This is a genomic window from Niabella yanshanensis (genome assembly GCF_034424215.1).
GTDB lineage: Bacteria > Bacteroidota > Bacteroidia > Chitinophagales > Chitinophagaceae > Niabella > Niabella yanshanensis.
On the sequence record NZ_CP139960.1, the window covers coordinates 461,371 to 576,713 of the forward strand.

The 115,343-nt window shown below is 42.7% G+C and carries 82 protein-coding genes, 1 tRNA gene and 2 pseudogenes (2 of these 85 only partly in view); 51 read left to right on the forward strand and 34 right to left on the reverse strand.

The window, feature by feature from the left end:
* On the forward strand, positions 1 to 2,293 hold the 3' portion of the coding sequence (locus U0035_RS01625; protein ID WP_245957853.1) for a glycoside hydrolase family 2 TIM barrel-domain containing protein. The gene continues 968 nt to the left of window position 1, outside the view; the window shows 2,293 of its 3,261 coding nt (coding positions 969-3,261); the start codon falls outside the window, past its left edge; its stop codon occupies positions 2,291 to 2,293.
* A gap of 76 nt (positions 2,294 to 2,369) precedes the next feature.
* On the forward strand, positions 2,370 to 5,741 hold the full coding sequence (locus U0035_RS01630; RefSeq protein WP_114793277.1) for a glycosyl hydrolase: 3,372 nt from the start codon (positions 2,370 to 2,372) through the stop codon (positions 5,739 to 5,741).
* Between the two features lie 179 nt (positions 5,742 to 5,920).
* Here U0035_RS01630 and U0035_RS01635 read toward each other — a convergent pair whose 3' ends face one another.
* The 4 genes from U0035_RS01635 to U0035_RS01650 form a co-directional block, all read right to left on the reverse strand.
* Positions 5,921 to 6,481: a hypothetical protein gene (locus U0035_RS01635; RefSeq protein WP_114793276.1), complete on the reverse strand. Its 561-nt coding sequence runs from the start codon at positions 6,479 to 6,481 to the stop codon at positions 5,921 to 5,923.
* A 292-nt stretch (positions 6,482 to 6,773) separates the two neighbouring features.
* Complete coding sequence (locus U0035_RS01640) at positions 6,774 to 7,094, reverse strand: hypothetical protein (protein ID WP_114793275.1); 321 nt, start codon at positions 7,092 to 7,094, stop codon at positions 6,774 to 6,776.
* 33 nt (positions 7,095 to 7,127) lie between these two features.
* On the reverse strand, positions 7,128 to 9,434 hold the full coding sequence (locus tag U0035_RS01645) for a DUF5703 domain-containing protein (RefSeq protein ID WP_114793274.1): 2,307 nt from the start codon (positions 9,432 to 9,434) through the stop codon (positions 7,128 to 7,130).
* A gap of 7 nt (positions 9,435 to 9,441) precedes the next feature.
* Positions 9,442 to 10,878, reverse strand: coding sequence for a sialate O-acetylesterase (locus tag U0035_RS01650; protein ID WP_114793273.1), 1,437 nt, complete (start codon positions 10,876 to 10,878; stop codon positions 9,442 to 9,444).
* A gap of 228 nt (positions 10,879 to 11,106) precedes the next feature.
* Here U0035_RS01650 and U0035_RS01655 point away from each other — a divergent pair, with 228 nt between their 5' ends.
* Positions 11,107 to 12,012 carry a helix-turn-helix domain-containing protein gene (locus tag U0035_RS01655; RefSeq protein ID WP_114793272.1) on the forward strand — a complete coding sequence of 302 codons (906 nt, stop codon included), beginning with the start codon at positions 11,107 to 11,109 and terminating at the stop codon, positions 12,010 to 12,012.
* A gap of 79 nt (positions 12,013 to 12,091) precedes the next feature.
* Here U0035_RS01655 and U0035_RS01660 read toward each other — a convergent pair whose 3' ends face one another.
* Entirely contained in the window at positions 12,092 to 12,856 is a 765-nt protein-coding gene (locus U0035_RS01660) for a DeoR/GlpR family DNA-binding transcription regulator (protein ID WP_114793271.1), read from the reverse strand.
* Positions 12,857 to 12,959: 103 nt separating this feature from the next.
* Between U0035_RS01660 and U0035_RS01665 the strand changes: the two genes are divergently transcribed.
* Both U0035_RS01665 and U0035_RS01670 read left to right on the forward strand, forming a co-directional pair.
* Complete coding sequence (locus tag U0035_RS01665; RefSeq protein ID WP_211316565.1) at positions 12,960 to 13,748, forward strand: endonuclease/exonuclease/phosphatase family protein; 789 nt, start codon at positions 12,960 to 12,962, stop codon at positions 13,746 to 13,748.
* Between the two features lie 205 nt (positions 13,749 to 13,953).
* The gene (locus U0035_RS01670) at positions 13,954 to 15,042 is read left to right on the forward strand and encodes an AI-2E family transporter (RefSeq protein ID WP_114793269.1); all 1,089 of its coding nucleotides are present in this window, start codon (positions 13,954 to 13,956) and stop codon (positions 15,040 to 15,042) included.
* Positions 15,043 to 15,056: 14 nt separating this feature from the next.
* Here U0035_RS01670 and U0035_RS01675 read toward each other — a convergent pair whose 3' ends face one another.
* The 3 genes from U0035_RS01675 to U0035_RS01685 form a co-directional block, all read right to left on the reverse strand.
* Positions 15,057 to 15,503, reverse strand: a complete 447-nt coding sequence (locus U0035_RS01675; RefSeq protein WP_114793268.1) for an NUDIX domain-containing protein — start codon at positions 15,501 to 15,503, stop codon at positions 15,057 to 15,059.
* Positions 15,504 to 15,521: 18 nt separating this feature from the next.
* A complete protein-coding gene (dapF, locus tag U0035_RS01680) occupies positions 15,522 to 16,295 on the reverse strand; it encodes a diaminopimelate epimerase (protein ID WP_114793267.1) in 774 nt (257 codons plus the stop codon).
* A 207-nt stretch (positions 16,296 to 16,502) separates the two neighbouring features.
* The gene (locus U0035_RS01685) at positions 16,503 to 17,372 is read right to left on the reverse strand and encodes a nucleoside phosphorylase (protein WP_114793266.1); all 870 of its coding nucleotides are present in this window, start codon (positions 17,370 to 17,372) and stop codon (positions 16,503 to 16,505) included.
* Positions 17,373 to 17,477: 105 nt separating this feature from the next.
* Between U0035_RS01685 and U0035_RS01690 the strand changes: the two genes are divergently transcribed.
* Positions 17,478 to 17,548: transfer RNA gene (locus tag U0035_RS01690), tRNA-Cys, on the forward strand.
* 436 nt (positions 17,549 to 17,984) lie between these two features.
* Positions 17,985 to 19,262, forward strand: a complete 1,278-nt coding sequence (locus U0035_RS01695; protein ID WP_114793265.1) for a Gfo/Idh/MocA family protein — start codon at positions 17,985 to 17,987, stop codon at positions 19,260 to 19,262.
* A gap of 69 nt (positions 19,263 to 19,331) precedes the next feature.
* Here the strand turns inward: U0035_RS01695 and U0035_RS01700 are convergent, their stop codons facing one another.
* The 5 genes from U0035_RS01700 to U0035_RS01720 form a co-directional block, all read right to left on the reverse strand.
* Entirely contained in the window at positions 19,332 to 19,826 is a 495-nt protein-coding gene (locus U0035_RS01700; RefSeq protein ID WP_114793264.1) for a hypothetical protein, read from the reverse strand.
* A 127-nt stretch (positions 19,827 to 19,953) separates the two neighbouring features.
* Positions 19,954 to 21,603, reverse strand: a complete 1,650-nt coding sequence (susR, locus tag U0035_RS01705) for a SusR family glycan utilization regulator (protein ID WP_114793263.1) — start codon at positions 21,601 to 21,603, stop codon at positions 19,954 to 19,956.
* Positions 21,604 to 21,761: 158 nt separating this feature from the next.
* Positions 21,762 to 23,825, reverse strand: a complete 2,064-nt coding sequence (locus tag U0035_RS01710) for a RagB/SusD family nutrient uptake outer membrane protein (RefSeq protein WP_114793262.1) — start codon at positions 23,823 to 23,825, stop codon at positions 21,762 to 21,764.
* A gap of 87 nt (positions 23,826 to 23,912) precedes the next feature.
* On the reverse strand, positions 23,913 to 27,137 hold the full coding sequence (locus U0035_RS01715) for a SusC/RagA family TonB-linked outer membrane protein (RefSeq protein ID WP_114793261.1): 3,225 nt from the start codon (positions 27,135 to 27,137) through the stop codon (positions 23,913 to 23,915).
* Between the two features lie 21 nt (positions 27,138 to 27,158).
* Positions 27,159 to 28,577, reverse strand: a complete 1,419-nt coding sequence (locus tag U0035_RS01720; RefSeq protein WP_114793260.1) for a DUF5125 domain-containing protein — start codon at positions 28,575 to 28,577, stop codon at positions 27,159 to 27,161.
* Between the two features lie 766 nt (positions 28,578 to 29,343).
* Between U0035_RS01720 and U0035_RS01725 the strand changes: the two genes are divergently transcribed.
* The 17 genes from U0035_RS01725 (at position 29,344) to U0035_RS01805 (ending at position 61,272) form a co-directional block, all read left to right on the forward strand.
* Complete coding sequence (locus U0035_RS01725; protein ID WP_211316564.1) at positions 29,344 to 31,671, forward strand: alginate lyase family protein; 2,328 nt, start codon at positions 29,344 to 29,346, stop codon at positions 31,669 to 31,671.
* Positions 31,672 to 31,742: 71 nt separating this feature from the next.
* Positions 31,743 to 32,609, forward strand: coding sequence for a polysaccharide lyase (locus U0035_RS01730; RefSeq protein ID WP_114793282.1), 867 nt, complete (start codon positions 31,743 to 31,745; stop codon positions 32,607 to 32,609).
* A gap of 344 nt (positions 32,610 to 32,953) precedes the next feature.
* Positions 32,954 to 33,988 carry a glycoside hydrolase family 18 protein gene (locus U0035_RS01735; protein WP_114793258.1) on the forward strand — a complete coding sequence of 345 codons (1,035 nt, stop codon included), beginning with the start codon at positions 32,954 to 32,956 and terminating at the stop codon, positions 33,986 to 33,988.
* Positions 33,989 to 34,286: 298 nt separating this feature from the next.
* Positions 34,287 to 36,548: a glycoside hydrolase family 3 N-terminal domain-containing protein gene (locus tag U0035_RS01740; protein WP_114793257.1), complete on the forward strand. Its 2,262-nt coding sequence runs from the start codon at positions 34,287 to 34,289 to the stop codon at positions 36,546 to 36,548.
* 124 nt (positions 36,549 to 36,672) lie between these two features.
* Positions 36,673 to 39,573, forward strand: a complete 2,901-nt coding sequence (locus U0035_RS01745; RefSeq protein ID WP_114793256.1) for a triple tyrosine motif-containing protein — start codon at positions 36,673 to 36,675, stop codon at positions 39,571 to 39,573.
* Positions 39,574 to 39,943: 370 nt separating this feature from the next.
* The gene (locus U0035_RS01750; RefSeq protein WP_245957852.1) at positions 39,944 to 41,701 is read left to right on the forward strand and encodes a cellulase family glycosylhydrolase; all 1,758 of its coding nucleotides are present in this window, start codon (positions 39,944 to 39,946) and stop codon (positions 41,699 to 41,701) included.
* A gap of 46 nt (positions 41,702 to 41,747) precedes the next feature.
* Positions 41,748 to 43,190, forward strand: a complete 1,443-nt coding sequence (locus U0035_RS01755; RefSeq protein WP_114793255.1) for a glycoside hydrolase family 30 protein — start codon at positions 41,748 to 41,750, stop codon at positions 43,188 to 43,190.
* A gap of 47 nt (positions 43,191 to 43,237) precedes the next feature.
* Positions 43,238 to 44,674 carry a glycoside hydrolase family 30 protein gene (locus U0035_RS01760; protein ID WP_114793254.1) on the forward strand — a complete coding sequence of 479 codons (1,437 nt, stop codon included), beginning with the start codon at positions 43,238 to 43,240 and terminating at the stop codon, positions 44,672 to 44,674.
* Position 44,675: 1 nt separating this feature from the next.
* Complete coding sequence (locus U0035_RS01765; RefSeq protein ID WP_114793253.1) at positions 44,676 to 46,457, forward strand: glycoside hydrolase family 9 protein; 1,782 nt, start codon at positions 44,676 to 44,678, stop codon at positions 46,455 to 46,457.
* A gap of 31 nt (positions 46,458 to 46,488) precedes the next feature.
* Positions 46,489 to 47,253 (forward strand): ThuA domain-containing protein, encoded by a 765-nt coding sequence (locus U0035_RS01770; protein WP_114793252.1) that lies wholly within the window; start codon positions 46,489 to 46,491, stop codon positions 47,251 to 47,253.
* Positions 47,254 to 47,313: 60 nt separating this feature from the next.
* The gene (locus U0035_RS01775) at positions 47,314 to 48,099 is read left to right on the forward strand and encodes a ThuA domain-containing protein (RefSeq protein WP_114793251.1); all 786 of its coding nucleotides are present in this window, start codon (positions 47,314 to 47,316) and stop codon (positions 48,097 to 48,099) included.
* Positions 48,100 to 48,103: 4 nt separating this feature from the next.
* Positions 48,104 to 49,303, forward strand: a complete 1,200-nt coding sequence (locus U0035_RS01780; RefSeq protein ID WP_114793250.1) for a DUF5009 domain-containing protein — start codon at positions 48,104 to 48,106, stop codon at positions 49,301 to 49,303.
* 886 nt (positions 49,304 to 50,189) lie between these two features.
* Entirely contained in the window at positions 50,190 to 53,606 is a 3,417-nt protein-coding gene (locus U0035_RS01785; RefSeq protein WP_114793249.1) for a SusC/RagA family TonB-linked outer membrane protein, read from the forward strand.
* A 52-nt stretch (positions 53,607 to 53,658) separates the two neighbouring features.
* On the forward strand, positions 53,659 to 55,593 hold the full coding sequence (locus U0035_RS01790) for a RagB/SusD family nutrient uptake outer membrane protein (protein WP_245957851.1): 1,935 nt from the start codon (positions 53,659 to 53,661) through the stop codon (positions 55,591 to 55,593).
* Between the two features lie 36 nt (positions 55,594 to 55,629).
* A complete protein-coding gene (locus tag U0035_RS01795) occupies positions 55,630 to 58,491 on the forward strand; it encodes a SusC/RagA family TonB-linked outer membrane protein (protein ID WP_114793248.1) in 2,862 nt (953 codons plus the stop codon).
* Positions 58,492 to 58,512: 21 nt separating this feature from the next.
* Positions 58,513 to 60,204 carry a RagB/SusD family nutrient uptake outer membrane protein gene (locus U0035_RS01800; protein WP_114793247.1) on the forward strand — a complete coding sequence of 564 codons (1,692 nt, stop codon included), beginning with the start codon at positions 58,513 to 58,515 and terminating at the stop codon, positions 60,202 to 60,204.
* 33 nt (positions 60,205 to 60,237) lie between these two features.
* Positions 60,238 to 61,272, forward strand: a complete 1,035-nt coding sequence (locus U0035_RS01805) for a DUF1735 domain-containing protein (protein WP_114793246.1) — start codon at positions 60,238 to 60,240, stop codon at positions 61,270 to 61,272.
* 161 nt (positions 61,273 to 61,433) lie between these two features.
* Here U0035_RS01805 and U0035_RS01810 read toward each other — a convergent pair whose 3' ends face one another.
* Positions 61,434 to 63,638, reverse strand: coding sequence for a S41 family peptidase (locus U0035_RS01810; RefSeq protein ID WP_114793245.1), 2,205 nt, complete (start codon positions 63,636 to 63,638; stop codon positions 61,434 to 61,436).
* 281 nt (positions 63,639 to 63,919) lie between these two features.
* On the opposite strand from U0035_RS01810, the gene U0035_RS01815 reads away from it, so the two are divergent.
* Positions 63,920 to 64,045, forward strand: coding sequence for a hypothetical protein (locus U0035_RS01815; RefSeq protein WP_262510961.1), 126 nt, complete (start codon positions 63,920 to 63,922; stop codon positions 64,043 to 64,045).
* Positions 64,046 to 64,134: 89 nt separating this feature from the next.
* On the forward strand, positions 64,135 to 65,526 hold the full coding sequence (locus U0035_RS01820; protein ID WP_114793244.1) for an exonuclease domain-containing protein: 1,392 nt from the start codon (positions 64,135 to 64,137) through the stop codon (positions 65,524 to 65,526).
* Between the two features lies 1 nt (position 65,527).
* On the opposite strand, the gene U0035_RS01825 is transcribed toward U0035_RS01820, so the two are convergent.
* The 3 genes and pseudogenes from U0035_RS01825 to U0035_RS01835 form a co-directional block, all read right to left on the reverse strand.
* A complete protein-coding gene (locus tag U0035_RS01825) occupies positions 65,528 to 66,127 on the reverse strand; it encodes a DedA family protein (protein WP_114793243.1) in 600 nt (199 codons plus the stop codon).
* A 916-nt stretch (positions 66,128 to 67,043) separates the two neighbouring features.
* A complete protein-coding gene (locus U0035_RS01830) occupies positions 67,044 to 67,910 on the reverse strand; it encodes a hypothetical protein (protein ID WP_114793242.1) in 867 nt (288 codons plus the stop codon).
* Positions 67,911 to 68,202: 292 nt separating this feature from the next.
* A pseudogene (locus tag U0035_RS01835) lies at positions 68,203 to 69,111 on the reverse strand (IS1595 family transposase); the annotation flags it as partial.
* 366 nt (positions 69,112 to 69,477) lie between these two features.
* On the opposite strand from U0035_RS01835, the gene U0035_RS01840 reads away from it, so the two are divergent.
* Positions 69,478 to 69,684: a hypothetical protein gene (locus tag U0035_RS01840; RefSeq protein WP_114793240.1), complete on the forward strand. Its 207-nt coding sequence runs from the start codon at positions 69,478 to 69,480 to the stop codon at positions 69,682 to 69,684.
* A 79-nt stretch (positions 69,685 to 69,763) separates the two neighbouring features.
* Positions 69,764 to 70,063: a hypothetical protein gene (locus tag U0035_RS01845; protein ID WP_114793239.1), complete on the forward strand. Its 300-nt coding sequence runs from the start codon at positions 69,764 to 69,766 to the stop codon at positions 70,061 to 70,063.
* Here U0035_RS01845 and U0035_RS01850 read toward each other — a convergent pair.
* The 3 genes and pseudogenes from U0035_RS01850 to U0035_RS01860 all read right to left on the reverse strand — a co-directional run bounded on the left by U0035_RS01850 (position 70,028) and on the right by U0035_RS01860 (position 71,534).
* On the reverse strand, positions 70,028 to 70,261 hold the full coding sequence (locus tag U0035_RS01850; RefSeq protein ID WP_114793238.1) for a hypothetical protein: 234 nt from the start codon (positions 70,259 to 70,261) through the stop codon (positions 70,028 to 70,030). The genes U0035_RS01845 and U0035_RS01850 overlap by 36 nt on opposite strands.
* Positions 70,262 to 70,298: 37 nt before the next feature.
* Positions 70,299 to 70,676 (reverse strand): annotated as a pseudogene (arr, locus tag U0035_RS22900) (NAD(+)--rifampin ADP-ribosyltransferase); the annotation flags it as partial.
* A gap of 372 nt (positions 70,677 to 71,048) precedes the next feature.
* Positions 71,049 to 71,534 carry a MarR family winged helix-turn-helix transcriptional regulator gene (locus U0035_RS01860; protein WP_114793236.1) on the reverse strand — a complete coding sequence of 162 codons (486 nt, stop codon included), beginning with the start codon at positions 71,532 to 71,534 and terminating at the stop codon, positions 71,049 to 71,051.
* Positions 71,535 to 71,772: 238 nt separating this feature from the next.
* Between U0035_RS01860 and U0035_RS01865 the strand changes: the two genes are divergently transcribed.
* From U0035_RS01865 to U0035_RS01885, 5 genes are all read left to right on the forward strand, one after another.
* Positions 71,773 to 72,369, forward strand: a complete 597-nt coding sequence (locus tag U0035_RS01865; RefSeq protein ID WP_114793235.1) for an alpha-ketoglutarate-dependent dioxygenase AlkB family protein — start codon at positions 71,773 to 71,775, stop codon at positions 72,367 to 72,369.
* Positions 72,370 to 72,423: 54 nt separating this feature from the next.
* On the forward strand, positions 72,424 to 73,707 hold the full coding sequence (locus tag U0035_RS01870; protein ID WP_114793234.1) for an ATP-binding protein: 1,284 nt from the start codon (positions 72,424 to 72,426) through the stop codon (positions 73,705 to 73,707).
* A 337-nt stretch (positions 73,708 to 74,044) separates the two neighbouring features.
* Entirely contained in the window at positions 74,045 to 75,397 is a 1,353-nt protein-coding gene (locus U0035_RS01875) for an IS110 family RNA-guided transposase (RefSeq protein ID WP_162818025.1), read from the forward strand.
* 613 nt (positions 75,398 to 76,010) lie between these two features.
* Positions 76,011 to 78,206 carry a S41 family peptidase gene (locus tag U0035_RS01880; protein WP_162818022.1) on the forward strand — a complete coding sequence of 732 codons (2,196 nt, stop codon included), beginning with the start codon at positions 76,011 to 76,013 and terminating at the stop codon, positions 78,204 to 78,206.
* Positions 78,207 to 78,461: 255 nt separating this feature from the next.
* Entirely contained in the window at positions 78,462 to 79,070 is a 609-nt protein-coding gene (locus U0035_RS01885) for a hypothetical protein (RefSeq protein WP_114793344.1), read from the forward strand.
* Between the two features lie 82 nt (positions 79,071 to 79,152).
* Here U0035_RS01885 and U0035_RS01890 read toward each other — a convergent pair whose 3' ends face one another.
* Positions 79,153 to 80,505, reverse strand: coding sequence for an IS110 family RNA-guided transposase (locus tag U0035_RS01890; RefSeq protein WP_162818025.1), 1,353 nt, complete (start codon positions 80,503 to 80,505; stop codon positions 79,153 to 79,155).
* 772 nt (positions 80,506 to 81,277) lie between these two features.
* Between U0035_RS01890 and U0035_RS01895 the strand changes: the two genes are divergently transcribed.
* The gene (locus U0035_RS01895) at positions 81,278 to 81,919 is read left to right on the forward strand and encodes a GNAT family N-acetyltransferase (RefSeq protein WP_162817977.1); all 642 of its coding nucleotides are present in this window, start codon (positions 81,278 to 81,280) and stop codon (positions 81,917 to 81,919) included.
* A gap of 274 nt (positions 81,920 to 82,193) precedes the next feature.
* The gene (locus tag U0035_RS01900) at positions 82,194 to 82,838 is read left to right on the forward strand and encodes a DUF6928 family protein (RefSeq protein ID WP_114792489.1); all 645 of its coding nucleotides are present in this window, start codon (positions 82,194 to 82,196) and stop codon (positions 82,836 to 82,838) included.
* A 380-nt stretch (positions 82,839 to 83,218) separates the two neighbouring features.
* On the opposite strand, the gene U0035_RS01905 is transcribed toward U0035_RS01900, so the two are convergent.
* Both U0035_RS01905 and U0035_RS01910 read right to left on the reverse strand, forming a co-directional pair.
* Entirely contained in the window at positions 83,219 to 83,734 is a 516-nt protein-coding gene (locus U0035_RS01905; RefSeq protein WP_114792491.1) for a PQQ-binding-like beta-propeller repeat protein, read from the reverse strand.
* 42 nt (positions 83,735 to 83,776) lie between these two features.
* Positions 83,777 to 84,145, reverse strand: a complete 369-nt coding sequence (locus tag U0035_RS01910; RefSeq protein WP_114792492.1) for a hypothetical protein — start codon at positions 84,143 to 84,145, stop codon at positions 83,777 to 83,779.
* A gap of 245 nt (positions 84,146 to 84,390) precedes the next feature.
* Between U0035_RS01910 and U0035_RS01915 the strand changes: the two genes are divergently transcribed.
* Complete coding sequence (locus tag U0035_RS01915) at positions 84,391 to 84,951, forward strand: hypothetical protein (protein ID WP_114792493.1); 561 nt, start codon at positions 84,391 to 84,393, stop codon at positions 84,949 to 84,951.
* A 391-nt stretch (positions 84,952 to 85,342) separates the two neighbouring features.
* Here the strand turns inward: U0035_RS01915 and U0035_RS01920 are convergent, their stop codons facing one another.
* From U0035_RS01920 to U0035_RS01935, 4 genes are all read right to left on the reverse strand, one after another.
* The gene (locus U0035_RS01920; protein WP_114792494.1) at positions 85,343 to 85,951 is read right to left on the reverse strand and encodes a hypothetical protein; all 609 of its coding nucleotides are present in this window, start codon (positions 85,949 to 85,951) and stop codon (positions 85,343 to 85,345) included.
* Between the two features lie 26 nt (positions 85,952 to 85,977).
* Entirely contained in the window at positions 85,978 to 86,412 is a 435-nt protein-coding gene (locus U0035_RS01925) for a helix-turn-helix transcriptional regulator (protein WP_114792495.1), read from the reverse strand.
* A gap of 142 nt (positions 86,413 to 86,554) precedes the next feature.
* On the reverse strand, positions 86,555 to 87,406 hold the full coding sequence (locus tag U0035_RS01930; protein ID WP_114792496.1) for a KilA-N domain-containing protein: 852 nt from the start codon (positions 87,404 to 87,406) through the stop codon (positions 86,555 to 86,557).
* 183 nt (positions 87,407 to 87,589) lie between these two features.
* Positions 87,590 to 88,135 (reverse strand): ORF6N domain-containing protein, encoded by a 546-nt coding sequence (locus tag U0035_RS01935; protein ID WP_114792497.1) that lies wholly within the window; start codon positions 88,133 to 88,135, stop codon positions 87,590 to 87,592.
* Between the two features lie 175 nt (positions 88,136 to 88,310).
* Here U0035_RS01935 and U0035_RS01940 point away from each other — a divergent pair, with 175 nt between their 5' ends.
* From U0035_RS01940 to U0035_RS01980, 9 genes are all read left to right on the forward strand, one after another.
* Positions 88,311 to 88,877: a hypothetical protein gene (locus tag U0035_RS01940; RefSeq protein WP_114792498.1), complete on the forward strand. Its 567-nt coding sequence runs from the start codon at positions 88,311 to 88,313 to the stop codon at positions 88,875 to 88,877.
* An 856-nt stretch (positions 88,878 to 89,733) separates the two neighbouring features.
* Positions 89,734 to 90,495 (forward strand): sulfite exporter TauE/SafE family protein, encoded by a 762-nt coding sequence (locus tag U0035_RS01945; protein WP_114792499.1) that lies wholly within the window; start codon positions 89,734 to 89,736, stop codon positions 90,493 to 90,495.
* A gap of 98 nt (positions 90,496 to 90,593) precedes the next feature.
* The gene (locus tag U0035_RS01950) at positions 90,594 to 90,992 is read left to right on the forward strand and encodes a histone (protein WP_162817976.1); all 399 of its coding nucleotides are present in this window, start codon (positions 90,594 to 90,596) and stop codon (positions 90,990 to 90,992) included.
* A gap of 759 nt (positions 90,993 to 91,751) precedes the next feature.
* Positions 91,752 to 92,243 (forward strand): ferritin-like domain-containing protein, encoded by a 492-nt coding sequence (locus U0035_RS01955; RefSeq protein WP_245957807.1) that lies wholly within the window; start codon positions 91,752 to 91,754, stop codon positions 92,241 to 92,243.
* A 404-nt stretch (positions 92,244 to 92,647) separates the two neighbouring features.
* Positions 92,648 to 94,117, forward strand: coding sequence for a hybrid sensor histidine kinase/response regulator (locus tag U0035_RS01960; RefSeq protein WP_114792500.1), 1,470 nt, complete (start codon positions 92,648 to 92,650; stop codon positions 94,115 to 94,117).
* A gap of 5 nt (positions 94,118 to 94,122) precedes the next feature.
* On the forward strand, positions 94,123 to 97,716 hold the full coding sequence (locus U0035_RS01965; protein WP_114792501.1) for a response regulator: 3,594 nt from the start codon (positions 94,123 to 94,125) through the stop codon (positions 97,714 to 97,716).
* Positions 97,717 to 97,724: 8 nt separating this feature from the next.
* Complete coding sequence (locus U0035_RS01970) at positions 97,725 to 98,099, forward strand: response regulator (protein ID WP_114792502.1); 375 nt, start codon at positions 97,725 to 97,727, stop codon at positions 98,097 to 98,099.
* Positions 98,100 to 98,924, forward strand: a complete 825-nt coding sequence (locus tag U0035_RS01975) for a CheR family methyltransferase (protein ID WP_114792503.1) — start codon at positions 98,100 to 98,102, stop codon at positions 98,922 to 98,924.
* 10 nt (positions 98,925 to 98,934) lie between these two features.
* Positions 98,935 to 99,519: a chemotaxis protein CheB gene (locus tag U0035_RS01980; protein WP_114792504.1), complete on the forward strand. Its 585-nt coding sequence runs from the start codon at positions 98,935 to 98,937 to the stop codon at positions 99,517 to 99,519.
* A 17-nt stretch (positions 99,520 to 99,536) separates the two neighbouring features.
* Here the strand turns inward: U0035_RS01980 and U0035_RS01985 are convergent, their stop codons facing one another.
* From U0035_RS01985 to U0035_RS02000, 4 genes are all read right to left on the reverse strand, one after another.
* Positions 99,537 to 100,289, reverse strand: a complete 753-nt coding sequence (locus U0035_RS01985) for a 3-keto-disaccharide hydrolase (RefSeq protein WP_114792505.1) — start codon at positions 100,287 to 100,289, stop codon at positions 99,537 to 99,539.
* A gap of 65 nt (positions 100,290 to 100,354) precedes the next feature.
* Complete coding sequence (locus U0035_RS01990) at positions 100,355 to 101,710, reverse strand: Gfo/Idh/MocA family protein (RefSeq protein ID WP_114792506.1); 1,356 nt, start codon at positions 101,708 to 101,710, stop codon at positions 100,355 to 100,357.
* Between the two features lie 291 nt (positions 101,711 to 102,001).
* A complete protein-coding gene (locus U0035_RS01995; protein ID WP_114792507.1) occupies positions 102,002 to 102,766 on the reverse strand; it encodes a response regulator transcription factor in 765 nt (254 codons plus the stop codon).
* Positions 102,767 to 102,769: 3 nt separating this feature from the next.
* Positions 102,770 to 105,970, reverse strand: a complete 3,201-nt coding sequence (locus U0035_RS02000; RefSeq protein ID WP_327138717.1) for a ligand-binding sensor domain-containing protein — start codon at positions 105,968 to 105,970, stop codon at positions 102,770 to 102,772.
* A gap of 250 nt (positions 105,971 to 106,220) precedes the next feature.
* Here U0035_RS02000 and U0035_RS02005 point away from each other — a divergent pair, with 250 nt between their 5' ends.
* The 3 genes from U0035_RS02005 (at position 106,221) to U0035_RS02015 (ending at position 110,347) form a co-directional block, all read left to right on the forward strand.
* The gene (locus tag U0035_RS02005) at positions 106,221 to 106,814 is read left to right on the forward strand and encodes a glutathione peroxidase (RefSeq protein ID WP_114792509.1); all 594 of its coding nucleotides are present in this window, start codon (positions 106,221 to 106,223) and stop codon (positions 106,812 to 106,814) included.
* Between the two features lie 155 nt (positions 106,815 to 106,969).
* Entirely contained in the window at positions 106,970 to 107,803 is an 834-nt protein-coding gene (locus U0035_RS02010; protein WP_114792510.1) for an NHL repeat-containing protein, read from the forward strand.
* Positions 107,804 to 108,613: 810 nt separating this feature from the next.
* Positions 108,614 to 110,347 (forward strand): DUF4091 domain-containing protein, encoded by a 1,734-nt coding sequence (locus U0035_RS02015; protein ID WP_245957808.1) that lies wholly within the window; start codon positions 108,614 to 108,616, stop codon positions 110,345 to 110,347.
* Positions 110,348 to 110,389: 42 nt separating this feature from the next.
* Here U0035_RS02015 and U0035_RS02020 read toward each other — a convergent pair whose 3' ends face one another.
* The 3 genes from U0035_RS02020 to U0035_RS02030 all read right to left on the reverse strand — a co-directional run bounded on the left by U0035_RS02020 (position 110,390) and on the right by U0035_RS02030 (position 111,989).
* On the reverse strand, positions 110,390 to 110,836 hold the full coding sequence (locus U0035_RS02020) for a carboxymuconolactone decarboxylase family protein (RefSeq protein ID WP_114792511.1): 447 nt from the start codon (positions 110,834 to 110,836) through the stop codon (positions 110,390 to 110,392).
* Between the two features lie 46 nt (positions 110,837 to 110,882).
* A complete protein-coding gene (locus tag U0035_RS02025) occupies positions 110,883 to 111,374 on the reverse strand; it encodes a DoxX family membrane protein (protein ID WP_114792512.1) in 492 nt (163 codons plus the stop codon).
* A gap of 63 nt (positions 111,375 to 111,437) precedes the next feature.
* Complete coding sequence (locus U0035_RS02030; protein WP_327138718.1) at positions 111,438 to 111,989, reverse strand: Crp/Fnr family transcriptional regulator; 552 nt, start codon at positions 111,987 to 111,989, stop codon at positions 111,438 to 111,440.
* A gap of 242 nt (positions 111,990 to 112,231) precedes the next feature.
* Here U0035_RS02030 and U0035_RS02035 point away from each other — a divergent pair, with 242 nt between their 5' ends.
* From U0035_RS02035 to U0035_RS02045, 3 genes are all read left to right on the forward strand, one after another.
* Complete coding sequence (locus U0035_RS02035; RefSeq protein WP_114792514.1) at positions 112,232 to 114,748, forward strand: T9SS C-terminal target domain-containing protein; 2,517 nt, start codon at positions 112,232 to 112,234, stop codon at positions 114,746 to 114,748.
* A gap of 144 nt (positions 114,749 to 114,892) precedes the next feature.
* Complete coding sequence (locus tag U0035_RS02040) at positions 114,893 to 115,144, forward strand: hypothetical protein (RefSeq protein WP_114792515.1); 252 nt, start codon at positions 114,893 to 114,895, stop codon at positions 115,142 to 115,144.
* Between the two features lie 118 nt (positions 115,145 to 115,262).
* Positions 115,263 to 115,343, forward strand: the 5' portion of a protein-coding gene (locus U0035_RS02045; RefSeq protein WP_114792516.1) for a hypothetical protein. Its footprint extends 177 nt past the window's final position; only the first 81 of its 258 coding nucleotides appear in the window; it begins with the start codon at positions 115,263 to 115,265; its stop codon lies off the right edge, out of view.

Consider the following 115,343-nt stretch of genomic DNA (forward strand, 5'->3'; position numbering starts at 1 on the left):
AATTCATCCCAGGCTGGATCGGGTAAAATTTGGTTTGCTCGAAACCAAAGTGAATAATCCTTTAAAATGGAGCACAGAAGCGCCTCATTTATACACCCTGGTGTTGAGCCTCGAAGACAGTACAGGAAAAGTATGGGAAGCCAAGAGCTGCAAGCTGGGCTTTCGCAGCATTGAGTTCAGGCAATCCGATAGCAAATTGCTGATCAACGGAAAGGAGACTTATCTATATGGCGTGAACCGCCCTGACCATCATCCTATACGTGGTAAAGCATTAACCAGGGAAGATATTTTACAGGATATTCAAACGATCAAGCAGTTTAATTTTAATACGGTACGGTTAAGTCATTACCCGTCTGATCCCTACCTGCTGGATCTTTGCGATCGATATGGCATTATGGTTATCGATGAATCCAATCATGAAACACATGGATTGGGAGGCAAGCTGGATCACGATTCCCGCTGGACAGCCGCATATGTAGAACGCGTGGCCCGTATGGCCTTGCGCGATAAAAATCATCCTTCCATTATTATGTGGAGCCTGGGCAATGAAGCAGGAAGCGGTCCCAATCATGCCGCCATGGCAGGATGGATCAAAGACTTTGATATGACGCGCCCGCTGCATTATGAACCGGCTATGGGAAGTCCGAAAGAAGAGGGATATATCGATCCTTCTGATCCCCGTTATTTGAAATCAAATGATCACTCACATCGTATACAGAATCCCAAAGACCAGTATTATATTGATGTGATCAGCCGCATGTACCCGGCATTATATACGGCTCCCTTACTGGTTAGTCAAAAAAACGGCGATCATCGTCCCATCTTCTTTTGCGAATACGCGCATGCAATGGGCAACAGTGCAGGCAATATCAAAGATTTCTGGGACCAATGGCGCAACCTGCCACGGGTGATAGGTGGCGCTATCTGGGAGTTTAAAGACCAGGGCCTGGTGAAATATGATTCGGCAACAGGAAAACCTTATTACGCCTATGGCGGCGATTTTGGAGAAAGATACTACGACAATTTTACGATAAAGGGTGTGGTGGCTGCAGATGGAAGGCCAAAAGCAGCTATGTATGAATGCAAACGTGTTTTTCAACCCGTACAATCTGAGTGGGCCGATAGCAGTAAGGGCCTTATAAAAATCATTAACCGCAGCCCTGTTTTATCCACTGCGCATTATAACGGCTGGATATCGATCAGGGAAAACGGTAAATTGCTCTGGCGTAAACCTTTGGAAATAGATAGCATCGAATGCGGCAGCTCAGCTGAATTTAGCGTGGGTAAATACCTTCCAAAGCTTAAAAGCGGATCCGAGTATCATGCTGATATAGAATTTACCCTAAAGGAAGATAAGCCCTGGGCGGCGAAAGGTTTTGTGATCGCCGGTAATCAGTTAGCATTAACTCCTTTGTCAAAACCAAGCGGGCCTAACTCTTCAGTGACTTTTGTTGAGAAAGAGCATCAGTTTACGGTTCAGACAGGAGGTGTAACTGTAAGCATCGATAAATCAAATGGAGCATTGGTGTCTTATAAAAAAGGAAATACCGAGTTAATCGGGCAGGCTTTGCTGCCTCATTTTAAAAGGCCGCAAACGGATAATGACCGTAAAGGCTGGAAAACACACCGTGTATTAAAGCAGTGGTATGATAATCAGCCTCAGTTGAAATCTGTAGCCGAGGCAGAAGTCGAAGGATTAAAAGGCGTTCAAAGTATTTACACGATGGTTAATGATAGTGTCGAAGTGAAAGTGTTTTATACGGTAAGTAAAGCAGGTGTCGTAAAAGTGAATTACGAATTAAATGCAAAACCAGGTTTACCGAATATACCCAAAGTAGGTATGCAAACGGGCGTAAACATGACTTTTACTCAAATTCAATATTTTGGCCGGGGACCACTGGAGAATTATATTGACCGGAACTATGGCTTTAATGCAGGTGTTTATGATATGGGTATTTACGATTTTATGGAGCCTTACGTGGTACCCCAGGAGAATGGTAACCGCACTGATGTTCGCTGGCTGAATCTATACAGGAAAGGAACAAAAGAAGGAATCAGGATTGTAGCGGACAGCTTATTAAGCATGAGTGCCTGGCCTTATTCGGAAAAGAACATCATCGAGGCAAAACATACCCATAAATTATACCCGGCAAACTCTATAACTTTGAATATAGACCTGGTACAGATGGGTGTTGGCGGAAACGATAGCTGGAGCGAGGTGGCTGCACCATTGGAACAATATCAGCTTAAGGCAGGGCATTACGAATATAGTTTTTATATTCGCCCGCTCTAAAATAAGGCTATTTTTGCCTTAGGATTATAACGTGGCTATCCGATAGAGGCGCCATGCTTGTCAAATAACATACGGAATGGTTAGAATTACAAAGGTTATCGGTTTAGCGATTGTTTGGATACTTGTTGGTTTTAAAGGATTTACGCAGGTAAAAACGGACGCTTCTTTGCAGGATGTTTTTAAGAATCCGCCCGAATCGGCGCGGCCCTGGGTACTTTGGTACTGGATGCATGGCGCTGTTTCAAAAGAGGGTATCACTGCAGATCTGGAGGGAATACAGAAGAATGGAATTGGGGGTGTTTACCTGGCTTGCATTTATGATACGGTAGCGCGTATCCCTTTTGATAAAACCGCACGGCAATTAAGCCCTGAGTGGTGGGGAATGGTGAATCATGCGATGAAGGAATGTAAACGGCTGGGATTAAAAATGGCTTTTCATGTGAGCGATGGTTTTGCATTGGCCGGCGGTCCGTGGATCAAACCGGAGCAATCAATGCAGAAACTGGTATGGACCAAAACCTATGTTAAAGCAGGCGATGAAGCGGCTACACAATTAGAACAACCCGAAACTAAAGAAGGCTTTTACAAAGATGTGGCGGTATATGCTTATCCGGCTAATTCAGCGAATGCTTTTAGTGAGACAGTAACCATACCTTCAGTAACCACCAGCACAGGAGAAAGGGCGCCGTATCTGGCATTCCCTGGTGATGATAGTAAAACCTTCAGGAGCGATAGTTCCTGCTGGATACAATATAAGTATCCCAAACCCTTCACGCTTCGCTCTTTAACTACGCATACAGGCTCCCGCCAATACCAGGCTCAAAGATTTATTGTACAGTCCAGTGACGACGGTATTGTTTTCAATACCGTAATTAAACTAACGCCACCCCGGCATGGCTGGCAAAATGATGACGAAGACAATACCTTTTCTATCCCGCCAACAACCGCGAAATATTTCCGTTTTGTATTTGATAAAGAAGGAACCGAAGCTGGTTCGGAAGACCTCGATGCCGCTAAATGGAAGCCTACTTTAAAGGTAATGGGCATCTATCTCAGCGATGAACCGGTTATCAACCAATACCAGGCAAAAAATGCCAGTGTATGGAGAGTCGCGGAAAATACCACTGATCACATGGTACCAACCACTGATGCGGTTCCGTTCAAAAGCATTATCAACCTGACCTCCAAAATGGACAAAGAGGGCAACCTGAAGTGGAAGCCTGCGTCTGGTGAATGGGTAATCGTTCGAATCGGCCATACTTCAACCGGTCATACCAACGCCACCGGCGGCGCGGCTAAAGGCCTGGAATGCGATAAGTTTGATCCGGCAGCAATCAAATTGCAGTTTGATAATTGGTATGCTAAAGCCTTCGAGAAAACGGATCCGGGGCTGGCCAAAGAAGTGCTGAAAATTTTTTATATTGATAGCTGGGAAGCCGGCAGTCAAAATTGGAATAAGACGTTTGCGGCCGAATTTAAAAAAAGAAGAGGCTATGACCTGATGCCATACCTGCTGGTGATGACAGGTACACCTGTCAATGATGCAGCTACGTCTGAAAAGATATTACATGACGTGCGTGAAACCCTGGCTGAGTTGGTAAATGATGTTTTTTATGTAACCCTTCGTAAGCTGGCAGATCAAAAAAAGCTGGGCTTTACAGCCGAAAATGTTGCACCCACGATGGTAAGCGATGGATTACTGCATTTTAAAACGGTGGATTTTCCAACCGGTGAGTTTTGGCTAAAAAGTCCCACACACGATAAACCCAATGATATGTTTGATGCGATCAGCGCCGCACATATTTATGGAAAGAATATTGTGCAGGCTGAGGCTTTTACCAACCTGCGAATGGAGTGGAATGAGCATCCGGGTAATATCAAAGTAGTGGGCGACCGCAATTTTGCAATGGGCATGAACAAACCAATTGTGCATGTAATGACGCATAATCCCTGGATGCATCGCAAACCGGGCATGACACTGGGTAGTATCGGCTTGTTTTTTCAGAGAGATCAAACCTGGTTTAGTCAAAGCAGGGCATGGATAGATTACATGGCAAGGGTATCTGCTTTGCTGCAACAGGGTAAGCCCGTAGCCGATATCGCTGTATTTATAGGGGAAGAAATACCCCGGCGGTCCATATTACCTGACAGACTGGTGAATACGCTTCCCGGTATTTTTGGAAGCGAAAGGGTTGCTTCGGAAAAGTTGAGGTTAGAAAATAAAGGACAACCTCAGCGGGTAATACCTGTGGGTGTGGGGCATTCGGCTAATATGGCAGATCCTGACGACTGGACAGATGCATTGAGAGGATATAAATATGATTGCTTTAATCCTGATGTGTTGCTAAAAGCGAAGGTGGTTGGCGGACAAGTCGTGTTCCCTTCAGGTGCGGGTTATAAAATACTGGTGTTTCCTGGCAAATTGTTAATGAATCCTAATAGCAACCTGGTGTCGGCAGCGGTTGCCAGAAAGATCCTGGAGTTAAAAGAGGCGGGTGCTACCATTATTATTGAGAAGAGAGCAGTCAACAGTATTGGCTTAAAAGAAAAGAATGCAGCGCTTCAGAAAGTATGGGCACAGCTCTTCATAAAGTCGGGCAAAGGGCGTGTGATCGAGACGCCATACATGGAGGAGACCTTTGAAAGTTTAGGAGTAGCCAGGGACATTGATATCACTTCCGGAGACGTGCCGTTAGCCTGGGCGCACCGTAAGCTGGATCATGCAGATGTATATTTCGTATCTAACCAACAAAACAAACGCATATCTGTGCCGGTATCTTTCAGAGTAACCGATTTAACACCCGAGTTGTGGGATCCTGTATCCGGTAAAATAAAAAGAACGGAGTGGGAAGTTCGCGGTGAAAGAACACATTTGAATCTTTCTTTGGATGCTAATGAAGCTATGTTTGTCGTATTCAAAAAAACAGCAGAAAAAGTTCCGGGACCTTCAACTGCAGTAGCGGTTAAGCAACTGGCTGACATCAACACCAACTGGCTGGTTCGATTTGATATAAATTTGGGCGGTCCGGCAGAACCGGTTAGCTTTCCGAAACTTGTTTTATGGAATAACCATGATGAACCGGCAATAAAGTATTACTCCGGACAGGCTACTTATACCAATCGTTTTACTCTAAGCGATGTGTCCAAAGATCGACCGGTATATCTTTCCATCGATAGCGTTTTTAACATAGCTACGGTAATTGTAAATGGTACCGATTGCGGCACTATTTGGACCGCTCCCTATCAACTGGATATTTCTAAAGCAATCAAGACTGGTGACAATACCATAGAAATTAAAGTAAGCAATACATGGGCCAATCGCCTGATAGGCGATATAAGCTTACCCCAGGAGAAACGCATTACCTGGACAACGGCACCTCTGAATTTGCTGGAAGGGAGGCCGCTGTTGAAGGCAGGATTAGAAGGTGCAGTAAAGATTTGGCAATAATGTCCAGGGCCTGTGCGTGAAGACACGCACAACCGCTGCAAAAATAATAGCGTCATAACCCAGTTGTCTCGGAGAGAATATGGGGTTATAGCCATTGGGGTTAATGGCCAGCCATTATGTGCCATAGATACGCTACCGTGTACAGCATCGCGGCCTCCAATATAAGCCATTACCATTTTTTAAACAGGAATAACTGTAACACAGGGAAGAGAAACAGGCGCTGCAAGCAATAAGATAAAAGGAACAATCAAGAGCAAATGCCTTGTTCCCATAAATGGGGCGAACAATAACAGAAACGAAGATAATGCTGCAATAACCAGTATAAGAATGGCTTGTGACGATCGCGCAAAAGTGGCTATACCTGGTGTCAGGAAGCCTCTGTAGGCGAACAGGAATATTACAAGTATGATAACGGCGCCATTCATAAAGAAGGAAATGTCCAGGGCTGTTGTTAAGTTTTTATCGCTAATACTATTGCTCCAATAATGCACAGTAGCAATCACTAAAAACAAGACAGCAATGCTATAAACTATATAATTGGAAAGCTTTTTCTTGAAGAAGTAAGACAGCATCAGGCCTCCAAATGTAGCAATGCATCCAAGCGAAGTAAAATAAGTCCATGCCCTGTCTGCGGGCTGCTTCTCATTCCCGGCCTTCTGCTTAATAAATGACTGTTCCCAAATTCGCAATAGTTCCATACCGTCCACAAAACCAGCAACACAACAGGTATCAATAACCAAAGAAGCTTTTTATATTCTTTCCTCAATAAAAATAACAAAGCAACCGCTCAATATGCGTAATACCGTGTATTTTATAAAAACGCCAACAGTCAGAAGTAAGACCGCGATGAAACTGCCCTTTTTGTTATGACTGGTTTGGGATATAACAAATAGTAAACGGCACCCATCAGCAAGGCCATAACAGGTATATCCGTCATCACGTTCTGGTTTACGACAAACGCGGGGCATAAACCCAGCAAGGCTACCGGCAGGAGCGGACGCCTTACCCGTAACAGAAGGCAGGCCTGGTAAATCAATACAATGTTAAAAAAGAGCATATTGGGATAAGTACACGCATTGCTACCTCACTAAAACGAAATACGGTAGACAGTCCCGCAATCATATAGAACAAAAGAGGTGGCTGGTTAGCCTTATACATGGGCTCAGGTTCGTAGTTATGCCATCTGATCATGCCCGACATCGGATGCAACGGATCACGGGCAATATGTTGTGCAGCTTCCAGGTGAAATCCGTCATCCATGTGGAATGCCTTCCCGATATTGATAGCAGTAAGAAAAAGCCAGATCAACGTAATAATCACGCCCGGCTTTCGAAAGTATTCCTGCAGTTTCATTGTTTTTTTGGTTAGAGGCTGTCGGGTGGTGTTTTATTGAAGTTGTACAATAATATCTTTCTTTCTTTCTACGGGTGATACCTCAAGCGAAACCATTTTTCCATCTTTCAGGGTGGCTTCTACTGTTGTTTGCTGAGGCGCATGTAATTTAAAATGTACATCCCACTCTTTGGGCCATGCGGGAAATAAATAGATCCTGTTATCTACGGTTTGCATGAGCATCTCCTGTAAACCTATCATACCGCTACCTCCCCAGTTATGATCGGGTACCCAGTCAAAACCAGGCCCCCAAAATGTGGGGAACCGCCGGTCGCTATTTTTTAGTTTAAGGCTGTTTAAACGTTTTGCTTCCTGTGTTAAACCCAGTCTTGCAGCAAATATATTATCCTGTTTCCATCCTACATGGCTGCGGAATTTAAGTGCGAAGCTATCATTCCAATAAGTATTTCTTGCTGTATCAAGCCCGGGCCGTCCCACTCCGTACAAGCCCCAGGGATAAACAGGATATAACTGTGAAGACTCTACATTATTCACACGGCTCCATACCGCTGCAGGGGCAATCGTGGGTTTGCCATTAAAAGCAGTGAATGGGATAGGAGGGATACGGCTGGCTAAACCTTCAAAATATTTCCGGTCAGTTTCATTCATAACGGCTGCAGGTAATTTTAATAAAGCAGTGGTAACCGCTTTTAATGCTGCAATGGTGGAGCTCGCGTTATAAGCCATTTTAAACGTTTCAGCGCCGGACCCCGGGTAAAGTATCAGCTGACCGTTTCCGTCCAAAGCTTTATTGCTTAATTTTTTGGCCTGGTATTGATAGTGTTCATCAAAAAAGATCAGTGCTTGTTTAATTAAAGGCAGATAAGCTGTAATGTCTTTACCCGCGTACGACTGGGATTGCAGCATCATCATGCAAAATTCCAGTACAGTGTCCCATTCGTATTCCAGCCAGGCATTGTATTCCACGCCAGGGTCAAAACCAGCAGGGCGTTTCCATCCATATTCGGTAGGATTGGGGAAACCAAAGTTTTCTATCTGCTCATTAAAGTTGGCGCCTGCATGCCCCCAATATGTTTTCGTACGGAGTTCTGCAGTTGCCAATAAACGATTGTAAAAATCAAATTGGGGTGTCATCATATCGATATCACCACTTCTGAGCATTGGCCAGTAAACCAGTCTTTGGTTTTGGGCAGTAAAGGTACCGCCGCCCCAATTGCGGTGATCAGGTGTGCCTTTTATCGAAGTATCAGTCAATACAGGATCTACCGTAAACAAGCCGCCGTTAAACCTGGTAGGATATTTTCCATACGCATTACAACCTAACATATAACGGAATAACTGGTAATTGCGTCCCAACTGCCAGGACTCGCTGTTTGCTTTCGCAGGATCGATTATAATAAAACTTCTCTTCCAATAGTCGTTCCACCAGGCAATTGTTTTACCGGGATTTGCCTTATAGTTCCTGATAATAGCTTTGACTTGGCTATTCCATTCATCAATTGAATTCGCCTGGCTATTATGCAAAAAGATCTGCAGCGATTGTTTTTTTGCAGGCCGCTTACTGACAAGGCTCCAGCTTTTAAATTTCGTATTCAGGTACTGCCCTTCACCCGTAGGGCCTTTGACAAAATTGTTCCCTTTCAATAATCCTCCGCTTGTTAAATCTTCCAGGGGATTGAATAACCGGGTCTTCAACGAGTCCAAACCCTGTTGTTTTACCGTAGCATCAAATACGGTAGGAGATATATTTCGATGGAAGAACAGAATTTCATCATGGTTAAAGGTCACATGATCCGGCTTTGTAATTATCGGAACATGAGAAGCCCATTTCCAGGAATTGGCATTGTTTTCTTTCCCTTTTTGAACCCGGTCGGCGAGCCGCCAGTTTTCATAAACAGCTTCCACCTTGATGGCTTTGTTAGCGGAAACATCAATATGTACAACCGGATTAAATACATCTACCCATATTCGCAACGAAGCCTGTATACCTTGATGGCCGGATTGTATATCAATATAGCCGTTTTTTACAACCAGTTCCTGCCTGAACGCGTCTTTATTAAAGGGGCTGGGTGAAAGCTTCAGTCTTAATCTGCCGCTTTTTAAAAAGGCATTATTTTCATCGAAACTGCCGCTTTGCGAAAAGTATAGCAATAATTCGTTGTTCTCAACCCAAACATTACAGCCAATATCGCCACCACCGACAGGCATCGATTCCCCGGCATTTTTACTCTGGCTTAACCAGGTGATATTATAGGCTTTCGTTAGCGCATTCTGGCCCCATAGACTGGCTGTGCAGCAACACCACATCAACAATAACCAATACCTGTATCCTTTCCTCATTAGTTATTTATTTAACGTCTACCGGTATTTCCCAATCATCTGTTCTGAACGAAGATGCCGGAAATCCTGCTGTATTAAATAGCTCTCCTGTAGAATCATCTTTAAAAGCATAGCGAACGGCCACCGGATTCTTCACCTCTTTAGAGCTTATTTCTACGGCGCCATTTACCAGTTGCGCGGTGGCTGGGTAAAACTTTTGATCTTCACCTGCTATTTCAAATTGCGTAATGGGTTTGCCATAAGAAGTAAGCCCAACCGGTGCATTTTTAAATTTCACAATGGCTTTACCCTCTTTAATCGTCATCGATTCATATAAAGGACCTTCGCTGGCAAAGCCTTTGTATTGGTAAGTTTTAGCCAGCGCCTGCAGCGCAAGCCGCTTGCCAATTTCCTGCTTTTCGCGCGGATGTATAAAGCCGGCATCGCCAATATCCATGGTTACCGCCATACCACTATTAGGTATTTTGTCTAAGGCCTTACGCTGCGCATCTCTGAGGAATGCCGAATTCAATAAAGTATCCCCTTTTTTCTTGCTGCTGTTGTAATCAAAAGGTGCGATCTGTACATAATAAAAAGGAAGATCACCCTGGTTAAACTGGCTTCTCAACATCTGTACAAAATTCGGAAATAGGGTTTCATACTGTTTAGGACGATCTGCATTGGACTCACCCTGGTACCATATAAACCCTTTAACGCCGTACCCAATTACCGGGTGCAGCATACCATTGTATACTACGGTGGCGATTTTATTATTTAGACGCGATTGATCGTTGGGGGCGGGTAGAGGGAAGCCGTATTCCCTGAGGGATGCCGCGTCCATGAAAGACTCAACCGGCGTACCACCATAGCTCACATTGATCAGGCCGATTGGCACTTTTAAACGATCGTATAAAAATTTACCAAACGTATAACCGGTAGCGCTGAAATTGGCAACATCTTCCGGATTAGAAATCTTCCAGCTGAAATTTTTGCTGGTATCCCGGGGAGCCGCCTGGGTTGACCGGGGTATATTGTATAACCGGATCTGGTCGTTGGTTGAATTAAAAACGATATCATTCGAATGATTGATAGGTTGATTCGAAAAGCCCTTTAAAGGCATTTCCATATTTGATTGTCCGCTACAGATCCATACTTCCCCAATCAGAATATTTTTGATTTTCACGATTTGCCCGTCACTGATGGTAATTTCATAAGGACCACCGGCTTTCGGTGTCGCTACGGCTACTTTCCATTTTCCCTTGCTGTCGGGTTGAACAGTATATTTTTTGTTATTCCACGAAGTAGTAACAGTTACAGTATTCTTTTTATCGGTCCACCCCCAGATAGCCGGGGAGGCCTGCTGCTGAAGTACCATATTGTCGCTAAAAAACCAGGGTAATTTGAGTTTAGCCTGTGCTATCAAAGGTGTGATAAATAAAAGGCAGAGTGCCGTAAGAAATTTCATAATCGTTTTTTAAAAGAGGCCCGAAAATAAGAAAATTAAAAGTGTAATTAACGTTTATTAGCGCTTGACGTTATATATTATGGTGTGTGTTCTCAGTTGATAAATAAATAATTAAAGTCGCGCAGCCTAAAATTTTAATGTTAATTATGATGGTTTTGCAAAAAACTTTAATTTAGTTTTGCAGGAAGCATTTAAAGGAAAACTTTTGTCTGACATATATTGCCAAATATGGATGAAATAAAACAAGGCTCTCATAAAAATATCTGGTATGGAGTGGGGAGGCAACGGATCGAAATTCCACGCCCGGTTATCAAATCTAATGTGGTGAATAACCCTTTACTCAATGCTTTGTATATAGCAAGTCTTGGATTTTATCCAAAAGCCAAGGGACATTTTACCAAAAGAAGGCATGGATTACATGAAAATTTCCTTTTTTATTGTGTGGATGGTTATGGCTGGTACGAAATAAATGGTGAAAAGTATGAGGTGGGACCCAATGAATTTTTCATTCTTCCCCAAAATGTAGAACACGCTTATGCCAGCGCTACGCATGACCCCTGGAGTATTTACTGGGTACATTTTGGTGGTATCACTTTGCCCGATTTAAATAACCTGCATACCGTAAAAGAGCACTTCAAACCCCGGCATATAAAGGACAACGGTGAAGCTGTAATGGTTTTTAACAAGATGTATAAAGCTTTAGAACTGGGGTACAGCCTGGACAATTTATTATTTGCTAACTTTTGCCTGTCGCAGTTTTTATCTTTATTTATATACAATTCCCGTCATCATCCCGCTTCAAAAACAACCAAGAGCGATAGTGTTGATAACGCTATTTTATATATGCAGGAGCATATAACTGATATGCTGACACTTAAAGATATCAGTAGTTATTCTAATTATTCAGTATCGCGTTTTTCAAACCTCTTTAAGCAAAAAACAGGTTATGCTCCGATGGATTACTTCATGCAAATGAAGATTCAGCAGGCCTGCCAGCAACTGGATTTCACAGATAAATCTATAAAGGAAATTGCGTTAACCCTGGGCTTTGATGATCCGTATTATTTTTCCAAAAGATTTAAACAGGTAACGGGCATGCCTCCCATAAAGTACAGGGCGGTGAATAAAGACTAAGGAAGATGACTGAAGAAAGTTGACAGATGACGGATCGGCACAAAGATTCATTGCTCACTATCCGCCATAACCCGCTTTCTTAAACAATGGTGACTTCAACGCCCATTTCTTCCAGTGTTTTTACGGTATGAGCCGATATATTGCTGTCTGTAATAATTTGTTCAATATCATCAAGTCCGCAAATCTTCCCGAATCCGCGTTTCCCGAACTTGCTCGAGTCGGCCAGAACAATGGTCTTTTGCGAAGCGCCGATCATTTTCTTATTTAAAAGGGCTTCCATCATATTTGAGGTAGTCAGTCCGAAATCTGTATCAATTCCATCTACACCCAAAAATAATTTGCTGCAGGAAAAGTCCTGTAAAATAGATTCAGCATATATACCTGTTACGGAAGCCGAAGTTTTACGCATTAAACCTCCGAGCTGTATGACTTCCACATTATCCCGGTTCATGAGCTCCAATGCTACGTTTAGAGCCGATGTGACTACCGTTAAACCTTCCTTGGCCAAAAGGTTACGGGCAAAAAACTGAACCGTAGTGCCCGATGCAATAAGGATACAGTCGTTGGGCTCAACCAATGAAGCAGCATAGGCGCCTACTCTTTGTTTTTCGTTGGCCTGCAAAGTAACCTTTTCATCAACATGCCGGTCGGCGATATAAGGATTAGTAAGCGTAGCGCCCCCATGAGTCCGAAACAGCAGTTTTCTGTCTTCCAGGAACTGCAGATCTTTCCGGATGGTTACGGAAGATACATTTAGGTCGGTGCAGAGATCGGTAACTTTGATGCTTCCTTCTTTTTTGATCAGTTCAATAATATGTTGATGGCGCTCCAGTAAATTGCTCATAAGTACGTTACAAATTGAATGTGAGAATGCCAAAATTAACGAAAATACAATTCTATGTTTTGAATCTTCGCTATACTTTTACCTGGTTTAAGTAACTTTCATTATGAAAAGAAATCTCTACGCAGTTTTTATAGGTGCTATCTGTTTAATAACGGGTTCCTTGTATGCTCAACAAACTGTAAAAGTGATGAGCTATAATATACATCATTGTAATCCTCCGTCCAGGCCTGGCATTATCGACCTGGATGCCATCGCCAATGCCATCAGGAAACAAAACCCGGATATAGTAGCTTTACAGGAGGTTGATGTGAATACGGTCAGAAGCGGAAAAGTGAACCAGGCTGCGCAGCTGGCTCTTAAAACAGGATTGAAGTCATTCTATTTTGCCAAGGCGATCGATCATGAAGGAGGAGACTATGGAGTAGCCATCCTCTCGAAGTTTCCACTGGATGATATCAATACCTACCGATTGCCAATGGACACTTCTACAAAAGCTGAGCCGCGGGTTTTAGCAGTTGCTATTGCTACACTTCCGGGCGGTAAAAAAATAAGGGTGGCCAGTACACACCTGGATGCGCAAAAAGCACCTGTTAACAGGCTGCTACAAATAAAAGCTATTGATAGCATTGCTGCGTCAGAATCATTACCTTTTATTATTGCAGGCGATTTCAATGCAGAAGAAAACTCCGAAGTAATAAAAACGTTGGATAAGGGTTTTACAAGAACCTGTAATAATTGTGCCCCCACGATACCAGTCATCAATCCTAAAAAGGCAATAGACTTTATCGCCTATAAACCCGTGAAATTGCTACAGGCTAAAAGTCACGAGGTGATCAGTGAAACCTATGCCTCAGATCATTTACCTGTAGTGGCTGCTTTTGTAATACAATAGTATTCAGGTTTGCTTACTTAATGGGTTGACTCCACTTATTGCATTTTTCCATGAGTCTGCGGTATTTAAGTACCATCTGTTTGTGAAAAGATGGTACTTATCCATTTCTATTATTTCCGGGGCTTAGTAGAGGTTGTTTGGATTGGTACGATTTTTAATATATATCTTTATCTTAAATAACTTATAAAATCTTATCCAAATTGATATGCCTCAAAAAGTATTTAACGAGCGGATCAAGCAAATATTAATACTGGCGATTATCCTGCTGCTTATTATTACTATAATAAAAGAACTGGTTGGTTTTTTGCCCGGTCTTTTAGGTGCTGTAACCTTGTATATTGTGAGCCGCAAAAAATACTTCCGGTTTATTTATGACAAAAAATGGAAGAAAGGGTGGACCGCTATGGGGTTTATCCTCTTTTACCTGATAGTGGTAGGGATTCCCATCAGCCTGGCAGTAACATTAATTAGCCCTAAGATCAATAGTGTGCTTGAGAATCCTACACAAATATTAAACTCAGCCAAGCAAACCATTGACGTGGTACAAAAGAAGGTAGGGTTTGATCTGATATCAGAAAACTCTATTTCAAATGCTGTTAACAAAATAACAGCCTTCGTACCCAAACTCCTGAACAGTACTTTGAACCTGGTTTCTAACCTGGCTATTATGCTGTTTATATTATATTATATGCTCTATAATGGCGCCGGCATTGAAAAATACCTGAATAAGGCGGTACCACTGAAGAGACGTAACGTTAAGATTTTATCGGACGAAACCAAGAAGGTTGTTATTGCGAATGCCCTGGGTATTCCAATGATTTCTATTATTCAGGGAATTATAGCAACTATTGGATATGCATTATTTGGAGTACAGGACTGGGGCTTATATGGTTTTTTAACCGGCGTATGTGCTTTTTTCCCGGTGGTAGGCACCATGATCGTTTGGGTTCCTGTAGTCATATATATGTTTGCTACCGGCGATACGCTAAATGCCACTTTACTATTGCTATATCATGCTATTGTAACAGGTAATGTAGACTATATTGCGCGTATTACTTTATTGAAAAGAATAGGAGACACACATCCTGTTATCACTATTATGGGTGTGTTGGTAGGATTAAGCTTATTTGGTTTTGTGGGATTAGTATTCGGGCCTTTACTGATTAGTTATGTGATCGTAATGTATGATATTTACATGAACGAATTTGTTCATAATCACCCTGACGATGATGAAGAGCCTAAACCGGAACCTTTATCGCCGCAACTGGTAGAAGATGATCCCCAAAAAGCCTGACAGGGAAAGTCAGGCTAATATTTTTCACGCAATAGTTTGGCTACTACTTTATCAATCGGAAGCGTCATAACTCCTTCGTTAAAATACTCCCAGTCTACGAACCTGAAAATTTCTGATACCTGTTCGGGGTAAATGGCATCTCCATTATTTACAGGCAGGTCTAACGCTTCGAGCGGCCTGATCAGATAATAAACAGATACGATCTGGTGTTCGGGGTTAAAGGCAGATTGCTGAAAAAAATCGGTAGTATAGATATGGTCCACTACTTCAACGTCAATTCCTATTTCTTCTTTACATTCCCTGATAACGCAGTCGCGGGTACCTTCCCCGAGTTCTAACCCTCCGCCGGGAAACTTGGTTACTTCCAGGTTATTATAGTAAATCCGTTCGTCGCTTACCAGTACCTGCTTTTTATCATTTACCAATACGCCATATACGCGCAGGTTGATTGTATTGATCATCTTATTATCTTTATCCTTTTAAAAACCAACATTTCCCTCGAATACTTTTACTGCAGGGCCTTTTAACCAGATGTCATCATAAGAGCCATCAGCATTTCTGTTATAACTTACATTTAGTTTTCCGCCCAGCACTTCAATGTCTATTGAGTTGCGGCCTGTTTCCTGTTGGTAAAAGACCAGCGCAGCCGCTGTAACACCGGTTCCACAGGAAAAGGTTTCGTCTTCCACACCCCGTTCATAGGTTCTTACTTTGAGAGATCCTTTGCCCAATTCTTCAACAAAATTTACGTTGATGCCTTTTTCATTAAACTCATCGTTATACCTGATATTTCTGCCTTCGGTATAAACATCCATCTCTGCAAGGCCTGTTACTTTTTTAACATAGTGAGGCGACCCGGTATTCAAAACCGAATGTGTATCAAATTGACTAATGCCGGTTACATCCATCATTTTCAGGGAAACCAACCCATCAGTAATATCGGCAAGATGGTCGCCATCAACTGCCAGGAATTTAAAATTATTTCTGTCAATTCCGATGTCGTGCGCAAACTGAACAATGCAGCGCCCGCCGTTTCCACACATACTGCCTTCCCGTCCGTCTGCATTATAATACACCATTTCAAAATCGTACCCGGGTTTATTATTGAGTAGCATAAATCCATCAGCGCCAATGCCAAAACGGCGATCACAGATCTGGTGAATACGCTGCTGCGAAAGAGCGCTATGGTTTACTGCCCTGTTATCTACTATTACAAAATCATTCCCGGTTCCCTGGTATTTATAAAAGCGCATTTTTTCTATTTGTTTCTTTAATATCAAAATTATTTTACCCTCCTAAATCATGGCCCACGTTAGAACAGGGTTCTTCGGGGCAGGCGCATACTTCATTCCTGATGGAACTATTATGTTCCTGATATTGCCCTAAATAATGAAAGCTATGTTTCTATGTGTTTAAGAAAAATAAACAACCGGGTCTTTGATTGTTTAACAGCTCTATCCTTAAAAATGTTGTACAAATATAGAAAGGAAAGTCTTGATCAGGCTTTCTACAGCGGCTTTGCCATCCTTACTAAATTCTTTTTTCACCCGGTTCGCTACAATGGCATTCAGGGCCAGGCAGTGATGGCCTAACAATTTACCCAGGCCATAGATAGCCGAGGTTTCCATTTCAAAATTAGTAATGCGATGTTGGCCAAAACTGAAGTCGGTAAGGCGGTCTATTAAGTTGGGATTGCTGATACCTAATCGCAATACGCGGCCCTGCGGCCCATAAAACCCCGGGCAGGTTACGGTAATACCCTGGTGAAAGCCCTGAGCAAAATGCTTGAGCAGGGAAGGAGCAGCGCCGGTAACGTAGGGTTCACCTTTAACCTGAGTGTGCGTTATAAAAGACTGAAGCAACAGCGCTTCTTCGTCATTTCTTTCATGCAGGTAAAAATTAAGCAGGTTATCAATGCCCAGGCCATGGGTTGATGCCACAAACTCATCAACACCAATATCGCCCTGTAAAGAGCCTGAAGTGCCCACCCGGATGATATTCAGCGCAGTGAGGTTTTCCTTTACCTGGCGGGTTTCAAAGTCAATATTTACCAGTGCATCCAGCTCGTTCATTACAATATCTATATTATCCGGCCCAATACCGGAAGAAAGTACAGTCAATCTTTTTCCTCCAATGGTTCCGGTATGGGTAACAAATTCCCGGTGCTGTTGCTGCACTTCTATATGATCAAAATATTTGCTGAATTCTTTTACACGGTCAGGATCTCCAACGGTGATAACAGTACCCGCCAACTCTTCCGGTCTCAGGTCTAAATGGTATACCGCGCCCCGGTTATTTAATATCAATTCACTTTCGGCTATCCTGCTCATAATAATTTAGTGTATTGTTGATGAAAATTTATCAAAAATACCCTATTTTTGCAAGCCTTCAAAGAAAAGGTCTCTATCGGCCTACTGCGGATAGACAGAAAAAAGGGTCTCGTGGCCGAGTGGCTAGGCAGAGCTCTGCAAAAGCTCGTACAGCGGTTCGAATCCGCTCGAGACCTCGAAAAATAAAAGAACCGCTTCAATAAATTGAGGCGGTTTTTTTATAGCTTTGAGAACGATTGTCTTGTCCGGTGTAGAACGAATTGTACATAGCCTGGTTGATATTTTCCTGCTACTTTACGGGTTGAGGGCATTGGTTGCTTATATTAAAAGAAGACGAAATTTACTTTATGACCGGCAGGTATGATGTATGGAATGTGTTTTTTAAGAATAAGTACCCTATATACCAAAATATCGCAGGAGGCAGCCTTTCCATCTTAAGCAGACAGGAATAACTATAGTTAACCCACCCTGACAGGTTTTACTATTCCAGATCGATTGCAGATAGTCGGGTTCCGGAATTTCGTACAAACTGAGAGGAAGGGATAAGGGCAAAATAATAGCTTACAGCTTTTTTAAAAAGTTTATGAATTTGTCATTCAATAAAACCAACTGATGAAAAGAAGAAAATTTATCGGCCAGACTGCCCAGGCTGCTGCCGCCCTAACTATTTTACCATCGTATGTGATGGGAGGTAAATCTCATGTGGCGCCCAGCGACCGGATCAATATCGGGTATATAGGATTGGGAAAACAATCCGATACGTTGCTCAGGGGAATAAGTGCGTGTAAGGAAGCTTATGTTAGCGCAGTTTGTGATGTTGATACAAAGAAACTGGAGCATTTTTATCAGCGTGCTTTAAAGGTCAATGAAAATAAAGGCATAGCGGGTATTGAACGCTTTAAACATTACCGCGAGCTGCTTGCCATGAAAGGGCTTGATGCTGTAGTTATTGCAACGCCGGATCACTGGCATGCACAAATGGCCGTAGACGCTGCCGCCGCTGGCAAAGATATTTATTGTGAAAAGCCGCTGGCGCTCACCATAGCAGAAGGAAGAGCAATGGTAGACGCGACGCGTAAATATAAACGCGTTTTTCAAACGGGTAGTATGCAACGTTCATCCTACAATTTCAGGCAGGCTGCAGAACTGGTGGCTAATCACTATATCGGGAAGATCAAAGAAATTAATGTGTCGGTTGGAGAGCCGGTGATGCAATGCGACCTGCCGTCTTTACCTGCTCCGGAATACCTGGATTGGGATCTGTGGATAGGTCCGTCTATGTACAGGGGTTATAATCCGGTTTTGGCGCCCCCCATTGAAGATCCCAAATGGGCCTGGTGGCGGGGCTACCAGGGCTTTGGTGGCGGATACATTACGGATTGGGGCGCCCATATGTTTGATATTGTTCAATGGGCGCTGGGAATGGATCAATCAGGCCCTGTGGAATTTGTAGCCCCTGATGAACCTGCAGCAAAAACAGGTTTGTATTACGTATATGCCAATGGAATTAAAGTGCATCACAAGAAATGGGGAGAAGGTAATGCAATCCAGTTTATTGGAGAGAAGGGCACCATTGAAGTAAGCCGTTCATTCTTACGCAGCAATCCCGCAGATATTGTAAATACTAAATTCAGCACAAAAGATAAAAGACTTTACTTTAGCGACAATCATTACCAGGACTGGATTAACGCGATTAAAAAAAGATCCAGGCCCATCTGCGACGTAGAAATAGGTCATCGCACTGCTACGATTTGCAATGCAGTAAATATTGCTTACGAATTACAACGTAGCTTAAAATGGAATCCTAAGAAAGAGATGTTTAACGACGAAAGCGCTAATATGATGAGGTCGAGACCCTACCGGGGAAAATGGGATTTTACCAAATTTTAAAAGATGAGTACGGCTTAAGAAAGATCGCGGCAATCCCTTAGCCGCTCTTCAACAACTATCAATGACTTATTACCGGTTAGTTTTTATGACTTCCATTTTCAGATAGGTTAAAGCATTTTTGCTACCCCACATAATTTGCCTGAGCGCAGCCTGAGATACGAAAGAGTATCGGAACTGTTGGATCCCCTGCAGTGGGATGATTCTTTTGCCCGTTAATGGGTAGAAGCGGTTGGGCGCGGCTTCGGCATACCGGCTTCGAAAGTTAGGTGAAGAGCTATGGAAATTTTGCCCGAAATAAGTCTCAGCACTATCACCTGTGGTATTTGAATTTAAATTCGCCGGAGTAAATCCTATCGAATGTCTGCCCTGCGGATCAACAACCGTAATCATATTACCGGTAACCATGCCTACCGAATGGGTACCGTCTGGATTAATAGCAACAACAGTATTACCTGTTTGAATAACCGGGGAATGGGTGCCGTCTGCGTTTATTACTACCGATTGGGCACTGCTGGTTATAGCTGCTCCTAAAAGCAACAACAACACACTGATTTTTTTTTGCATAACAGGGGCTCCGTTTTGCAAAAGAAGTAACCGGCTGACAAAAGGTTGCAAAAGATCCTGGTCGATACCGCTTTAAGACAAAGTTTTTTTAAGCTCTTGGGAAGATTTTGAAGCGCTGATAATCTTACTATATAAATGCCCCGATTTTTTTAACGCTCTCTTCAAAATCTTCGCGGGCTACCTTTGATTTGTTTTTCATTTTCGTTCGATAATTATAAATGGTATTAACTGAATAACCCAGGAAGCGGGCAATTTTCGAACTGTCAGAAATACCCAGTCTGATTAATGCATAAATACGTAATTCGGTATTCAATACTTCGCCTTTTTTTACAATAATCTGTTCTTCATCATTCAATAATGCATTGAACCGGGTCAGGAAATCGGGGAACAAATTAATAAACATGGTATCGAAGTTCAAAAATAATTCTTTCGATTCTTCAGCCTTTAGCGAGTTATCCCTGGTGATATTATAAAGGCCTTCATATTGCCGCCCCTGCAGCTTTTTGTTTACCATCAGCCTGTAGTTGTCCAGCTTGATAATATACTTAGCGCATTCATCCAGGAAATAGGCAATATATTCCTGCTTGATGTGGTCGGCCTCGGCAACTTCCAGGTTTCTTTTTTTAAGCTCTTCATTCATATCAGAGAGCTTTGCATTCAGCAATTCCTGTTCCCCGTTTATTTCTTTTAACTTACGGCTAAATGCCTGCCCCTTCTTCATTTGCTTATAAACATACACAACAGAAATCGTAAGCAGTACTGATAAAATGCACACAATAATCAATACAGCCTGCAGCTCCTTGTTCTTTTTGTCGTTCTGGCTCTGGTACTCCTTGTCTATAATAGCCTGGATATTTAATATTTCAGAGCTCCGGATACGTGTATTATAATCTTTGATGTTATCCAGGCAAAATCGTATATACTGGTAGGCACGGTTAATATCTCCCTCACGCATCAAAAGCGCAGCAAGTATAGATATAGAAGCATTATCCTTTATAGCCAGCTGAACGTCTGAAATAGCTGATAAGGCCAGGTATTTTTTTTCGTTACTGACATCGCCCATTTTTCGGTAAATTAGAGAACGATGGAAAGTAACCAATGCATAGGGCACGGTCAGGGGCCGGGTTAATTTTAGTCTTTGATCATTTATTTTAAGTGCTTCAGTGAAATCATTCTTTACCCTCAGCGATTTTTCTATACTTCTCAGGTGCTCTTCTGAGGTATCAGGTGTTATGTTCATCATCAGGTCATCGAAATGCCGCGCCTGCTCCCAGTAGTTATGTCGCTCCCTGGCATTCTGACTATAAGATCCCAGCCCCAGGTAAAGTTCCCTGTAAGCAAGAAAGAAGTCCAGGTGTTGCTGTAAACTCAACGTCTCCTCTTTCACTTTCTCTAAAAGTTCCCTGGCTTCAAAGTACATGCCCAACCTTACAAAAAGTGTTGCCGAAGCAATACGGGTTTCATTGATACGGCTTATATCGTTCAGGCTATCGGCAATGCTTATGTTCTGATTTAGATAATAGATAGCCGAGTCGGACATGTAATTTTTGTACGCGTTATACAAATCCCTGTTGATCGAATAGGTTTCTAAAGCATTGTTTTTAAGTTCTCTTTTTTCAACTTTGAGCTCATTGATCTTTTGCTCTTTGAGTTCCTCGTAAACATGCTTATTCTTTATTTTATCATCCAGGATCGTTAACAGCGAATCCGGGGTCTGGGCAGATACGGCAATTTGTTTAAGCAGTAATAATCCTGATATCAATAAAACCTTTCTCATAATGTTGGTCAAACAGTATACATTCCGACCAAATATATGAAAATCAAAACTTGGATTGATGATAAATTCAGGCTTAAAACAGGTTCTGCGCGCGAAAAATCCCCGCTGCAAAGAAATACTGCTTTGCCCCGGGATTTTTATTGATTACCACCGAAATACTATTGAGCGCCTACCACAACGGGCCACAACGGATTTTGCACCAGCAGGTTTCCCTTGCTTTTATTGATTTCATTCTGGGGCACCGGATACCAGTAATATTCTTTTACCCACCTGCGCTCTTCCAGTTTGGTGCGTTTAAAAAATGAATCCGGATCTGAAAGCGTTTTTACAGTGGTAGTCACGTTGCCGAAGGTCATTGCTACATTGTCGAAGCCGTTCATATTCATGCCGCTCATACGTGTAATATCACCATCCACACCACCTTTGTCAGGTTGATTTCCGGCCACCGGGTCGCAGATCATCCATCTGCGCATATCAAACCAGCGTTGGCCCTCGCCCAACAATTCTACATGGCGCTCCTGTACAATTGCTTTAAACTGGGCATCTTTATTGCCTATTACATTAGTTTTAGTTCCATTGCCATGCATTTCAGCATAACCGGGTATCCCGGCACGTGATCTCACCCTGTCAATATACTCAACAATTTTAGGATCACCAGGGTTGATCTCATTTAAAACTTCTGCATAATAAAGATAAAAGTCAGCCAGCCTGAAAAGAATGGAAGGTCGGGACCAGGAAGTGTAAACGGTAAACGGGCTACCCGGCGCACCAGGCACAGCAATCGATGTTAGTCCCTGGGCTATGCGCCTGTGTTTGAACTTGTAGAGCAAGTAGCCTGCCCTGGGCCAGTTTTCGCCGCCGGCAATACCTGACGGCTTTCCACGACCGTACCATTGGTAATAAGTACCATTAGCATTATTATGCTCGTTAGCATGAATATGCCAGCTTTTACCGTTATATCCCACAGTGGCGTAAAAGCGGGGCTCACGGTTGGCATACATATTAAAGATGTTTTGATCGGCATGATTGTTAACGTGGGTTGGATTATTTACCGTTGCAAACCCATTTTCCCGGTATCCGGATCCCTGGTCATAGATCGTAAGCCCGTTATCCATAAAAAAAGCATCCACTGATTCCTGTGATATACCGATATTGGCAAAGTTAGTTGGACTTGCATAAAGATCTACCGGATTAGAACGGCGTTCCTGTGCGTTGGGGTTACTGTATTCATTATAAGCGGTCGCCCAAATGATCTCATCATTATATTTCTGAAACACCTGGTACACCGATTCATTCGGATTGATTTCTGATGTATTGGCATAATACTCCACGTGTAGCTTATGACCCAATCCGTGCGCATAGTTTAGAAAAGCTTCCAGGTGTGTTTTTGCTGTTTGTACCTTTTCAGGATTATAGTCGGGAAATAAACGTGTACCGTCGTTGTTAGAAATGGAAAGACTTTCGGGAAAGCCGCCGTTAAATAGTTTGGAAGAAGCATATACCCATAATTTAGCTCTGAGCGCGTAGGTGGCAACAAGGGTAGGGCGCACCATTTCCCCGGTATTATAAGTAATGGTGGATCCGCTCATCTGCCTGATGGTTGCCGGCAACCTGCCTGCATCGATCACTTCTCCCAGCAAACCATCTATATAATGAATCACTTCGTCCATAGAGGTACGGGCATAGTCCAGGTTTTGATCTTCCGGGTCAGCCAGATCAGTAATTACCGGCACGGGGCCATACAGTTCAAGCAGTGTAAAATAAGAATAGGCGAGTAAAAACCTGGCTTCATCTTTCATTCGGTCTACTTCGCTCTGGGGAAGCCCGTTGTTGCCTGAGCCGGCAATAGGCTTGGCTCTTTGTAAGAAGATCAAAGCCTGCCTGATGTACCTGTACTGGGTAGCCCACCTGTGATAAGCAGCATTGCCGGCCGTGTAACCGGAGACCATAGTATTACGGGCAAAATTGGCCACTATTTCTCCTGATATAGCAGCCCAGGGGTTGCTCATGGCATCGGCACTTGAGGCATTTTTTGAGTATTCAATAATACAGTTAAATATGTTGGCATGCCAGCGTTTGGTATAGGCGGCATTTTCAAATACACCGTCAATAGTGAGGTTGTCGGCAAGCTCTGAAGATACATCCAGGTATTTTTTGCAGGACGTCGTAACCAATACGCCTGTCATCAACGCGCCGAAAAGGATTTTATTAAATATTTTCATCTGTGTATGTTTTAATGCTTCCGGCTAAATGAAACATTGAATAAAATAATTCAATGATATTAAGCCTGTTTTAGCTGAAGGATATGCTTAAAAATTTACGTTTAATCCGAATGTCCAGGTAGAGCTGATGGGGTAGCGGGAACCTGAGCGGCCGGTTATTTCAGGATCCCAGAACTTCACTTTATCCCATGTATGCAGGTTTTCACCCTGCAGGTAAAGCCTGATGGCCTGAAGGTGCATGCGCTTTACCCAATTCTGCTTTAGCGAATAACCCAGTTCCATATTTTTAAAACGCATATAAGACGCATCGCGGTACCACCAGGTGCTTTGACGCGTATTGTTTCCGCTGTTCACCGTGCTTAATCTTGGAAATAATACGTTCTGGTTGTAAGGGTCTTCATAGGTCCAGCGATCCATTGATTCTTCCCGCAATGCTTCATCTGTGATAGAGCGCAGGAAGGGGTAAAAGTTTTCGGCTTTATTCAGCAGGTAGGTTGAAAAGCGGCCTGCTCCCTGGAAGAAAACCGCAGCGGTAAATCCTCTCCACTCTGCTGTTAATCCAAAACCGTATACAATACCAGGCGTACTGCCTGAAAAGAAACCATTGGCATAAGTCTGATCGTAATTATCGATTACTCCATCGCCATTCAGGTCCTTGTAACGTATATCACCAGGGGATACAGCCAGTCTCGGATCGGGCAGGCCGCTTTTTAACTGATAGCTTTGAGAGCCGTTGGGATTAGTGGTAATGGTAAAATCATCTGGTGTATAAAGCCCTTCGGCTATATAAATAAATGGCTGGCCAATGCTTTGCCCGGTATAAGCCTGGTAGGCAAAGGGCTGCGGTATTTCGTCATATTCTACCACTTTATTTTTGGTATAAGTATAATTAACGCGTGCACTCAGGGTTAATTCATTGAACTTTTGTGTTCCGGTAATGTTCATATCCAGTCCCCGGTTATTGGTGCGTCCAAAATTTTGCATCGGGGCTACCCGCAAACCGGCAACAGTAGGCAGTGTGTTGCGACGCATTAATATATCATAACGTTCATTATAGAAGAAGTCGATTGTTGCATCAATATGGCCATTGAGCAACCCGATGTCAATGCCGGCATTGAATTTATCTTCTTCTTCCCATTTTAACTGGGGGGTAGCGTAGTCACTTTCTACTATACCAGCTCCGGGACTTCCTGCGCCCTGGCCATTATTCCCCACTCCGGAGCCGCCCGTCCAGCTAAAATTGTATCCCGCATCGCCTTCATTCAGCTTTTCGCGATAAGGGAAACGGCCCAGGTCTCCGGACAGTACGTCATTCCCTGTTTTACCATAAGAAAGACGGAATTTCAACTTGTTGATCGCAGTAGCAAGCGGGCTCCAGAATTTTTCATGGCTGACCCACCAGGCAGCTCCTACGGCAGGGAAAAATCCCCAACGGTTGCCGCTTGCAAAGTTTTCACTGCCCGTCATACCGGCGCTGGCTTCCAGCAGGTAACGCCCATCAAAGCCGTAGGTACCCCGGGCAACCAGGCTTTGTTTACGGTAAGGCAGCATTTCAAGGCCATTTCCCCTGTTCTGGTATTGCCTTTCTCTTTGGTTGTACAATACAAGACCCGTTACATCATGTTTGTTAAACATTCTTTTATAGTCAAATGCCGTTTCAATATAAGTATTGCGTTCTCCCGAACTGCCCGCTGCAGTAGGATTGGATAAAGCAGCTCCCCCGCGGATCTGGTTAAAGATGAGGTTACCTTCTGCATCGCGGGAATTGGCATAGTAAGACACCGCTTCTTTGGTGCGGTTCACTCTTCCCTGCGACAGGTTATCGAATCCAACTGCACCACGCCAGGAGAGCCCCCTGGTGATAACGTTCAGTTTTTGCGATAAGGCCACTTTGGATTGTAAAGTCACTTCCTGGTTTCTGCTATACCCCATATTGTTTAGCAGGTTATACGGGTTGGCGCGTTCTGCAGTACCTACCGAACCCGCAGAATATACCGGATGCTCCGCAAATGTACCGTCTGAATAAACCATCGGAAAAAGATAGCGTGGCGCCAGGGACATAATACTCCATAGCTGATCTGCCGTAGAGATAGGCGCATTCTGTTTTACGAAAATACCCGAAAGGTCTACCGACATTTTAGTTGTTTTGGTAAGATCCATATCGATATTGGATCGTAGATTAAAACGTTCATACTTCAGGTTGGCATTATAATTTTCAACGGTATTGCTGTTATATAATCCCTCTTCGGTATAATAGGCGCCTGATGTAAAAAAGCGGACACGTTCTCCACCGCCCCTGAAATTAATAGTATAACGGGAAACGTTGGTGTGCGGCTTCAGCAGGTCGAGCCAGTTGGTATTAGGATATAAATCGGGATCTGCACCGGTAAGGTATTTTTCGAGTGTTATATCATCATAGGTAGGAACCCAGCCGGTTAAAGGGTTGCCTTTCTCGTTCCAGGTAGCCTCGTTATAAAGGTTCAGGGTTCTGTACGAATCCAGCGATTGAGGAACCCTTATCGGTTTACGCACGGCATGCTGCAAATCGGCTGTAATAGATGTTTTGGATTGCGTCCCCCGTTTCGTAGTCACCAATACCACACCATTAGCACCTTCAGCACCGTACACGGCGGTTGCCGCTGCATCTTTGAGCACTGAAAAAGTTTCGATATCCTCAACGGGTATATTGCTCATATCGCTTGCATTACGGGGCACACCATCAATAATGATTAACGGATTGGTACCTCCGGCAAAAGAGCTTACACCCCGTATCCAGAAGTTCGAGTTATCATATCCGGGCTCACCCGAAGGCTGAATCGCAATAATGCCGGGGAGTCTGCCTGCCAAAGAATTCGATAAACTTCTCCCGGTAACCGAAAGGTCTTTAGCTGTGACGGTACTGATAGAGGATACAACGCTTTCCTTCTTTTGCTGACCGAACCCTACGACCACCACTTCTTCCATATTAGCGGTGCCTACGGTAATCCGTACGTTGATAACCTGTTCATCAGCTTTGATTACACGCTCTTCCGTGTTGTGGCCTACATAAGTGAATACTAAAGTGTTCCCCGTTGCTGCCTCTATTTTATATTGGCCTGATTCGTTAGTATTAGTAGTTACCGGCTGATCTTTTACCGATACGGTTACGCCGGAAACCGGGTTGCCTTCGACGTCTGTAACCAACCCGCTGACAGTTCTGTTTTGCGCAAAAAGCTCAAAAGGCATGCCGCATACCAGGAGCAGGAATAATAGTTGGAAATGCCGGGATACATGAATCCCCTGCGTATGATTGTTTCGTATTTTAAATTTCATGAGTGCTTTAGTTCTGGTGATTTATTCTATATCGATAACTACAGATGCCGGAGTAACTTTGGTATCCAATGTAAATACATAGGTTCTTCCATTTCCAAGCGATCGGTTACTTCCCGTAGCAATGATCTGGCCGACGCTGCTGGCCGTTGCAGGTTTGAGCTCAAAGCGTGCCGAACCAGCAGAGGAACTGGGGGAACCCGGGCTTCCATAAAGTGTTTGTGTAAGTATAAGACTGAATGGACTGCTCATAGAACGACTGTTTTGGTAGAACGAGATACCGGCCGTACTACCCGATACATTACTCAGGAATAGGGTGGTGCCTGCAACCAGTTTTACCTGGTAGATCCCGTTACCCATTGGTGCCATGGCTTTATTCCTCTCAGGATTCCAGAGTGTCGGGTTACTGGCCATTGAAGGGAAGCCGAGGCGTTCTGCCGGCGCCGAGCCAGCCTGGTCGCCCACACCTCCATTGATCCAAACGCCGCCTGTTTTGGTGGTGGTGTTGAAATCCGCCAGGACATTTCCATTCATCGGCTCAATTTTAAAGTATCTCAGGTTTTGATCGGCCCTCACACGATACTTACCGCTTGCCGCCCTGAATTTGTAAGAGCCGTCACTATTTTTATCCAGAAAAGTCGGGTCCATCCACCACTGGGAAATATCTGTAAATCCATCTATAATGATAGATTGATTTTGTACGAAGTCGTGCTCAATAACTGCGGCATTGGCTTCAAAAGCGGGGAACTCGATATTGCCGAATGCGGGTTTAAGGAATGGTTTTCCCTCAAAACTTTTTATGTCAAAAGATACCGTGAAGGGAGCGCCCGGCGCACTGGCTGTTTGAAAGGGAATAGAATCCTGATTGGTAGCATTCGCTATAATTGTTTTGCCTCCAAAATAGAAGCGGTTGCCATTTTCGCCATAAGCAGGGGCTTCTATCAAAGCGTTTAATTTATTGGAAGGAAATGCCTGCGTAACCGCATATTGATAAGGTTCTCCTGCTACAGGCTCCATGCGATAGTCTCCGTAAGCTGTTTTTAAGGTCAGGTAGGGGAATTTCGGGCGCGTAACCTGGATCGGAATGATCGCGGTGGAGTAATTGAAATTCTTGTTTTTGATCATTACCTGTATCTCGGCAGTACCGTCTGCTATACCTTTTACAAATGGTACCAATAGCCGGTTGGTATATGCACCTCCCTCTTTTACAGGGATCAGGCTTTCCGATATTTTTTCGTCACCCCGGAAAAAGGAGACCTTAATACTGCTCAGCGGATAGGTTCCGCTTACGGTAGTGGTAAGAGGAATGCTGTCACCCATATAGGCAACCCCGGCAGTTTGATGCGATGTAATCACCGGCGTGTCAATGTCCGCTTTTTTCTTACAGGAGCAAAGCGACAAAAAAGCCCCGAGTACCAGCAGGAGATTTTTTTTCTTTCTCATACAGCTTTTAATGAATCGTTAGATATGTAAAATTTATAATGCTAAATTTTCGGCAGTACGCCGCGATGTGTCAGGGATATATTGTGACACTACCCTTGGGTAAATTAATTTTAAGTCATGCGCTTTTGATTTTTTTTTAGTTAAGCAATTGGTCTGTTATACCTTACTTCTGTGCAGTAAGAATATTTACGATGCAGCATCGTTCATCATCTGGCATTACCGTTTCTACAAAGATTGGTTGTTAAAATGCCTGTAGAAGAGCCGGAAGGCAAAAAATGAAACTTTTAGACGAGTTAATTATATCTAATACTTTGATTATAAATAAATTAATCGTTTATGTATTGGAGAATTAAGTAGTGAATTATGAGGTTTTGCCAGGTCTTATAAAGTAAACTGCCAGCTTTAGCTGTATACAGAGCGTTGCCCTGAGGGCTCATTTTTTATTGGTTTTTAAAGACGGGTGTATCAATGTAATTAGCTTGTTTTTAATTTCTTAACTGACTCATCACAATTGGATGATCTCATTCTTTACTATATGGTGTAATAGCCACAGTTGTAAATAATATGTTTGTGCCCGATTGATTTGTTTAGCTTAATTATATCAACGATAGCTGTCATACTTATCCTGCTTTAAAACGGGTTTTAGAATTGTTCCATTCATTAACTTGTTTTTAAAAAAATAAGATATACGCAATAAGTTTAATATAATGTAGCGCCAAAAGCATCATGTCATTTCAGTACATACAAGTAAAAAGAAAACAGTATTATGAGAAAAATTTGCTGGGTTGTTTTATTCTTACTGGCCTCAAAAACCGGATTACAGGCTCAATGGTTATGGGACGCAAAAAAAATGCACGCCATTAAAAGCAGGTTAACATCTTTAACGTATGCGTCTGCGTATAGCGCGTTGATGGCACAGGCCGACCGGGATCTTAGCAGGAATACCTATTCTGTGGTTCAGAAAAAGGGGGTAGCTCCCAGTGGCGATAAACACGATTATGTGAGCCTGAGCCGTTACTGGTGGCCCAATCCTAATACAGCCGATGGATTACCCTATGTCTATAAAGACGGCCAGTCTAACCCTGAGTTGGAACGCTACGACCGTAATACCCTGGGAGATATGTGCGCGGCTGTCAAAAACCTTTCACTTGCTTTTTTCTATAGTGGCGAGGAGAAGTATGCGCAGAAAGCCGTAAAACTCCTGCGGGCCTGGTTCCTGGATAAAGCGACACTCATGAACCCCAATCTTGAATATTCTCAGTTTATCCCTGGTAAAGACAATTCAAAAGGAAGGCCCGAAGGGTTAATTGACAGCTATTCTTTTGTTGAGCTGCTGAACAGCATCCAGTTATTAAAGACCTCCAAAAGTTATACAACAAATGATGAAGAAGGATTGAAACGATGGTTTGGCAGGTTTGCAAAGTGGCTGCAGGAAAGCCAGCAGGGCAAGAAGGAGAAAGCAGCTAAAAATAACCACGCCACAGCGTATGATTCGCAGCTGATTTACTATTTGCTGTTTTCTGGAAATGAGCCTGCGGCCAGGGATATTATCAATGATTTTGCATCAAAAAGAATATTCGCGCAAATAGAACCTGATGGTAAGCAGCCTAATGAATTATGGCGTACGCTTGCTTATCATTATTCACAATACAACCTCAGCCATATGCTTGATGTTTGTGCAGTAGCCAGCAAGCTGGGTGTTAACCTGCTGGACAAAAAATCGGCCGACGGAAGATCCATCTACACCGCTATGGACTATTTGGTTAGCTTTTTAGGTAAGGAAGTGGGCAGCTGGCCTTATAAACAAATTAGTGGTTGGGAGGCTAAACAACAGGATATTTGTAAGGACCTGGTTCGCATCCTCGATATGAACCCTTCCCTGCAGGTATACCAGGCCCTTTTTCAGAAATATGCCCGTCAGGATATTGCTGACCAGTGGAGATTACTCTACGGAGCCGATGACTTAGTAAGCCGGTTCTTTACATTTGCTTCCGCCCAATTTGATTATGCCATGAACCGCGTGGAGGCGGTTTATAACGAGTCGGCTAATAAAAAGGCGGTGCTGCCAAGGTCTGTAGATAAAGAAGGGAAGCTGGCACTGGTAGCACCCCGTGACTGGTGTTCCGGTTTTTTCCCCGGATCGTTGTGGATGATGTATGGTTACACCGGGGCGGATAAATGGCGAACAGCCGCCGACCGGTATACCCGTTTGGTTGAACCGGAAAAAAATGACCGTAGCTCGCATGACGTAGGGTTTAAGATCAACTGTTCTTACGGGAACGGGTACCATTTAACAAAAAATGCAGGCTATAAAAGCGTAATCGTACAGGCGGCCGCCACATTGTCTAAGAGATTCAATCCAGGTGTGGGAGCCATACGGTCCTGGGATTTCAATCGTGAGGTTTGGCAGTACCCGGTGATCATTGATAATATGATGAACCTGGAGCTGTTATTTGAAGCGGCCCGGCTTACAGGAAATCAGGATTATTACAGGATTGCAGACACACATGCCGCCACTACCTTAAAAAATCATTTCCGTCCCGACTACTCATCCTACCATGTTGTGGATTATGATACTGCTACATCAAAGGTGAGGAAAAAGAATACACATCAGGGCTATGCAGATGGTTCGGCATGGGCAAGAGGACAGGCCTGGGCTTTGTATGGTTATACGATGAGCTACCGTTATACCCGTAATCCTTCTTATTTAAAACAGGCGCAGGGTGTTGCGCAATTTATTCTTAAGAACAGGCATTTACCTGCTGATCTTATTCCTTATTGGGATTACAATGACCCCGCTATTCCAAAAGCGCCGAGAGATGCATCAGCCGCTTGCATTACTGCTTCCGCTTTGTATGAGCTGGCCAGGTATAGCCCAAACGACAGCAGCTTTTACAGCCAAACCGGAGATGCCATTGTCGGCAATTTGCTTCAGTATTACCAGGCCAAAGAAAAGGCTGACGAAGGTTTTTTGCTATTGCATTCAACAGGTCACTATCCCCACCACAGTGAAGTAGATGTACCCATCAGCTATGCCGATTACTATTTTCTGGAAGCGCTTACACGCAGAAAAGGCCTGGAAGCCGGGTTATAATGCCGCCAAACATTTTTTGGAACCTAGTTATTCAGCAGCAAAAGGAAATGAGCAAACAAAACCGTAAAACTATGATCAGGAGTATAAAAATAACATTATTACTAATCTGCTTATTTGCATCCCTATATTTTACGGGATGTGGAAAGCGCAACAATGGCGATAGTTTTATTCCGGACCAGGAGATAAAAAAGCCTTCGCCCGGAAATAATGATCCCGACAGCAAAACAATCAATTTTAACCGCACCGACGGTACCTATACCAAAGCTATGGCGGCTGGCGACTTTGGAGTACCTATAGAAATGACCTGGCAAAATACAGATATTATCAGTAACCAGGCCCGGGTACGCATACCGGCCAACACGCTTTCGCAGGGAAATATCGTCAATATTGACGTAGCTGACGGCACAGAATATGAACTATCGTTCAAAGTCAAATTTGGAAATGGTTTTGACTGGAGCCGGGGTGGAAAGCTTGGTTTCGGTTTTCATATCGGAAACGGCTATACCGGCTGTAATAAGGCAGATAACGGATTAGGCGGCTCAGCACGCCTGATGTGGTATAATGCTACAGGCAGTAAAACCAATAAGGTTACATCCGGAAGCTATTTTCGTCCTTATGTTTATTACAAAGATATGCCTGAAACCTGTGGTAACAGTTTTGGAAAACAAAGTAAAGAGCTGACTATCGACACCTGGTACACCATTAAGATAAAGGTAAAAAGTAATACCGGTTCTAATACCGATGGTCTGGTGGTTTACGAAGTAGATGGAGAAAACCTGCTGACACAAGCGATCAGATGGACCACCAATGATGCCTACCGGAAAATAAAATATATTACCTTCCACACTTTCAGAGGTGGCAGCCAGGAATATTGGCAGGCGACAACCGATGGTAATATTTTTTATGATGATGTTGTTATTAAAAGAATTGCCGGTTAATAAGCCCGGTATTTTTTAATAGCCCGCCAGGGAGATCAAAAGCGCAATGAATCATTGGAAAAGATTCCCTGAATAATTTCATTTCTATTCAATAAATTGATAATCATTGTTTTTTATTTTTCCTGACGCGTTTTTGACGTATCCTTTTTTTTGGAAATCATACCTTTGGTACTGCATATTTGTAAGCTGATACGCAAATGAGAATTGCTTGCTATTTGCAGCGTTGAGGCATGGGTTACTTCGAAAATCAAACAGGACTCCTGTACACTGCGCTATCATTACTGTGATCTGCTCATGGTTCAGGTCGTACAGAAATATTTTTATTAACCTTTTATAAACTAACGATGATAAGAACGGCTGGCTTGTTTTTAGCAATGATATTATTGGGCGCGTCTCTCTGGGCCACGCCCTCCTTCAATGAAAAACCACAAAAAGTGGTAGTTGCCTATGTAACTTCCTGGACCCAGGCACTGCCCGATACAAGATATGTGACCCATATCAATTATGCTTTTGGACATGTTACAGAAACATTTGACGGGGTGAGAATTGACAATCCGCAGCGGTTAAAAACCGTGGCTGCCTTAAAAACGGCAAGTAAAGAACTAAAAGTACTGCTTTCCATTGGGGGCTGGGGCAGCGGGCGCTTCAGCGAAATGGCCGCTGACAATAATAACCGTAAAAAGTTTGCGGACGATTGCGCCCGCGTGGTTAAAGAATATGACTTGGATGGTATTGATATTGATTGGGAGTATCCCACCAGCAAAGCGGGAGGCATTTCCGCTTCTGATGATGATACAAAGAATTTTACATTGCTGATGGAAGACATACGGGAAGCCATCGGGAAGAGAAAATTGCTGACATTGGCAACAGTGATGAGCGGAAAGTACATCGACTTTGCGGCCATTAAGGACCTGGTAGACTTTGTAAATATTATGGCCTATGATTCTGGAAATCCTCCCAAACACCATGCTGCCTTACACCGTTCAGAAATGACTGGTTCCGGGTCAGGAGAAGAAGGTGTGAACGCCCATCATGCAGCCGGTATGCCTGTTGATAAGCTGGTTTTGGGTATACCTTTTTACGGAAGGGGCAATAATAAAGACATCAAGGGGTTTGTACATTATAGAGACCTCATTAAACTAACCGGTTTTGAAAGTAAATGGGACGCCATTGCCAAAGTACCTTACCTCGTCAACGCTGCCGGGGAAATGGTGTGCACTTACGAAACGCCCGAGTCAATAAAAATAAAAGCTGCCTTTATTAATGCGAATAATTTACGGGGCGCTATGTACTGGGAGTATGCGGGCGATACAGATGACGGTCTTCTAAGCAGGACCGTTTTCGAAGAGGTAATGAAAGCTGCATCGGGCAAAAAATAAAAGTTCAATTAATATAACAGATCGCTTATCGCAAGGAATCCGGGGCGAAAGAAGCGCAGTAATTCTTATTGCGCAGCTATTGCTATTTATTAATGAACTTGTTTAAAATTTCCGGTATCCCATCCCTACAGGACAATAACGAACTCGTTCGATAGTGTTGTTACCAATCTAAGGTCTCTTCGGGACTAGATATTGGTATAAAAAAATCCATTTACGAACCATTAAGCCTCGCAGAAGCGACATATTATCATTTAGTCTAAGTGTTTAAACAATTTCAATAAATCAATTAGTATATTCAATGAACCGGGGAAAACTCAGGATGTTTTTAGTGGTCTTTTTAGCCTTCTCAATGCACATGTCGTTATATAGCCAAAATAAAAGTATTTATAAAGACAGGACCCGATCTGAATCAGATCGGGTAGGAGACCTGATCAGGCAAATGACTTTAGCGGAAAAGATCGGGCAGATGAACCAGCTGAATTTTGAAAAAATAACTACGGGTATTGAGGAAAAGGTCAAAACAGGGGAGGTGGGTTCTTTATTAAATGTAACCAACCCGGTGGAAGTAAATAAGCTCCAGGAAATAGCGCTGAAACAAAGCCGGCTGGGCATTCCGTTAATTATCGGGCGCGATGTAATTCATGGCTTGCATACCATCTTTCCTATTCCATTAGGCCAGGCAGCTTCCTTTGACGATGAGCTGGTAAAAAACGCCGCCCATATAGCGGCCGTAGAGTCCCGTGAAAAGGGTATTAACTGGACTTTTGCGCCGATGCTGGACATCAGCCGCGATCCAAGATGGGGAAGGATCGCTGAAAGTTTGGGTGAAGATCCCTACCTGGCGGGGCGTTTAGGAGCAGCTATGGTGAGGGGATTCCAGGGTAATACATTATCGGATCCTACTTCTATTGCTGCTTGTTTAAAACATTTTGTTGGCTATGGCGCGGCCGAAGGCGGCAGGGATTATAATAGCACTAATATACCCATTCACCTGTTACGTAATGTTTACCTGGAGCCTTTCAGGAAATCAGTGGAAGCGGGCGCTGCTACCGTAATGACTTCTTTCAACGACAACGATGGTGTACCTGCTTCGGGAAACAGCTTTCTCCTGAAACAGGTGCTGCGGAAAGAATGGAAGTTTGATGGATTTGTGGTTTCAGACTGGGCATCTATGTCGGAGATGATCCCGCATGGTTTTGCTGCGGATAGAAAGGAAGTAGCTTCGCTTTCAGCCAATGCGGGGCTGGATATGGAGATGGTAAGCCAAACCTATATCCAGAACTTATCCCAATTGGTCAAAGAAGGAAAAGTACCCATTCAAACCATTGATGAACTGGTTAAAAATATTCTTCGCATCAAATTTCGCATGGGATTGTTTGAGAATCCTTTTGCGCCCATCGGTGACCCAGGCAAAACCTACTCGCAGGCGCATTTAGCCGCAGCAAGAGAAGCAGCTATTAAATCGGCGGTTTTATTAAAAAATAATAACCAGCTATTACCGCTTGACAAGGGTAAAAAGATTGCAGTGATTGGCCCTATGGCCGACGCACCGCATGACCAGATGGGCACCTGGGTTTTTGATGGACAGAAAGAACATACCATAACACCTGTCAAAGCTCTACAAACCGAATACACGCATATTAACTATGTATATGAACCCGCACTGGCATTCAGCAGGGATAAAAATAAAGCCCGTTTCGAAAAAGCGGTGGAGGCTGCAAAACAAGCCGATGTTGCGGTTGTTTTCCTGGGAGAGGAATCTATTCTCTCGGGCGAAGCGCATTCTTTATCCAATATTAATTTGATAGGCGTGCAATCAGATTTGCTGGCAGCGCTGCAGGCTGCTCATAAGCCGGTTGTACTGGTAGTGATGGCAGGCCGTCCATTAACGATTGAGCGGGATCTGCCCAATGCCGATGCGGTCTTATATAATTTTCATCCCGGTACCATGGGCGGGCCTGCTATTTTAGACCTGCTTTACGGGAAAGCTAATCCGGGTGGCAAATTACCCGTTACGTTTGTGCGCGAAGTAGGTCAGATCCCGATGTACTATAATCATAATAATACCGGCAGGCCAGGCCCTAAAAACCCAATGAAACTGGATGATATTCCACTGGAAGCCAAACAGAGCTCCCTGGGCAATAGTTCTTTCTACCTAGACTCGGGAAGAGACCCTCTTTTCCCGTTTGGCTATGGTCTTTCTTACACCAGCTTTGTGTATACAGACCTGAAACTTTCGGCGGATAAGATACAACCGGGGCAAAAACTGGCAGTGTCGGTAACATTAACCAATTCCGGTAAATATGAAGGCACTGAAATAGCACAATTATACGTCCAGGATATTGTTGGATCGATAGCCCGCCCGGTTAAAGAATTAAAAGGGTATCAAAAGATCAGTTTACAACCAGGGGAGTCAAAAAAAGTGATATTTGAATTGAGCGCCGGGGATTTGGCTTTCTACGGTTTAGATCTTATAAAGAAATCTGAAAAAGGATTGTTTAATGTATGGGTAGGAGGTAATAGCGACTCAGGGCTGAAATCTTCATTTTCTTTGCAATAATAGTACTTAACCCGGCATTGTATAGAAAATGTCCAATGACAAACGGAATCTACCATAATTTATAAGTGCATACGAAACGGGTTTCTGAAATGAATATATTTACCACCGTTTGAGAAATAAGCCAATGGTCGATCATAAATATTACGGTTTCTTGCTGCTTTGCATTTTAATAGCAGGGTTGCCCTGCCGCGCACAAAATGTAATCGGGAATCCTTCCATCATAAACTATTCAAAAAAATCATACAAAGGAGGTAACCAGAACTGGGATATTGACCAGGATGAAAGAGGCGTGATGTATTTTGCAAATAACAACGGACTGCTCACTTTTGACGGAGTTTATTGGCAAACCTATCAATTACCCAATGGAATTGCGTTGCGTTCCGTTATGGTTGCTAAAGACGGGAATATTTATGTTGGTGGTCAGGGGCAGATTGGCTATTTCAAAGCAGATGCACAGGGGAGGCTGGCTTATCACTCATTAAACCCGTTACTATCACCGGAGGACAATACTTTTACTGATGTCTGGAACATTTGTGAGAAAGATAACGCTGTTTTTTTTAGAATCAATTCAAAAATATTTGTCCTCAACAAGGGCAAGATAGAGGCCTATGCCAGTAATTATTGGTCTTTCCTGGGTGAAGCCGGAAAGGACATAATTGCCCATAACGCTAACCGGGGGCTTTTGATATTTGAGAATGGAAAGGATTGGAAGCCCCTACCTTTCGGGGACCGACTGCCGGCGGGCGCAGCAGTACGTTCTATCATACCATTTGGCACAGACTCTCTTCTGATTGCTACCCAGCAATTTGGTTTTTTTATTCTCGATCATAAAGGACTTAGTTCTTTTGGTACACCGTCCATCAGAGAAGTGGCAACTCAAAGCATCTACCAGGCACTTCAGTTGCCCGACAAAAACTTCCTGGTTGCTACCCGGCTGGGAGGCTGCTACGTGATTGATCGCAAGGGTCACTTACTTGAAAGAATTACTATCAATGAAGGGCTGCAAAGCCAGAACACCCTTTCTGTAAAAGCTGACCGGGAAGGTAATATCTGGCTAGGACTGGATAATGGCATAGACGTGGTGAATTATACCGATGCCATTAAACATATTTTCCCCGAAAAAGAAAATCATAACACCGGTTTCGCGGCTGCCGTATATCATCAGTATTTATACCTGGGCACTTCTGCTGGTGTGTATCGTACCCCCTTGTCAATGGAGCCCGACATTAGCAGAAACCAGGGCCGGTTTGAGCTTGTGAAAAATTCAAAAGGTGAAGTATGGGGGCTTTCAGTTGTTCACAATAAATTATTTATCGCACATGCTTCCGGCGCCTATTATGTTAATAATGGCGAGGCAGTTTTGATTGATAACAGTATAGGCTATTGGGGTTTTCAGCCCTATGGTAACTCAAAACAAATACTTGCCGGAACCTACAATAGTATCAGCTTCCTGGAGGAGGCAGGTAGTAAGATACAACGCAGCGCAGGCTTGATTTCCAGCGAATCGGCCAGGTTTGTAGTTCAGCACAATGGCGTAATCTGGATAGCGCATCCTTATAGAGGGGTCTTTCGTGTGGTACGCGATGCACAGGGGAAATTGGAAGCGAAACCCTATACAGATAAAGAAAGGGTGATCAGCAATAACAATAACCGGATATTTAAGATAGCGGGTAAGCTGATCCTGGCAGACGACAACGGCATTTTTGAGTATAATAGTAATAAAGATAAATTTATACGTTCGGTATATTTTGAGAAAATGTTTGGTAAAACCCTGGTCAATTACCTGCAGGAAGACCGGTATGAAAATATCTGGTTCACCCAGGGAAAGAAAATCGGCGTAGTTGATAAATCTTCTGGCTTCTCCCGCAAAACCTATTTTACTGAGCTGGAAGATAAGTTCACCTTTAATTTTGAACATATTAATGTTGTGGACAGCAATAATGTATTCATTGCTGCCGAAAAAGGTTTTTTTCATTTAAACCTCAGGTCTTATAACAATAAGAGAAAGAAGCCGGTAGTACATATCAGAAGCGTAAGAACCCGGATCAATGAAAACGATAGTTTACTGTATGGAGGGTATACAGACGGCACTGAAAGTCCTTTGATTCAATACAGTAAATCGGGCATTATGCTAAGCTTCAGTGCCCTTGAATATAGCCACCCGGATGACGTGGAATATAGCTATCAACTGGAGGGATTCGATCAGCAATGGTCTGCTTGGGGAGAAAAAACGGAAAAAGAATTCAGTAATCTTCCCGCAGGCAAGTATACATTCCGTGTAAAAAGCAGGATAGGAGGTGAAGAGTCAGCGCCGGCTGTGTATCATTTTATTATTCTTCCGCCCTGGTATCAAACCTGGTGGGCTATTGTTTTATACGTTTTTGCCGGAATCGGCTTATTGTGGCTACTCTTAAAATACCAGCGGCAACGTGATTTTAAAGAGCAGCAGAAAAAGTTACTGCAACAAAAGCGGGAGCACGAAGAAAAGCAGCGCACCCTTGAGTTGAGACATGAACTGGAAGTGCAGGAAAATGAAAAAAAGATTATCCAGCTTACAGCTGATAAGCTACAATCAGAGTTAGACCACCGCAATAAAGAGCTCGCCTCGTCCGCAATGAACCTGGTCAGGAAAATTGAAGTAATGTCCACTTTAAAAGAAAGCCTGCAGTCGTATAAAAACATGCCTGATACTGAAAAATCAGGAAAAGAGTTTCAAAAAATCATTAAGACAATTGATAAAGAATTAGATCAGCAACAGGAGTGGGAGCAGTTTGCTTTTCATTTTGATAAAGTGCATAATAATTATCTGCAGCATTTAAAAGACAGCTACCCTTCCTTATCTGCCAACGATCTCAAGCTTTGCGCTTACCTGAAATTGAATATATCTACCAAGGAAATCGCACAATTGATGAATATTTCCGTTCGTGGTGTTGAAACCGCCCGGTTCAGATTACGTAAAAAGTTCCTTCTGCCCGGCGATGTGCACCTGGCTGATTTTTTGATCCGTTTTGAAGGGCCAGCATGAATGGGCTACTCATCGGCTTCCTGTGTAAGGTTCAAAAATCAGAACTCATCCATAGGTTTCAGATTGATGGTGACGGAACCCGGCCTGCAGAATTTCGGCAAAGATGTTGATCCTGCTTTCTGATGAATAAAATACCAATGGTGTGCCCCTAAATAAAAAATACACATACAAAAAATTGATTTTCAATGCATTTTTTCTTACCTGAAGCATTTTTGACGTAGCTGATTTTTTGGAAAAGCATGAAACCTCCGGCAAATTTGTAGGCTCTAAATAGTCTTTAATCTTTTAGATGATTATACCATTTTAAACCTGAAGTTAAAAGACACTATAAAAAAGGTATCCACGGGATGCCATAAGAAAATCTAACGATATGATGATAAAGTTTGTCAGAGGACTGCTGCTGTTTACTACGAGTTGCTTATGGACTTCCTATTCAATGGGCCAGGGCTTTTTGAAAGCCGATGGTAAGAAGATAGTGGACGAAAGTGGCAAGGAAATTATTTTAAGGGGAATGGGATTAGGCGGCTGGATGTTACAGGAAGGCTATATGTATGGCTTAAGCGCTTTGGGACAACAATATCGTATCCGCGAAAAAATAGAAGCTTCCGTTGGTGCGGAAAAAGCAGAGCAGTTTTATGAGCGATGGCTGACAACACATACAACGCGGAAGGATATTGACGCATTGGCTGCTTTGGGATTTAATTCTATAAGGCTTCCCATGCATTATGCTTTATACACGCTACCCGTGGACAAGGAACCAATTGCTGGAAGCGATACCTGGCTGGAGAAAGGTTTTGCACTCACCGATAGTTTACTAAAGTGGTGTAGCGCCAACAAAATATACCTGATTCTCGATCTGCACGCAGCACCCGGCGGCCAGGGAAATGACCTTGCTATTTCGGACCGCGACCCATCAAAGCCCTCATTGTGGCAAAGTGAAGCTAACCAAAAAAAGACCATTGCTCTTTGGACCAAGCTGGCCGCACGTTATGCAAATGAGCCCTGGATGGGCGGATATGATATATTGAACGAAACCAACTGGGGATTCCAGGATGAAAAAGATACAAGAGGCACCAACGAGCAACAGAATATTCCTTTGAAAAAACTTTCGCAGGAGATTACCAGGGCCATAAGAGAAGTGGATAAAAGGCATTTGATTATTATAGAAGGAAATGGTTTTGGAAACAACTACAAGGGTATGCTTCCGCCATGGGATGATAACATGGCCTTAAGTTTTCATAAGTATGGAAATTTTAATACGGTGAACACCATTCAGCATTTCCTGGACCTGAGAGATCAGTACAATATTCCTTTATGGCTGGGCGAATCCGGTGAAAATTCTAATACCTGGTTCAGAGAGGCTATAAAACTATGTGAGGATAATGGGATTGGATGGGCCTGGTGGCAGCATAAAAAGATGAACATTAATAATCCCTTTGAAATAAAAAAGCCCGAGGATTATAACAGGTTGCTGGCTGATTGGTCGGGTAAAGGGCCGAGGCTGTCTAAAGAGGAAGCCTGGAATATCCTGGAAGAATGGCTGTACAATACCAGGTTGGAAAACAATATTTTTCACGCAGATGTTGCCGATGCCATGTTCAGGCAGGTACAATTTAATACGGCTGTACCTTTTAAAAAGCATGTATTAAATAACGGTGCAACCACTATTCAAGCGGTGGATTTTGATATGGGGCCGCAGCGGGTAGCCTATTTTGACAGGGATACCGCAAGCTACCATTATACACCGGGCGTTAATACAGCCGGTAACCGCGGATGGACATACCGCAATGACGGTGTTGATATCAAAATGGAAAATAATGAGCCCTATATTTTTCATATACAGGATGGCGAATGGCTTCAATACACTATTTCTGTAAAAGCCGGCGGCAATTATCAATTTGCTTTTCGTACCAGGTCTGATAGTACAGGAGGGTCTTTAACCATCCTGGATAATGAAAAAAAACTAACCGGGGTTGTACTTCCGGTTACCAATCCGAAAAAATGGACCCGCACGCAAAGCACACCGGTACGATTAACAAAAGGCATGCACCGGTTAAAAATATATGCAGACAAAGGCGGATTTGAGTGGGTTGATTTCAGCATCTCCGAGCCATTGAAACAAAAATAATTGGCTTCGTTGGATCGGTACCTTTTAAAATTCTTAAATAAATTGTATGAATTACAAACGGAATATAGCTGCTTTTAGTGTAATTGCATTAGTTTCTATTTATGCCCAATGCAATAAGTCTGGCAGTCCGGGTGCCGGTGCACCACTGCCTTCGTTTGAATCAGATGGCTCTTTAGCGGTTTGGGTAACCAAGGCTGATTCATCAGTATTATTAAAAAAAGTAAATACCATCCGGTTTTCGCCAGGAACTGCAACTACTGCAGCTATACAGGTAGACAGTAGCCAGGCATTTCAGGGAATAGATGGTTTTGGATACACATTAACCGGGGGTAGTGCTACCTTGATCAACCAGCTTAGTGCTCCTGTAAAAGCTGCTTTGCTGCAGGAGCTTTTTGGTAATGATGAAAATAGCATTAGTATTAGCTACCTGCGGGTGAGTGTTGGCGCTTCTGATCTGGATCCGGCAGCTTTTAGCTATAATGATCTGCCTGCGGGTCAAACCGATGTGCAGCAGGATCAATTCAGCATTGCTCCCGATAAAAAAGACCTGGTACCGGTATTGAAAAGCATCCTGGCTATTAATCCCAAAATAAAAATACTGGCATCGCCCTGGAGCCCGCCAGCCTGGATGAAGGATAATGGCGCTACCAAGGGAGGAAGCCTTAAACGGGAATATCATGCATCCTATGCTCAATATTTTGTAAAGTATATACAGGCAATGAAAGCAGAGGGGATTGCTATAGATGCCCTAACTATCCAGAATGAGCCTTTGCATCCGGGAAATAATCCAAGCTTATTAATGCTCGCAGATCAGCAAAGAGATTTTATCAAAGAAGCCCTGGGACCCGCTTTTAAAGCTGCTGATATCAAAACAAAAATTATTTTATACGACCATAACCTCGACAGACCAGATTATCCCATCAGTATACTCAATGATCCGGAGGCCAAAAAATATATTGATGGTTCGGCCTTTCACCTCTATGCAGGTAATGTAAATGCGATGAGCCAGGTGTATAATGCCCATCCTGATAAGCGCCTCTACTTTACAGAGCAATGGACAGGCTCTACAGGCAATTTCAATGGCGACCTGAAATGGCATGTTAAAAATGTGGTTATAGGTACTATGAAAAACTGGAGCCGGGTGGCCCTTGAATGGAACCTGGCCAGCGACCCGGCTTACAGGCCCCATACACCAGGTGGTTGTACACAATGCAAAGGCGCCTTAACCATTAATGGAAACCAGGTAAACAGGAATGTGGGTTATTATATTATTGCACATGCATCCAAATTTATACCGGATGGATCGCGGCGCGTTTCGAGCACCGAGCTTGACGGCTTATCAAATGTTGCATTTGTAACTCCGCAGGGTAAGAAAGTGCTGCTGGTACTTAATGAGCAAAATATGGATAAAGCTTTTAACATCAATTTTAATGGTCAACAGGCTTCCTATACCATCACTGCCAATACGGTGGCCACCATAGTGTGGTAACATATCACTACTCAACTTTTATTACATCAGCAATAAATATTCTTTTAATGAGCAAATGGATCTCACTATGTACCGTCTTTGTATGCCTGGCTGCAAATGCACAACAGGCGCCGCTGTCCGAAAGAACGGTTACTATTTTCACAACAGCGGAAAATTCTAAAGAAAGGATTACTAAAACCGCTTCTGGCAAAGGATTTTCGCCCATGGAGCAGCCTAAAGAAACAGAGGTTTGCATTTTTGTAGACCCTTCTAAAACCTTTCAAAAATTTGCAGGTATCGGAGGCGCTATTACCGATGCTTCTGCAGAGACCTTTGCCAAACTCTCAAAAGATAAGCAGCAGGAATTGTTGACAGCCTATTACGATTTAAACAATGGAATCGGTTATTCGCTGGCAAGAACCAATATCAATAGTTGTGATTTTTCCAGCGACATGTATACCTATGTAAAAGATAACGATATAACGTTGAAGAGTTTTGATATCACGCATGACAAGCAGTTTAAAATCCCGATGATCCAACAAGCTATATCAGCTGCCGGTGGCCAGCTTAATTTATATGTAAGTCCCTGGAGTCCCCCCGCCTGGATGAAAGACAATAATAATATGCTTACAGGAGGTAAACTGCTGAAACAATATTATCAGTCCTGGGCCAACTATTATATAAAATACATTAACGCGTTAAAGCAGGAGGGTGTGCCGGTTTGGGGTCTTTCCGTACAGAACGAACCTATGGCAACACAGCGCTGGGAAAGCTGTATTTACACGGCTGAAGATGAAGCGGCTTTTATCAAAACAGCCCTGGGACCCGCTTTGCAAAAAGCCGGTATGAGCGATAAAAAACTGATTATTTGGGATCACAACCGGGACCTGATGTACCAGCGCGCCAGCGTTACTTTAAAAGATCCGGCCGTTGCTAAGTATGTTTGGGGTATTGGATTTCACTGGTACGAAACCTGGACGGGTAGTGATATGATGTTTGACAACCTGAAAAGGACAGCCGAAGCCTTTCCCACCAAGAACCTGATATTTACCGAGGGTTGTAAAGAAAAGTTTTCTATGGATAGCATCCATAACTGGAGCCTGGGAGAGCGGTATGGTATTTCCATGATCAATGACTTTAATGCAGGTACGGTTGCCTGGACAGACTGGAATATACTCCTGGATGAAAACGGCGGCCCCAATCATGTGGGTAATTTTTGCTTTGCACCGGTACATGCCCATACTAAAAACAATGAGCTGATTTATACCAGTGCCTACTATTATATCGGTCATTTCTCGAAGTTTATTCGTCCCGGGGCCCAACGTGTTATAGCGGCAGCCAACCGAACCAACCTGTTAACCACCGCATTCAAAAATCCTGACGGAACCATTGCTGTCATTGTTATGAATAAAGGCAATGAAGCATTAACCTATAATTTATGGATGGCCAATCATGCGGTTGCGGTGCAGTCGCCCGCACATTCTATTCAAACAATTATCCTGTAGTATGAAGAAATGGTTAGTCTTCTTTGCAACTTATCTTTTTTGCTTTCACAACTTTGGCGCAAATGCAGGTACTATTGAGATCTTTATTAACCAGGTAGCCTATGAACAAAATGGATATAAAACGGGCATTATCAAAACAGGCAGCCCGGTTAAAAGCCGTACCCATTTTGAATTGCTTGAAAAGAGCAGCCGGAAATTGGTGTTTAGCGGTTTATTACCAGCCTCAGAACAGGTAAAAGATTGGTCTGTTAATGATTGGTATACTGTTGCCGATTTTTCTGCTTTCAAAACGCCGGGGACTTATTGCCTGGTAGTGAGGCTTGATGGTAACGTGGACAGTTCTTGTCATTTTTCCATTCAGCGTAATGCGCTGCCCGCTATAGGCATACCCGCTATACTACAGTTCTTCCAGGGCCAGAGAGCCAACTCCCCCGAAGAACTGGGAGCCGATCGGCATGTACTTTTGTACGGATCAGATAAAAGGGTGGATCTCAGGGGCGGCTGGTGTGATGCTTCGGGCGATGTCAGCAAATACTTCTCTCACCTGGCTTATACCAATTTTATGCTACCCCAGCAAATACCGATGGTGACCTGGTCATTTATAAATACTGCAGAGCAGCTGCCGGATTTTATACAGAAGGCCGGCATAGAAGACGCATTTAAGGACGAAGCTTTATATGGCGCTGATTATTTACTACAATCGCTTGCCGAAGAGGGATATTTTTATATGACACTGTTTTCTTACTTCAAAAAGGACCCCGAAGAAAGAAGGGTAGTGGGCCTTTTGGCCGATAGTAAAACCACCTCCGATTACCAGTGTGCATGGCGAGAGGGGGCCGGGATGGCCATAGCAGCCCTGGCGAGAATATCCAGGTGGAACAAGAATAGAGATTATACTTCCGCTCAATATCTTGCCGGAGCAGAAAGAGCATTTGCGCATGTAGCCGTAAACAACTTAAAGTATGCAGATGATGGTAAAGACAATATCATCGATGATTATTGTGCGCTCATGGCTTCCAGTGAGCTCTGGATGGCTACCGGCAAGCCAATTTATCAGGCAGAAGCAAGACAAAGAGCTGCCAACCTGAACAAGCGCTTGTCCCCCACGGGCTACTTTATAGCCGATGATAAAAACAGACCTTTCTGGCACGCCGCTGATGCGGGTTTGCCGGTTGTGGCATTGGTACGTTACCTGGATATTGAAAACGATGCGAACCTGCGGAATCGTGCATTGGCAACCATTAAAAGGGCAGTAGACTATAACCTGAAGGTAACGGAGGCTACAGTCAATCCCTTCGGTTATGCCCGTCAGCATTTCAGTTCAGGTGGTGTTGTCCGATCAGGCTTTTTTATCCCGCACGACAATGAGAGCGGATGGTGGTGGCAGGGCGAGGATGCCCGGCTGGCATCACTTACAGCGGCGATGATTGCGGGCGGTCGCCTGGTGTACCCCGCTAACAATGAATGGGGCGCTCAAGCTGAGATTGTAAAGTATGCATTCAACCAGGTATCGTGGATACTCGGGAAAAATCCTTATGGAATGTGTATGATGTATGGCTATGGTCATAAAAATGTGCCTTATATGGCGTCGATGTATGGCCACGGCTCAGGCAAAGGCGGCATATCAAACGGAATCACTGGCAAAGACGGTAACGCCGATGGAACAGGCATCGATTTTAAAGTAGCGGATAATGGAAACGAATGGCGATGGAGCGAGCAATGGATCCCGCATACCGGCTGGTTTTTGCAGGCTGTTACTGCTTTAGCGCCGCGTGAAAAATAATGGCATTTCTTGTCAAACAAAACTTAAATAAATGAAGACATTGCTTGCCTTTCTCTTATGGGGCCTGTTGCTGGCGGAAATAAAAGAGGCTCCGCCAGCGCCTCCCGTCAAAGCCAAAGTCCTGGTACTAACCGAGCGTGGCGGTGGTCATGAGGGCTTTGTTGCTGCCGCTTTAGAATGGTTAAAATCATTTTCTGAAAAAAACAGGTTGGAGCTGAAGGTGATCAACCATCCGCGCGAAATAGAAAATGACTCTTTAAATGCCTATCAGCTTTTTATACAACTCAATTATCCACCGTATAACTGGACACCTAAAACAATGGCTGCTTTTGAAAGGTATATCGACCAGGGCCAGGGGGCATGGATCGGTTTTCATCATGCCACTTTGCTGGGAGAATTTGATGGCTATCCTATGTGGAATTGGTTCTCTGATTTCATGGGCGGCATCCGCTTCAAATCCTATATAGCCCAAAAAGCTACCGGCAATGTAATAATAGAAGCTGCCCGTCACCCCGTGATGAAAGGATTACCCCATATGTTCTCCATCCCGGACGATGAGTGGTATATATTTGATAAAAATCCACGACCTAATGTTAGAGTGTTGGCAACGGTAGATGAGTCCAGCTATCAACCCGCATCCGATATAAAAATGGGTGATCATCCGGTCATCTGGAGTAATAGTAAAAAGAAAGCTAAAAATGTTTATTTTCTGATAGGCCATAGCGCTTCGCTGGTCGCCACACCGGCTTTTACACAAATGTTTGCTAATGCTATCCGGTGGGGATTAAAGAAATAAACCATTCCCCTTTTGCAGACCGCAACCAATTATCCATTCAATTTAAATATAAACATCAAAATGAAAACAAGAATTTCATGGATTGTAACGATTGCTTTGGTAAGCGTTTCGATTATTGCAGAAGCGCAACGGTATCCTCGTTTTAAAGTACTGGCTTTTTACAATAAGCATGTGGAGCGCGCTCATGTTGAATTTGCAGACGATGCTATTAAATTCTTCAAGGGATTGACCATCGGTAATGGCTTTGTATTTGATACCACCAGCCGTATGTCCGATCTTACTGAGGAAAAGATCAAAGACTACCAGCTGCTGATGATGATCAACGATTTTCCCCATAGTACTGAACAAAGGAAGGCGTTCGAAAGGTATATGGAAAATGGTGGTGGATGGTTAGGCTTCCATGTAGCTGCTTATAATGACCGCAGCACTAACTGGCCCTGGTTTGTAAACTTCCTGGGAGGAAGTGTATTTAACCGTAACAGCTGGCCTCCCTTACCAGCCAAACTGGTGATAGAAGACACTAAACATCCGGTAACAAAAGCGTTGCCGCCGACTTTTATTGCTCCGCTGAACGAATGGTACCAATGGAAACCCAGCCCACGTGACAACAAAAAAGTAAAAGTATTGGCCAGCTTATCTGTTGACAATTATCCTTTGGGGCTCAAAGATATTTTGCCGGATGGAGACACCCCGGTAGTATGGACCAATACCGATTACCGCATGATCTACCTCAACATGGGGCATGGTGACAATATTTTCTCTGATGCTACCCAAAACAAATTAATTATCGATGCTTTTCGATGGGTGGTAGCCAACGATAAAAAGGGAGATCCATTTAAAAAGTAGAACCATGACGCATACAACTCCTTCTTCGGGCAGGGTCTTCTCCATCGACATCATGCGGGGCATAACGCTCTGCCTGATGCTATTTGTTAATGATCTGTTTGAACCGGGTGTACCAGCCTGGATGGTTCATACCAAAGCTGAAACAGATGGCATGGGATTAGCGGACTGGGTATTTCCCGGCTTCCTTTTTATGGCCGGGCTTTCCATTCCCTATGCTATGGCCGCCAGAAAGAAAAAAGGAGATAGCTCATTCAAATTACTGTTACATGTATTGTTTCGCTCCGCCAGTTTATTGATCATCGGCATTTTAATGTTGAATGGCAGCAGGGTTAATGAAGCGTTAACAGGCATGCCCGAGCTATTATGGAAAGTGTTGATGTATATGGGGGTATTCCTGGTATGGAACGCTTATCCCCGAAAGAAAGGTTTACGACCCCTGTTTGTAGTACTGCAATTACTCGGACTCACCTTATTAATTTACCTGGTATTTATTTTTAAAGCTGGCTCTCCTGAAGATGTGAGATGGCTGGAAACCGGATGGTGGGGTATCCTGGGACTCATTGGTTGGGGGTATCTTACTGCGGCATTAGTGTATTTGTTAATCGCAGATCGGCTGTCTTTCGCGGTGCTATCATGGATGTTGTTTGTGATTTTAAATATGCTGTCTCAAGCAGGTATATTTCATATAGGTGGTCTCGCAGGTCGGATATTGGGTGTGGTGCTTAATGGCAACGTTCCTTCTATTGTACTGGCCGGTTTAACCATTGGCATATTAATCAAACAACAAAAGGAACAAAAGAACCAGTTATTAAAATGGCTCATACTTACGGGAACTCTGTCACTTATCGGCGGTTTTGTACTCCGCAATTGGTTTATTATTTCCAAGATCTATGGTACGCCCAGTTGGGCCATGCTTTGCAATAGCATTAGCATACTGTTATTTACCCTTGTATATTATTGTACGGATATATTGAATAAGGTAAAGTGGGCCTGGCTTTTTAATATTGCCGGAAGAAATTCGCTAACGACTTACCTGGCCCCGGATCTTATATATTTTGCCTGCTGGGGTTGGAGCATTCCACTGTTTTTCTACAAACAAAACCAAAGTATGATATTGGCTGTTGGTGGTTCGGTTGCCTGGACTATTGTAATGGTGTTGTTGGCTCATGCATTGTCCAGGATTTATATAAAGCTAAAATTATAATAAGTCGGCTTTTATATATTTACAATAACCGGTAAGAAAAAGCCGTTGCTGATAGTTAGTGCGTGTTTGGCTGATCGCCCGCAAGGCAAATAAGGTAATGTGCACCACCAATCGAATTATTTAATCCCGGGCCAGGTAAACCCTCTACCTGAAAACAATATGCTTTGTCTGTATTAAATTAGGTTTCCTTGTTTTTTATCTACACCTGAACCCATCTACTGTTTATCAGCTAACAACTTCAACCGGCAGGATACCCCGATAGGTTAAGTAAACAACCGCGTATTCTCGTAAAATGATATAGGCGTAGTTAAAAAAGTGCACATATTACATTATGTAATTGATAATCAATAATTAAATTTTCCGTTAACGTATTTTTAACGTAGTGCTTTTTTTGGAATCAGTCCCTTGGAAAACCAAATTTGTACCTGACTTTTAACGATAATGCTTTGTCAGAAACTGTTGATGCCAACGCTTCCTTCCTGATGATCCGTTTAACGGCAGGAAGAGGATGGTTGCCATATGCAGTAATGCTTGCACAATAATTTTTATATGAAAAGGATAATACCGATATGATCCGGCAAGGAGAAATTAAAGCCGGTAGATAATTGCTTGTTTAAAGTTCCGAATTCATAACCTGGAAGTAAGGCCTGAGCACCCGATCAGGTGCCGGTTATCACCAAAAGCGAAGCGCCATGCTGTCACTTATGCTGCTGGATAGGAACTACCATTAATAAACCAAAATTGAGAAAATGAGAAAAAAACAAAAATGAATTGCCCTTCCGATGAACCACCGGTCTGCATAGTCCAGATCGTTTGCATTGCTTAAGCTAAACTTTTTAACAAAAAAATGTAAAGAATCACTTTACAAGTACAAACACAGGAAATTATGTTTTATAAGGTGTATGCTGATTTAAAAAAGCGAAAAACAAAAAGAACGCCCCATGTGTTCTTTCGGATTTTTCTTCCAACGCTGCTGCTATTTACAGTTGCCTCCTGTATGCAGGAGGTACATGCTAAAAACGGAGTGATCAAAATAAACGGCGGACCCATTCCGCCTTCGGTATCCAAAATCAACCTTAAAACAACCTTTCGGTTACTGGATATAGTAGGGCGCGTTACTGATACTTCGGGTATTGCATTGAGCGACGTTACAGTAACTGTTAAAGATACCCGTATAGGTACAGCCACCAATTCTTCGGGACAGTATTCGTTATCTGATGTTAACGAAACTGCCACCCTGGTATTTTCTTATGTAGGCTATACCAGCCAGGAAATACCCGTTGAGGGTAGGAATCGTATTGATGTGGTCATGCGAACGGTGGAGGACAGTTTAAATGCGGTGATCATTAATGTAGGTTATGGGCGTCAGCGCAGAGAGTTTTTAACCTCTTCTGTAAGTACCGTATCGGGCGCCGAGCTGGTTAAAGCACCCGTGCCCAATATCAGTACAGCATTAAAGGGCCAGCTGGCCGGCCTGGTAGCCATCCAGAGCTCAGGTAAACCGGGTTCGGATGGAGCTTCTTTAAATATTCGCGGTACGGGTACCTATACCGGCCAAACAGCCCCCCTCATAATGGTGGATGGAATTGCCAGGGATACCTACGATGATATTGATCCTAATGAAGTGGAAACAATCAGCATTTTAAAAGATGCTGCCGCAACATCTGTTTTTGGTGTAAGAGGGGCTAACGGTGTTATTCTCATTACTACCAAACGTGGCCAAAACAGTACATCGCCCTCCATTAACTTTACGGGCCAAACCGCACGTTCCTCTTTTACTAATTTACCACGCTTTGTTAATTCTTATGAATATGCCACCTTATTGAATGAACAGGCATTGGGCGATTATTGGGTAAAGCACGCAAAGGACCCGGATATAAAAACCTGGGAGGACTTTGTCAGGAAACGTGACGCCAACTGGCGCAGCGATGGGGCAATCAATTTTACTGACAATGACCTTCGCTATTTTCAAAATGCCCATACACCCACTTTAGCAAACGGAGAACGTAATCCCTGGTATGACCCTTACTTTCACCCCGATACGGACTGGAAGAAAATGCTGTTCAGAGACGCTACCAGCACATCCCAGGCTAATGTAAACATGCGGGGAGGGAGTAAGGCCATGCGGTATTTTGTGTCGTTAGGCTACTTAAGCCAGGATGGGTTGTTCCGTACCGACTATATGGCCTATGATAAAGACATGCAATTTAACAAGAAGCGTTATAACCTGCGTGGGAACCTGGACTTTGATGTTACTGAAGATTTTAAGATCGAACTCAACCTGGGTACACAGTTTGTAACCATCGGCGGAATGGATAATGACGCTTATATCTGGGAGAAAAGAATTCTATGGGCTTTCCCTATGAGCTCACCCGGTTTGGTAAATGGCAAATACGTGGTTCCGCTTAGCGCTAATGGCGACGACCGTTATAATCCGATGTATGCCACTGAGAATTCAAATTATTGGAACAAAACGAATAACAGTATTTTAAATTCTGCCATCAATGCTACTTACAAGCTCGATAAAATCACTCCGGGTTTGCAGGTTCGTGTAATAGGTTCTTACGATAGTTATTTTGCCAGCAGAAGTTATGGTCGCTACCTGCCTTTATTATATGATATGCGTCCCAATCCGAATGGCGATCCGCTCGATCCTATTTTATCCCAGCGTAATGAACTACAGCCGCCCAGCATCAACGCCGATTTCTTCCTGGGTAAATGGCGTAAAATGTATCTAGAAGGAACCATCAATTATAACCGGAGCTTCGGCAAACATGCGGTTGCCGGTATGCTACTGGCCAACAGGGAAAAACGCTTCGATCCCAACCTGCAGTTTCAATTACCCGCAGGTTACCAGGGTACTACAGGGAGATTGGGCTATAATTATAATGGCAAGTATCTTTTTGAATATGCCGTTACTTATAACGGATCTGAAAATTTTCCTGAAGGTAAACGTTATGGATTATTTCCTTCTTATTCCGGGTCGTGGATCATAAGCAACGAAAAATTCTACCAGAAAAATGATATACTCAATTTCCTGAAATTGCGCGGATCTTATGGAGAAGTAGGTAATGACCGTATTGGAGGAGCCCGGTACCTGTATTTACCCGATACCTGGAAAAACAATACAGGATATACTTTTGGCGATCGTAATACAGCGCGTTATATCAATGGGGTAGATGAAGCTGCATTAGGAAATCCGAATGTAACCTGGGAAGTATCAAAAGAAATAAACCTGGCGCTGGATACCCGTTTTTTCAGGAGTAAGCTCTCGGTAACCTACGAATATTTTATAAGAAACCGTTCGAATATCCTTTCTTACAGGGGAACCGTTCCCGCTATTGTTGCAGCAAACCTGCCTCCTTATAACCTGGGTAAAGTAAAGAGCTGGGGACATAACTTCGAAGTGCGTTACAATGAAAATATTGGCGAATTCAACTTCTTTTTAAATGCCAATGGCGCTATACAGCGAAATGAAATCATTTATCGTGATGAAGCTGTATTTCCCGGCCTGGAATACCAGGCTTCCACAGGCAGGCCTAATGGCCAGCAGCTATTGCTAACAGCTGATGGTTTGTACACTTCCTGGTCGCAGTTGTATGCCATTGACGGTAATGGAAATCCTATTCTTTCTCAACCTGTGCGCGCATTAAAAGATGGTAATCCGTATACAGATATCAACGGTAACCCGGTGTATATAAAAGACCTGGGCTATGGCGGGCGTGCTTTACAGCCCGGTGATATTCGTCTTATCGACGTGAACGGCGATGGACTCATCAATGAAAAAGACCGCGTAAGGCAGGGATATTCAACTGCTCCTGTTTATAGCTATGGAGTAACGCTAGGTTTCCGTGTGAAAGGATTTGATGTGTCAGCCCTTTTCGCGGGCATGGCGGGCGTAGCCAGGGGCGCTATGAACACCTATCACTTCGACAAGCAGCAGGCGCTGTTTGAGGTAGATATGTACCGCTTCAGCCTGGATCGTTACAACAGCGGTGAAAAGATACTTTTTCCATCGCCCAGCTATGATAAAGGCGCTTCCGGATTTGGCGCCGAGAATGCTGGCAACACTTATTTCCTGGTCAATACTTCTTATACACGGCTACAAAATATGACTATCGGTTACACGCTTACAAAAGCTTTTATGACGCGTTTAGGTGTGAAATCGGCCCGTATTTATATAAACGGAGACAATCTGTACACCTGGTCAAAGGCAAAGATCTGGGGGGACCCGGAAAATCTCGGGAACCAGGGCTACCCCCTGTACAAGACTTATAACATGGGTATCAACCTGAATTTCTAAAAGAGTAAAAGTCCTGTCAAAAAAAAGATTGTCTGATTTTTAAACTTAGCAAATGAAACGAAATATATATAATCCGCACAACAATTTTATAAACAAAGGTAGTTGGGGTATTACTTCCGGATCGGGTGATTTACCGGTGAAAATGAAAGCGAAACACCTGCTTTGGGCAGCAGTTATTGTGATAAGCGCTTCCTTAATGTCTGTAAGCTGCAATAAAGATTTCCTGGAGAAACCCAATGGAGGGACGTTTACTGTTGATACCGTATTCAGTACCCAGATTAATGCGGACATGGCAGTTGCCCGCATGTATAATCTTTGTATCCCCTCCTGGTTTCCCCGCGATAATGGTAACGAAATGCCGCGCCCGGATATGTTAACCGATGCCGTTTATTATATCTATCCAACCTATAGTTGGGTAGGATTAACGAATAATGCAGCGGCTTATACCACCGGTAACCAAACTGCCGATGGAAATGTGGACCGGGGCGGCTTTGGCAGCCACTACTCGGGAATTCGCCAGGCCAATATTATTTTAAAAAAGATTGACGAAGTAAACGATGCTTCCCAGTTATGGAAGGACCAGGTAAAGGGGCAGGCTTTATTTTGTCGTGCCTTCCAGCACTTTGAGCTGTTTCGCCAATATGGTGGTATCCCCATTGTTGTAGAACCGCTGGATGGTACCAAGCAACTGGATGTACGTCGAAGTGCTGTAAAAACAGTAACGGATAGTATTGTAAGCTGGTGCGATAAAGCTGCTGCTTTACTACCGGCTACCTGGGGACCTGCAGACTTTGGCCGCGTAACCAGTGTTGCAGCTAAAGCGCTTAAAGCGCGTATGTTATTATACGTGGCCAGCCCGTTATACAATACGCCTTCAAATATGGCGGCTGAAATTGCAGAAGCCCGTTATGGAGATGGCCGGGATTCAGTGCTGGCTTATCCTAATTATGATAAGGAACGGTGGAAGCTTGCAGCTGATGCATCAAAAGATGTGATTGATGCGGCTGTTGCTGCCGGCGGCGCATTATACCAGACCGGCAAGGCCGAAACCACACCCAGAACTGATAATTTCGAGGGATTGGGTGATTACGAGGCTGTGTTTAATGTATATGCCAACAGCGAGTTGATCCTGGTAAACACCGCTCACATGTGGGTTGCTAATAACGGGTGGTTATTTGGCAAATACCTGATGTCCAAAGTAAGAATGGGGGCCTGGGCGGTTAAAAATAATGTACCCATAGAATTTGCCCAATTATATGAAAAAAGAGATGGTACCAAATGGACCATACCATTAACCGCAACCGGCAACGACTTTACCACCTGGATCCAGGAACAAAATTTGGATCCTCGGTTTTATCAGACATTTACCTATGATGGCATGTGGTACAATAGCCAGATCGGTACCATTCCATACTATATAGGCGACGGTGGTAAATCACCCACTACAGATTACGGGCGTAGTGATGCAGGTGAAGATGGTTATGCGCTGGAAACCTATAAATATGTAGCACGTATCAACAACCGCGATGATCGCAATTTCGCCTGGACCATTTTTCGCCTGGCAGAATTTTACCTGAACTATGCCGAAGCGATGAATGAGTATGCAGGTCCAGCCGGGCTACCGACTACCTATCTGAACATGATCCGCAAAAGAGCTGGCATGCCCGACAAAAATCCCTCAACTGTAGAAGCTTTCAGGGAAGCCATACAAAACGAGAGATCTGTTGAATTATCTTATGAGGGACACCGGTTGAATGATTTGCAACGCTGGTTAAAAGCTTATGCTACCCTCAACGTAGCCTTACACGGTTTTCAAACCAGGGCTAACAATAGCTCGGGTACGCTGCAACGCAACTGGAAGATCGTTTCATTTATGAACAGGGTTTGGCCTAAAAAGTACTATTACCTCCCTTTCCCTAATGCACAGGTTAGTAATAATTATCTGGGAGACGGCGCATCCTGGCTGGGACAAAACCCCGGTTGGTAACCCGTAAACATTTACACAATTCTAATTTAATATCAAATGATACAAAAATATAGACCTCTGCTTGCTGTATTGGGCTGGTTATGCAGTGTGGGTGTTGCCAAGGCACAGACAGTTACTGCGAACGGAACCGGACAGGAGCAGTTTAAAGACAGCACGGAATTGAACCGCCTGGTGGACCTGGGTTTACGAAAAGAAAAAAACTGGAGAAACACAGCGGCCACTTTTACACTTTCGGGCAAAGAGCTTGAAAAAATGTTCTCAGGCAACTTACTCAATACATTACAGGGCCGCATTCCCGGCCTTACCGTTAACACGGGTTCGGGCGAGCCAGGATATGATAATCCTAACCTGTTTATGCGGGGCAGAACCACCTGGAATAGTGGTGCCGCTCAACAGCTGATTTTATTGGACGGCTTCCAGGTGGATCTGAATGCCCTCAGCGCTTTTTCACCTTACGAAATAGAGTCGATTACACTTTTGAAAGATGCAGCAGCAACCGCCATATACGGTTTACAGGGTGCTTCAGGTGTTATTAATGTAGCTACCAAAAAAGGAAGGGTATCATCTAAAAATGAATTAACCATCAATGCCCGGTATGGTATACAAACTCCGGTCAAATTACCTGAAGTAATGAATGCCTACGATTATACCCGGTTGTATAACCAGGCACTGGCCAACGATGGATTACCACAAAAATATCCCAATCCCGATTTGTATAAGGTCTCCAATGATCCTTTTCACCCCAACGTAAACTGGTACGATGAATTGCTGAAGAAGAACTCTGCGATTCAGAATTATAACCTGTCTTTCAGGGGTGGCAACAGGACAGCACGTTACTATGTTTTGATGGATTACATGAATTACGACGGGTTATATAAAAATGCCACTGCTATCAATAAAGATTTTGGAACCAACGCCAAATACAGTAAGATCAATTTAAGGGCAAACGTAGAATTAGATCTAACCAAAAGCCTTTATGTGGCGGCTAATGTGTCGGGTATTATTGAAGACCGTAATACTCCTTCAGGCTTTACGGCTTCGCAGGTTTTTGATAACCTGATGCGTATTCCCGCAGCAGCCTTTCCCGTAAAAAATCCCAATGGCACCTGGGGCAACAGCTCAGTATACAATTTCAATCCAATACAGCTGTTACAACAAAATGGCATATACAGCGCGCACACCCGTACCATTCAAACCAATTTTAAAGTACGGGAAAAACTGGACCTGATCACCCCGGGCCTGGCAGCAATTGGCGGTGTCTCATTTAATAACCAATATACCGGTACCCGGCAAACATTGTATTCGGTTATGTCTTACGAATTGCTGAAAGATAATAATGATCAGCCCATTTTAGACGGTGGTGGTAATCCTACTTATCGTACTATTGGTACCAATACACCTCAAACCACTAATGAAGGTGGAAACGGGCATTGGAACCGTAATACCTTCCAGGCGGGGTTGGACTATAACCGGGGCTTTGGTAAAAATACATTTAGCGGCATGTTGCTGGGCAGGAGAGTAAACTATACCCGTATCGGCCAGACCTATGCGGTAAGGGTACAGGGAATAGCAGGCAACTTTACCTACGATTACGATAAAAAGTACATCGTTGATTTTAGCTCATCTTATATGGGATCTGCCGATTTCGCTCCGGGCAATAAATATGGTTTCTTCCCCGCATTAAGTGCAGGATGGATATTGTCCAATGAAGATTTCCTTAAGCATAATGAAGTGATCAACTTCCTGAAATTGAGGGCTTCTTATGGTAGCGCCGGTAGTATTAATGATGCCTACCGCTTCCTGTACCAGGAACGTGCCGGTGGGGCGTCGGGCTGGATCACCGGAACCAGCAATACCGGGCGCGGCGGTATGGCCATCGGCGCTTTTGCCAACCCGGATGCTACCTGGGAATTAAAGAAAACCCTGAACATAGGAGTGGAGGCTACCTTATGGGATAAGTTGTCGGCAACTATAGATGTCTTTAGCGAAACACGTAGCGGTATTTATGAAATCCCTTATGCTAATGTAGCAGCCTACACAGGCTTCAACCTGCCTTACCTGAATACAGGTAAAGTAAATAATAAAGGTTTTGAAGCCGCGCTTACCTACAATAACCAGGCCGATGCATTCAAATACTTTGTTACGGGCACTGCCACTTTTGCCAGAAATAAGATCATAGAGAAATCAGAAACCGCACAACCTGCCGACCGCCTTTATGAAAGAGGATTTGCTATTGGCCAGGTTAAGGGCCTGGTATTCGACGGCTTTTACCAGTCATCAGACTTTGAAGCAAATGGTAACCTGAAACAGGGTATAACTACTTCCTCCTATGCACAGGTAAGGCCCGGTGATCTGAAATTTAAAGACCTGGACGGTAATGGTGTGATCAATGAGTATGATCGTGCACCCTGGGGATATAATAATGTTCCTGAAGTTACACTGGGATTTAACCTGGGCTTCAATTACAAGGGGTTTGATTTCAGCGCATTCGTACAGGGAGTGATGAACCGTACCATCAGCATGCTGGGTGCTGCGTATAATTACACGCATCCCTTTGTAAACAATAATAATATTTCTGTATTCTCCAATAATGCCTGGACTCCGGAAACAGCTGCTACAGCAACTTCGCCCAGGCTGTCCACCCTGGCCAATCTAAACAATAATGTGGGTGCCGATTTCTGGTTCCGCAATGGCAATTTCTTTAAACTGCGCAGTATCGAATTGGGATATACCATACCGCAGACGGGAGTATTAAAGAAGGTGGGCGCCATACGGGTATTTGCTAACGGAACCAATTTGTTTGTGTCCAATATGATCGACGGACTGGAACCTGAGAACCTGTCAATGGGTTATCCGGTGACCAAAGTGGTGGATTTTGGATTTAATGTAAAATTTTAGAACAACGTTGAATTATCAGCCATGAAAAGAAATAAATTAATCGTTCAACTTTTAGCTGCTGTCCTGTTTCTTTCTTCCTGTGAAAAAGATTTCATGACAGTAAACAGGGTAGATGCCTTTATTCCCTCCGATCAGTTTTATACCAATTACAACTATGCACAACAGGCCGTATGGAATGTATATAGCTATCTTCCCAATGGCTTATCCTCGCTTAATTATGAAGCTATTACCGACAATGCCGAAGCCACTAACGTAACGGACCTGTCCAATGTATTTAACCAGGGCGTATGGAACCAGTATGTTAACCCGGATGATGTATGGAGTAAAAATTTCAATGCTATTCGTGCAGCCAATCTGTACCTGGAAAATAAGGATAAGGCAGATATTGAATATATCAAAAACCGCATCGTAACCAGCGATTCTACTCCCTATTTCAATGCACGCAATAATGTGAAGTTTATGGAAGGGGAAGTGCTCTTTCTGAAAGCTTATTTTTACCTGGAGCTCATCAAACGGTATGGTGGCGTTCCTGTTTTAAGGGAGGCCTTCGAATACAAATCGGAGGATTGGAAGAATGTACCGAGGAATACGCTGGACGAATGTGTGAAATACATTGTGGAGTTGTGTGATGCAGCTTCAGCTATTATCCCGCAAAACTTAAGTAGTTACTCCTGGTACGATGTAGGCCGTGTAACTTACGGCGCCATCAAAACTTTGAAAGCAAAAGCATTACTGTATGCCGCAAGCCCCCTGTTTAAAGGGGCCGGCACTACAGCTACCTGGGAAGATGCTGCAATAGCCTGCAATGATGTTATTGCATTAAATGCCTACACACTCGACGCCAATTATAACAATGTATTTGGTGCCAATGCGCTTAGCTCAAAAGAAATGATCTTCTTCAGGCAGTATGGTAATAACAATTCAGTAGAATACGCCAACTTTCCCATCAGCTTCCAGGGATCCAATGGAAACAGCGTAACGCCTACACAAAACCTGGTTGATCAGTTTGAAGTGCTGATCAAAGATGGTTCGGGCGCTATTACAGGTTCCAGGCCTTTTAGCTGGTCGAATGCTGATGATGCTGCTAACCCCTATGCCAACAGGGACCCCCGTTTAAATAATACGGTTATTTTAAATAACACCAGTTTCTCAGGCGCAGTTATTGAAACCTTTGATGGGGGAGCCGCCGGGTTTCCCAAATTGAATGCTACAAAAACAGGTTATTATTTAAAGAAATGGGTGAATCCTTCTGTCAACCTGGTCACCAATACCAGCGCGGTTCATACCTGGGCCTATTTCCGGTACGGGCAACTGCTATTGGATTATGCGGAGGCCGCTTTTAACGCGTATGGAGCAGATGGTAAACCCTCCGGTGCTTCTTTAACGGCGCTGCAGGCTCTCAACCTGGTGCGTGCGCGGTCAACAATGCCGGCGCTTAGCTCCAGCCAGCTCAACCAGGCCAGTATCGAGCATGAGCGTAATGTAGAAATGGCCTATGAAGATCAACGTCTTTGGGATGTAAGACGCTGGAAAAAAGGAAATACCTATTTCAACCAGCCTGTAAACCGTATCAAAATAACTAAAACAGGTACCGGTTTTACTTACCAGGTCAACAAATTAGAAGACCGGAGGTTTGATCCCAAAATGGATTGGTATCCTATTCCACAGGATGAAATTGTTAAAACAGGTTGGACACAAAATTCTGGATGGTAAGTGTTAAGCATTAATTTTTTAAAAGATACTCGTATGAATAACAAGCTTTCATTAGCATTTTTAGGGATGGCATGCTCCGTAATAGCCTTGTTTACCGGCTGTAAGCAGGATGCACTTATAGGTGAACGGGTTCCCGAAACAGGGAAAGTGTATTTTGGACTGGCAGACAGTTCAGGCACAAAGGGCATTAATGGCGTAAGTAGCTGGTCACAGGATACAGTTGCCAAAACAGTAACGATTGCCGCCGCTATCTACCGGGGTGGGTTTACAGAATTAGCGCCGTTTACAGTAAAAATACAGGCAGATAACAGTGCCGTGGATAAATTAATCAGTGCCGGTAAATTGCCTGCGAATACGGTAAAGCTTGCTACCACGGACTATACATTAGATGAATCAGCAACAATTGAGTATAAGGATGGTGTGATGAAAGGAATGGTACTGCCTGAAATTAAGATGTCGGCTTTAAACGCCAACCAGGGTAAGTATATAGCCCTGGGTCTCTCTATTGCATCTGCGGAGCGTTTTGGCATCAATGAATCCCGTAGCAAAATTGTGGTTTATGCCAACGTAGATTCTTTAATGGATGCCATCATTCCTCCCAAAAACCAAATTGTAAATGATGCCTGGCAGGTGCTGAAGATTGCCAATAATGATAATGTAACGGCAACACCTGCGTCCAACGGGTCATTTGTTTTTGCAGGCGGCAGCGGCGGCCATATCGGCATTTACCAGGCTGTAGATGTACAGGCCGGCAGAAAATATTCATTCACTTTTAACGTAAAGGGAACCGGCGCTACCGATACCTGGTTCGAAGTATATATTGGCTATGGCGCACCTGTTACCGGCGTAGACTACAACGAGGGCGGCGTTAGAATGGGTTTAAATACCTGGACCGGTTGTGGTAAAACAGCTTTTGATGACCTGCTGTCTAAAGTAGGATGCGTAGGTTCAGGCCCCATTTTTACAGCACCTGCTACGGGCAAAGTATACCTGGTGATCCGAACAGGTGGTACTAACCTGGGCGCCGGCGGCATTACTGCTTCGAAGTTTGTATTTATCCGGCAATAGCTATAATATTCAAAACACTTTTAGGAATGGGATGTCAAAATTGGCATCTCATTTTTTCTTAAGGTCAGACGCCTACTATATCGGAGTACAGGTAATTACTTTATATTGTAAAGCCTTATGTAAAGATTTTTTAAATTGGAAGTGAATGGCCGTAAATATGCTTATTGAAGTATCACTTCTTTAGCCTTCTCCAATATCTCATCCCTGCCTGCAATTATCCCTTGTACAGTAGGCCGTACAATAATATCTGGTATAATCCCTGTTCTTTGTGTCGGGCTTCCATCAGGATAAAATATGCCAATGCCGCTAAACCTGGTTTTTAGATAGCCCGGAAGTATGATCTCAGAAACATTTCCGTCCGCACCCGCTGAAGGTGTACCAATAACCATACAGTTAGGGGCGGCCCTATAAGCCATGGCATGATATTCTGAAGAACTTTGCGTGGTTTCATCAATTAACAGCACTACTTTTCCCCGGTAGTAATCGGATCTGACATTTCCTGTTTTAAATGGAGCGGCAAAAGAGAAAGAACCAGGATTGTGGATATCGGGTACCAGGATTTTCACAAATGGTTTTAGTTCTGGCAACAGGAATTCCGGAAGTGTATATATCAGGTAATCTGATGGGTAATTTCTTAAGTCGATAATAATACCCCTGGCTTCTTTAAACTGTTCAAAAACCGCTGCGAGATCCCTGGTTTTAAGTTTTCCATGATCAATATAGCCAACTTTATTTTCCACCCATTTGTAAGGTATATTTAGCATACTGAATTCTTTCGGGGTCTGAAACGTTCCCGGATCGTAGCTCGATACCATTTTCTGCTTTTGTTTACCATTTCTAATAATGTCCACGCTGAGTATAGAATCATTGGTTCTTACCAGACTTCCGGCAATATCTCTTAATTGTGTCCAATTGTTTGAGGCGGGTGTATAGGCTCTTAGCCTATTCACAATAGTTTCAACAGCCTTACCGTTTATTTTAACCACTATATCACCTATTTGAAGATCGTTTTTTTGAGCAAGGGTTTCGTCTGAAAAACCGGTAACAACCGGCTGGTTATTGATAAATTTAAGCCTGACAGGGAATTGCCTGTTACCTAAAAAATTGTGTATAGCATAATCAAAGTCAAAAAAAGCATGCGAATCATGTATTTGGCCAGCCAGTTCAAGCAAGCTAAGCTTATAGGCTAATTCATTTTTTGCACTTAGAAATTTAGGAATATATTTTTTTAAGATTGCTTTCCAATCGGTGCCGATATCGTTTTTGTAAGGGAAAAAATACTGGATAATATTCCAGTAGCGGTATAAAGCTAAAAGCCGGTATCCGTCGTCTGTAAAAGGCATCTGCATATAGGGGCGTTCATGCTCTATACTCACATTAGAAGCACGCCCTTTACTTACATAGTACTGGCTTTCAGTTGAAATTTCTGCTTTACTCAGATTTAGCAATACGCTTTGAAGATTTGCTGAAAAGCCCGACTGCTTAATCCAGCTTAAGTCAGGTTGTATACTAATACTATCGGTGACTGCTCTTTTAGTGGCTTTAGGTACCTTACCTAGTGTATCGATCCAGTTTAATAAAATGTCATCTCTTTTACCGGCCTGAGCCTTTAGCAATTCAGGCAACACTCTAAACAATTCATAGTCCCAGTTATAATCTCCTTTAATTACATTCGGGTGCCGATATTTTAAATATCCCCATACCAGGCCCAATTGATACAAAGTGTGAATAGTGCTGCTATCGCTATCATTTATCGTTACCAACGATCCCCTGTCAAATTCACGATCGTCTTCGGCGGGAGCAGTTACCATAGGTTGCAATTCCGAAATATCTTTTCCATCTATAGATATTTTAAGATCATCCAGCCACATTTTTCCTTTGCCTACTAACATGCCTCCCAAAACAATCTTATCCGTTTTTTCAGGATCCAGGGGAAGCGTTATCCGGTACTCAGTCCAATCGGTAGTACCTTTCGCTCCTCTTTTGTGCATATTGTCAAAGGCTATATAAGGATCGATGCGCATCCATAATCCGGCATAGCCATCCGTCACATTTTCGGTTTTTATAAATCCAGAAAATGTAATACTATCACCTGCATATTTTTTTGTTATGAAGCGTGCCCAGGTACTAAACTGCGGCTTTCCGCCTTCGAACGCAATGGAAGCAGAGTAGTCTCCAGATCGGAAAATCCGGGAGTCCAGTTTTGCCGTATACACAGTACTATCGTTGAGCGTATACCCCTTCCAGCCGATAGCAGAATCCTGGTAAATGTCTTCAAAGCCCAGGTTGTAGCCGCCAGATTGCCGGGGAGATTTACATGAAAAAAGAGAGCAAACAAACAACAGGATAAATAAAAATGATCTCATAATGTATATAGTTGGTTAGTCAATACAGTTCGTTCACGCAAGGAAGGCCGCAACACACAAGTATGATCGATCTCCGGCCTACTTCACCGATGCCTGTGCAACTTATGTGTTTATAACAATAAATATATTGATATATCTAAAAGTAAGGTGTTGATGGTTAGCTAATATTTTCTTAATGCTTGAGCTATATTACCAATAAGCAGCCTATAAAAAATTATTGTTGCTATTGGAAGTGCTGACTGAAAATGATAAGTTTGCTACTCATTTAAAGCCCCTTACACATGAAACCTCTAAACAATACTGTGCTGGCAGTAAAAAAGCAGTGGATTGCTCCGGAAATTACAACCATTCAAATCAATGGTAACGGTGTTGCCGGCTTCGATTTTGCCAGTGAACAAGAGAGCTGACAAATGCCCGGCTAGCAGATTGGTGCCTGATAAATCATTTTATCTGCAAATTATTTAGTATACATTTGCTAAATTTTTGAGCGATAATTATGGAGTATGCCATTGTAGATATTGAAACTACGGGAGGTAACGCAGGTTTGGGCAGTATAACCGAAATTGCAATACGCATTTTTAATGGCAACCAGGTTATCGACAGTTATGAAACACTGGTAAAACCGCTTCATTCCATTCCGCCTTATGTAGCATCGCTTACAGGCATCAATGATGACATGGTAGCCAATTGCCTCCCTTTTGCCGACATCGCCAAAGATGTTTTTACTATGCTGGAAGGCAGAACCTTTGTGGCGCATAATGTCAATTTTGATTATTCTTTTCTGAAACATCACCTGGGTAGCGCAGGTTACCACTATGCGGCTCCCAAATTGTGCACGATCCGGATGAGCCGGAAGATCAGGCCGGGCCTGCCTTCTTACAGCCTCGGAAATTTGTGCGACGCGCTGGATATCAGCATAGCAGGCAGACACAGAGCAGGTGGCGATGCAGATGCCACAGCCCTGCTGTTTTCAAAACTGCTGGCATGGGACCTCGACGGGGTTATTCCGGCCATGTTAAATGAAGTGGCAGAAGAAAAGCAATTACCCGCAGCGCTGCGAAACGATTTTGACGGGTTACCTAACACGCCCGGCGTTTACTATTTCTATAATGACAGTGACGAAGTCATTTATATCGGTAAAGCCCGGGATCTGAAAAAGCGGGTAGGACAGCATTTTGCCATACACAGTCCCAACCGCAAGGGCTCTAAATTCGCAAAAAAGGTAGCGCGCATCAGTTATGAAGCCTGCGGAACTGAACTGATGGCTTTAATACTCGAAGTGCTGGAGATTAAACGGGTTTATCCAAAATATAATACCGCCCTGAAAAAGTATGAAGCAAAGGCGGGTCTTTTTGTTTATGAAGATGAGAATGGCTACCAAAGGATGACCATCGCCAAAGCAAAAAAGGGATACCAGCCCGTGCAGGTATTTACAACCAGGCAGGGAGGCATGAACAAATTGCGTGAGCTATCCAGGCGTTATGGTTTATGTGCTTCGCTATGCCGCCTAAGCAGCTGCGAGCTTTGCGACCTGGTAGATAAGCAAAAGGATCTGCTGTGCACCGCCAACCAGGCTCCGGATGTCTATAATCAAAAAGTAGAGCGGGCACTCTCTTTTCTGAAAAAAGACGAGCAGGGATTTTATATTATGGACAAGGGAAGACATGCGGGGGAAAAGAGCTGTATCTGGGTGGAGAACGGGCAGTTTTACGGTATGGGGTACATCGATAATGATGCAGACATTTATTCTCTAAACGATGTAAGGGATAGTCTTACCCGTTACCCCGGCGATCATTATATTATGCAGCTGATCATTTCCTATGTATGTAAATATCCCCGTAAAGTGGCGCCCATAACAGGTAAGCCGGTCTCCGCTGAATGGGATTGATTTAAGAGCCCGCCGGTTTTCTCATGGTTTTGATCACTTTTATGATCAGCGGTATGGTTACTACCAAAAGAAATACTGCAATAATATATTTCAGCCAGGGTTGTAAAAAGGGAACACTACCCATTAAATATCCGGTTAGTACAAATGTCAATATAAAACCCGCTGATCCTATGGTGCTCAATATAATGAACCGTTGAATCTTTACTTTTATGATGCCTGCCAGAACAGGGGCAAAACTGCGAACAATCGGTAAAAAGTAACTGCCTGCTATAGCCATTGAGCCGTGCTTTTTGTAAAAATCTTCTGTAGAACTCAAATAACTGCGGCGAAAGAAGCGGGATTCTTTTCGGGAATAAAAGAACTTACCGGTACTGCGCCCGATACCATAACCTGTAATGCTTCCCGCGACAGCCGACGCAATTAACAGCACGCAAACAACCGGCAGGGATGGTAACAGGTCTTCTTTTGCAGAAATCAATCCAACCGAAAACAATACTGCGCCAATAGGCAAAAAGAAACAAAAAAATAGACCGATGGAACCGAATACCAACAGGCATATCACTACCAGTCCTCCATATCTGATGATTGATTCAGCGTCCATAATTTTCCAGGTATTGCATTAATAATATCATATGCTAAAAAGTATAACCGCTAAGCTACTGCATTCGCTTAATAGAAACAGTATTTATACCGTTTTAATGCAATGCAGAGAAGTAGGGTGCAATTCAAATTTTCGCTAAAGTTATGCGGCCCGAAGTGCCCGCCCGTGGCGGTACGCCCGCCTGACCGGACGGGCAGGGACGGGGAAGCATCTCAATAGCAGAGATCTTCCCGGTACAGAGGCATCGATCATTAATATATCGCTGCGATGCAGCTCTACTGTCTTTATGAGTATTGTTTTACTAATATATTGCAGCTACGCTGCTTTAGTATCATGATCATTGCCGCGTAGCAGCATCGTATCAATAGAGGCTCCAGGTATCGCATTAATAATATCATATGCTAAAAAGTATAGTCGCTAAGCTACTGCATTCGCTTAATAGAAACAGTATTTGTACCGTTTAATGCAATGCAGAGAAGTAGGGTGCAATTCAAATTTTCGCTAAAGTTATGCGGCCCGAAGTGCCAGCCCGTGCCGGTACGCCCGCCTGACCGGACGGGCAGGGACGGGGAAGCATCTCAATAGCAGAGATTTTCCCGGTACAGAGGCATCGATCATTAATATATCGCTGCGATGCAGCTCTACTGTCTTTATGAGTATTGTTTACTAATATATCGCCGCTACGCTGCTTTTATTATCGTGATCATTGCCGCGTAGCGGCAATATATTAATAGAGTCCATAATAATTCGTTAGCTACCAGAGCTGCATAGCAGCGAGATATTCTATTATATAAGTATATTAATTAACGCACCTATATACTTGAATGTACTAGATGCTATTTTTTAAAAGATATGTATACAACGCACAAAAAAAGAGGTATTAAAAATACCTCTCTAATTTATAACAATGTCATACTTATTGCTTTTCAGCAGCTGATTCTACCAGCATGAAAAACATTTTAATAAATTCAAGAATATCTGCTTCATATTTAAGTTGAAATTCTTCAGTATATTTAGTAGGCTTTCTGTTTATAATAGTATAGTTAAAGCCTTCTACAGGAAATAATGCATCAAATTTATCTGTTTTTGGATTTTTCCCTTTGAAATAATCATCCTCAATTATAAATTCTCTATAGCTATCATTATTCTCTAAACAATCTCTCTTTAAATAAATTAGTTTTCCATTTTTAGTTTTCATATCATACTTACAAAAACCATTTTCAGAATTAATTATTCCGTCATAATCTTTAAAAACTCCATTCGAGTTAAATAAATCTTGTGATGCCAATGCTTTTGGTTTATTATCCCATACTAATTGGTTGTCCTTGTAATATTTCATTTGTCCATTAGACCACCACGTTAAACCATTATCACCAAAATATCCATTTTTTATCCAATTTGGAGATTTTGTACCTGGGGCAATTTCCATACAATACATTATAACATCATTATCTCTAAGTAGAAACAGCATTTTAGGAATACCTCCTTCATAAGCAATTTTTACTCCCTCTTGAATATTTCCGTTGTATTGTGTTATATCTTTTATTCCTATAACTCTTCCAAACGAAATAATATTGTTTTGTATTATTGGTCGTTTCTTATGTAAAAATTCTACTAATTTTTTAGGAAAGTATTTTAAAGTATATCCGTTATAATGTTCAGTCACATATTGTGAAGAAATCCATTCTGGAAGTTTTGGTATCTCTGTTTTTTGTGCATTGCAAAATAGTGATAACAGAATAAAAAGTCCTAACATTAGTGTAGGAACAAAAATCTTTTTCATTAAATGATTTTGAATTTTTTATTCTTCCCAGACCCAAAGAAGGAATTGATAAAATGAAGAAGCGTGGGTACTGCTAACAAATTTTATCTAACGGGCTCTGGTAAGCCTAGGACTAAAATAAGTAACAGACCCACGCTATAATGTATATAGCGCAGGATCAGTTAACCTATTTCTCGTCCTGTTAAATTTACCAGATTCGTTAGAGAGAAAAAGTTAAACGCCTTCTATGTATTGTAATATGTTCGGTATTCTAATACCTTGGCGCAAAATTACTTATTTGTCTTTTAGTTTTCTATAAAATGTATGGATGTAATAGTTCTGAATATGTGAGTCTATTGCGTGCTAAACCTAAAAATTGAACAAGCCGTTCACCATCAAACATTTCTCTTGTATTATATCTATACGCAAATTCTTCGCAATATTTAGGTAAATGTTTGGCGCTTACTAAATGATAAATACCGATAATACCTCGTTTTAACTGGCTCCAAAAGCTTTCTATTGAGTTTGTATGATATCCATTCTCGACATAAATTCCCTCACTATGTTTTACTACTTTATGGATAAAATCACGATTAAGCCCCTTATAACCAAGCCATCCATCAGTTACAATAGTTGCACCTTTTGTTATAAGGTTGTATATGATAGTTTTTAGGACCTTACCACTAGCGTTAGGTATTACCTTAGCTTTGACTTTACCAGCAGATAATAATCCCATTACTGGTGTTTTAGTTAGGCTTCTGCCTTGAGTTCCTTTCCTTCTTCCACGACTTTTACCACCAACATACGTTTCATCTATCTGTATTTCATCTTGAAATTCAACATCTATCTGATCTTCACAGTTATACCTTATTCTATGCAACATGAACCAGGCAGTCTTCTGTGTAACATTTATATCTTTATGTAATTGCACACTGCTTATACCTTTCTTATGAGCCAAAAAGATATAAATAGCTAAGAACCATTTTTTCAATGGGACATGAGAACCTTCAAACATTGTTCCCAATCGTACAGTAAACCTTAAACGACAGTCTTTACATTTATATAGACCAGTAAATACTCCATTATTTGTTAGCTTATAATGGCTTTCATTGATACTTCCGCAATGATAGCAGGTTGGTATGTTATTCCATCTTAGTTTTTCAAGATATAATCGACAATCTTCTTCAGACTGTAAGGTGTCCATCAAATGAATTATCGATTTAAAATATAACATTATAACAGGTAATAACTTAGTTATAAGTATTATACTGCCGCGAACGTCTTTCGTTTCATTTTTGAAATATTTTTTACAAAAAAACCTCCGCTTATTAAACGGAGGTAAAATCTACATTTCAAATATGGATTATATTTAAAATGTCTTATTTTTGTTAGACACAGATAAAGGATGATAAACAATGTAGGTTAAAATAAAAACTAATCCCGTTCATTAAGAAGGATATATAAATCGAAAACCTTTGACGAAAGAGTGAGAATCAGACGTCTTGTGAATCAAACTTTATCAATATAGAATATGTATATAATACTTTAATATATTTTAAGATTTCATTGATTTTAAAAAAATAAAGCCATGTCTTTCAAACCAATACCAGGATATTTAATAGTAAAAACTATTGATGATGCTACGATTTTCATTAATCCAATCAATATTGAATCTATTATAGGGGATAATGATACACATGGTTCTATTATATCACTTGTTAGCGGTAAAGAGATAAAATCAAAAGACTCACCTACTGCTTTGGGTAGCGATTTGAAACTATTAGAAAATAACTAACACATATTTTAAGTGTAGTAATAAACTGATTGATTATCAGCTATTTTATGTATTTTAGTAGTAGTTAAACATTTATCCTATGAACGACCCTATTGAACTTGATCAAGATAATAGAAGATATCCTAAAAATGGAGCTATTTCTTTATCTAATATAGAAAAAGTCAGTTTTTCAGATTTAAGGCTAAATAATGCTACAATACAGGCTCATTTTGTTAAGCTAGATTTTGGAGAAGAACAAATAGCGAATCTATCTGAAGACCAATCAATTGTACTCGACTACCCTATTGATTTTAAAAGTCTCTACTTTACAATAAAGCTTATTGATGGAGAACAAGGAAGAGCATCACTTATTTGTAAGCCATTCAACAGGAGGGTTTAATGTAATCAAAGAGGAAACACTTAAATATTTACCTTCTATCAATTTTTTATCTTTTGGTTTTGTAAGAGGATCATAAAATCTAGTCATATCAAAAGACTCAACTCTTTTTGAAAGAAGATCATCTTTTTCAAAATAATGCAATTCTGTATCTTCTGGTAGTTCAAGAAGCATTCTTGCGAATTCGTGTGCATTTATCATTATTTATGTTTTTGGTACATTCAAGTATATAGGTGCGTTAATTAATAATAGCTCCCTTATTTTTTGCCAGTTTTTTATCCCATTCTTCTTTTTCTTCTTTTGTTAGTTTTTCCCAATTGCTAACTTCTCCGATTATTTTCAAAGGTGCTTCACTGCGATAGGAGCGGGTAGGATTACCCGGAAATTTTTTATCGGTAACATTCGGGTCATCCTCAAAACTGCCGGTTGGCTCAATAATGTATACGCGTTCAGCACCTTCTCCCTTGGCCAAAGCAGCGGCAAGCCCCGCGCCATCCATTAATGCGGTGAAATAAATATGGTTCATAACTATTTCAGCCTGGTAATTCGACCGTCCACCGGCAACCAGCAAGTCGCCGGTTTGTAAGTCAGCTTTGGTACCATGATAAAAAGGCCCCTCGTCTTTTAGCTGGCTTTTGAGCGCGACAGCCCGTTCTTCATTGGCCCTGGCTTTGTCCTTATCTCCCAGGGCTTCATAACACCGGGCCATATCCCGGTATAAAGACGGTAATGCAGTTTGTACAGAAACGCTATCCGCTTTCTTTCCGGCCCCCAAAGCCTTATCCAGCCATTTTAATTGCGCATGAGGATCTGCCTCATGCCTGCCGGCCAAATGAGCGACTATAAATTTTTCAAAATCGTTGGTGGCTTCTTGCCAAGCCTGCAGCAGTAATTGGCGGGCTTCTTCCGGTTGGCCTTTTGCGTCGGCGGCCATGGCCTGCAAGCAACGTTGAATAACGGGATTGCTAGGACTAAATTCCATAGTTGACTATTTAGATGGGGTGGAGGATTTTATTTTTTTGACCGGGTTCATGCCTTCAGTAGTGGCTGTCATAAGTGCAATAGCTTTTTCAAAATAGCAGGCAATAATCTTTTTTTCCTTATCAGAAAAAGATGCGATCAATTGCTGCGACTCATTACTGAAGGTTTTATATAATGGTTTCAGCAAGGCCGTTATTTTTACGGTATCCGGTATAATCAACACCTTTCGCCTGTCGGTGGTGTCATATTGCCGGCTTACCAGCTTTTTCTTCTCAAACCGGTCTATCAAACCTGTAACAGCGCCGGTAGTAAGTCCGGTTAAAACGGCCAGCTCACCGGCAGTCATGCTACCCCTGGTAATAAAAAATCCGAGGTATTTTTGATCTGTTCCAGAAAGACCCGCCTTCGCCGCCATCCGCTCATGCATTTGTAAAGAAGTATAGGCATACAACTGGCTGAGTTGCTGTAGTTGAGCAATTAACGATTCAGTCATTTATCTTGTTTATTAATTATCTTAGTTGCAAAGATATTTATTTAGTCCTAATTTTCGACTCTGTTTTTTTAATGTGGTATTGACTTTCCTAATGATGAGTTCTGGAAAACTAATTTATTTAGTAAATAATTGCTAAATTATTTGTGATTGTCGGGTTTTAGAAATACCTTGCATCATAGTGTGTTTATGGGGCGTTGCCTTTACAATACCCATGCACCTCCCACTTAATAGGCTTTTCATGCAGCAAAAATTATTCGACGATACGGATCAGTTTGATTTACCCCTGGACTTATTGTCTTATATACCGGGTTTTATCAGTCCTGAGGAAGGTAATGACCTGCTCCGGTTATTATTACAAACGGTTCCCTGGCAGCAGCATAAAGAAATAATGTACGATCGCGAAGTGGTAACGCCGCGTCTTTCAGCATGGTATGGCGATACAAGAAATGATGGGGGTAAAACACAGGCTCAGCAATGGCTGCCTGAGCTGTATAACTTAAAAGAGCGGATTGAACGGTTTAGCGGGGAACGGTTCCAGGGTGTTTTGCTGAATTATTACCGCGATGGTAACGATTCTGTAGCCTGGCATGCAGACAGGGATACGATTCCCGGTGTTAAAACCGCTATAGCTTCGTTAAGCATAGGGCAGGAGCGCCTGTTTGATTTTCGCCATCAAAAGGATCATTCTAAAAAGCATGCGATATTGTTGCAGCATGGATCTTTACTATTAATGCAGCCTGACTTGCAAAAAGAATGGGAGCACCGCATTGCCAAATCAACTTTCCCGATGAGGGCTCGTATTAATATGACCTTTAGAAAAGTAATGGATCAGTAAGCATAGTTCCGCGGAGCCCCGTTATTTGATATAGTTGAATAAAAAAGGATAGCAATGGAAAAGAAGGTTAATGTAAATAACACAGGTATCGACTCAGCCGGTTTAACTGCTGATTACATGCAGGCTATTGCTGAATTTATATGGAATGGTTTTGATGCCGGTGCAACGGCCATCCATATCGATTTCGAAAGTAACGAATTGGATTATATCAGTTCTTTATCCGTTACGGATAATGGCGAAGGTATTAACAGGGCTACCATTGACGAAAGTTTTGGCAGTTTTATGGACTCTATGAAAAGAGCCGGTTTTCAAAAAACATCATCCCGTTTAAAAGGGAACAAAGGAAAGGGCCGGTTTTCCTTTGCAGCATTTAGCGGCCGTACCAGCTGGCATACCCGGTATGCCGATCCGCAATCAGGCCATATCATGGAGTATGCCATTACGGTTAAAAGTAGTTCTAAAGATCGTTTTGAGTTTGGTGAGCCGCGTCTTTCTCCACAGCATACAACAGGTACTACCGTAAGCTTTCACGATCTGTTTGATGTTACGGCCTATTCTTTTTCTTCTCCTGATTTTATCAACTTCCTGGGTCGCGAGTTTGGCTGGTTCCTTTTTTTAAATAAGGATAAAGCTTGCAGCATTTATATTAACGATGACCCCGTTCGCTTCGATCATTTAATGGCGCAGCAGGAAGTGCTGCTGATACCGGTGGCAGATGATGATAAAGAAACGCTTTTTAAAGCCACTTTTATCCGCTGGGCTCAGAAGATCGGGGACAAGTTTTATTTCTATTTTTTAGATAGTAAGCAGAAGGAAGTAGTAAAAGAGCTGACCTCGTTTAACAATAATGCCATTGGTTTTTATCATAGTGTTTATGTAGAGTCGCCCTTTTTCGATGATTTTAATGCCAACGATAAGGAGCAAAGCCTGAACCTGTTTGATACCCATTCCAGTCACTCACCGGTGTTCAAAATATTACAGCATCGCCTGCACAGCCTGGTGGGAGAGAAACAGAAGGATTTTGTAAAATTGCAGGCAGCAGATGGACTTATTGCGAGCTTTGAGAAAACAGGCCTTTTTCCAAAATTTACTGATGAGGAGCAGGAGGCAAAGGAAGACCTGGTTAACGTATTGAAAGCCATTTACACTATGGAGCCCCGGCTATTCATGGCCCTGGGTAAGGAGCAGCAGAAAATGAGCATTGGCTTTATTCACCTTTTGCTGAAAAGCAATAAAAGGCAGGACATAGCCCATCTGTTGGCACAAACGATAAAGCTTTCCGTTGAAGAGCAACATGCTTTGCGCATGATTTTAAAGAGGCAGGCTGTGGCGGTGTAGCCGTGCATCGTTAGCTTTTATTTAAACCGGGAACAGTAACATACACGACATGTTCACCGGCGGAGAAAGGGTTGGCCACGAATTCCAGCTTTTTGTGAAAACAAAATGATTTTGAAATACAACTTAGTAAATTTCCAGCACTTTCAGAAGAAGCCTTTTGTGTAAATGGAGCTATGAGCCCTTCACGAATTCTGGTTGGAATGTATAAATGCCTTGTTGACGCAAGGCATTTGTTGATTTAATTGGTGATTCTGTAAATTCAGAAATCCCGAACAGAATAATAATGAACATAAAGATACATTCCCTGAGGGATTTTTCAATTTTAAAATTTGTCAAGATGGAAAAACTTTCGATGGAAATTGTAAATCCGCATGCAGCAGGTATTGACGTGGGATCTCGCTTTCACATGGTAGCTGTAAGCCAAAGCGAACAAGGAGTAAAAACGTTCGGCGTTTATACTGAAGACCACCAGTCGATGATTGGTTGGCTTAAAGACCATCAGGTGAATAGTATTGCAATGGAAAGCACGGGTAGTTACTGGCAAACCTTATTTAGCGCTTTACAGGTAGCAGGCTTTGAAGTTATCCTGGTCAATGGCCGTCATACAAAGAACATTAAAGGTCGAAAAACTGATGTTCAGGATTGCATGTGGATACAAAAGCTGCATAGTTTAGGTCTGTTAAGCGGCAGCTTTCTACCGGATCATTTTACAGATCAGTTAAGGACCTATTATAATCACCGGCAGCACCTGATTGAGCAAATGTCAAAATATACTAATAAACTTCAAAAGTCTTTTAGATTAATGAATATTCGATTAGACGTTGTATTGAATGACATTACAGGCAAATCCGGCAGAGCTATTATAGAAGCCATTCTTAATGGACAAAGAGACAGTATAGAGTTAGCTAATCTTGTAAACGGTCGGGTGAAAAAAAGTAAAGTTGAAATAGCCCAATCACTACGGGGCAACTGGAGAGATGACCTGCTCTTTGAGATTAAAGAATGCCTGGATTTATATGATATATATCATTCAAAACTTATAGCATGTGATGAGGCTTTAAATGATATATTAATTGTTGCAGAACCACATCCCAATCATATAATACAATCTCAGGTAAAAAAAACCAGATCCAAGCATGCTCCTTTATTTGATATCCAGAAGATCGCCTATTCTTATTACGGCACCAATCTCTTTGAAATTCCGGCAATAAGCTATAACACTATTCTTTGCTTGCTTACACATATAAGTAAAAAGGATTTTGATAAGTTTCCTACCGTTAAGCATTTTACCAGTTGGCTAAGGTTGGCGCCCGATACAAAAAAGACTGGCGGGAAAGTTATAAGTAGCAGAACTCCTAAAGGCAAAAACATAACTGCACTTGCTTTGAGACAAGCAGCCAATAGTATAGGGAACATGAAGGGTCATTACCTGTCCCATTTTTTCAAAAGAGTCGCATATAAAAAAGGACGAAGTTCCGCAATTACTGCTACCGCGAGAAAACTAGCGGCTATCATTTATCAAATGATTACCAGGCAACAGCCCTATCTGCCATCAGACATTGACGCACTTGAGCAAAAGCAAAAAAAACAAAAAATTAAAAACCTAAAATCTCAATTCAAAAAACTAAATCTGGATAAAAATGAAATATTAGATATTCTTACAAGTGGTTCATTGTCACCAAATTTCTAAATTGTTGTACAGAATACACGAATAGTTACACCAACAGCGCGAAGCACCTCTATTTACACCTCTGTGTTCTGATCCTGCGGATTCCATGGGCTAGCTACCACCCAGGCCGTTGTTTCGACTAAGCGAAACAAAGTGAAGCGCACGGAGAAACCTCCAATACAAGCCGACTCTCGCCCCATAACGGGAGACCCTTCCCTTTCGTTGATATTTTCGCCGATGAACCTTCCAAGTTTATGCTGTTGGCCTTTGTCTGTGGCTAAAAAGCACCAGAATCGATAATAAGCAGTATAGTTATTATTCCTTTATTCGTGTATCTGTGGCATTATTTAGTTAGCCACAGATACACGAATGATGGGCTTAGTTTGTAGTGATAAAAACCAACAGGGGCTCCCTTCATGCATTTCGTTGCGCTTCACTTAATCGGAATGACGATTGGGAAGGAGCTTCTACCTTCGGTGGCTTTTACCAAAGAATTGTTGGGGTATTCAGCTATTTTATACGTAGCTTGTTAGTGAGAAACATCAAAAGGGGCCAAAAACAACAGCAATGGTGATAGAGGAAATAAAATTGTTTTATATATTCGAAAAACGTGAAAAAATTAATCCAACTGTTTTTGTTAGCACTCCTTGTATGGTCCTGTCAATCACCACGAACGGTTGATAGGTACAACCTGAATTTTGAGCAACCTATTAATAGTGGGGTAAACAATTGGAGAGCGATAAACAGGACAGATAGCTCGCGTTATAAAGTTTCTTTAGATTCTGCCGTTGCTAAAGAAGGCAAATATGCTGCGGCAATTTCTTTTGAAGGAGGACTCCCTGATCGAACAGGATGGGTTTATACTATTAATGACACTTTTAAAGGAGATAGTATAATGCTTACCGGTTATGTAAAAACACAAAATGTCATGGATGGTCAGGCAGCATTATGGCTTAAGGTTAGTTCGAATGGAGCTTATGACGACATGCATAAAAGAGGATTAAAGGGCACGAATGACTGGACAAAATGTAGTATCACACTTCCCCTGTCTTCAGAAACAGAAACTAAGATAGTTTTTGGGGGCATGCTTCGGGGAAGAGGCAAAATGTGGATGGATGACCTTAAAATAACTATTGATGGAAAAGACATATCCTCGCTGACCCCGATCGAGAAATTGCCTGCAGATAAAGACTATGCGTTCGATTTGGGCGACACTACTAAGATAGGCGCCTTAGACGAAGACAAAATAAACCACCTGTATCATTTGGGCCTTATCTGGGGATATTTGAAATACCATCACCCGGCCATCATACAAGGAAAATACAATTGGGATTATGAATTGATCAGGATCTTACCTAAATTTCTTAATGCTGCAAAAAATGAAAAAGATGCTTTGCTCCGCCAATGGATTCACAGCATGGGGGCGTTGGGAGTAGGTACTGCTAATGATAACAGGAATAACGACAGTGTTACTATAAAACCAGATCTATCCTGGATCACCACCTCTGGTTTTTCGAAGGACCTAATTTCGCTATTACAAAAAACAGGGGGAGTCAATGGTATTTGTGATAAGCAATATTATGTTGCAAAAACAGCTCTGGGAAATCCAGTTTTTAAAAATGAGCGCGCCTATGATAACTTCCCCTATCCGGCTGATGGGTTTCGGATATTGGCTTTATTTCGATATTGGAATCTGGTGCAATATTTTTTTCCTTACCGGAACATTATGGGTGAAGATTGGAAGATCGTTTTAAAGCGGTTTATCCCTAAATTTTTAAATGCCCAAAACGAGCTGGAATACCAATTAACTGCCCTGGAACTGGCTGCGCATACAGGTGACGGGCATGCGTTCTTCAATTATCACGAAAAAATCAACAGGTATTTTGGAGCCAACTATCTGCCTGTAAAACTCAGGTTCATCGAAAATAAATTAGTGGTAACAGGCCTCGATCAGGGTCCTTCCATTAAGGACGATATACGATTGGGTGATGTGATTTCTAAAATAGGTACTATTTCAGTGGAGAAGAAGATAGAGATGTATTCTAAATATTTTCCAGCACCCAACAAAGCTGCACAGCTTAGGTATATGGCTGAAGGGTTGGTTAGCAGAACTAACGATTCCATTGTTAATGTAGAGGTGATAAGGGACGGCAAAAGATTAAACAAAACAGTGCATGCTTATGGAAAGGATAAATTAAAATTTGAAAAATTTAGTTTTTATAGCAAGTCATATAAATGGATTAACCACACCATCGGGTACATTGATAATAGTACATTAAAGAAGGCAGATCTGGAATCCATGTTTACACAGTTTCAGCATGCAAAGGGGTTAATCATTGACCTTAGAAACTATCCTGCAGAGAATTTAATGCAGGCGGTACCGGATTATCTTTTATCGGAGCCGAAAGCGTTTGTAAAAATGTCGGCGCCCGATTTTTGTAGGCCCGGCAGTTTTTATTTTCGATCCGCAGAGAAAACAGGCAATGAGCACAAAGGGCTTTTTAAGGGAATTCTTGTATTGCTAATTGATGAAACTACTCAAAGCGCGTCAGAGTATCATGCTATGGCATATAGCACTTATCCCAATTGTGTTATAATAGGCAATAACTCGGCGGGTACAGACGGGATGGTTTCTGAGTTTTCTCTTCCCGGAAACCTGAAAACACGTTTTAGCGGAGTGGGTATTTATTATCCTGACGGAAAACCAACGCAGCGTGTAGGTATTCAACCTCATATTATGGTGAAACCAACTATACAGGATATTAGAAATAAGCGGGACATAGTATTGGATAGGGCCATTGAATATTGTAAAAAAAAATACAGGAAATAAATAGATATTTAGCAGCCCTAAGGGAAATCTAAATAAACATCAGACGCTAATCACTGACCTGCCAGTATCATGTTTTTACCGCCGGGGCGGACAGGTGTGATTAAAATACAGGCTCACGTCTTCGTCGGTGTTTTTTGCGCCATCGTTGGTGTTTTTCACCAACGAACTTTTTGGTGCGCCTCCGGACTGGTTACTGCAACATGGGGGCTTTATGTATCTTGCAGTTGTTATTGACCATAGTAAATAATGTGATCTATGAAAAAGAAAGGTTTAATAGCAATCTGGGTAGGTTGGTGCCTCCTGCAGCCGGTGCTGTATTTTTTTGGCGATTTATTGACAGATATTATGGCATTGCTGATACTGGCACCGCTGTTCTTTATTCTTTTGATAATACAGCTGGTGAAGCTAATAAAAGAAATGCCGGGTGTAAGCGGGCTCAGGATCGGGAAGCTATTGAGTTTTATCCTGCTGCTTTTTCTAACCACTGCGCCCTGGATCGTTCAAAATGTAATGGAGCGGATCGATTGGGTGATCTTATACAATAAGAGAAAGGAGATTGTACAACAGGTTAAAAAAGGACAACTGAAACCCAACCAGGGGTGGAGCAGCAGCCTTTGTAAACTTCCGTTTGCTTTACCGGTTGTGTCTGACGGGGGCAACGAAATCCAGATTTACCGCAACAAGAGTAATAATGCACTAACTGTTGAATTTTGGACATTCAGGGGAATGCCTGATGGTGGTTCGCGGTCTTTTGTGTATTCGGAAGATGTAGCCGAAATAAGCGGGATGGACAAAAAGGTCGCCCAACAGCCTGGAAAAAATCGTAAAATACAGGACGGCTGGTACTGGCTTACGGATGAGTAAAGAGGCTTCTTCCTTCGTTGGTGTTTTCACCCATGAAGCTACCGTGCTATTTTCCTTTAATCAGTGTATTCTGTACAACAATTTAGAAATTTGGTGACAATGAACCACTTGTAAGAATATCTAATATTTCATTTTTATCCAGATTTAGTTTTTTGAATTGAGATTTTAGGTTTTTAATTTTTTGTTTTTTTTGCTTTTGCTCAAGTGCGTCAATGTCTGATGGCAGATAGGGCTGTTGCCTGGTAATCATTTGATAAATGATAGCCGCTAGTTTTCTCGCGGTAGCAGTAATTGCGGAACTTCGTCCTTTTTTATATGCGACTCTTTTGAAAAAATGGGACAGGTAATGACCCTTCATGTTCCCTATACTATTGGCTGCTTGTCTCAAAGCAAGTGCAGTTATGTTTTTGCCTTTAGGAGTTCTGCTACTTATAACTTTCCCGCCAGTCTTTTTTGTATCGGGCGCCAACCTTAGCCAACTGGTAAAATGCTTAACGGTAGGAAACTTATCAAAATCCTTTTTACTTATATGTGTAAGCAAGCAAAGAATAGTGTTATAGCTTATTGCCGGAATTTCAAAGAGATTGGTGCCGTAATAAGAATAGGCGATCTTCTGGATATCAAATAAAGGAGCATGCTTGGATCTGGTTTTTTTTACCTGAGATTGTATTATATGATTGGGATGTGGTTCTGCAACAATTAATATATCATTTAAAGCCTCATCACATGCTATAAGTTTTGAATGATATATATCATATAAATCCAGGCATTCTTTAATCTCAAAGAGCAGGTCATCTCTCCAGTTGCCCCGTAGTGATTGGGCTATTTCAACTTTACTTTTTTTCACCCGACCGTTTACAAGATTAGCTAACTCTATACTGTCTCTTTGTCCATTAAGAATGGCTTCTATAATAGCTCTGCCGGATTTGCCTGTAATGTCATTCAATACAACGTCTAATCGAATATTCATTAATCTAAAAGACTTTTGAAGTTTATTAGTATATTTTGACATTTGCTCAATCAGGTGCTGCCGGTGATTATAATAGGTCCTTAACTGATCTGTAAAATGATCCGGTAGAAAGCTGCCGCTTAACAGACCTAAACTATGCAGCTTTTGTATCCACATGCAATCCTGAACATCAGTTTTTCGACCTTTAATGTTCTTTGTATGACGGCCATTGACCAGGATAACTTCAAAGCCTGCTACCTGTAAAGCGCTAAATAAGGTTTGCCAGTAACTACCCGTGCTTTCCATTGCAATACTATTCACCTGATGGTCTTTAAGCCAACCAATCATCGACTGGTGGTCTTCAGTATAAACGCCGAACGTTTTTACTCCTTGTTCGCTTTGGCTTACAGCTACCATGTGAAAGCGAGATCCCACGTCAATACCTGCTGCATGCGGATTTACAATTTCCATCGAAAGTTTTTCCATCTTGACAAATTTTAAAATTGAAAAATCCCTCAGGGAATGTATCTTTATGTTCATTATTATTCTGTTCGGGATTTCTGAATTTACAGAATCACCAATTAAATCAACAAATGCCTTGCGTCAACAAGGCATTTATACATTCCAACCAGAATTCGTGAAGGGCTCATAGCTCCATTTACACAAAAGGCTTCTTCTGAAAGTGCTGGAAATTTACTAAGTTGTATTTCAAAATCATTTTGTTTTCACAAAAAGCTGGAATTCGTGGCAATAAAATATAGTGTGTATGCTAACGCAGTAAGAACAATCGCACCACTATAATGGCCACAGATGCACAAATAATATGGGAGATGTATACGGAATCTATGTAACTCTTCATCACAAATACTATGTTTCTACCCCACGGCGGACAAGTGTGGTGAAAATACACCTGTGTTTGTGTCGTCACTTTCACTAAGGAACCGAAAACTTTAGCCACGAATGCACTAATTATTACGCCAAGCCTGAATACAGCTCTTATTTCCGCCCTTGTTGTGCTTTCCGCTACCAGATGAGTGAAGTAATACCTATGCACAGTTGATGAAAGACACCAATGGTCGCAAAATGCCCGTCTCATGCCATCGTTGGTGTTTTTCACCAACGAATTGTCGGGGTATTCAGCTATTTATACTAAGCCTGTTGGTAAAAACTACCAACAGGGACTCAAAGAACACCTTATGGCAAAATACCGGCCTTTATCCTTTGTATTTTTGTAAGGCAGATGCTAAATTGCTTCATAATGCCAATAGTCGAACGCCATCTTATTGAACAATGGCTGCGGGCCTGGTGCCTGTCGCGCCGCCTGCCTTTGCCTGTGCCTTACGGATCTGGGTTTAAGGTGGAGGTAGGGTATCCTGATCAACAGGCCCGTTATGTATTCCCTAGTTTTAGTGAAGAAGTTATTGCCCTGGCGGAGACCATTCATGAACCGCATATCTTTCTTAAGATCTGTAATGCGCCACCTAACCTTTCTGCATTATTGCCCGGGCGCTGGGTGGTACAGCCGGAAGCCGCTATGATGAGTTGTTTCCACCCCATGAGGGGTGTCATGCCTGCTTTACCGGCGGGCTATATACCGGAGACCGAACAGTACCCGGCAACGCAGGTATTACGGATCATTTGCCGCGAAAGCCTGGAGCTGGCTGCTGTGGGCCGCCTGGTTATTACAGGCGATCTCGCGGTATACGATCGCATCTGTACTACGGCCGCTCACCAGCGAAAAGGCCTTGCCACCATTTTGATGCGCGAGCTGGAAAACCTGGCGCTGACACAGGGGGTAAGCAAAAACCTGCTGGTGGCTACTGCCGAGGGCAGGCTTTTATACGAAAGAATGGGCTGGAGCCTGTATTGCCCTTATAGCTCTGTGGTGATACCAGGCTGACGGTCTTTTGATCTTATATTCGTGCCTCTTGCTTTTGTTGGTATTTTTCACCAACGAATTGTCAGGGTATCCAGCTTTTGTTATATTAAGCATGTTGTGAGAAACGCCAACAGGGGCGCAAAACCACGAAGGCCTGGTTCTTCGGCTGTGTCTTATTTATTGAATCGATCTTACCTTTGCCGGTGTTTTCACGAGCAAATGATTAGCAGCTGATAATAACACCAACTACAATGTAAAAACGATTATATTAGAGAACTCTAATCAGGCAAACTATATGGGCTGGAAAGCATCTATGATCATCATCCATCAGCCGGGAGAAGTGGATCACCGGGAATTATTGAAACGGCTGGGTTTTATCAACCTCAATAAAATAGCAGGCTTAGATGTAGCGTCCGCGATCTACCCGCGTGAAGAAGAAATTTATATAGGCAATTACAAAAACAACCTGCTAATTTGCGAGGGCAGCCTGCCCTATACATTTTTCAATCAGCAACCGCCCTTCATCGAAGAATTGCTGACCCATCTTTTCCCGGATAAGGAAATAGCGGTTATTGTGCTGCATAACGTAGTAAATCTTTGGGGCTTTTCCATTATTAGAAATGGTAAACGAATAAGGACAAGGGCAGGAGAATATACCGGCAATGTTATCGATTTCGGCACACCCCTAAAAGAAGAGGAGTACCTGCTTAGTAAATCTTTTATCGACGAGGAAACCGGCGAAAGAATGTACCTTTTAGATGGCTGGAAAGAACCCTGTACTGAAGATGCTACAGGAGAAGAACTTGTTTTTTCGGTATGCTCCAGGTACTTTGGCCAAAAGCTGGATGAAGCTGATGAGCTGTTTGATACTGAATTCACCGGATATGAAGTGGCAAAAAACCTCCCCGCCGGGCCTAAGCCCTGGTGGAAAGTTTGGTAAAAGAATACGTTTCGGCCTCGGCGGTCGAGCCTTAGTTGGTGTTTTTCACCAACGAATTGCCAGGCCAGCTTTTTTATACTCAGCCCGTTGGTGGAACGCCAACGGCGATTCAAAAGATCTGCAAACGGAGTTTCCTGGAATGTGCGGTTTAACGCTTCCCAATCTTAAATATTGCCTTGTTTTTATTATTTTATACTGATTGGGGCAATTGGTCAACAGCCTGTTGACCAATTGCAAAATACAGCTAATAAAATAAGTCAAAAACCGGTTGACCAAATTTTCACCGATCACCCTGCTGACTTTAAGCAGGAGCTTATTGATAATAAACCTAAAAAAGCCCAATTGCGCGGGGGCCGGGTTTGTGTTCGTGCATATCCTAGCTATAGCCAGGTTACGGCGCCGGTATTTTTATCGATGCGAAATGCCTTCCAGCCTCCGGGCGGATCAAATTCTCCCTTACCCGATAGTGTTGCTGCTTCAAACGTATCGATTACCACACCATCTATAGCCAGTTCTAAATTCGCCCATAGGATATGCCCGGTTTTATCAATACAATAGACACCGCAGGAATCAGTCACGTAAAAAAACTGATCGTTATAATAAAGATGTCCGAAATAGTCATTTACTTTTAGCACTTGCAGCGGCTTATTATCAATTGTATCAAACAGGTAAAAATGCTCCTGGTGCCCTACAGCTAATAAATGATCTGCTGCTAACGCCTCCCGGAAGGGGCTGCATTGTATTAGATACCGTATTTCATAAATGACATTTTGCTGGTTATTATTACCAGCGAGCAGGAATTGATGATGAGGGTAATTAGAAGAGGTGACGCCTGAAATCAGCACGGGGCTGGTATAAATGTCAGGAGGGATGGTGTTGATAAATTGAATGGTCATGCTATGAGTGAGGTAATATTAATACTTAAAATCATTATAACGTTACTCTTTCTTTTTCATGATCAGAACAATACCCGAAGTTCCGCCGGAACCCATGTAGTTGAAATTTTGATCCTGTGTCTGAACCAATTCAAATTTTTGCTCCGACATGTAATTTAAAATGGCAGCGTAGAATTTTTTGTTGGCTAATGTTTCGGAAAGCTCTTTGGCCACCTTAATTTGTTCTGGTTGGTCTCCCAGGTCAACTTCTACTTTTAGCTTTTTGGAAAACGGCTTACCCTCAACTGAAATATAGGCATAAGAATAAACTGAATTGGTCGGCTGGCTATTGTTTTCTTTTGTTTGCATTTCCTGACTGTGAGCCGTAAAACCAGCAGCAACCATAAGCAGCATAATAAAAAATATTTTCATAACAGCATTTTTAAAGTGTTGTACAAATATATTTTTTAATGCTAACAATAAATGGCGGAAGAAAAGGACTGAGGTCGCGAGCGGATTCGAACCATTCAATTACCAGTTTCATCGTCTAGTCCATCACCATTTTATTAAATCTGACAAACCATGATGATAACTCTTAATGACGCTTACGGTTTCCCGTACTCTTGATTTGTTTGAGTTTAATAGGTTTGCTTGAATATTAAAACAAACCACGCATTATGATAAGAAAATTAATGATCCTAAGTGCCGTACTATTTTATGGTAGCGTTGCTTTTTCACAAGAGGTGAAAAACGACGTCGATGGGACCAAAACAAAGATGGACGCCTTCGTGTCAAAAACAGGGACAATTACCAAATTTGTTGACACAAAATTACCAAATCTTAGAACTTCACTTGGAGGCTTTGCTACAACAAGAATAAGGAAACTCACTAGCGGTTCAACATCTGCATACTTTTATCAAATTGTAAAAGGGGGGTCTTATGGTAGTAATACTGCTTCAATTGAATATTCTGACTTAGGTGAAATTATCAATGCATTAAAATTGCTTAAATCGGAAGTAGATAAAGACATAGCTTCTAAGCCTGATTATCTTGAAAATAAATTTATTACTGTAGACGGCTTTCAAATTGGTTATTATATTAGTAATGAGAAACCAACCTGGTATATAAAACTAGAAAGCTATGGTTCAGATAATACTATTTACTTGAAGAGTGGAGATGACATAGAAGTTCCGTTTATTGAAGCTAAAGCCAAAATTGAAGAGCTTAAAAAAGAATAAATAGGAGGGTTTGAATTGGATATTCGGTCCTACCTTTTTGTGAAGTTTTTCTACAGCACCTGCTCAAACATCCCTACAACCTTTAAACTATACAGCTCCGATCCCGAAAGTTGAATGTCGCTATAACCTTCAGCATTTGTTAGGGTTGTCAGCGTTATCGTTTCATGTTCCTAGCCTTCGTCGTTCACGGCCTTGGTACTTTGGTATCACGCCTTCGTTGGTGTTTTTCACCAACGAACCTTTAGGCCTAATGCTGCTTTAACCATGAGCCATTAACAACTACCGAGTTAATATAAGGAGTAAGTTTTGATAAGTTTGCCTGTTGGTGAAAAACACCAACAGGGGCCCAACTATTAATGCCGATTTTGAAGTGATTTGTAGCTAAGATATCTTACGTTTTACCAAAATCACTTAGAAATTCGATAATAGGCCTTCGATACTCCCAATCCTTCTCGTTGATCTCAATTTCCTTTTTCTCGGTATTGATATTAAGGAATACCTCTGAATAAAGGTCTTCATCGTATTCTTCGAGAAACAGTTTTAGCTTGTAGTAGCCACTTTTGTCGAGATTGACCGGTGTTTCATTTAAAGAGAAGGCTGTAACGGATAAAGGTTGCAGCCGAAATGCGTTAACGGTGTGTCGACCGTAAATTTCGGCCAATGCCTTTACAAAGGCATCACTTTCGGCACCCATTGAACGGATATGGACTGATTGACGAGCGGTGCCGGAGTTTACATTGGGCTTACCATCTACTATGCCGGCACCAATACTCGAATTCACTTCGATCTGTAATCCTACAACTTGTTCTTTATACAGGCCCTTAACGGTATAAATATGAGAAGAATCTGTTTTTTGATCTTTCACGATTTTCAGGAAAACATCATTCCAGCCATCTGCGGGGTTTATACGTGTGGTAATCTCTTCAAGCTCGATAGTATCATTTGCAGCAGGGCTACTATGACTACTGTCGCAGCTGTAGAGAAAAGAGAATAAGGTCATATATAGTATTATCCGTTTGATCACATCTACCGCCTCGTATGCTCCAATATCGCCTCCAGCGTCCTAATCGTCTGTTCCTTCTCCTTTAACCAACGCTCGTATAATTGTTTGATCTCCTCTATAGATTCCAGCCATTTTTCCATCGGATTAATGTTGTAGGTAGGATAGTGGTTGTATAATGCCGGGCCATGCATTACCGCATTGTCATTATTATTTATGTTATTGGATATTATATTAATCGCCTGTTCCTCATCAAAATTCTGTATAGCTTCCACCGGTATTTTAAGGGCAGTGGCTACATCTTTGAGTATAGCGGCATCCAGGGTTTCCTTCTGCTCTAAAAGGGATATCTTTTTCTGGTTCCAATCTTCACCAAGTTCAGATGCCAGAGCTTCCTGTTTCATGCCCAACATTTCTCTAAAGCGTTTTACATTGCGGCCTTCGTGTATTTTCTTTTCCATCGTTCATGGGTTTTATGCTTTTCAAAAATAGGTTATTTATTAGCAATTAGGGTAGTATAAATATATGTAAATTATGCTATGGGTGGTATAAAATATCCGGCTATAACCAGCCCGCCTTGGGTTAGTTCATGCTCCCGCGTATCTATCCATTCTTACCATCATCTTTACTTCGGTTCAACCTTTTTATGGTTTTACTTTCAAGCAGCGATTTCATTTGTGTGATGGCTACCTGGTTGAGTTGGAGCAGTCTTTCAGCCTGCGGCAGTCCTCTCGCTATCAACAAAGCATTAATGCTTTCCATATTGCTTAATACTACGAGCTGCTCTAAAGTGGCGTAATCTCTTATATTGCCGGTTTGCCCGGGATTATTATCGCGCCATTCTTTGGCGGTAATGCCGAAAAGAGCCATGTTTAATAAGTCGGCTTCGCTGGCATACACAAAACCGGCTTGCTGCCAGGTAATGGCTTTAGGAATTAAATTTTCCTTTATGGCGTCGGTGTGAATCTGGTAGTTGATCTTGGAAATGGTTCTTTGTAAACTCCACTCCAATTTTAAACGGCTATTCTCATCCTCTTTCAGGCGTTGGAACTCCTTTATAAGGTAAAATTTAAATTCCGCACTCAACCATGTGGCAAACTCGAAGGCAATATCCTTATGGGCAAAAGTGCCTCCGTACCTCCCGGTCTTTGAAATAATTCCAATAGCATTTGTACTTTCGATCCAACGCTTGGGTGTCAGTGAAAAACTGTTGGACCCGGACATATTTTTAATTCCATCGAATTCGATGGAATTAAAACCCGTATTATTAAAGGTCTCCCACAGACCGATAAATTCAATGGTACTGCGATTTCGCATCCAGTTTTGAAGAATATAATCGCTCCTTTCAGCATCACGATATCTTGCTATATCAGTCAGGGAAATGTAATCATGCTGATTGTCTTGATACAATACAATATCAAGGCCTTTAACATGTATTTTTTTATTTTTTGACATAGGTATAGTTGGTGTTCAATTAGTAGGTGATATTACTTCCAAAACGAGGTTGTCGATTAGCAAACCTGCTCTTATAAATATACGGAAAATCGCTATATGATCGCGTATAATACCGGGCTAATAAGTAGTTTACCGGCCGGGAGACTGCAATTTGGGTTTGGATAGATTCCACCTGTCAGGCTATCATGGTTCCTTATTATAATTTTTAAACCCGATAACATTTCTTCGGGCGGGTTGGGTTTGTTTTTCTATCAACTCTTTCAGTACGGCAAAAATATTGTCAATATCGCGGGTATTGTTTTTTACTTCTTTTTCCAGTTGGGCTAATTGCAGCAAAATGTCTTTATGAGTAAGGGCATATTCTCTAAGCCGGGTAAAAACACGGATGATGCGGATATTGACTTCTATAGCTGTTTTGCTATTGAGTATGCTCGAGAGCATCGCTATCCCTTGCTCGGTAAACACATTAGGCTTGTAGCGCGCACCTCCCCAACTTGAGGTCACAAATTGTGACCTCAAGTTTTCCCATTCTTTTTCGGTAAGGGTAAACATAAAATTTTTAGGAAAACGCTCTGCATTTCGTTTAACACTTTGATTAAAGACCTTGGTTGTTACCCCATACATCTCAGCTAGGTCTCGGTCGAGATTCACTTTTTGCCCGCGAATAATGCGGATGTGGTTGAGTATCTTTTGTTCTGCTACCAGGGTTTGTAGTGTTGCTTTTGCCATAGGTATAGTTGATGTTAGGTTAGTGAGTTATTTTACTTTCAAAACCGGGTTATTGATTAGCAAGTCTGCTACTATAAATATACCTAATATATGCTATACGTTGTGTAAAATACCGGGCTAATAAGTAGTTTACCAGGGTACACTATTGCAATTTTGGGTAATAAAAATAACCATTATGCAAACACCCACATGCAACCCCGATGTTTTTGAAACCCAATGCTGGGCCTACCGCACCATCAGCCACCCGCAGCAGCTGCTGGCCGAAAGCTTTGATTATATGACCATCGGCCGTTTTCGTAAATATATCCAATGGATGCTGGAGGCGGCTGCCCGACCAAGCATCTGCCGCAAAGAAGAGCCGGGCCAGATAATGGCGGCCTTCCAGGTGATCAACTCAGTAATATTAGCAGGAGAAGCTTTGCTGCAACAGCATCAGGTAGGAGAGGAGCCACAACCCCAAAACGCCGACCTATCCCTCCCAAAGCTTCGCCTGCTGGGCCGCAAGGACAAGGCTGACCCATATCGTGTGTTCCGCCGTTTTTTTAAATATCAATCTGCCTCCCTATGGAAGCAGGACCTGAACCGCGCCCTGGGCTATGCATTGAGCAGCGCCGCAGTAGATAATACGATGAACCTGCTGCCGGTGTATTGGCATATTACCTGCCTGGTTGAGGCGGCATGGGTAGTGCATTTGAGGGGGAAGGCTGCGGTGCAGCCTGTAGCGGCTTTGCAGAGTGCATGATAACGATAAGAAGGACGCCTTATTTTTGATATTTGTCAGAGCATATTGATAAAAGGGTTCGAGTAATATCGGTAAGTATTTTAGTTTCTTTCGAACCTTTTTGCTTGTCCAAAAAGGTTCCCAAAAAAGACCCCCGGCGGCACTTACCGGCCTGCCGCCGGGAAGGGTGCTACTATCAACCATGAATATAGTGGTTTGTCCGCCCCACTGTACTTACCGTGTTAGGGCGGACGCTGATCTGTGAATATCTATGCTTAATTATCTAAAGCGTTTATTCATTGTAGGGTTCTGAATATTTGATGATGACAATGCGAACGGATGCCAAGCGGCCTTGAAAAAATTGCGTTAAGAAAACAAATGAAGTAAGCCGTTAAAAAGCCGCCACTGTCCGAGCCCGTGGTATTTTATTAACTTTTTTGCTTCCACGGGGCGAGTTTGGCGGGTTTAGGCTTACAAAATTGTTTTTAGCAAATTTTTTCAGAGCCTTGACTTTTTTTGTTACTTTTTTGTGTTAAGACAAAAAAGTAAGGCAAAGAATTAGCGTTTATAAAAAAATGAAAGGCTCTTCAAATAACAACCTCTGCTATGTTAACCTTCAACACAACAAACAGCTCCCGCGCGGATAGTGGGAGGGAGAACACCTACAATGGATAGCGGCATCAAACTCCGTATGAGGAGATCCCTCCCGCGCTTCGTTTCACTTCGCCTGGTCGGGATGACGACAAGAAAGGAAACATCGAACCGGGAACCTTTGAGATATGCCCGCGCAACCCGCAACTTTATTTGTTGCCTTTAATTGCACATTGTATGTTTGAAGGGATAGGCTTATGTGTTAGTTATAAGCTACAGCAAAACTATGGAGGTATCATTACTATTGTTTGCTTCGGGCCTGCTGGCCGGTGCTATGAACGCTATTGCAGGCGGAGGCTCTTTTGTGAGTTTCCCGGTATTACTTTCAACCGGTATGCCGCCCGTTACGGCTAATGCTTCTAATACAGTAGCGCTGTTGCCGGGTAGTTTGGCCGGGGCATGGCAGTATAGAGCATATGCGGGCAACTTGCGGGGTATCTCCTTAATAAAAATGATCCTCCTCACAACGATAGGCGGCGGAGCAGGAGCCTTATTACTGTTGTACACGCCGCCATCGAAGTTTACCATCTTTATTCCCTGGCTGCTTTTAATAAGCTCTTTAACCTTTGCGTTTGGCAGAAGGCTGGGCAATTATATTCGCAAAAAGCAACAGATCAACCAGGCTACTGTTATAACAGGCCAATTCTTATTAGGTATTTACGGGGGCTATTTTGGCGGGGCGGTTGGCATTATGATGATGGCCGTATGGAATATATTTGGCATGACGGATATTAAACAGATCAATGCCAACAAAAACTTACTGGTGGCTGCAGCCAATGCGGTGGCCGCTATACTGTTCATCATAGCCGGAAAAATTGCCTGGTACGAAACCGCTATTCTTATAGTAGCAACAGTACTGGGTGGTTACGCGGGTGGCTATTATAGTAAGCGCATTAACGCAGTATTGCTGAGAAATATCATCATCGTTTTTAATTTTATGATCACCGCTATGTTCTTTGTAAACACCTACCTGCTTACCACATCTTAACTTAAACCCGTTAAAACTTAACATTGGAAGTTCAAAACTTAACATTGAAATTGATGATAGTCTGTTAATTTTATATTATTAAATTGTTATCAATAGTTATGGCGAAAAAATCGAAAGACCAGGCAGAGTCACCAAAAAAATTAATACAGGATAAAATTGCTAAGCATTTATTACAGGAGTTTCAGCAGCTGGAAACCTTAACAGGCAAAAAAGAGTTTGCGAAAAGATTAAAGAAAGCTGCAAAGATCATTACCCAGGGTTTGGAATTTAAAGAAGCGACTAAAGAAGACCTGGCAGCAGCAACAAAACCTGAAGCGGATGCAGCTAAAAAGCCGGCACCGGCAAAACCTGCCGCGAAGAAAACAGCAGCACCTAAGAAACCAGCGGCAAAAAAAGTAGCTAAGAAACCGGCATCACCAAAAGCAGCAATGAAAAAGCCTGCTCGTCCGGCAGGCGGGGCATCGCCTAAAAAAACTAAGGCAAATGCAGCAGCTTAGTTCGTTTTCCTATCTTCCTTCTAAGCTTTAACAGCATATCTTCAGTTAGCCACAGATACACGAATATATTTGCAATAAAAAAGATGGCGAAAGTTCCGATAGTTACAGTACTGTCTGTCGGTAAGCTTATTGCTGGTTAATTGCAAAGTAGCATATTTCCTGTCAGGGCTTATTCGTGTATTTGTGGCTTATCATTTTATAGGCTCAATAAGTACTATATAGCTCATTGTAAATAAATCGGCACTGATAACGCAACCAGCATTCTAAGTTATCCAAGAATACACCAATGTATTTTTTTATAAAGACCTGCGGGCAGTCACAAACGACTCGTCCGAGCATGTATAGTATTTATCCGTGTATCTGGGGCAATTAACTTTTAAGTACCGCTGACTTGATTTCTTCTGCATTCAAAATCTTACTGTAAACTTTCCCCGCTGGTTGGTGCGATCAGTAGCCTGCTGTAATGAGCCCTGCGGCAATAGTTGTAGAAAAAATACCACATACGGCCTTTTTTATAGGAAAGATTCCCGGCGTTCTACATGATTTTTTGTAATCGTGATATTTCTGATAGGATGGATTTCAAAAATGGTCTTAATTGTACAAAACAGGCGGCTCTTGCCTGGTAAATACAAACAGCTTCATTTTAGTGACAGCAATAGTTCGAAAGAGAAATGATTTTCACTTGTATGCGCGTCCTTTGGTATAGTTGTTGAGCGGCTCTTGTAACTTAATTTTTATGAACTGACTTAAATTTTGACTATGGGGAATATGGAAGCATATGACAAAAAGGAAGCGATTGCCGATGTGATCAATGACCTGGTAAAGATCAATAACGACCGTATTGAGGGTTATGAAAAGGCAATATCTGAAATAAATAATGCCGATGGGGAAGACTTAAAACCCCTGTTTGCCGGTATGATTGCCGAAAGCCAACAGTTTAAAACAGAGCTGGAAGCTATTGTTATGATTAACGACGGCGACATTGCAAAAGGTGCCTTGTTTACCGGCAAATTATACAGGGCATGGATGGGCGTAAAATCTGTTTTAACAGCCGGCGGCAGGCGTACTATTTTAAGCAGTTGCGAAACAGGGGAGGATGCAGTAAAAAACGCGTATGAGCAGGCCCTGGACAATGAAGAATTGCCGGAAGGAGTGAGATTATTAATTGAAGAGCAAAAGTCGATATTGCAGAAATCGCACGATACCATCAGGATTCTGCGCGCTAAGGCGGAGGCCGGACAAAAAAGCTAATGATTGCCACCGGTAAATACGCCGGTGAAAAGAAGCTAAGCAGTGCCGTCCTTTATTTACGTGATATAATAAACAGTAACAACTTGTTTTAGCTTTTAGAATGAATGGTAATATGTCGCCTCTACGAGGCTGAATGTTCGTAAATGTATTTTTGCTCTACCATATCTTGTCCTTTCGGAACCTTACATTGGTGATAACAATGGTGAACGGGTTCATTAGAGTTCCCCTAAGAATGGGATATTGGAAAGTTTAAACAAGTGTAACTGCCTGCTTTTGTGAATTAGTGGGATTATATTTAGTGGCAAAAGATGGTTTTTCACTATTTTCGAACGCTGATAACTCCGCCCACTCGATTGGGATAATAGCGTTTTGCTTTTCTAAACAAATCAAAGTTGTAGTGACCCATGATTTTAATTGTTGACGACCAGGTTGAAAATATTTACTCCTTAAATAAACTATTAAAGTCCTGGGATTTTGAAGTAGATACGGCCCAATCGGGCGAAGAAGCTCTTAAGAAGGTATTAAAGAACGATTATGCCCTTATTATACTGGATGTGCAGATGCCGGGCATTGATGGTTTTGAGGTAGCGGAAACCCTGTCTGGTTACAGCAAAACCAAAGAGATCCCTATTATTTTTTTAACCGCAGTAAATACCGATAAAAAATTTATCACCAAAGGATATGCCTCAGGAGGCATTGACTACATTACCAAACCGGTTGACCCGGATATACTGATCTTAAAAGTAAGAACCTTTTATCGTTTATATGAACAAACCGTAGCACTGAACGATTCGAAGGAAATTCTGAAACTGGAAATTGAAGCCCGTAAAAAAGCGCAGCAGGACTTAAATGATAAAGTGGAGCACCTGCATACCACCCTGGAGAGTTTGCCGCAGATCGCTTTCAGGGCGGATGCATTTGGCAATGTTTTTTTCGTGAATAAAAACTGGTTTGACTACTCAACCGATCCGGCGATCTATCCCGAAGTGCACCCGGATGATATTACCATGGAAGCTGTATGGGAAGACTGTATGCAACACCTGCAACCGCAGGAGGTAGAGCTCCGTATTCGCGAACTGCGATCCGGTGCGTTTCGTTTTCACCTGTTGCGAATTATACCGGTGAAAGGTGAAGGCGGTATTAAAAGCTGGGTAGGAACTTTTACAGATATTGATGATCAGAAGCAGGAAGAGCGAAAAAAGGACGAGTTTTTAAGTATCGCCAGCCATGAGCTGAAAACGCCACTCACCAGTATTAAGGCTTATATACAGTTAATAGAACGTATGGAGCATAAGCAGCCCGAAAGCAAAGTGGCCACTTATATACACCGTGCCCACGACCAGGTTTCTAAACTGGATGGCTTGATTAATGACCTGCTGGACGTTTCTAAAATTGAGAATGGTAAGCTTAAGATCAATAAAAAACCATTCGACATGGAAAAGCTGATTGCCAGCGTTGTGGAAACTATCCAGTACACGAGCGCACAGCCTGCTTTAAGAATCGAACGACAGGGCCCGTTGATCACCGGTGAAATATATGGCGATGCTTTTCGCATTGAACAAATATTGATCAACTTCTTTACCAACGCTATTAAATATTCGCCGGGGGCAGAGAAAATTGTGTTGCATACCGCAAAAGAAAACGATCATATATATATAGGGGTACAGGACTTTGGGATCGGTATACCCGATCATAAAAAGAAAAATGTATTCACCAAGTTCTATCGCGTAGAGGAATCATCCGTTCAGTTCCAGGGACTGGGCATTGGTTTATATATATGTGCCGAAATCATCAAACAACACCAGGGTAATTATGGTGTTGAGTCAACATTAGGAGAAGGAACTACCTTTTATTTTACACTGCCAATCAGCTAAATTATATGTCCAGAAAATTGATTCGTAAGCTTCAGGTCGGATTTGGAATTTCGATGCTCATTTTACTACTGAGCTCTTCGGCTTCTTATATCAGCATCAGGGAGCAGATTAATAACCGTACCCAGGTCATTCAAACCCAACGCACCATCAGGTCGGCCAACCAGGTATTAATGGATATGCAGAATGCAGAAACCGGCCTTAGAGGCTTTTTGCTTACGGGTACGTATAGTTTCCTCGATCCTTATTACCAGAGTGTAAAGTCGCTTCCCCAATCCATTGAAGATGCACGCGGCCTGGTTGCCAATAATGAATTACAGGTACGGCGCATAGACAGTGTAAAAGTATTGGTGGATAGCAGCCTTCATTTAACAGAAGAGCTGATTGCACTTAAAAACGCGGGTACAATTATAAGGGTTGATCAGCTGGTGAAGGGAAAGAACCTGATGGATGCCTGCAGGATGGTGATAGGACGGTTCACTAATGTGGAAACGGCCCTGCTTCAGTTAAGAAGCGAGAAAATGCATAACAGCTCCAGCACTACCTCTATTTTTATTGTTGCTGCCGCATTAATATCCATCTTTATTACGCTATACTTCTATTTGCAGATACGTGAAGAGTTTAAGAAGCGCGAACAAATGCAGCAGGCGCTGAAACAAAAAGATGAGGATATATCGAAACGCCTGACCATCATACAGCATATAGCCCAGACGATATCAGCCGGTGATTACTCAGTACGGGCAAGCGACGCAGAAAAAGACGACCTGGGTAGCATTGGCGCTTCGCTGAATGCAATGGCAGCATCGCTTGAAAAATCATTTGATGAGATCAATACCAACGAATGGAAGCAGGCCGGGCTGGTAAACCTGAACGAGATAACAACAGGTAACAAATCTGAACAGGTTATTGCCAAAGATGCGCTTACCCACCTGGTTCAATACGGCGATTGTTTAAACGGGGCGATCTATCTTTTAGATACAGGTAGTCTGCACCTGCAAAGCGCCTATGGCCTGGAGGACTATATGAAGCCGCAATATGCGCCGGGAGAGGGTATAGTAGGACAGGTATTTAGCGACAGGGCCCTGCGCCGGTTAAACAACCTGTCTGAAACAGATTTTACAGCCACTACCTCTGCGGCAGCTATTAAAGTACAAAACCTGCTTTGGCTGCCGCTTCTGGCAAAAGGCCAGTGTTTTGGTGTGATTGAATTAGGCGCTACGCATCCATTTAGCGAAGCTGATCTTGATTTTTACCAGGAAGCAGCCCGTATTATTACCCTTGAAATATTAGCGGCCAAAGCACGGAAACAGGTACAAACCCTGCTGGAAGAAACCCAGGCCCAATCAGAAGAGTTACAAACCCAGCATTCGGAACTGGAAAACCTGAATACAGAACTGGAAGCCCAAACACAAAAGCTACAGGCCTCAGAAGAAGAGCTACGGGTACAACAGGAAGAGCTCTTACAGTCCAACCAGGAGCTGGAAGAACGCTCAAGGTTACTGGAAGAAAAGAATGAACTGATTGCCAGTCGTAACCTGGAGGTGCAGAAAAAAGCCGAGGAGCTGGCTTTAAGCACCCGGTATAAATCGGAATTCCTGGCCAATATGTCGCACGAGCTGCGTACCCCGCTTAACTCCATTCTATTGCTGTCGAGGCTAATGGTAGAAAACGGTGATGATAACTTAAACGAAGACCAGATCGAATCGGCCCGGGTGATACAAAGCTCCGGATCCAGCTTACTCAGTCTAATAGACGAGATCCTGGATCTGTCGAAGATAGAGGCCGGCAAAATGGAACTGGAATTAAGCGCGGTTCATTTAAGCGTTTTGAAAAATGACCTGCAGAATATGTTTGCGCCTGTGGCAAAAGAAAAAGGACTGGATTTTTCTGTAAACCTGCATGCAGACGAAGCCGATAAAGATATTATTACGGATAAATTGCGGCTGGAGCAGGTGATCCGCAACCTGCTGTCCAACGCACTTAAATTTACCACCCAGGGCGCTGTAAGTCTAACTATACAACCGGCTGAACATAACACCGATTATGTACAGTTCCTGGTAAAGGATACCGGTATTGGTATTAGCCCGGAAAACCAGAAAATTATTTTTGAAGCCTTTCAACAGGCAGATGGTTCTACCCGCCGGAAGTTTGGTGGTACGGGCCTGGGACTTTCGATCAGCCGTGAGCTGGCCCGGTTACTGGGCGGTGAAATTACCGTAAACAGTACACTGGGAACGGGCAGTGAGTTTAGCTTTATTATTCCCCGGTCGAAGCATGCGGCGCCTATAAAACCGGCGCCCGAAAAAACAGCTGAAGTTGCCATTAACACGGTGGAGGAAGAACCGGTGCTGGTAAACACCAGTAACCTGGTAGTAGCCGAAATACCGGAACAGGTAGCTGATGACAGGGCTGCAATTGCTCCAACTGACAAAGTCATACTCATTGTTGAAGACGATACCAATTTTGCCAAAGCATTACTGAAATATACACACCAGCGGGGCTATAAAGGAATTATCATTGTAAGAGGCGACCTGGCTGCACCGGCAGCTCTTCAATATAAGCCGGCCGCCATTTTGCTGGATATACAGCTACCGGTAAAAGATGGCTGGCAGGTAATGGATGAGATCAAGAGCAATCCCAGGACACGCCATATTCCTGTGCACATTATGTCATCGCTGGAGGTTAAAAAAGAGAGCCTGCTAAAAGGAGCGATCGACTTTATTAATAAACCCGTGGCCCTGGAGCAGATCAGCAAGATCTTCCGTAAAATAGAAGATGCTTTGACAGGTCATCCTAAAAAAGTATTGATTGTTGAAGAGAACCCCAAACATGCCACGGCACTATCTTACTTCCTGAGCAATTTCAATATCGTATCTGAAATAAAAGATAATGTAGACGATAGCATATCTGCATTAATGTCGGATAAAGTGAACTGCGTCATACTGGATATGGGAATACCTGATAAAACAGGATATGAGACCCTGGAAGCTATTAAGCAAAAGCAGGGACTGGAAGATCTGCCTATCATTATTTTTACCGGAAAAAACCTGTCGCATGCCGAGGAGCTGAAAATAAAACAATATGCAGATTCTATCGTCATTAAAACAGCGCATTCTTTCCAGCGTATATTGGATGAAGTGGGGCTGTTCCTGCATTTGGTGGAAGAGCATAACCCGGCAACAGAAAAACGCAAGATCAACAAACTGGGATCTTTAAACGAAGTATTGAAAGATAAAACCGTATTGGTAGCTGATGATGACGTGCGAAACATTTTTTCGCTGACAAAAACATTGGAGCAATACCAGATGAAAGTGGTATCTACCATTGATGGTAGGGAAGCATTGATGCAATTAGAAGCACATCCTGAAACATCGATCATACTGATGGATATGATGATGCCGGAAATGGATGGTTATGAAACCATACAACGCATTCGCAGCAAGCCTGAATATGCGAAGCTGCCCATTATTGCGGTAACAGCCAAGGCCATGACGGGAGACAGGGAACGCTGCATCAGGGCTGGGGCATCAGACTATATTTCAAAACCGGTGGACAAAGACCAGCTGCTGTCATTATTAAGGGTGTGGCTTTACGAAAACTGAGATCAGGTATGCACAAAAAAGAAAAAACCATTCTGATAGTAGACGATGACAACCGTAATATTTTTGCCCTGGAGCTGACGCTGAAGGCAAGAAAATACCGGTATATATCCTGCACCAGCGCCGCTGAGGGGCTTCAGATACTTCGCACCAATAATACCATTGGCCTGGTGCTGATGGATATGATGATGGCCGAAATGGATGGTTATGAAACCATCCGTATTATACGTGCCTCTGCAGAATACGCTGATGTTCCGGTTATTGCGGTTACAGCCAATGCCATGAGCGGCGACAGGGAAAAATGCCTGGAAGCAGGCGCCAACGGGTATATCTCTAAACCCATCAATGTGGACCAATTATTGGATATGATTGAAAAATGGCTATAGATGATAGAACCGGACATCATTAAGGACGAGGAAATGGAAATGCTGCTGAGGGATATTGCGGAACTCTATGATTACGATTTTACGCAATACACCCGCTCTTCTTTAAGAAGGCGGCTGAACCGGATATGCATGCTGGATAAATTCACCAGCTTTGCCGAACTAAGATACCGGATCACTAAAGATGCCACTTACCTGACCCGCTTTATTGAAGAGGTTACCGTAAATGTTACCGAAATGTTTCGCGATCCCGGATTTTATAAAACCCTGCGGGATCATATACTGCCCACCCTGGGCACTCACCCGTTTATAAGAGTATGGATTGCAGGTTGCTCAACCGGTGAAGAGGCTTACTCGGTGGCCATCCTTTTAAAGGAGGCGGGGCTTTACCATAAATCGCTGATCTACGCCACCGATATTAATCCCGGTGTTATTGAAAAAGCATCCAGGGGGATTTTCCAGGCCGGGCCCATCAAGCAGTATTCAGAAAACTATATGCTATCCGGCGGTAAGCAGGATTTTTCTTCCTACTATATGTCGCGTTATGATATGGTAAAGTTTGACGAAGCGCTCAGTGAGAAGATGATCTTTTCAACCCATAACCTGGTTTCTGACTCTTCATTCAACGAGTTTCAGTTGATACTTTGCCGGAACGTGATGATCTATTTTGATAAAGATTTGCAAGGGAAAGTACTGAAGCTTTTCGACGACAGCCTGCAATCTTTGGGTTGGCTGGCGTTGGGATCGAAGGAAACCCTGAGGCATTCTGCCATCGAACCCCGCTATAAACAATGGCAGGGAGAGAAAATATGGAGAAAAACAAGTTAATGAATGCACTTTGAACAAAGCATCAACAGAGATATTATTGATTGGTGGCTCCGCCGGCAGCATCAGTGTATTGCTGGAGATTATTCCTTACCTGGATAAGGCGCTTTCATTCCCCGTCATTATTATACTGCACAGGAAAGCCCACCCCGAAAGTAATTTGAGCGACCTGCTGAAATTTCATAGCAGTTTACCGGTAGCGGAGGTAGAAGATAAAACATCGCTGAGTCCCGGCTATATCTACCTGGCACCGGCCGATTACCATTTATTGCTGGAAACCAAATCGCTGGCAGCATTGGATAGCTCAGAAAAAGTGAACTATTCGCGACCATCAATTGATGTAAGTTTCCAGTCTGCTGCTGTTATTTTTAAACAGCATACAACAGCTTTATTACTGTCGGGTGCCAATGCCGATGGAATGGAGGGATTACTTACTATTGCAAGCTATGGGGGCACCGTATTGGTGCAAGACCCGGTATCAGCCGAGTTTGGGTATATGCCCAGGCAAACCCTGCTGAACCTGGAGGCGGATGCCGTTTTGAAGCCGGCACAAATGGCTACATTCATCAACGGGCTCCATAAAAAAGAGCAACCGTAGTAGTTGCTCTGTCATTTTTATTTCAGTTCCCTGATCTTGATATTGCGATAGCTGACCTGGTTGCCATGATCCTGTAATAAGATATGCCCCTTGTCGGCCTCACCAAAATTTTTCCAGTTTTTATACTTACTGATTTTAACCAGTTCCTTAAATTCAGGCGACTTGCGTTCGTACTCCAGTACTTTTACCCCGTTTAACCAATGCTCTACATGGTTATTAGGATAAACAATTACTTTACCGGTGTTCCATTCGCCTATGGGATGTGTTGCACCAGCTTTTGACGATGTTTTCAGATCGTAAAGAGAAGCCAGTGTACGATTGCCATCGCGTCCCAGCTTCGCATCGGGGTGTAACGCATCATCCAGTATCTGGTATTCCAGGCCGATAGCTGATAAACCGGTTTGTTCTTTCAAAGTAACAAAATACTTTACGCCGCTATTGGCGCCGGGGGTAAGTTTAAAATCGAAGCTCAGTTCAAAAGCGCCATACTGGCCGGTAGTAACAATATCTCCTGCATTCTGCGATTCAGAACCGTCGGTTGCCTGTATGGTTAAGATACCATCCTTGATAACCCATCCGTTAGCAGCGGTTGGAAAGCTGTTACCTTTTGCGCTCCGCCAGCCTTTATTGGTTTTACCATCAAATAACAACTTCCACCCATCTTTCTTTTCTTTTGATGTTAAGGTATTTACCTGTGCATGTATAAAATTACCTGAACCTAATAGTAAAAGGGCTAAAGAGGCTGTTGTGCAAATTTTCCTGATTTTCATAATATTTGATCCTGTTATATGTATTTTTTTGTGTTGTAAATAAGCCTGTTTCTTTGTAAACTTAATTAGTATTTAAATACCTTCCCATTTACCATTACCTCCTGTGCTTTTTCATCAAAAGTGGCTTTAGCGCCGGTATGCGCTGCAGCGGTGGTCATAATATTGGCAATGCTATGGCTGTAACCCGCTTCAACCGGGGCATTAGGCTGCTTCCTGCTGCGGATACACTCCATCCAGTTACGTACGTGGTTAGAGGTAAGCACATCTCCGCCGGTGTTGGCCGAGGCTACTACCTGCTCATTATTAGGCAGGCTTATATTAGGTAAGAGATTGGCCTTCATGCCCATGGCTGCGGCCATCTTTTGGGTAAGACCACCTTGCGGCGATATTTTATTAGTGATCAGGTTGAGTTCACCACCATTGGAATAATAGATCTCTGCCGGGCGCTCATCGCCGTTATGCATCCTGGATCCGAAAGTTACCTGGAAGCCTGTTGAAAGATCATCCGTCGGGCCGTAATCAAAAGCAGCCAATAGAGTATCCCAGTTTCTGCGCCCATCCTTCCATTGGTAAATACCGCCGTTGGCTACTACGCTGCGCGGATGTTTTAACCCTGTAAACCAATGTACGGTATCGATCTGGTGGCTCATCCATTGACCCGGAAGACCCGAAGAGTAAGGCCAGAATAAACGATACTCGAGGTAAATGCGCGGATCAAACTTCTCGTAAGGCCGGTTCATAATAAAGCGTTTCCAGTCGGTATCCGCTTCTTTTAACTGTTTTACTACATCGGGACGACGCCAGCGCCCTGGCTGGTTCACATTCCAGGTTAACTCAACCATGGTGATGGGCCCAAACTGGCCTGATTTGATAAAATCGTTGGCGGCGTGATAATTGGTGCCACTGCGGCGCTGCGAACCAATCTGCACGATCTTGCCGGTTTCCTTAACGGCTTTCAGGGCAGCCTTATTGTCTTCCATAGTTTCGGCAAAGGGCTTCTCCACATAAGCATCACAACCTGCTTTTACCGCTTCAATAGTATGCAATGCATGCTGGAAATCGGCTGTACCAATAAACACAGCATCTACCGTTTTACTGGCGTATAACTCTTCGTTATTGCGATAAGCTTTTACATCGTTGCCCATTTTTTGCTTCCACATGGCAGCACCTTGCTCGCGTCTCAGCTTCCATATATCGGAAACGCCCACAACCTCGAAATTGAGCTCTTTATAATGGTTCATAAAACAGGGCATATGCGAAGAACGATGTCGGTCTGAAAAACCAACTACACCAACGCGCACCCTGTCATTAGCGCCAATAATCCGGTTATAGCTTTTGGCGCTGAATACACTGTTGGATACCAGAACACCGGCTCCTGCTATGGAAGCCTGCCTGATAAAATTGCGACGCGAATTTTTCATTGAATTGATACTAGTTTGAGTGGTCAATAAGATGGCAATTGCTCTGCATTTAACTTTATGGCATGCAAACAATTTTGGATGAAATTAGTAAAAACAGGGCAGGAAACCGATTAATTATCAGTGATATTTTAGTTATCTTAACTATATATACCTGGTAAACAGCATTTTAAAATTAAAATCCTATAGCTTTTTGGAACAAATACACAAATCATTGAACAAGGTCTCCTGTAGTTATCAGTCGCTCCCCACCGTTTATTTTACAAGTAAAACAGGCTTATTCAAAAGCATCTGCTACTCGCGGGGCAATGAATTCAGGTATTCAATGGGCGACACTTTAAAATACTTCTGAAAGTTACGGCTAAAAAGGCTTTGCGAGCTATAGCCTACCATCTTCGATATCTGGAACAGGGAGAACTCGTTTTGTGCGATCAGGCTGGCTGCCGTTTTCAGCCGGGTAATATCAATCAGTTCCTTGGGAGAAAGCGAAGACAGCGATTTGATCTTCCTGTAAAACGTGGTGCGACTCATAAACATATGTTCTGCCAGGTCGTCTATATCAATATTGGGATCCTTGATATTGCTCCTGATATAATCATCCAGCTTTTTTAAAAAAGCTTCATCAGTTTTCGAGTGTGCCATTACCCGCACATCTTCAAAGGGAGAGCTGGCAAAATGTTCTTTGATCTTTAAACGGTTCTTTAAAAGATTAGCAATCTGCACCTGTAATAGCTCAGGAGAGAAAGGCTTTTGTATATAAGCATCGGCGCCCACTTCCAAACCCTCTATATGCGCCTTATGGGTATTTTTGGCAGTTAGTAAAATAATGGGAATATGGCAGTACTCTACTTTTGATTTGATCAGTCTGCACAAGTCAAAACCATCAATACCCGGCATCATGATGTCAGAAACGATCAGGTGCACCGTTTCGTTGTCGAGAATATTTTGCGCAATTTCTCCATTGGCCGCCAGGTGCAGGGTATAAGTGTCACCTAATACCTGGGACAGGAATTCCAGTATGTCTTCGTTATCGTCTATAATAAGTATACTTTCTGTCATGCATTACTTCTTTTTCCAGCTGCTTAATTTAAACTCTATTTTTTGTCGCAGCGGCAACTTCAGTTCGAAAATAATTAAATGAGTTGCTCCTGATCGCAAACTAATACTTCCATTATGCAGGTCTGCCAGCGATTTAGCCAATGACAAACCAATACCGGTACCGGGCTTTTCATTGCCACGCATCCTGAAAAAGGGTTCAAAAATGCGATTCCTGAACTCTTCAGGTATACCTTTCCCGTCATTCATAAATTGAATAATAAAATAATCATCCGTTTCACCAACAGGATGCATCGTCACTTTAGCGTGGCTACTGCCATACTTCAATGCATTGGATAGCAGGTTGGTGAAAATTTTAACCAGGGCTTCGACATCTACAAAAGCAACAACAGGCTCCGGCGGAAGGTTCACCTCTAATTGAATCCCGTTCTTTATTGCTTCGGCCTTAAAGTTATTTATTTGTTCCGTTAACAAAGCCGAAATATCGGTTTTCACAAAACTTAACCCAAACTGGTCGGCCTCCGTTTGCCTGAAATCGAGCAGCTGACTGGTTAATTCAGCTAACCGGAGGGCATTTCGTTCAGCCAAAACCAGGCTCTTTTTGATGTCCGGCTGATCATCTACTTTTTTAACCACCCACTTAATAGGTCCCATGATCAATGTAAGCGGTGTTTGTATTTCATGTGCAATATTGGTAAAGAATTCAATCTTGGCCTGGTAAATTTCTTTCTCTTTTTCATGCTCAAACAGCATCAGCCTGTTATGATTTTTTCGATCCAGGTAGTTCTGGTAGTATCGAATAGAAAAATAGAAGAGGGCTGTTAACAGTAAAGCGTAGAAAGCATAGGCCATGTTGGTTTTCCAAAAAGGAGGGAGGATCCTGATCAATATTTCTTTTTCCCGGCCCACCCAATTGCCGGTATTGCTTTCGGCCTGAACAACGAAAGTATAATTACCCGGTGCCAGGTCGGTAAAATAAGCGTCCCGGTTGGTGTTCAGGTAGGTCCATGCGTTATCCAGTCCCTGCATCCTAAACTTATAACGGGTAACATCGGGCGATGCATAGTTGAGCGCAGCGAATTCGATGCTGAAATTGTTTTGATCGTATGTAAGTGTAATCGTGTCTGTATATATAATAGAACGCATCAATGGGCTATTAGGCTCATTGGGTACCAGTTCTTTATTATTAACACGAAAGCCGGTAATATAAGTAGGGGGACTTGTATATTTTTGACCAAGCTGAGCCGGATTAAAAGAGATCATCCCTTTTACGGATCCGAAATACATAGTACCATCCAGGTCCCGGTATGCCGAATTATAATTAAACTGATCAGTGATCAGTCCATTAGAGCGCGTATACACGCGTACCTGCTCTGTCCGTTTGTCCAGGCATATCAGTCCTTTTAGTGAGCTCACCCATAAACGTTTTTTATCGTCTTCCAGTATGCTGAACACTACATTGCTTAGCAGGCCTTCTTTTACGGTAAATCTTTTAAAGGATTGATGATCTTTACTCAACCTGATCAAACCGCCTCCGTTGGTGGCAAACCATATGAAGTGGTCGCTATCCTCCATAATATTATATACCGCAAACTCATCAACCATTTTATCTTTTACTTTATTGCCGAAACGGATATTGCCTTGCTTCCCCGTTTTAGGATTATAAAAGAAGGCACCTTGCGATACACTACCGGTCCATATATTTCCCCGGCTGTCTTCTTTTATATCGAACGTATACACATTAAAAGGTATTTGTGGCACACTTTTAAAAGTTTTGAGCTTCGGGTCATAAGCAAATAAGCTCGAACCATGGTATGCCGTACCAATCAGCAAAGTGCTGTCTTTGGTGAGATAAATGCTGGAGACAAAATCACTGGTAGCTTTACTACTGTCTTTTACCTGTGCAAACCTGTGTATAACCTTACCGGTTGGTATATCCATTATCTCCAGCCCGTGAAAAAACGGACCTATAAACAATTGATTGCCCAGGGCCAGCAAACCATGAATGTTGGGATAAGAAATATCTCCGGGTTTACCGGTAGCGGTATAATTAACAAATTGTCCGCTGACTGGATTGAATTTATTGATACCGGCATCTTCGGTGCCTATCCAAAGATTGCCATGGGCGTCCGGAACGATCTCTCTGACCGCATCACCCGAAATAGAGTTAACACCAGGCAGGGGGTAGTATTTCTTAAACTTCGAATTTTCTTTGGAATAATAGTTGAGGCCGCCAAAGTAAGTGCCCACCCACATGCCATCCTGGTTGTCCTTGCAAAAGGTATACACCGCATTGTCGGCAATAGAGTAGGAGTCACCTGCTCTTTTACGCAGGTGCTCCGTTTGGCCGGAGTCTATATCATAGATGTATATACCCGACTCAGTGGCCACCCAGTATTGTTGTCCTGATCCTCTGATAATATCCCTTACGTAAATGGAGGCATAATTATTAGGGGTAAGTGGTAAAGATTTTACCTGGCCGGTTTTAATATGGTAAGTTTTTAATCCCTGCTTAAAACACCCGATCATCAGCTCGTTGTCGTTCATCGCATATATCTTACTTATAGAACGCAGATCCGGCGCCACTTCTTGTCCAACTATTCTTATATAACTGATTGTTTTTTCAGCTTGCCGGAATATTCCGATAGTACCATCATCGCTGCCGGCCCAAAGATTCATTTTCGGGTCGAGCGCAATGCAAGACGCCTGGAGCTTCAAGTCAGTCACTTTATTTTGTACCGGGTCATATTGGTGAAGCCGGTACCCCGACAGAAACCAGAGCTTATCTTTATCGTCTATCACCAGGTGGCTGATATAGTTTTGCGATGCCATATCCAGCTCAGTAAAAACCTCCTGGTAGGGATCGTATTTGAAAATGCCTTTACCGGTGCCTATCCATAGCATACCCTTGCTGTCTTCAACAAGGGTGGTGATAATATTATTACCGATATTACCCAGCTTACTGTTCTTATTATTGAAGCATTTAAAAGTATATCCGTCAAAACGGTTCAAACCGCCGCCGCGTGTGCCCATCCAGATCAGGCCTTTTCGATCCTGCAGAATGGTAATTACCGCGTTATGTACCAGGCCGTCATCCACCTGGTAATACTTAAAATAATACTGCCCGTAACAGGATAAAATGATAAGCTTTAACAGGAAGAAGCAAATGAAAATGTAATAGAAACGGCGCATAATTCGTTGATCCAAATATATTAAATGACTATTATAAAAATGAGCAGGATGTGCTCAGTATGGGTAACCTCTGCTGATTTTACATAGGACCCTGCTCAGGAACGCCTCTATTCCGGCACTCAATTCTAAATTTTGGCACAAATAGACAAAACATTGAACAAAGCTTACTGACTGGTTAATGCCATCGAAAATCGGGTTGATAAAGTATTGCCGATAATTTGACTAATTTTGTTTAACCCTAATGATTTTGTTATTCTTATAATTAATGCGTACTAAAATGCCCCTCGCCATTATTATTCTGGTACTGTCTGTTGCCTGTGGTTTTATATATTACCTGAGATCTAACGGTAATGTGAAAGAAAACGCGGGGTTAAGATCCGGTTCCATTCATAGCTTTAAAGTTGCCGCTTTAAACGGTACCATCATTGATTTTGCAGCCTTTAAAGGTAAAAAGATCATAGTGGTCAATACGGCTTCCAAATGCGGACTAACGCCGCAGTATGAAGGGCTTGAAAGTTTGTTTAAAAAGTACGGAGACCGGCTGGTTATCGTGGGCTTTCCCTCCAACGATTTCCTGTTCCAGGAGCCGGGGACTAATACAGATATCGCGGAGTTTTGCCAGCGTAATTATGGTGTGTCATTTCCGATGGCAGCCAAGGTAGAGGTGAAAGGGAAGAACCAGGCACCGGTTTACCAATGGCTGACGAACAGGAATCTAAATGGCGTTGAAAGCTCGGCCGTTACCTGGAATTTTCAAAAATACCTGTTGGATGAGGATGGTAAGCTGGTACAGCATTTTGCTCCCAAAACAGATCCGGAAGATCCGGAAATCATCAAATGGATCGAGTCGGAGGATTAGCTGCCGCCCGCCGATCGGTTAAAGTGCTATGAATTTACTTAAAAATTGTGGGTTGTATTTGAGTGGGTATGGACGAGTATTGATAACTTCGGGGCTCGCATACTTTGTGTAAGCCCGTTGTTGCTCTTGCAGCAACGATCCTAAAAAATTAAACCATGTTTGTCCAAAAATCAATTTCCTTATTGACCACAGTTGCTTTAAGCATCACTTTTGCAAAGGCGCAATCTTCTTTAAGTACGCTCTGGGAAACCAGGGAGCTGGCTGTTCCGGAGTCTGTACTGTACAGTGAAAAAGAGGATCAGCTTTTCGTAAGCCTTATAGATGGTGAAGGAAATAAGAAAGATGGTAAAGGCGGCATCGCGATACTGGGTACAGATGGAAGTATCAAAAATAAAACCTGGGTAGAAGGATTAGATGCGCCCAAAGGTCTTGCCCGTTATAAAAACACACTTTTTGTTGCCGACCTGACGGCATTGGTTCGTATCGATATTCCAAGCGGAAAAGTTATTAATAAACTGGAAATTGACAGCGCTGTTTTTTTAAATGATGTAACGGTAGATGCGAAGGGCGTTGTGTTTGTTTCAGATACACGGACCAATAAAATCCACCGCATTAAAAATGGAAAACAAGAAGTGTATATGCGGGATGTAAAGGGCGCCAACGGGTTAAAATGGATCAACAAACATCTATATGTACTGGCTGGCACCGAGTTGCTGAAAACAGATCAGCAGAAGCGTATTACCGTTCTGGCCAAAGGTTTGGAAAAGCCAGGGGACGGGCTGGAACAGCTTGCCAATGGAGATTTCATCGCCACCTGCTGGGCAGGCATCATTTACCATGTAAAAGCTAACGGCGAACTCCATAAACTACAGGATGTGCAGGGGAAGATGAACACAGCCGATCTGGGCTATAATCCTAAAACAGGTATAATATATATACCAACGTTTAATCAAAACAGTGTTATTGCTTATAAGCTGTCCGCTCAATAAACCGGAACGGACCACTGCGGCGAAGTGCCGCAATGCGCATCATAATAAGGAAAGGTTATATACTGCCCAGGCATTCAAAGATCTGTGCACTGTAAGCTATTTTACTTAACCTGGACTTATAAGGAAATAGAAAGCGCCAGGTCGCGGGTTCGGGTCCCGTCCGGTCTGCAAAAGCTTTAATAAATCAGGGTACTGTTTCTATAAGGTTCAGCACAAGGCATTTCAGGCTTCTTCCTGTTAGTGATTGTCGAAAAAGAAAATCCCGTGTGGAAACACAGGATTTTAAACCAAAACTAACTGCTTATGAGAAAAAATTAAATGTCGTGTCTTTATGACACAAATATAGGAACAATGTTTAAACGTTTAAACATTGCAAAAACGTTTTAACGCTTTTTTAGCAATTGAGCATGGTTCTTCTACGCATTCAATTATCGAACTGTTTAAACTTTCCGGTGTCCGGTCCCTACAGGACTTTAACAAACTCGTTCCCTAGTATTGTTACCAATGTAAAGTTCTTTCGGGACTAGATATTGGTGAAAAAAATCCATTTACGAACAAGTAAACCTCTTAGAGGCGACATATTATCATTTAGTCTAAAAGTTTAAACAAGTTCATCCTTTGTCAATCATCATAAAGTCGTAATGCGCTAAAAGCCATTGTTGTGCAATCGATAGCGCAGGATAGAATCACCCGGGTTCGCATGCTTTCTGTTAATTTCGTTATGCACGTTGTATGCCGGGCGGCTATTGGAGCTGGCCGGTTGTACAAACTTCATTAACCTTATTCGATCAACAAATGAAATACGTTGCTATGCTAAAATCAAATTTTTTATTGCTTTTCATCAGTCTTTACGTTCAAAGCCTGGCGCAGGATATCAGTCTTGCTTTGCAAAAAACGCCCAGGTTGACCGAAGTGCAGCGTATGCAAAAATGGGATGCGATGCAGGAAGATGTTACCGTGAGTTTTGCCTCTTCCTCTACAAGGTTCACAAAAGAACTTCCTTCCGGCGTTGTAAAAAAGACCGCATGGGAATTATCCGGATGGAAAAATGAAAAGCTGCATGTTCAAATACTGGCAGCTACCAAAATTGACCTCAAAGGAATGACAGTTGCGGCAGGTGATTTAAGAAACGAGACGGGCGATGTTCTGAAAAAGGAACAGTTGTCATTAGGCTTTATACAATATGTAATAACAGATGAATTCCGGGATGGTTGTGGTCATCGCAAATCAGTAGATTTTGATTCGTCAATGGTTGCCGATATTATTAATACAGAACTCCGTTCCATGGATGTTTCAAAGCATACCACACAGCCCGTTTGGCTTACCATACAAATACCCGGAAAACAGCCGGCAGGTAAATACACCGGAACGATCAGCGTTACAGCCGGTAAAACCTATAAGCTGCAGCTGATACTAACAATAGCCGACAGAACCTTACCGGCCCCGAAAGACTGGAGCTTTCAATTAGACTACTGGCAACATCCCGCTGCAATAGCAAGAGTACACCGTGTAAAGCTTTGGAGTGCTGCACATTTTGAACAGATGCGTAAATATTACACCATGCTGGCCAACGCGGGCCAAAAGGTAATAACGGCAAGCATTGTAGATGAACCCTGGGGACATCAAACCTATGACGATTATCCGGGTTTGATAAAATGGACGAAAAAGAAAAATGGAACATGGACCTACGACTATAGCTTATTTGATAAGTATATTGATTTTGTAATGAGTTGCGGGATCAGGAACAGGATCAATTGTTATAGCATGGTTCCCTGGAAAATTGCTTTTAAATATTATGATGAGGCTTCGCAAAAAGATACTGTCTTCACCGGGGCCATTGGCAACCCGGAGTACAATGAATTCTGGAGAACCATGTTAGTTGATTTTACGGCACACTTAAAAAAGAAGGGCTGGTTCGGTATTACTACTATTGCAATGGATGAACGCCCCATGAGGGCCATGCAATCTGTCATCAGCTTGCTCAAGACTGTCGACCCTGCCTGGAAGATATCCCTGGCAGGCGAGTGGCACCCTGAAATTGAGAAAGACATCTATGATTATTGTATTGCCTCCAAATGGGCTTTCCCGGATGCTATTTTAAAAGAACGTAAACAGGCAGGTAAAACCAGTACCTGGTATACCTGCTGTACAGAGAAATATCCCAATATGTTTACCTTTTCTCCACCTGACGAAGGCGTATGGGCCGGGTGGTACACCGCTGCTTCGGGGATGGATGGATTTCTTCGCTGGGCCTACAATAGCTGGACGCGTTCTCCCTTAACGGACAGCCGTTTTACCGCCTGGCCTGCCGGCGATACCTACCAGGTTTACCCCGGGCCCTTATCATCTGTTCGCTTTGAAAAGCTGATTGAGGGTGTACAGGATTTTGAAAAAATAAATGCCTTAAGAAAATCCTATCAAATGAAAAACGAAACAATAAAATTAAAGGAACTGGAAGCAGCGTTGCAAACTTTCACTATTGAAAAACTATCGCAACAATCGGCTCAGGAAATGGTAGAAAAATATAAGCATTTACTAAATTAATGCAGTTCCATAGGCGAACTATTGAGCCTGCAGCGGTAATACTTAGTCTTCGATTTGAAGATGGGTACTTATCGCTATTCTGTTCCAGGCATTAATAGTAACAATCGCCATAATGATTTCCGGGATCTGGCTTTCATCAAAAAACTGAAGCGCCTGTTGGTATAATGCATCACTTAAACCATGTGCATGGATCAACGTAATTTCTTCGGTTATCGCCAATATAGTTTGCTCCTCCCCCGAAAAGAATTTAGTGGCTTCCCTCCAGGCGCTGATTAAGAAAATACGCTGTAAGGTTTCACCGTTGGCCATTGCTTCTTTGGTATGCATGTCGATGCAGTAAGCGCATCCGTTAATTTCAGAAGCCCTGATTTTGATCAGATCTTTCAAGGTCTTAGAAAGAGAACTCTGCGCGAGATATCCTTCCAGGCCCAACATGGCCTTGTACGCTTTGGGTTGTTCTGTACTAGTGATTTGTACACGATTTTGCATATGCTATCTTTTATGTTACTTAATAATTGTTTCAGGACCTGTTATACTAATGCCCGGCTGTATGTTCGGCTTCCCGGATCACATTCCCCGGCTTTTCAACAGGGACTTCCGCAGTACCTGAAATGAAAGCTTCCTGCTTTGCCGGATTACTTTGAGCAGCCAACAGGAAAGCAGCCGCGCTACCTACCCATACGGAATAGTCTAAAGGTGCTTTTACACCTAGTGATATACTCATAGAAAGAGCGAAAATGAACAGAAGAACGCCGGTCAAATTCGCTGCAATTTTTAGACAGTAACCCAAAATCAACAGGACCGGGAGCGCTATTTCTAAAAACGTAGCTGCATAAGCCGCGTATTTACTGAGCATGAGGGGAAGAAAAAAGGTTAATTGTGCGGTATATTTTTCAAAGTTGTCCCAGTTACCCCAGGCAGCATTGATTCCCCATAAGCCGAACCGGTCGGCTACTGCCGAGAGCATGGTTATGGAAAGTGCTATTCTTAAGAATAATGTTGGAACTGATACCGATTTAGCTGCCATAAGTAATTCTCTTTGTTATACTGCAAAGCTGAGAACTAAAAGGCAGAAAAAAGTTAAACTGGTTTAGGAAATGAGCTTCCTGCGAATTTCACTCAAATATTCCGGGGTAAAGCCCAGGTAAGAGGCCAGCAGGTATTGTGGAACCCGTTGAACAAATTCGGGATACATCTGGCTCATCGATAAATAAAATGCTTCTTTGGATAAGGAAAACAAGTACTTCATCCTCATTTCACTTGCGGCATAAGCTCTTTGGTATATAAAACGGAAATAGCGCTCCATGGCAGGAAATACATGAAGCAGCTGAGTCTGGTTGTCCTGGCTTATGTATAACACTTCAGATTTTTCAACAGCCTGGATAAAAAATGAGGTATGTCTCTTATGTTCGTAAGCAATATTATCAGTGATCCACCAGTTTTCAATAGCAAAATCGGTGGTTTGCTCTATACCTTTTTCGTTAATAAAAAACTTGCGAAGCAAACCTTTTTGTACAAAATAATGATACTTACAAACCTGGTCCGCCTCCAGCAGATTCTGTTTTTTGGCCACCGTTTTTACTTCGAAGTATTTCATTACCTCCTCAAAATCCTCATCAGCGATTGTAATAAACTTTTCCAAATGTGTTCTGAATATTAACGACATGGCTACATTACGGTATTAGTTCAACAAAAGTATCAATAATAAATTGCTCGTACCGGGGGCATAAACTAGAATAACAGTTGTATTCATGCAGTTGATTAGATGTTCCCGCAGAACAGTTACAGTATAGAAATTTGTTCCCAATTCATTTCAGTATTGTAACGTCATTTTGTTGCTTCTTTAAAAAATAACGAGTGCATTATTTTAAACATCGTTTCTTTATGATTTTGGATCTTACCCGAACCAGCAAATATGTTGTAAATACAATAGCTATAGTGTTGCTATTATTTATCGCCAGTCGTTCCCATGCCCAGCATCCGGTCATCAGGGTAGACCTTGATGAGTCTTCGAGGAAAATGCGGGAAGTAAATGAAAATGGATACACATCCTGGCAGGTGGTTCCTGGTATATCAGATACAAAAATTATACATGGTATAAAGATTACCGTCTCAAAAATAGGGACTGACAATAGTAATCTGGGTACCGAATGGTATAAGGTTGGTATGCAAACTCCTTATTTCGCACGCCTGGTTTCAGATGGCTTAACACTGAAAAGTACAGACCCTGCTGCGGCTATAGAGTTGCGCATTTCAGGTCTTCCCGCAGGAACCCATCATTTGCTTACCTATCATAATTTGCCTTTAAGCGCAACAGGACAGGATTTTAGCGAGATCGGTATTTTTGAAGAAGGCGCTTTACTGGCGCAGGTTCAGCCATCCGTAAGAGCTTTGAAAACCAGAGATGCAGCTAAGGCCTATATCAGCTTTCAGGCTGCTATGGGGAAAGATGTAGTATTGCATTTTAAGGCAATGAACACCGGTGCCAATATCATAAGAGACATCATCATCAATGGCCTGGAGATCAATACACCTGATCCTTCTAAGCAGGCAAACGCTTCTTTTCCGCTAAATGCTGATGAACATGTGGAAATCAACGGCTCTCAACTAAATCTGCGCTGGCAGGGTGCAACGGGTGCAAAGCAACATGATATCTATTTTGGAAAGGATTCTGCTGCTGTAGCCAATGCATCCATTCGATCCCCTTTGTATAAAGGGCGGCACACCGATTCAGTTTATACTGCGGGCAATATTTACAGCGGCGATACCTACTACTGGCGTGTTGACGAGGTAGCGCCCGCGGGTATCACCAAAGGTAATGTGTGGTACTTCAGGCCCGCGCAACTGGCATTTCCCGGCGCAGAAGGGTATGGCAGATATGCCAGGGGAGGAAGAGGAGGCAAAGTGGTACATGTAACCAATCTGAATGATGATAATGTACCCGGCAGCCTGCGGTATGCCGTAGAAAATGAAAAAGGGCCGAGAACGATCGTATTTGATGTGTCTGGTATCATTACATTGAAAGAACGCCTGATCCTTAATGATCCTTATGTAACGGTAGCGGGACAAACAGCGCCCGGTAAAGGTATATGCATTAAGGGTGCACCTTTTGGATCAACGGGGAATGATTGCATTGTGAGAAACCTGCGTGTACGATTAGGCGCCGGCCGCACTTTTGATGGTATGGGATTGACAGGGGCTAATTATTCTATCATGGATCATTGTTCTATCAGCTGGACGATTGATGAAGCCTTCAGTTCGCGGGGCGCTCTTAATATTACACTGCAGCGCACCCTGATATCTGAAGCCTTGAATGCAGCCGGCCATAATAAATATGAAGCAGGGAAACAACATGGTTTTGCCGGTACCATATCAGGTTCTGTGGGTAGTTACCATCACAACCTGCTGGCGCATTGTGCCGGGCGGAACTGGAGCCTCGGCGGTGCCCTGGATGGAGATGCTTATTATGCGGGCTATATGGATATTACTAACAATGTGGTGTATAACTGGAAACACAGAACCACTGACGGGGGAACAAAAGAAGTAAATTTTGTTAATAATTACTATAAGCCCGGACCTTCATCCGCTAAGTTTTATGCTTTTACATTAGATCATGAAGGGGTGGGTAAGGGAACACAACGTTGTTATTTTACAGGTAATGTAATGCCCGGGTATTTTGATGAAACCAACCAGGAAAAGGGCCGCAATGAAACCTGGAGCAAACGGGAAACGGTAAAATACGCCAGCTTTGTTGATAAGCCCTTCTTTCCTTCTTTTGTTACTACACAGCGAGCTTACAGCGCCTATAAAAATGTACTCTCTGATGTAGGATGTGCCCAGCCGGCTTTAGATGACCATGATCAGAGAATCATAAAAGAAACCATGGATAGTTCGTTTACCTACAGAGGAAGTAAGACCGGCTTTGCGGGTTTAATTGATCACCAGGATGATGCGGGTGGATGGGAAAATTACCCGCAGCTGAGCCGGGGCAGCAATTGGGATACGGATGGTGATGGTTTGCCCGATTGGTGGGAACAGATCTTTAAGCTGAATACCCGCTCGTCTAAAGGTGACTTTTCAGATGCCCGACAAGATAAAGACCGGGATGGTTACACCCAGCTGGACGACTATTTAAATTGGATGGCATTACCTCATTATGAAACTACGGGAGGGGAAGTAGTCGTTGACCTGGCTTCGCTTACCCGGGGCTTCACCAATCAACCGGTGTACAAAATAAACTCAGCAGCAAATGGTAAAGCTGAGTTAACAGCGGGTAAAGTAGCATTTTACCCGGCTGCGGCAGGATTAGCTTCATTTGAGTTTACGGTTATGGATGGAGACGGAGACACGATGACCAGGAAGGTTAATATTTTAAAAGCAAGCCAGCAGCACCTGCGTTAATTAATGCGATAGTTTGACAATCAATAGTTTAATTTCAGGCATTGCGGTATTTTTAATTTAACATCCATCGTTAATAAGTTCTGAGTAACAAGGGGTTCAATGAATTCCTTTGATTAGTATTTTGCTCTTCAATTTAAACGGAAGATGACCCTCGAGCAATTTACTAACGCAACTGAGATGAGTAAGATCAAAGCGATCTGGCGCGGCAAATTGATTGCTGAACGTAAAGAAGAACAGATCACCTACCGTCTTTTTAAGATTGATGAGTTCTTTGTGGAAGCAAAAATTAATCCGCTGCTGGGTTTTGCAAGGGACTTCCGGCCTATAGAAGATGAGCAAAACGCGATGCGTCCCTATCTGCCCGAGCCGGTATCGTTGAATTATTCTCTATTTTAGCCATCGTTTGAAAAGACCTCACATACTTCGCTCATTTTCGGGAAGTGTATAAATTCTTAATAACTGCAAATCAGGATAATAAGCTTGCTTCGTACATTGCTTCCCGGACGAAGCAACCATGACAATTAAAAAATTTATAGAAGCCCCTGAAATAGCCCGGATCAAAGCCATTTGGAGAGGAAAGCTGGTTGCCGAGCGC

What these genes read in the sequence shown, in the direction of transcription:
- U0035_RS01750 (WP_245957852.1), top strand. Translation starts at nt 39,944, where the DNA reads ATGATGATAAAGTTTGTCAGAGGACTGCTGCTGTTTACTACGAGTTGC.
- U0035_RS01890 (WP_162818025.1), bottom strand. Translation starts at nt 80,505, where the DNA reads ATGGAAAAACTTTCGATGGAAATTGTAAATCCGCATGCAGCAGGTATT.
- U0035_RS01700 (WP_114793264.1), bottom strand. Translation starts at nt 19,826, where the DNA reads ATGCAAAAAAAAATCAGTGTGTTGTTGTTGCTTTTAGGAGCAGCTATA.
- U0035_RS01795 (WP_114793248.1), top strand. Translation starts at nt 55,630, where the DNA reads ATGATACAAAAATATAGACCTCTGCTTGCTGTATTGGGCTGGTTATGC.
- U0035_RS01985 (WP_114792505.1), bottom strand. Translation starts at nt 100,289, where the DNA reads ATGAAAATCAGGAAAATTTGCACAACAGCCTCTTTAGCCCTTTTACTA.
- U0035_RS01815 (WP_262510961.1), top strand. Translation starts at nt 63,920, where the DNA reads ATGAAACCTCTAAACAATACTGTGCTGGCAGTAAAAAAGCAGTGGATT.
- U0035_RS01685 (WP_114793266.1), bottom strand. Translation starts at nt 17,372, where the DNA reads ATGAGCAGGATAGCCGAAAGTGAATTGATATTAAATAACCGGGGCGCG.
- U0035_RS01975 (WP_114792503.1), top strand. Translation starts at nt 98,100, where the DNA reads ATGATAGAACCGGACATCATTAAGGACGAGGAAATGGAAATGCTGCTG.
- U0035_RS01735 (WP_114793258.1), top strand. Translation starts at nt 32,954, where the DNA reads ATGATAAGAACGGCTGGCTTGTTTTTAGCAATGATATTATTGGGCGCG.
- U0035_RS01950 (WP_162817976.1), top strand. Translation starts at nt 90,594, where the DNA reads ATGGCGAAAAAATCGAAAGACCAGGCAGAGTCACCAAAAAAATTAATA.
- U0035_RS01850 (WP_114793238.1), bottom strand. Translation starts at nt 70,261, where the DNA reads ATGATAAATGCACACGAATTCGCAAGAATGCTTCTTGAACTACCAGAA.
- U0035_RS01670 (WP_114793269.1), top strand. Translation starts at nt 13,954, where the DNA reads ATGCCTCAAAAAGTATTTAACGAGCGGATCAAGCAAATATTAATACTG.
- U0035_RS01725 (WP_211316564.1), top strand. Translation starts at nt 29,344, where the DNA reads ATGAGAAAAATTTGCTGGGTTGTTTTATTCTTACTGGCCTCAAAAACC.
- U0035_RS01870 (WP_114793234.1), top strand. Translation starts at nt 72,424, where the DNA reads ATGGAAAAGAAGGTTAATGTAAATAACACAGGTATCGACTCAGCCGGT.
- U0035_RS01730 (WP_114793282.1), top strand. Translation starts at nt 31,743, where the DNA reads ATGATCAGGAGTATAAAAATAACATTATTACTAATCTGCTTATTTGCA.
- U0035_RS02010 (WP_114792510.1), top strand. Translation starts at nt 106,970, where the DNA reads ATGTTTGTCCAAAAATCAATTTCCTTATTGACCACAGTTGCTTTAAGC.
- U0035_RS01940 (WP_114792498.1), top strand. Translation starts at nt 88,311, where the DNA reads ATGCAAACACCCACATGCAACCCCGATGTTTTTGAAACCCAATGCTGG.
- U0035_RS01970 (WP_114792502.1), top strand. Translation starts at nt 97,725, where the DNA reads ATGCACAAAAAAGAAAAAACCATTCTGATAGTAGACGATGACAACCGT.
- U0035_RS01645 (WP_114793274.1), bottom strand. Translation starts at nt 9,434, where the DNA reads ATGAGGAAAGGATACAGGTATTGGTTATTGTTGATGTGGTGTTGCTGC.
- U0035_RS01715 (WP_114793261.1), bottom strand. Translation starts at nt 27,137, where the DNA reads ATGAAATTTAAAATACGAAACAATCATACGCAGGGGATTCATGTATCC.
- U0035_RS01935 (WP_114792497.1), bottom strand. Translation starts at nt 88,135, where the DNA reads ATGGCAAAAGCAACACTACAAACCCTGGTAGCAGAACAAAAGATACTC.
- U0035_RS02020 (WP_114792511.1), bottom strand. Translation starts at nt 110,836, where the DNA reads ATGCAAAATCGTGTACAAATCACTAGTACAGAACAACCCAAAGCGTAC.
- U0035_RS01785 (WP_114793249.1), top strand. Translation starts at nt 50,190, where the DNA reads ATGTTTTATAAGGTGTATGCTGATTTAAAAAAGCGAAAAACAAAAAGA.
- U0035_RS01710 (WP_114793262.1), bottom strand. Translation starts at nt 23,825, where the DNA reads ATGAAAATATTTAATAAAATCCTTTTCGGCGCGTTGATGACAGGCGTA.
- U0035_RS01900 (WP_114792489.1), top strand. Translation starts at nt 82,194, where the DNA reads ATGGGCTGGAAAGCATCTATGATCATCATCCATCAGCCGGGAGAAGTG.
- U0035_RS01630 (WP_114793277.1), top strand. Translation starts at nt 2,370, where the DNA reads ATGGTTAGAATTACAAAGGTTATCGGTTTAGCGATTGTTTGGATACTT.
- U0035_RS01885 (WP_114793344.1), top strand. Translation starts at nt 78,462, where the DNA reads ATGAAAAAGAAAGGTTTAATAGCAATCTGGGTAGGTTGGTGCCTCCTG.
- U0035_RS01740 (WP_114793257.1), top strand. Translation starts at nt 34,287, where the DNA reads ATGAACCGGGGAAAACTCAGGATGTTTTTAGTGGTCTTTTTAGCCTTC.
- U0035_RS01955 (WP_245957807.1), top strand. Translation starts at nt 91,752, where the DNA reads ATGGGGAATATGGAAGCATATGACAAAAAGGAAGCGATTGCCGATGTG.
- U0035_RS01875 (WP_162818025.1), top strand. Translation starts at nt 74,045, where the DNA reads ATGGAAAAACTTTCGATGGAAATTGTAAATCCGCATGCAGCAGGTATT.
- U0035_RS01995 (WP_114792507.1), bottom strand. Translation starts at nt 102,766, where the DNA reads ATGACAGAAAGTATACTTATTATAGACGATAACGAAGACATACTGGAA.
- U0035_RS01865 (WP_114793235.1), top strand. Translation starts at nt 71,773, where the DNA reads ATGCAGCAAAAATTATTCGACGATACGGATCAGTTTGATTTACCCCTG.
- U0035_RS02035 (WP_114792514.1), top strand. Translation starts at nt 112,232, where the DNA reads ATGATTTTGGATCTTACCCGAACCAGCAAATATGTTGTAAATACAATA.
- U0035_RS01695 (WP_114793265.1), top strand. Translation starts at nt 17,985, where the DNA reads ATGAAAAGAAGAAAATTTATCGGCCAGACTGCCCAGGCTGCTGCCGCC.
- U0035_RS01920 (WP_114792494.1), bottom strand. Translation starts at nt 85,951, where the DNA reads ATGACCTTATTCTCTTTTCTCTACAGCTGCGACAGTAGTCATAGTAGC.
- U0035_RS01930 (WP_114792496.1), bottom strand. Translation starts at nt 87,406, where the DNA reads ATGTCAAAAAATAAAAAAATACATGTTAAAGGCCTTGATATTGTATTG.
- U0035_RS01825 (WP_114793243.1), bottom strand. Translation starts at nt 66,127, where the DNA reads ATGGACGCTGAATCAATCATCAGATATGGAGGACTGGTAGTGATATGC.
- U0035_RS01990 (WP_114792506.1), bottom strand. Translation starts at nt 101,710, where the DNA reads ATGAAAAATTCGCGTCGCAATTTTATCAGGCAGGCTTCCATAGCAGGA.
- U0035_RS02005 (WP_114792509.1), top strand. Translation starts at nt 106,221, where the DNA reads ATGCGTACTAAAATGCCCCTCGCCATTATTATTCTGGTACTGTCTGTT.
- U0035_RS01895 (WP_162817977.1), top strand. Translation starts at nt 81,278, where the DNA reads ATGCCAATAGTCGAACGCCATCTTATTGAACAATGGCTGCGGGCCTGG.
- U0035_RS01755 (WP_114793255.1), top strand. Translation starts at nt 41,748, where the DNA reads ATGAATTACAAACGGAATATAGCTGCTTTTAGTGTAATTGCATTAGTT.
- U0035_RS01800 (WP_114793247.1), top strand. Translation starts at nt 58,513, where the DNA reads ATGAAAAGAAATAAATTAATCGTTCAACTTTTAGCTGCTGTCCTGTTT.
- U0035_RS01775 (WP_114793251.1), top strand. Translation starts at nt 47,314, where the DNA reads ATGAAAACAAGAATTTCATGGATTGTAACGATTGCTTTGGTAAGCGTT.
- U0035_RS01655 (WP_114793272.1), top strand. Translation starts at nt 11,107, where the DNA reads ATGGATGAAATAAAACAAGGCTCTCATAAAAATATCTGGTATGGAGTG.
- U0035_RS01765 (WP_114793253.1), top strand. Translation starts at nt 44,676, where the DNA reads ATGAAGAAATGGTTAGTCTTCTTTGCAACTTATCTTTTTTGCTTTCAC.
- U0035_RS01780 (WP_114793250.1), top strand. Translation starts at nt 48,104, where the DNA reads ATGACGCATACAACTCCTTCTTCGGGCAGGGTCTTCTCCATCGACATC.
- U0035_RS01790 (WP_245957851.1), top strand. Translation starts at nt 53,659, where the DNA reads ATGAAACGAAATATATATAATCCGCACAACAATTTTATAAACAAAGGT.
- U0035_RS01820 (WP_114793244.1), top strand. Translation starts at nt 64,135, where the DNA reads ATGGAGTATGCCATTGTAGATATTGAAACTACGGGAGGTAACGCAGGT.
- U0035_RS01845 (WP_114793239.1), top strand. Translation starts at nt 69,764, where the DNA reads ATGAACGACCCTATTGAACTTGATCAAGATAATAGAAGATATCCTAAA.
- U0035_RS01840 (WP_114793240.1), top strand. Translation starts at nt 69,478, where the DNA reads ATGTCTTTCAAACCAATACCAGGATATTTAATAGTAAAAACTATTGAT.
- U0035_RS01915 (WP_114792493.1), top strand. Translation starts at nt 84,391, where the DNA reads ATGATAAGAAAATTAATGATCCTAAGTGCCGTACTATTTTATGGTAGC.
- U0035_RS01965 (WP_114792501.1), top strand. Translation starts at nt 94,123, where the DNA reads ATGTCCAGAAAATTGATTCGTAAGCTTCAGGTCGGATTTGGAATTTCG.
- U0035_RS01830 (WP_114793242.1), bottom strand. Translation starts at nt 67,910, where the DNA reads ATGAAAAAGATTTTTGTTCCTACACTAATGTTAGGACTTTTTATTCTG.
- U0035_RS01925 (WP_114792495.1), bottom strand. Translation starts at nt 86,412, where the DNA reads ATGGAAAAGAAAATACACGAAGGCCGCAATGTAAAACGCTTTAGAGAA.
- U0035_RS01745 (WP_114793256.1), top strand. Translation starts at nt 36,673, where the DNA reads ATGGTCGATCATAAATATTACGGTTTCTTGCTGCTTTGCATTTTAATA.
- U0035_RS01805 (WP_114793246.1), top strand. Translation starts at nt 60,238, where the DNA reads ATGAATAACAAGCTTTCATTAGCATTTTTAGGGATGGCATGCTCCGTA.
- U0035_RS01910 (WP_114792492.1), bottom strand. Translation starts at nt 84,145, where the DNA reads ATGAAAATATTTTTTATTATGCTGCTTATGGTTGCTGCTGGTTTTACG.
- U0035_RS01665 (WP_211316565.1), top strand. Translation starts at nt 12,960, where the DNA reads ATGAAAAGAAATCTCTACGCAGTTTTTATAGGTGCTATCTGTTTAATA.
- dapF (WP_114793267.1), bottom strand. Translation starts at nt 16,295, where the DNA reads ATGCGCTTTTATAAATACCAGGGAACCGGGAATGATTTTGTAATAGTA.
- U0035_RS01960 (WP_114792500.1), top strand. Translation starts at nt 92,648, where the DNA reads ATGATTTTAATTGTTGACGACCAGGTTGAAAATATTTACTCCTTAAAT.
- U0035_RS01640 (WP_114793275.1), bottom strand. Translation starts at nt 7,094, where the DNA reads ATGAAACTGCAGGAATACTTTCGAAAGCCGGGCGTGATTATTACGTTG.
- U0035_RS01760 (WP_114793254.1), top strand. Translation starts at nt 43,238, where the DNA reads ATGAGCAAATGGATCTCACTATGTACCGTCTTTGTATGCCTGGCTGCA.
- susR (WP_114793263.1), bottom strand. Translation starts at nt 21,603, where the DNA reads ATGAGAAAGGTTTTATTGATATCAGGATTATTACTGCTTAAACAAATT.
- U0035_RS01905 (WP_114792491.1), bottom strand. Translation starts at nt 83,734, where the DNA reads ATGACCATTCAATTTATCAACACCATCCCTCCTGACATTTATACCAGC.
- U0035_RS01720 (WP_114793260.1), bottom strand. Translation starts at nt 28,577, where the DNA reads ATGAGAAAGAAAAAAAATCTCCTGCTGGTACTCGGGGCTTTTTTGTCG.
- U0035_RS01770 (WP_114793252.1), top strand. Translation starts at nt 46,489, where the DNA reads ATGAAGACATTGCTTGCCTTTCTCTTATGGGGCCTGTTGCTGGCGGAA.
- U0035_RS01650 (WP_114793273.1), bottom strand. Translation starts at nt 10,878, where the DNA reads ATGAAATTTCTTACGGCACTCTGCCTTTTATTTATCACACCTTTGATA.
- U0035_RS02015 (WP_245957808.1), top strand. Translation starts at nt 108,614, where the DNA reads ATGCTAAAATCAAATTTTTTATTGCTTTTCATCAGTCTTTACGTTCAA.
- U0035_RS01675 (WP_114793268.1), bottom strand. Translation starts at nt 15,503, where the DNA reads ATGATCAATACAATCAACCTGCGCGTATATGGCGTATTGGTAAATGAT.
- U0035_RS01860 (WP_114793236.1), bottom strand. Translation starts at nt 71,534, where the DNA reads ATGACTGAATCGTTAATTGCTCAACTACAGCAACTCAGCCAGTTGTAT.
- U0035_RS01945 (WP_114792499.1), top strand. Translation starts at nt 89,734, where the DNA reads ATGGAGGTATCATTACTATTGTTTGCTTCGGGCCTGCTGGCCGGTGCT.
- U0035_RS02040 (WP_114792515.1), top strand. Translation starts at nt 114,893, where the DNA reads ATGACCCTCGAGCAATTTACTAACGCAACTGAGATGAGTAAGATCAAA.
- U0035_RS01660 (WP_114793271.1), bottom strand. Translation starts at nt 12,856, where the DNA reads ATGAGCAATTTACTGGAGCGCCATCAACATATTATTGAACTGATCAAA.
- U0035_RS01810 (WP_114793245.1), bottom strand. Translation starts at nt 63,638, where the DNA reads ATGAGATCATTTTTATTTATCCTGTTGTTTGTTTGCTCTCTTTTTTCA.
- U0035_RS02025 (WP_114792512.1), bottom strand. Translation starts at nt 111,374, where the DNA reads ATGGCAGCTAAATCGGTATCAGTTCCAACATTATTCTTAAGAATAGCA.